The sequence below is a fragment of the Inquilinus sp. NPDC058860 genome, from assembly GCF_042743185.1.
Lineage (GTDB): Bacteria > Pseudomonadota > Alphaproteobacteria > DSM-16000 > Inquilinaceae > Inquilinus.
In genome coordinates this window covers 1-113234 of record NZ_JBHYMS010000011.1, presented here as the reverse complement: position 1 = coordinate 113234, position 113234 = coordinate 1, and the positions used below count along the sequence as shown (strand labels likewise).

Sequence of the window (113234 nt, the reverse complement as noted above, 5' to 3'; positions counted from 1 at the left end):
GCATCGCGACCTATACCGCGCTCAGCAGCAACTCGCTGTTCGGCAAGGACGCCGACCGGGTGTCGCTGCTGCTGGTGCTCGACCTCACCATCCTCCTGATGCTCGGCGCGATCGTGGCGCGGCGGCTGGTCGGGATCTGGGCGGCTCGGCGCCGCGGCTCGGCCGGGTCGCGCCTGCATGTCCGGCTGGTGGCGCTGTTCGCCGTGGTGGCGGTGGCGCCGGCCATCCTGGTCGCCATCTTCTCCGCCGTGATCTTCAACATCGGCGTGCAGACCTGGTTCTCCGAACGGGTCTCGACCGCGGTCAACGAATCGCTCTCGGTCGCCCAGGTCTATCTCGAGGAGAATCAGAAGAGCATCCGCTACGCCGCGCAGAGCATCGCCTACACGGTCGAGCGCGCCTATGCGCAGTATCCCGAGTTCATCTCCGGCAACCGGTCCGCCCTGGTCGGCATCCTCAGCAGCATGACCTCGACCTACGGCATCCCGGACATCCGGATCATCGACCGCAAGGGCCAGGTCGTCGCGGAATCGGCCTTCGCCAAGGGCCTGAAGCTGGAGATGGTCGGCCAGGAGCATTTCGAGCGGGCGACCTCCGGCGATGCCGGATACGGCCCGGTCGAGCTGATGGTCGACAACCAGGGCGACCGGGTGCGCGCCCTGGTGCGGCTGAACGGCTTCCCCTTCGAGGCCTTCCTCCTGATCGGCAAGCAGGTCGATCCGGAGGCGCTGGCCTATGTCGAGCAGACCAAGGGTGCCGTCGCCGACTATCGGGCGCTGGAGGGGCGGCGGTCGCAGCTGCAGCTGATCTTCACCGCGATCTACGTCACCGTCGCCGTGCTCCTGCTGATGGCGGCGGTCTGGATCGGCCTGGTCTTCGCCGACACGCTGGTGCGGCCGCTGCGCGAGCTGATCATGGCGTCGGAGCGGGTGCGGGCGGGCGACCTGTCGATCCGGGTCCAGGGCAGCGACAGCACCGACGAGCTCGGCAGCCTGGCCCGGTCCTTCAACCGCATGACCAACCAGCTGGAGAGCCAGCGGCGCGAGCTGATCGAGGCCAACCGTCAGCTCGACCAGCGCCGGCAGTTCACCGAGACGGTGCTGTCCGGCGTCTCGGCCGGCGTGCTCGGCCTCGACCATGATGGCCGGGTCCATCTGCCGAACCGGTCGGCCACCGACCTGCTGGGCCGCACGGTCGACGAACTGGTCGGCCAGCCGCTGGAAGCGGCGGTGCCGGAGATGAAGGAGCTGCTGGAGAACGCCCGCAGCCGTCAGGGCCGGGTGGTCGAGGGCCAGGTGAAGATCCGCCGGCACGGCGAGCTGCGCACGCTCCTGGCCCGCATCGCCGCGGAGCGCCTCGACGGCGAGATCCAGGGCTTCGTCGTCACCTTCGACGACGTCACCGAGCTGCTGTCGGCCCAGCGCAAGGCGGCCTGGGCCGACGTGGCCCGCCGGATCGCGCATGAGATCAAGAACCCGCTGACCCCGATCCAGCTCTCGGCGGAACGGCTGAAGCGCAAATACCTGAAGCAGATCTCGGACGATCCCCAGACCTTCATCACCTGCACCGAGACGATCGTGCGGCAGGTCGGCGACATCGGCCGGATGGTCGACGAGTTCTCGGCCTTCGCCCGGATGCCGTCGCCGGTGATGAAGGCGATCGACCTGTCGGAGACCTGCCAGCAGGCGATCTTCCTGCAGCGCAACGCCCATCCGAAGATCGGCTTCGCCTTCAGCCAGCCCGACGACCGCCCCCTGGTGCCGTGCGATTCCCGGCAGCTGTCCCAGGCCGTCACCAACCTGCTGCAGAATGCCGCGGACTCCATCGAAGGCCGCATCGCCGAAGGCCGCGAGCTGCCGAAGGGACAGGTGCGGATGGTCCTGGACTATGCCGATGGCGAGGCCTGGATCACGGTCGAGGACAACGGCAAGGGCCTGCCCGTCGTCGACCGCGACCGGCTGACCGAACCCTATGTCACGACGCGGACCAAAGGCACCGGATTGGGGCTCGCTATCGTCAAGAAAATCATGGAGGATCACGGCGGCCGGCTGGTCCTCGAGGACCGCCCGGGCGGTGGGGCCCGGGTGAGCCTCGTCTTTCCGTTGGAACAGGCGGGCGTGCCGGCCGTTCCAACCGGCGATGAGCCGGATGCATCGACCGATCGGGTGACGGCTGCGGGCTCCAAGGACGCGGTGGGTCATGGCGCATGACATTCTCGTCGTCGACGACGAGGCGGATATTCGGATGCTCATCTCGGGCATCCTGGACGACGAAGGCTATACGACGCGGGAAGCGGGCGACACGACGCAGGCGCAGCACGAGCTCGCCGCGCGCCAGCCCAGCCTGGTGATTCTCGACGTCTGGCTGCAGGGCAGCCCGATCGACGGGCTGGAGCTGCTCGACATCATCCGGCGTGACCATCCGGGCGTGCCGGTGCTGATGATCAGCGGCCACGGCAACATCGAGACCGCGGTCACCGCGATCAAGCACGGCGCCTACGACTTCATCGAGAAGCCGTTCAAGTCGGACCGGCTGCTGCTGATGGTCGAGCGCGCCATCGAGGCGGCCCGGCTGCGGCGCGAGAACGCCGAGCTGCGGCTGCGCGCCGGCACCGAGGTCGAGCTGGTCGGCCAGTCGCCGGTGATCGGGCAGCTGACCCAGCAGATCGAGCGCGTGGCGCCGACCGGCAGCCGGGTGCTGATCACCGGCCCGGCCGGCGTCGGCAAGGAGGTGGTGGCCCGCCAGCTGCACGCCCTGTCCAAGCGCGCCGAGGGCCCGTTCATCGCGCTGAACTGCGCCGCGATGCATCCGGACCGGCTGGAGGAGGAGCTGTTCGGCGTCGAGGCCATGGTCGACGGCGCCATCACCACCCGCAAGGTCGGCACCTTCGAGCAGGCGCATGGCGGCACGCTGCTGCTGGACGAGGTGGCGGACATGCCGCTCGCCACCCAGGGCAAGATCGTCCGGGTGCTGCAGGAGCAGACCTTCGTCCGCGTCGGCGGCGCCACTAAGGTCGAGGTCGATGTCCGGGTGATCGCCTCCTCGAACAAGGACCTGCCGAGCGAGATCGCCGAGGGCCGGTTCCGCGAGGACCTCTATTACCGCCTCAACGTCGTGCCGATCGCAGTGCCGCCGCTGGCCAGCCGGCGCGAGGACATCCCGCTGCTGGCCCGCCATTTCATGCAGCGCGCCGCCGACAGCCAGGGGCTGATGCCGCGGCAGGTCGGCGAGGACGCGATGGCGGCGCTGCAGGCCTATAGCTGGCCGGGCAATGTCCGGCAGCTGCGCAACGTCATCGAATGGCTGCTGATCATGGCGGCGGGCGACAACAGCATGCCGATCCATGCCGACATGCTGCCGCCGGAGATCGGCGCGATCGCCCCGGCGGTGCTGCGCGGCGACCGCGGCAGCGAGATCATGGGTCTGCCGCTGCGCGACGCCCGCGAGCTGTTCGAGCGCGAGTACCTGATCGCCCAGGTCACCCGCTTCGGCGGCAACATCAGCCGCACCGCCGAGTTCATCGGCATGGAGCGCTCGGCCCTGCATCGCAAGATGAAGAGCCTGGGCGTGCACGGCGCCGGCGACCGCAAGCTCGTCGACTGATGTCCTCTAATTTCGTTCGATGAGCGTCATGTCGCCAAGCTCGACGACGATCACGGCCCGACCACGAACAGCTTGCCGAGCACGAGCAGCGTGAGCGCGATGTTCGAGCCGACCATCCACTTCACGATCGACAGCTCGCCCGCGATCGCGGTGATCCTCTGCTCGAAGCTCGCGACCTCCTCGGCCGCCTTGCGGGCCTTCTCGTCGTCAACGTTGGCCGATTTCAGCGCGTCGTAGAGGGCTCCCATCATCAACGCCATCGTGTCACCCGTGTCTTCCTGCGGCCTGCATTATACATGGTTTCGGCCGGCTTGGCCCGCCAGCCTCGCAAGCCGTTCCGCTCCGGCTCGCGATGACGGTTCCGAAACAAGAGGGCGGAATTCCGTCGGAGTCCGGTGTATGCAACACGAGCGGTCGGCTGCGGCAAGCGGGTAGGGAGAGAGCAAGCGATGGCGCGCGACGCCTATGTCAACGGGCGCTATGTGCCGCATGCCCGGGCGGCGGTGCATGTCGAGGATCGCGGCTTCCAGTTCGCCGACGGCGTCTACGAGGTGGTGTGCGTCCGCCAGGGCCGCCTGGTCGACGAGGACGGCCATCTCGACCGTCTCGGCTATTCGCTGCGCGAGCTGCGCATCGCCTGGCCGTGCGGGCGGCGGGTGCTGCGGCTGATCATGCGGGGGCTTTTGCAGCGCAACGGCGTGCGCGACGGCCTGATCTACATCCAGGTCACCCGCGGCGCCGCTCCGCGCGACTTCCGCTTCCCGGCGGCCGCCCGGCCGACCCTGGTGATGACCACCCGTCGGCTGACCCTGGCGGCGAACGCGCGGACCGGCGTCCGCGTCGTCACCATCCCCGATATCCGGTGGAAGCGCCGGGACCTCAAGACGGTCGGCCTCCTGGCCCAGGTGCTGGGCAAGCAGGAGGCGGCGGAGCGTGGCGCCTTCGAGGCCTGGCAGGTGGACGGGGACGGCTTCGTCACCGAGGGCACCTCGTCCAACGCCTGGATCCTGACCGCCGACGGGGCGCTGGTCACCCGCCCGGCCGGCCACGACATCCTCAACGGCATCACCCGCCAGTCGATCCTGAAGATCGCGGCGGCGGAAGGGCTGCGCTTCGAGGAGCGCCCGTTCAGCCTGGAGGAGGCCTATGCCGCGCGCGAAGCCTTCGTCAGCAGCGCCACCAGCTTCGTCACGCCGGTGCTGCGGATCGACGACCGGATCATCGGCGACGGCACCCCCGGCCCGCTCGGTCGGCGGCTGCTCGATGCCTATCTTGCTCACGCCTCCGGCATCGGCGCATCGTGACCATGCACCATTGCTCCCTTTTCTCCGGCCCGGTGCTTCCCATATTGTCGGACGGTGCCACATCGTGTGGCTCGGGCCCCTCGGGGCTCCAATAAGATCAAGCAGCAGGATCCAACTAATGTCAGAAAAGGCACAAAACGTTCAGGACGTGTTCCTCAACAACGTCCGGAAGAACAAGATCCCGGTGACCATCTTCCTCGTCAACGGGGTGAAGCTGCAAGGAATCATCACCTGGTTTGACAACTTCTCGGTCCTGCTCCGTCGGGATGCCCATTCGCAGCTGGTGTACAAGCATGCGATCTCGACCGTGATGCCGGCGCATCCGATTCAGCTGTTCGAACCGCAGAAGGAAGAGGCCTGATCCCTTTGGGCCAGACTTCAGGGCCAAATCCCGGTGCGGATGGCGCGTCCTCGGGGCGCGCCATCGTCATTCATCCGGTTCTTCCGGGTGCCCGCAACGACGCCGGCCGGACCGCCGAGGCCTCGCTGGAGGAGGCGGTCGGGCTGTCGCGCGCGATCTCGCTCGATATCGCCGAGGCCCGCTGCGTCCGGGTGTCGCGGCCGCAGCCCTCGACCCTGATCGGCGAGGGCGCGCTGGAGGAGCTGTCCAGCGTGGTCGCCGCCACCGAGGCCGGGCTGGTCGTGGTCGACGCCACGCTCAGCCCGGTGCAGCAGCGCAACCTCGAGCGCCGCTGGAAGGCCAAGGTGATCGACCGCACCGGCCTGATCCTCGAGATCTTCGGCGAGCGCGCCCGCACCCGCGAGGGCCAGCTGCAGGTCGAGCTGGCGCATCTCAGCTACCAGCGCTCGCGCCTGGTCCGGTCCTGGACCCATCTGGAGCGGCAGCGCGGCGGCGCCGGCTTCCTCGGAGGCCCCGGCGAAACCCAGATCGAGCTGGACCGCCGCCAGATCGACGACCGCATCATCCAGATCAAGCGCCAGCTCGACGACGTCCGCCGCACCCGGTCGCTGCACCGCGACGCCCGGGCCCGCGTGCCGTACCCGGTGGTGGCGTTGGTCGGCTACACCAACGCCGGCAAGTCGACGCTGTTCAACCGCCTGACCCGGGCCACCGTGCTGGCCAAGGACATGCTGTTCGCCACCCTCGACCCGACCATGCGGGCGATCGAGGCGGGGCAGGGGCGGCGGATCATCCTGTCCGACACCGTCGGCTTCATCTCCGACCTGCCGACCCATCTGGTCGCCGCCTTCCGGGCGACGCTGGAGGAGGTGCAGGCCGCCGACCTGATCCTGCATGTCCGCGACATCGCCCATCCCGACACCGAGGCCCAGTGCGAGGATGTGGAGGCGGTGCTGCGCGACCTGGACATCGACATCGATTCCGACGGCCGCGTGATCGAGGTGCTGAACAAGGCCGACCTGCTGCCGGAGCATGAGCGCGAGACCCTGTCGACCGCGGTGCGCCGGCGCGGCCATGACGCGGCGGTGATCTCGGCCCTGACCGGCGAGGGCTGCGACGGGCTGATGGAGCTGATCGCCCGCCGGATCAACGCCGACCGCGAGACCATGACGGTCAAGCTCGACATCGCCGACGGCCGCACTTTGGCCTGGCTGCACAGCCATGGCGAGGTGCTGGAGGCGCGCGACGACGGCGCCCATCTCTTCGTCCGCGTCCGCCTCCACCCCAACGACGCCGCGCGGCTGCACCGCCAGCTCGGCATCGCCACCCGTCACTGAGAGTTTTTCGATGCTGCGCCTGCCCGAGATCGACACGGTCGCCGCCCTGATCGCGGGGACGGCGCAGGAGCTGATCCTGCCCCGCTTCGGCCGGCTGGAGGACGGGGCGGTGATGGAGAAGGCGCCCGGCGACCTCGTCACCATCGCCGACCAGGAGAGCGAGCTCCGCCTGGCCGCGCGGCTGCCGGCGCTCCTGCCCGGCTCCCTGGTGGTCGGGGAGGAGGCCTGCGCCAAGGACCCGGCCGTGCTCGACCTGCTGGACGGCGACGACCCGGTCTGGGTCATCGATCCGGTCGACGGCACCGCCAATTTCGTCGCCGGCCGGCCGCGCTTCGGCACCATCGTCGCCCTGGTGCATCGGGGCGAGACGCTGATGGGCTGGATCCACCTGCCGGTCCAGAATCGCACCGCCTGGGCGGTCCGCGGCGAAGGCGCCTTCATCGACGGGCAGCGCCTGACGCTGTCCCCGCCCGGACCGCTGGCGACGCTGCGCGGCGGCTTCAACCTGGCCAAGCGCCCGCCCGAATACGCCACGGCGGTGCTGCGGCTGCGCGACGCCGTCGCCTCGCACATCCATGTCAACTGCGCCGGCGCCGACTACATCGACGCGGCCGAGAGCCGGATCGACATCCTGGCCTATCGCAAGCTGTTCCCCTGGGACCACGCCGCCGGCACGCTGCTGCACGCCGAGGCCGGCGGCTGGGCCGCGGTGCTGGACGGCACCCGCTATCGCCCGACTCTGCGCCGGGGCCCGATCCTGGTGGCGCCGGACGAGGCCAGCTGGCGCGCCGCCCGCGGCGCCATGGGCGAGATCGCGGCCGCGGCCTGATCAGACCAACCCGAGAAGGAAACGTCATGTCGAGCACCGTCACCGCCTCCGGGCTGGAGATCGAGGACCTCGAGGTCGGCACCGGCGCCGAGGCGACGCACGGCGTCACCGTGACCGTGCACTACACCGGCTGGCTGCAGAACGCCGACGGCAGTGCCGGCCGCAAGTTCGATTCCAGCCGCGACCGCAACGAGCCGTTCCGCTTCCCGCTCGGCGGCGGCCGGGTGATCCGCGGCTGGGACGAGGGCGTGCAGGGCATGAAGATCGGCGGCAAGCGCCGCCTGGTCATCCCGGCTGCGCTGGGCTACGGCGCCCGCGGCGCCGGCGGCGTCATCCCGCCGAACGCGACCCTGATCTTCGACGTCGAGCTGCTCGGCGTCTGATCAACCGCAGCCGGGCGTAGGTTGGGTTCGCGACGCGAACCCAACATCGCGCAGCCCGAGCCAGTGTTGGGTTCGCAACAGCGAACCCAACCTACGGACTATGCCGTCTCCGCCCGCTTCGCCGCGACCCACAGGGCCTCCATCTCGTCCAGGCTGGCCCCGGCGGGGTCGCGGCCCTCGGCCCGCAGCGCCGCCTCCAGGTGGCGGAAGCGGCGCTCGAATTTGGCGTTGGTCCGGCGCAGCGCGGAATCGGGGTCGACCTCGTAGCGCCGGGCCAGGTTGACGGCGCAGAACAAGAGGTCGCCGATCTCGTCCTCGATCCGCTCTTTCGGCGCCCGTCCGTCGATCTCCGCCCGGATCTCGGCGACCTCCTCCTCGATCTTGTCCAGGATGTCGGCCGGGTCGGTCCAGTCGAAGCCGACCCGCGCCGCCCGCCGCTGCAGCTTCAGCGCCCGGGTCAGGCTGGGCAGGCCGCCGGCGATGCCGTCCAGCACCCCGGCGGGCCGGCCCTCCGCCTCGGCCTTGGCGGCGCGCTCCTCCGCCTTCTGCCGCTCCCACTGCGCCGGCATGCCGTCGGCGTCGACCGGCGCGTCGCCGAACACATGCGGGTGGCGGCGGATCATCTTGTCGACGATGCCGGCGGCCACGCCGGCGAAGTCGAACGCGCCGCGCTCCTCCGCCATGCGCGAATGGAAAGCGACCTGGAACAAGAGGTCGCCCAGCTCGTCCTTGAGCTCGTCCATGGCGTCGCGCTCGATCGCGTCGGCCACCTCGTAGGCCTCCTCGATCGTGTAGGGCGCGATGGTGCGGAAGCTCTGCTCCACGTCCCAGGGGCAGCCGGTCTCGGGATCGCGCAGCCGCGCCATCACCTCGATCAGGCGGCGCGTGGCTTCACCAGTGTCGGGGGCGGCGTCGGGGCGGTCGGTCATCATGGGTCTCCGGGCGGGCGGTTCCCTCTGGTATCGCATCGCGCTCCGCCTTGCCAAGCGAGCGCCCGCGCATTCCTATATCCGGCCGGGGCGCTTCGCTCCGGTCCGGAGGGGAAAATCATGACGTTCCTGCGATCTCTCAGAACCGTCGCGCTCGCGACCAGCCTGGCGACGACCGTCGCGCTCGCCGCCTGCGGCCAGAAGCCCGCGCCGGCGCCGGAAGCGCCGGTCGGCCCGACCCAGCTGTTCTCGTACGAGGCGCTGACCTTCAAGCCGCTCGGCCTCGACAATAAGAAGGCCACTTATGCCGACCGCGCCGCCTTCACCGAGCAGGTGAAGGACACCGAGCTGCCGAAGATCCTGGCCCTGCTCAACATCCCGGCCGACCAGGTGCAGACCGAGGTGACGCCGGGGGGCTATCAGCTCGAGACCAATGCCTCGCTGCAATCGGCCTTCGAGACCGACCCGAAGACCGCCGACCTGTTCGGCGCCGCGGTCGGCTATACCTTCCGCCAGTGGAGCGTGCTGGTCACCGACTTCACGCCGGAAGGGCAGGGCAACACCGGCTATGCCGTGGTGACCTTCAAGGACCATGCGCCGACCGGCGAGGAGGCCCAGGCCTTCTTCCAGCATGCGGCGTCGGTGAACAAGGGGCTGGGCGGCGGCTACACCGCCTTCGGCCGCGACCTGTTCTTCCTGAACATCGCCGATTCCACCGGCAAGGCCTATAGCGGCCTCGACGACGCCGCCTTCGTGGCCGAGCTGACCAAGGCGGCGCAGAGCTTCACCGGCACGCCGGTGTCGGTTTCCCGCTCCGGCCGGGTCGATGCCCGCTTTGTCGAGAACGACTGGGACAAGTCCAAGACCGGCCAGGATTACGGCAAGATCCTCGGCCGCGACCTGACCCGGAAGCTGACCCAGCTGCGCCGCGAGCACGAGCGTGCCCTGCGCAAGTTCGGCACCGAGCACGGCTGGAAGTAGCGAAGACGGCGCCGCCCCGCTGCGGGCGGCGCCGCCTCACCCGGCGGCGGCTTCCGGGTCGGCAGGCGCGAGTATCCGAACCGCGCATCGGGCCATATCAAAAGCGGAATTCCCATCGGGCTCCGTCAGGCAAATCCTCATGGGGTTGTAGAGGCTGTCCGACAGCGCCATCGGCCGTTTCATGCGCCGCCGACGGTGCCCGGGAGCCCTTCCAGGACGTCGGTGCAGTTGGCGAAGGTGACGATCCCGTCGGCTGCGCGAGCCGGGCGCGACGATCCTGGTTTGCGAGCAGCGTTGGGAGAGAGAGATGGCAGACAGTTCCAGGCAGCAGGAAATCGGCGGCGAAAGCTCAGGCCAAGGACGATCGTCGGAAAACACGGCAGCTCTCGATCGATGGATGGCCGAGTTGCTGGGGGTTGAGATCGGCCGACTGCGGACCGCCGGCGACGCCAGGGACCATGTGGAGGCGGCCAGGGCCCAGACGAACGATCAACTCGCCACCCGCCAGGACGAACTGGACGCCGTGGACCAAGCCCGGTGGCAAGGTGCAGAAGATCAGGAAGCGCTTTTCGAAATTCTGGACGAGCTCCGGCAGACACAGGACAACCAGCTCACCGAATATTTTCGCCTCGTGGATGAAGAGCAGCTGGCATATGCGAACATAGACGGTCAGCAACAGGGAGTGGTTGCGCTGATGGACCGTCTTTCTGCGCGACAGGACGCGCTGTTCGCCCAGGAAGACGAGCTTGAGAGGTTGTACGATTCAATCGATGAACGGTGGACGCAGGTCGGCGACGTGCTGGCCTCCCTCGGGATCGCGCTGGGCGAAGCCGGCGAGACGAGGGACCTGGAAGGCCTGGCGACCCTGATCGATGGACACCGTGGCGCTCTCGACCGGACGCTCGCCGATCTGGAGCGGCGGGCGGTCGAGGCGAGAGAGCAGGAGCAAGCAGCCAAGACACGGACTGAACAGGCGACCGCAAGGCTTGAAGCCCTGCAGGAGGAGATTGAGACCCTCCGAGCCACGCCGGCAGATCCACAGGACCAAGGGCAGGCGGCGGCGATTGCGGAACGGCTCGAAGCCCTCGAGGCTGAAGGTGTCGAAGTCGATGCGGAAATGAGGGCCGGCACGGAAGAACTCGACCGGATCGGGACCCGGCTGGAAGATCTGGAAAGACAGAAAAGCAAAGTGACCGGTGACATCGGTGTTCTGAGTGGCTTTCTGAATGATGAAAACTCGACGATAAACGAACTTCGATCTATTGATGATGAATATAAATCGGCCCTGCAAAGGTCGATAAAAATAAATGACGAGATCAACGAGATCGAAAATGACATCAGAGAAAATGACGAAAATGTCAAATCAAGTTCTGAAGATATGGAAGAACTGAAAAATCAAATCACTCAGACACAATTGTCAATATCGGATGTTGAAAATAAGATTGCGGAGGAAAGAAGCAAAATAGGCGCGGTGAATCAGGAAATTGATGGGCTCGATCAACAAAAGATCGCGCTCGAAGAAAGAATCGACGAGCTTTTGGCGATTGCGAGCCGGCTGGACAGCCCGGCGCTCCTCCGCGCCATCGACCAACTGCCAGAATCGCTGCGGGACGACACGATCGGGGACGATGCGGCAGGCCCCTCGACGGCAACGACGCAGCCGCAGACCGGGCAGCAGGACGACATCGGTCCGGCCCCCACGAGCGCTCGGACGTCCCGCCCAGGCGGGGACGATGGTGTCGAGGCGTTGTCGCAGGCGTTTCAACAGCTCGTCGTCGCGAATGGGGGCGACCAGGTGGCGAGCGCCAGCATGTTGAGCGCCATCCGGGACGTCGGGAAGGTTGTTCTGCGCGACTTCGCGGTGCTGCTCACATTGGCCACCACCCGCGAAGCGGCCGCCTATGGCATCAGCGCGAGCAGCGAGAAGATGAAGCAGGATCTCGCTCCGATCCTGATCGCGCTGAATTTTCTGCCGATCGCGGTGAAGGTCGGCGGCCTGGTCTACGACACCAGCAGCAGTCGACCGGCAGACGACCGCATGGCGCCGACGGGAAAGCAGTATGCCTCGGTCGCCACCAACACCCTCTTGATGATCGGTGCGACCGCCGCCGCAGCCCGGGCCGGGGGCGGAATCGCGGCCCAGGGGCCCGCGTCGGCCAGGGCGCTGATCATAGGCCTGCGCGACATGGTGAACATGTACTTCCCGGTCACGGACAATCGTGGCGGCGGCCCGCTGCTGAACATGCCGGCGGTTTTCGCCGACAATGCGGCGTACTCGACATACTCCCAGCTGACGACCGTTCTGATCGCTCTCGGGCTGGTGCACAGCGGTGCCGGTGCCCAGGCGGCCGGCCTGGCCGGACGGGAAGCCGCCGGGGAGGTGGCCAAATATGTCGCGGCCTACACGGCCGTCGAGCTGCTGGAGACGATTTCCTATCGTGCCTTCAACCAGTACTTCGACAGGATCGCGATGGGCCTCGAGCCGCCGATGCCGGGCGACCCGAACGCGCGGCAGGGTTTGCAGGGTATTGCCCGATACCGGGCCAAGGTCGGGTTCAAGCTCAGGCACACCCTCAGCGAGATCCGTCGCCAGGGGACCGATGTCGCGCACGCACGTCAGGCCTTCACGTATATCCTTCTCATCTTCGGAAACGTCGTTTCCGAGCTGACCAGGAACCAGAGCGTGGCGGCCTCGACCCTGATCCAGGCGGGGGCTTTCTTCGCGGCGACCTTTGTCGCCTATTTTCCCTTCGTCGGGATCGGGGAATACGGTGCTCGGCAGGAGTAGCCGCTTCACTCGGCGGCCTCCGCGACCGGCACCCGCGCCGCCCGCCGGCCGAAGCGCTGGGCCAGGACGACGCCCAGCAGCACCAGGGCGCCGCCGGCCAGGTGGTACGGGTGCAGGCTCTCGCCCAGCGCCGCCACCGCGATCGCCGCGGTCATCACCGGCGACAGGTTGATGAACAGGCTGGTGCGGCTGGGGCCGAGCAGCCGGATCGCCTGCATCCACAGGAACGGCGCCAGGATCGAGGTCGGGATCCCGGCATAGAGGATCAGCCCGACCGCCGTGGCGCTGTGCGGCGCCGTCGGCGCCAGCAGCCAGCCGGGCAGCAGGAACAGCGTGGCGAAGGCGATCTGCAGGTACAAGGACGGCCAGACCGGCAACGGCATCGGCCAGCGCCGCAGCAGCACGCCGTAGCCGGAATAGGTGATGCAGGCGATCAGCATCAGCCCGTCGCCCGGCGCCAGCCCGCCGCTGAACGGCGCCAGCGGGTCGCCCTGGCCCAGCAGCAGCGTCAGGCCGACGAGCGACAGGGCGCCGCCGCCCACCATGCCCGGCGTCGGCGCCTCGGCCAGCAGCAGGCTCGACAGCGCCATGGTCAGGAGCGGCACCAGCGACACCACGAAGCCCATCTTGGTGGCGGACGTGGTCTCCGCCGCGTAATAGGCCAGCCCCTGATAGGCGGCCATGCCGAGCAGCCCCAGCACCGCCAGCTTCGCCAGATGCGGCCGGATCTCCCGCCGCAGCCGCCACACCGGCCGGATCAGGAACGGCGTCAGCAGCAGCAGCGCCAGGGCCCAGCGCTCGAAGGCGATGACGCTCGGGTGCACCGCGGTCGCCGCCAGCTTGGTGACGACGACGTTGCCGGACCAGATCGCCACGGTGACGACCGGCAGGGCGAACCAGCGCAAGGGGGTGTCGGATGCGGACATGGTGCGACCGTAGCGTCTGGCCGGTTCAAGATATATAACGATGATCGGACAGACGATCGAGAGGACAGGACATGACCCGCATCCCCGCGCTGCGCGGCGAGCCGCCCGACCCGCTGTCCTTCCGCACCGAGGACTACCCGGCCGGCATGGTGTGGCCGGAGGCGGCGCTGCCCTGGGGCAAGCTGAACTACGCCGTGCGCGGCCTGATGGTGGCGACGGTCGGCGGCGTGCGCTACCTGTCGCCGCCGCATTATGCGATCTGGACCCCGCCCGACGTGGTGCATGCCTGCCACAACCGCGACGCGGTGCGCTACGTCTCGGTCTATGTCGTGCGCGAGTTCTGCGCCGATCTGCCGGCCGAGCCCTGCACCCTGGCGCTCAGCCCGCTGATCAAGGCGATCCTGGCCGATTTCGACGCCCGGGGCGTGAAGGTGCCGAAGACCGACGCCGACCTGAGGCTGGCCCAGGTGCTGGTCGACCAGATCCGGCTGGCGCCGCGCCATTCCTCCTATCTGCCGCTGTCCGACGACCCGGCCCTGCGCATCGTGCTGGAGGCGCTGCAGCGCGAGCCGGGCGACCGCCGGTCGCTGGCGGAATGGGCGCGGGTCACGGGCACCACCGAGCGCACCCTGTCGCGCCACTGCCAGCGCGACCTCGGCATGTCCTTCGCCGAATGGCGGCAGCGGATGAAGCTGGTCGCGGCCCTGTCGCGGCTGGAGGAGGGGGCCTCGGTCGGCGCGGTGGCGCGCTGGCTCGGCTACGGCAACGCCTCGGCCTTCATCGCCATGTTCCACCGCCTGACCGGCACCACGCCCGACCAGATGCGCAAGGACGGCCTGCGCCGCGACCGGGACGCGGCGTAGGGCGGACCTCGCGTTTCGTCAGCCGGCCTCGCCGTCCAGCGCCGCCAGGATGCGATAGGCGGCGGTCACCCGCGCCGCGATCGGATAGGCCCGGTTCGCCAGGATCGCCACGCCGATGCCGCGGGCGGGAACGAAGGCGACATAGGCGCCGAAGCCGTTGGTCGAGCCGGTCTTGTTGATCAGCACGTCATCCTGCGGCGGCAGCGGCGGGTCCAGCCGGGTGACGGCGTGGGGCTTCAGGGCCATGTCGACGGAGTTGCCGGCCCGCAGCCGGTCGAGGCCGATCGGCCAGGCATACATCTCCCAGCCCAGCCCCTGGGTCATGTCGCCGACCCGGTAATAGCCGGCATGGGTCGCGGCGATGGCGCGCCGGAGCGTGTCGTCCAGCGCCCCGCCGCCCATATTGGCTTCGACGAACCGGATCATGTCGGCCGCGGTCGTCTTCACGCCGTAGGCCTCCGAATCCAGCACGCCCGGCGTCACCCGGACCGGCCGGCCGGATCTCGAGATGCCCCAGGCGTAGCGGTCCATCCGGTCGCGCGGGACCCGGATATAGGTCCGGGTCAGGCCCAGCGCCGGGAAGATGTCCTGCTCCATCAGCTCGTCGAACGGCTTGTCCAGGCTCCGGGCGGCGAGGGCGCCGAACAGGCCGATGCTGGGGTTCGAGTACAGCCGATGGGTGCCGGCGGCATAGGCCGGGCGCCAGCCCCGGTAGAAGGCGATCATCCCGTCCTGGCCGGTGACGTCGTCCGGGAACTGCAGCGGCAGGCCGCCCGCCGTGTAGGTCGCGAGATCGAGCAGGCTGATCCGGTCGAAGGCGCTGCCGGCGAGGGCCGGCAGGTGCCGGCTGGCGCTGTCGGAAAGGGAGAGGCCCCCGCGCAGCTGCGCAACGGCGCCGAGCGTCGCGGTGAAGGTCTTGCTGACCGACCCGATCTCGAACAGCGTGTCCTCGGTGACCTTCTGCCCGCTCTCCCGCGACGCGACGCCGTAGCTGAAGACATACCGCTTCCCCCGCGCGGTGACCGCCACGGCCATGCCGGGGATGTCGTGCTCCTCCATGACCGGCCCGACCGCCTCCCGGACGGCGCTCGCGATCCGATCCTGTCCGGAATCGTCGGCGGCGTGGACGGGCGTGCCGAGGAGCAGGGAAGCGGCCGCGAGGGCTCCGAGCGTCTGACGGAAGATGCGTCTCATGGCGGATACGGCGTCTTTCTGGTTTTGGCTGATGATCGGGCGTCCGGCCGGGGTCAGGCCCCGGCGACGATGCGCCCGATCTCGGCGATCACCGGGTTCTGCTGCGCCATCGACTTCGACGGCAGCTCGCAATAGGCGGTGACGATGACCGCGCCGCGCTGCGGCGTCCAGGCGACGGCGACGTCGTTGACGCTGCCCTCCTTGTTCCCGCCGGTCCCGGTCTTGTCGCCGACCAGCCAGCCCGCCGGGAAGCCGGCCCGCAGCCGGGCGTCGCCGGTCTTGTTGGTGATCAGCCAGGCCGCCAGCTGGGCGCGCGAGGACGGGGAGAGCGCGTCGCCGAACAGCAGCGTCCGCAGCGTCTCCAGCATCGCCGCCGGTGTCGTGGTGTCGCGCGGATCGCCGGGCGCGGCATAGGCGTTCAGCTCCGGCTCGATGCGGTCCAGTCGCGAGGTCCCGTCGCCGATCGACCGCAGGAAGGCGGTCAGCCCCGCCGGGCCGCCGAAGCTGGCGAGCAGGAGGTTGCCCGCCGTGTTGTCGCTGTAGGTCACCGCGGCGTCGCAGAGCTCGGCCACCGTCATGCCGGCCCCGCCGACGCGGCGTTCGGTCACCGACGACACGCCGGCCACGAGATCCTTGCGCGAGATCACGATTCGGCGGTCCAACCGCTCCTTCTTCTGGTCGATCCGGGCGAGGACGAAGGCCGCGGCCAGGGCCTTGAAGGTGCTGCACAGCAGGAAGCGCTCGTCGGCCCGATGCCCGATGCGCGCGCCGGTCGCGAGATCGAGCGCGGCGACGCCGATGCGGCCGTCATGGGCGCGCTCGAGCTCGGCGAGCCGCGCCTCGGCATCCCCGCCGGCCCGCGCCGCGGCCGGGAGGGCGGCGAGCGCGGGGACGAGCAGAGAGCTGGCAAGCGCCCAGCGGCGCGATACCGGGATCGTCAATCCTGTCTCCATGAATCGGGGGGCCGGAGGGGTCCGTCCGGAACGGCGCCCGTGTCGCAGGCCGCCGTCGACCTCCTGGATAAGCGGAAGCGATGCCCTCAGCCAAACGAGGAATACTTCGCATAGGCATGAGCCAATGTTGGCCAAACCTGGAGGCACCAGGCATGCCGATGGCGCCCGGAGCGATGCGGGCGCCTGGCGTGATCCTCGATAGCCGGCCGGCGTCAGCCGGAGGTCACGGCCCGGCTGCGGGCGACGACCTCGTCGGGGATGAGCGCGTCACTCGGCGCCGGCCGGTGCGGGGATCGCCTCCCCGTGACCTAGGCCGGTTCCGACGTCCGGCGAGAGGGCATCCGCCGGCTTCACCCGGAACCAGGCGGCGTAGAGGGCCGGCAGGAAGAGCAGGATGAGCACGGTGCCGATGGCCGTGCCGCCGATCAGCGTGTAGGCCATCGACCCCCAGAACACCGAATGGGTGAGGGGAACGAAGGCCAGCACAGCGGCGAGCGCCGTCAGGATGACGGGACGGGCGCGCTGCACGGTCGCCTCGACCACGGCGTGGTAGTCGTCGAGCCCGGCATCCCTGTTCTCCTTGATCTGCCCGATCAGGATCAGCGTGTTGCGCATCAGGATGCCGGCGAGCCCGATCAGCCCGAGGATGGCGTTGAAGCCGAAGGGCTGGTTGAAGGCGAGCAGGATCGGCACGGCGCCGACGAGGCCGAGCGGGGCGGTGAGCATCACCATGGCGGTGGCCGAGAAGGAGCGGACCTGCAGCATGATGAAGACCAGCATCAGGGCCACCATGATCGGGAACACGACGGCGAGGGCGGCGTTCGCCTTGCCCGCTTCCTCGATCGAGCCGCCCATCTCGATGCGGTAGCCCTCGGGCAGCGAGGCGATCAGGGGCTGCAGGGCCTGCATGACGCGCATCGAGACCTCAGGCGGCTGGGTGGCCTCGCCGATGTCGGAGCGGACGGAGATCGTCGGGGTCCGGTCGCGCCGCTTCATGATCGGATCTTCCATGCGCACCTCGACATGGCCGATCTGGGCGAGCGGGATCAGCTTTCCGTCGCGGCTGGTGAGCGAGAAATCGGCGAGGCGGGCGGGGTCGAGCCGCTCTCCGCCGGCGCTGCGGGCCACCACGTCGACCGTGCGGATGTTCTCGCGAACCTGCGTGACGGTGACGCCGGTGAGCAGGAACTGCAGCTGCTGCGCCGCTTCCGCCGGCGACAGGCCGATCAGGCGCAGCCGGTCCTGGTCGAGGACATAGCGCAGGGTCGGCGTGCGATTGCCCCAGTCGCGATTGGCCTGCTGCACGTCGGGAACGCCCCGCATGACGGCGAGGGCCTGTTCGGAGATCCGGCGCAGCTCGTCGGCATCCGGCCCCATGATCCGGAACTCGACCGGGAACGGCGTATAGGGCCCGAACACCAGCTGGGTGATGCGCAGATAGGCTTCGGGCGCGAGCCCCTCGGCCACGGCCGTGCGCAGCCGGCGCTTCAGCGCTTCGCGGGCCTCCGCGTCGGGTGTCAGGATGACGATCTTGGCGAAGGCGGGGTCGGGCAGTTCCGGGGACAGGGCCAGGAAGAACCGCGGTGCGCCCCGGCCGATATAGCTGGTGACGATCTTCGCCTCCGGCTGGTCCGCCAGCCAGCGCTCGACCGTCTCGACCGTCCGCTCGGTCGTCTCGATGCTCGTGCCCTCCGGCATGCGCACCTCGACCAGCACCTCGGGACGGTCGGAGGTCGGGAAGAATTGCTGCTTCACCGCGCCCATGCCGACGACCGAGAGCGCGAAGACCACGCCCACCGCGCCGCAGGTGAGGAATTTGTGGCGCACGGCGGCAGCGATGACCCGGCGCAGGCGTCGGTAGTTCGGCGTGTCGTAGATGGCGTGGTGCCCGCCTGCGACCGGCTTGATCGCGGGCAGCAGCTTCACGCCCAGATAGGGCGTGAAGGCGACCGCCACGACCCAGGAGGCGATCAGGGCGAAGCCCACGATCCAGAAGATGTTGCCGGCATATTCGCCGGCGGTCGAGCGCGCGAAGCCGACCGGCATCAGCCCGACCACCGTCACCAGCGTCCCCGACAGCATCGGCGCCGCCGTATGGCTCCAGGCATAGGCCGCGGCCGCGAGCCGGTCCATGCCCTCCTCCATCTTCACCACCATCACCTCGATGGCGATGATGGCGTCGTCGACCAGCAGCCCGAGCGCGAGGATCAGGGCGCCGAGGGTGATGCGGTCGAAGAAGCGGCCGGTCTCCAGCATGACGAGGAAGACGACCGCGAGGGTGAGGGGCACCGCGGCCGCGACGACGATGCCGACCCGCCAGCCGAGGCTGAGCAGGCTGACCAGCAGCACGACCCCGAGCGCCATGAAGAACTTCAGCATGAACTCGTCGACGGACTCCGTGATGTTCACGGCCTGGTCGGTCACCTTGGTCAGGCTGAGCCCGAGCGGCAGGGCGCCGGCGATCTTCGTCGTCTCCGCCTCCAGCGCGCGGCCGAGGTCGAGGCCGTTCCAGCCGTCCTGCATCACCGCGGACAGCATCAGCGCCGGCTCGCCCTGATGGCGGATGATGAAGGTCGCCGGGTCCTCGTATCCGCGCCGGACATCGGCGACGTCGGAGAGCTTGAGGGTGCGGCCGCCGGCGGCGATCGGCGTATCGGCGATCTTCTGGAGATCGTCATAGGCGCCGTCGAGACGGATGAAGACCTGCGGTCCCTCGGTGTCGATCGAGCCCGCCGGCGTCACCGCGTTCTGCCGCTGCAGGGCGACGAAGATGTCCTGCGCCGACACGCCGAGCGTGACCAGCTTCGCATAGGAGAACTCGACGAAGATCCGTTCCGGCCGCTCGCCGAGAATGTCGATCTTCTTGACGCCGGGCACATGGAGAAGCTGCTGGCGGATCGCCTCCGCCTGCCGGACCAGCGCGCGCATCGGCATGCCTTTGGCCTTCAGCGCGTACAGCGCGAAGCTGACGTCCGAATACTCGTCGTTGACGAAGGGGCCCATGGCCCCGGCGGGCAGGTTCCGGGCTTCGTCGCCCAGCTTCTTGCGGGCCTGGTAGAACTGCTCCTGCACCGCGGCCGGCGGGGTGCTGTCCTTCAGGGTGAGCGTCAAGAAGGCGAGCCCGGGCCGTGTGATGGTCTCGACCCGGTCGTACCATTGCAATTCCTGGAGGCGCTTCTCGAGCGGCTCGGCCACGAGGTCCTGCATCTCCTGCGCCGTCGCGCCCGGCCAGGCGGTGGTGACGGTCAGCGTCTTCACGGTGAAGGCGGGATCCTCCGCACGGCCCAGCTTGAGGAAGGCGAAGGCCCCGGCGATCGCGATCGCGATGATGAAGAACAGCGTCACCGGGCGCTCGCGGACGGCGAGCGCCGAAAGATTGAAGCTCATGGCGCATCCGCCTTTGCAATCAGAACGCGCACGGTCTCTCCGTCATGGAGGAGGTGGGCGCCCAGGGCCGCGATCCGCTCGCCGGGCTCGAGGCCCGACACGATCGCGGTCTCGCCGCCGAGCCGACGTATCGTCACCGGCCTGAAGCCGACCGTGGATGTGGCCTGGTCGACGACCCAGACACCGGTCCTGCGGCCGTCGTCCAGGACGGCGCCGATCGGAATCTCGACCGCGTCGGCGGCATCGGCATCCGCGATCCACAGCGTCACCGTCGCGCCCAGCGGCGCCGACGCCGCATCGCCGTCCAGCACGTAACGCGCCTCGTAGGTCCGGGTCTGCGGGTCGGCCGAATCCGACAATTGCCGCAGGCGAGCGGGCCAGCGCCGCCGGTCGAGGCCGTAGACGCTGGCTTCGGCCTGCGAGCCGATGGCCGGCCTGACCGCCTCCGGAAGATCGACGATGGCCTCGCGCGGCCCGGCATGGGCGAGCCTCACCACCACCTGTCCGGCCGAGACCACCTGACCGGGCTCGCCGAGCGTTTCCACGACGATGCCGTCCGCGTCGGCTTCGAGAGTCGAATACCCGGCCTCGTTCGCCGCGACCCTGGCCTCGGCTTCGGCGGCGGCGAGCTGGGCCTCGGCGGAGTCCAGCGCCGCCTTGGCCTGCTCATGGCGCTGCTTCGTCGCCCATCCCTTGGCCACGAGATCGGCATATCTCTCGTCGTCCGCGCGGGCCTGCACCGCCACCGCACGGGCGGCGGCGGCCGCGTTCTGCCTGGCCGTCAGGGCGAGGCGCAGGTCGTTCTCGTCGATGCGCATGAGCGGCTGCCCGGCGGCGACGCGCTCGCCGACATCGACCATGCGTTCGACGATCTTGCCGGGCACGCGGAAGCCGAGATTGCTCTGCACCCGCGCCGAGATCGACCCGGTGAACGCGCGCTCGACATGCCCGACCCGCTTGGCTTCGGCGATCGCGACGGCCGGCGGAGCGCTGCGCGGGTCGCCCTCCGCCGCCCGCTCTTTGGCCGACCCGGAGACCACGACGAAGCTCGCGGTGCCGATCGCCAGCAGCGGGAGAGCCACGAAGAGCAGGAGGTGCTTCTTTTTCATGAGCGGGTTTCCGATAACCGGGGCAGGCGCTCCGGGATCTGTGGCCGGGTGCATGTCCGAAAATCAGTGGATATGCACGTATGTGACAAACCTTCGAGTCTTGCACTCATCGTTCAGCCCCTGCCTGCAAACTGGAAGCGCTCCAGCGAGGAGGTCAGCTGCGCGAGCTCTTCCGGAGGAATGTCGCGGGTGACCGCCCGCTGAGCCCGATGCCAGCCCTCTCCGGCATTGGCGAGGATGTCCTCGCCGGCTTCCGTCAGGGTGATGCGCCGCGCCCGCGCGTCGTGCTCGTCGGTGGACACGCGCAGAAGTTCGCGCCGGGACAGCGGTTTCAGATTCTTGGTCAGGGTCGTGCGGTCCATCCCGAGCGCCTCCGCCAATTCCCCCATCGTCGGGGACCGAAGATGCCTGAGCGCGACGAGGACGGAGAACTGCCAGTTGTTGATCCCGAGCGACCGGAACGCTTCGTCGAAACGACGGCCGATGATCCGCCCCGCCCGCTGGATGCGCTGGCACAGGCAGGTGCGGACGATGAGGGCGACGGTTTCGTCGTCGAGGGTCTGCGGAGGGAACATGCCGCTTTAAATAGGTGCATATGAACCTATTGTCAAGTGGCGTGGCCATGCCGATGAGCGTGCGCATCGTCGACGATTTCTCTTGCTTATTTGTTCTTCTTTTGTTCTAATGCAGGAATGGTCGATGCTGCGATCAAAGCCGAAAGTCCGCTAGGGGGGCTACAATTAATTTAGAGCGGCTGGAATTGTTTTGAGCGACGGAGGACGGCTGAAACCCTCGGGTTGCGAGGATACTCCTTAAAAAATCGTCTCAACGACGAGACGCGCAAAAATGAGAATTTCTGATCAGGGGATGGCATCAAACCTGTTGGAAAATCGCGGCTTTTAAGCCAATCCTCTCGCGGCATGGGAGAGGATGACTCGCCTTCAACTCCATTGGTGACGTTTGCCGGCCGTGGAGGTGCCTTCAAATCGGAGGCCAGTCGACCCGGCTAGCGCGAACCGATCACAGCCGCGAGAGGCTGGTCGATTCCCATTGCTGATATTCCGAGGGACTCTAGGTCGCCCCGAACCGGACGGTCCGGCCGACCCCGAAGCGACTTCTGGCGACGGCAAGGTCTGTCCCAGGAGGCAAGGCCTAATCTCACTTGCCAAGAGTAGTCAGATAGGACAAGTTTAAACTGATTATGATGATCAGTTGTGTTTCACGATCGCTGGTTGTTGTTGACGTAAAATATTCGATCACGAAGCCGCCGGGAAAGCCCTGCGGTTCGGGCGGGGGAATAATGAGACCATGGCGGGGCTCTAGGCCCATTCAGTTCAGTGCCGATTTTTGCACCCTCCTAGGCATTGGCTGTGAGCAATGAAACGCAAGCGAACTTCAGAGTCCGCGCGCCGGCCTCAGCGCAAGATCACCTTGGCGTACCAGACTCCACTCGGACAGATGTTTCGTGGCAGAATTGAAGATGCCATCGACAGTGACCGCTTCGCCGTGATCAAGGGTAGGGTCAATCTCATCGTAACGTCGCCTCCCTTTCCCTTGGTTCGGAAGAAGAGATACGGCAACGAGACGGGAGAAGCGTATCTCGCGTGGTTAGAATCGCTCGCATCGCCCCTGAGTGATCTTCTGACAGAAGATGGCTCAATCGTCATCGAGATTGGAAATGCTTGGGAAGAAGGCTTTCCAATCATGTCAACGCTTCCATTGGAAGCACTCCTAGCGTTTAAGCGAGCGGCAAAGCTGAACTTATGTCAACATGTTATTTGCCATAATCCAGCGCGCCTTCCGAGTCCTGCGGCATGGGTAAATCTGAAGCGAGCCCGGCTCAAGGATTCCTTTACACACGTTTGGTGGATGTCGCGGGCGACATTTCCAAAGGCCGACAATCGGAATGTACTCAACCCGTACAGCGCCGATATGAAGAAGTTATTAAAGTCGCAAAAATACAATTCAGGAATACGACCGTCTGGCCACAAGATATCAGAGAAGGGATTCTTGTCTGATCATGGCGGTGCCATTAGCCCAAATGTATTGGACCTCAGTGGTGAGCATTTTCCAGAATCACTTTTGAAATACACCGGTACACAGTGGGATGCAAAATACCGGGAGTATTGTAGGACGCTCAATTTATCTGCGCATCCGGCGCGCATGCAATCTTCACTGTCAGCCTTTTTTATAAAATTTCTGACCGCTGAGGGAGATCTCGTACTCGATCCCTTTGCAGGGTCCAATACGACCGGTTCCGTTGCGGAGGGACTTGGCAGGCGCTGGATCGGCGTCGAAGCACAGGCGGAGTATGTGGATGGCTCTCGCGGACGCTTTGAACAGTTCCGTAGGCTTCTGGAGGAGGGCAGCGCACCTGACGAGGCTAGCAATCGTGCAGTGGAAATAGTCAAAAGCCAATGAAGCCACTCGCGCCATGACCCCGACACCCAATCACACCAAGCCAGGCTTTGTGGGGGACCTGGCGGCATCGGAGTTCCTGACAGAATACAGGTCGCTGAAGGACAATCCGATTGGTAGCTTCTACCGCAGATGTTTGCGAGAATCGATCCTGTATAGGCGAGCGGTAGGCTATTTCAGATCGTCGGTATTTCTGGTTATTGGATCAAGTATTGTGGAATTCGCCCGTCGAGGCGGAACGATTAGGCTAATATGTTCTCCGGAGCTTGACCCCGACGACATTGACTCAATCGCTCTCGGATATGCTCGTCGTAGTGAGCGCATCGCCGAGACGATCGTCGACCAATTTGATTCACTTTTGGCTGACCCAAGAACTGCTCAACCCGCTCGGGTGCTGGCAACTCTCATAGCCACCGGGACCTTAGAAGTGAAGCTCGCCATGCGAGCCGACAGAAAGGGACTCTATCACGAAAAGATTGGAATATTCGGGGACGGGTATGGCAATTGCGTGAGCTTCAAGGGCTCGGCAAACGAAACTTGGTCCGGCTGGGACGGTGATGGCAACTTCGAGTCGATCGAAGTGTTCTGCAGCTGGCGAGGCGGACTCGAGGCCGAGCGGGTGAGGCGACATGAGGTGCATTTCGAGAGCCTCTGGTCGGAGGAAGACCCCGACGTCGAGGTATTTCCGTTCCCTACGAGCGCGGTCGCGCACCTCAAGAAAGCTGCATTCGCGAGGCTAGATCACGTGGAAATAGAACAGCTTCCGCTTCCTAAGCGACGATCAGCCCTACCGCACCAAAGCGCAGCGATTCAAGCTTGGGCAGGTCAAGGTTACCGAGGCATCTTCCAGCACGCTACTGGCAGCGGCAAGACGTACACGGCGATCCTTGCCATAAGGGAGCACGCCGCCCGAGGACTGCCGACTCTTATCCTCGTCCCAAGCCGCTTGCTTCTTGAGCAATGGGCTGAGGAGGTTCGCGACGAATTGCCAAACGCGGCGTTGCTGCTGGCGGGCGGCGGTCACGATCGCTGGCGAAGACCGCGCAGGTTAAGGGGGATGACCGATCGTGATCCTTCCTTGGGTTCTCGGGTCGTCTTAGCGACGATGCAGACGGCTTCCATGGCGGAGTTCATTTCCAATGTAGTTTCCGGCGACCACCTTCTCGTCGTAGCTGATGAGGTCCATCAGATTGGCAGTCCACAAAACTCCAGCGTCCTGACAATCGAGGCTGGGCGTCGACTCGGGCTCAGCGCCACTCCCAAGCGATATGGGGACCCTGACGGGACTGCGAGAATAATGGAGTACTTCGGCACCGTTGTCCCGCCACCCATCACACTGATAGACGCAATTCGATCTGGCCGCCTGGTACCCTACGAGTATTACCCACATCCCATCAGCTTGACCGCCGACGAGGCGGCCCAATGGACCGATATCTCGATCACAATAAAAAGAGAGATTGCAAAGCAGAATCCCGACAAATTCGGTAATCGTGCTCTGAGTGAGAAAGCGAAGCTGCTACTCATTAAGCGCGCGAGAATTGCAAAGAAGGCGCATGCAAAGCTTCGACTGGCGATCGATATTCTAAGGACTTGCTTTGAAGGAGGGCAGAGCTGGCTGGTCTATTGCGAGGACGCGGCCCAATTGGATGAAGTTCGGGACGGTCTGCGCAGCATAGGGTTGGATCCGGTCGAGTATCACTCCGGAATGGACGGAAGCCGAGACGCGACGATGTCGTGGTTCCGGTCATTCGGAGGCGTTCTGGTGTCAATCAGGTGCCTGGACGAGGGAGTGGACATTCCTGCGGTCTCTCATGCTCTCATCCTTGCCTCATCGCAGAATCCACGACAGTTCATCCAGCGCCGCGGCCGCGTGTTACGGCGCTCTGGCGGTAAGCAGATCGCAGTGATCCACGATGCAATTGTCGTCCCGACCTCGGAAGCGGACGACTCTGATCAGCTCGGCCTCTTAAGAGGTGAGCTGGTCCGCTCTGTCGAGTTCGCGAGCAATGCAATTAACCGCGATGCAGCTGCGGAGCTTCGCGGAATAGCAATTCGCATGGGCATGGATCCGGGATCCATACCAGACGAGGGGATGGAAGACGAATGAGCGGAAATGAAGTTGATATGGCGCTACAGACTTTAATCTCTGCAATGGCAGAAGTAGCGCCGAGCCTGGACTCAGAGTTGGTGCGCCAATGCTATCTAATACAAAAGAAATATCAATTTAGCGATGATCGCGCGGCGTCGATGGGTGCGATGGAGAGGCTCATAGATGCGCTAGTCACGCAAAAACCTGTAGACGCCTGAGGCAGCCGACATGAAACTCATCAGATTAACAGCAACAAATTTCATGCCCTATAAGGGTGATGTGATCATCGATTTTCCAATGGACGAAAATCGTAACGTCATGATTATTTTTGGTGACAATATGAGAGGCAAGACCAGCCTGCTCAATGCCCTTCGATGGGGCTTCTATGGTCAGGCCGTTGGTCGTCACTCGCGCCCGATCCCGATTCAGGACATCGTTAATAGAGACGCGGCCAATGAGGACGATTGGCGGGTCCAGGTGTTCATTCAGTTCGAGGCGAACGGGCGCTCATACGATCTTCGCCGCACAGCGACGCGTCGGCAAAGCGTTGCGAGGCCTTCGCGCCCGGAAGACTTCCAGACCACGGTCCTGCTGAACCGAGATGGAACGCCGATGAGCGGCGACCAAGTGGAGCCCGAGATTGATCAGATTGCTCCGGAGCAAGTTTCGCGCTTCTTCCTATTCGACGGCGAATTGCTTCAGGAATATGAGAGCCTTCTGATAGAGGGGAGCGAACAGGGCCGCCGGATCAAGGACGCAATTGAACAGGTGTTAGGAGTGCCGGCCCTAATCCATGGGCGGGACGAACTGGGTGCGATCCTAAAGGCCGCGACGAAGCGGCAGAGTAGCGACATAGCCCACGTCCAAGGCCTGGAGAAGCAGGCCGAAAGGACGCTGGACCTGACCGCGCGGCAGGATGCGCTGGAACGCGATTTGGATAGGCTTCAGGCTAGGTGCGCCAATGTCCGCTCCGAGCGCGACAGGCTCGACGACGAACTGGAGGCGGCCGCGAACGTGCTCGCTTCCAAGTCGAAGCTCGATGCCCTCATTTCGCAACGACGCACGTTGGAGGAACTCCAGCGCAAGAAAGCCACGGATCGTCAGACGCTCCTTGGGCTAGCCTGGCAGGATCTCCTCGACACCAGGCTGCAGGTCAAGAGGACACAGCTCCAGCGACGGCAGAACGAACTGGCGCAAAGCTTGCGGCAACAAGGCCGGCTTCAAACTAAAATCGACGATTTGGACCGCCTCCTCAAGACGAGCGTGTGCCCCACCTGCGGTCAAGAGCTTGGCGAGGACCGTCGCATTAGAATGGGTGCCTCGCTCGGGGAAATGCAAGCCGAGCTTCGTCGTATGGACGATGATACCGATGACATGCAGGCGGTTTCAGCGCAGATCGCTTCACTTGCTAAAATTCGAGGTGTGAACGCCCGTGATCGAATAGCCGATATCGATTCGGAGTTCAAAAGGATGGAAGTGGAGCTTCAGCGAGCGGAAAATGAAATCGAACGATTGAACGACGAAATCGCGGGACATGATACTGCTGAATTGGCACGTAAGCGCGCTTTGCAGCAGAGTGCTTTAATTGAAGAAGGGCGCATTCAGACATCAATAGCGTCCACTCGTAAGGACATTGAGAAGACCAAGGAGGATCTTGCAGTTTCGCAGAAGGCAATCGAGAGCCTCGCGCCTGCACGATCGAAGAAAAGCACCTTGAAGGTTTCTATTGCAACCGATCTTGAGAAAACCTTTGCCACAAGTATTGAGCGCTTGCGTGACCGGCTTCGCTCTAGGGTAGAACAACTAGCGACTCTCGCCTTTCGGGAGATGACCACCCAAAAGGGCTATCGGGGTCTCGAGATTAACTCCAACTATGGCCTGACGATTATAGATGATACTGGTCGCAAGGTGCCTCTCCGAAGCGCGGGCGCTGAACAAATCGTCGCGCTCTCATTGATTGACGGACTTAATCGCACCGGACGTGCAGTAGGTCCAGTCGTCATGGATACCCCATTTGGGCGTCTAGACCTGCAGCATCGAGATAACATTCTAAAATACCTCCCCACCGTGACAAGCCAATTCGTGCTGCTGGTTCACAGCGGAGAAGTCAGGCCAGAGACCGATCTGGCCACCATCAAGCCACGCGTGGGCGCGGTTTACACGATTCGAGAAGTAACGCCAACACAGTCGAGGATTGAAAGGACGGCGCTGTGACCTCAGACTTAATCACGGTCGGCCTATCCGACGCCGCGAATGACAAATTAGATGAATTGAAGGAGCGAGAGATATTCGCAGAGAAGATGGACGGGTACAGATTTGGCGTTGGCCTCGCGCTGGCTCATGGAGTCATTCCGCCGGAATTTGCGAAGCGGGTGACATTATTCAATGTTGGCTCGCTGGACCCCGACCAGACACTGCGACGGGCCGTCGAGGCGCTCATGCAGGATCAACTTACAGACACCACAGTCTATCGGCTGGTGGAGCGCCTTGCCGATTGGGGAGTCAACGAGCTCTACGCGCAGGCCACGCAGGGGCACATCGATTTTGTCGCGATCTTCGATAAATTGTCCGAGAAAGCAACCTGACAATGACGACGCTGAGAGCATTTCTGATGCTCCGGGCGCCGACAGGTGAGTGGGCGGTTAGCGTCCATCGTGATCTGAAGACGTTGCTGGAGGCCTGGGCATCGCGAGACAATGCCGAACTCGCCACTGGCGTTCTGCACGTGGGCTTCGACCGTCCACCATCCCGTGCGTTCGACGATCTCGTTTGCAATCGTTCTGGCCGCCTACTGCTCACAGGCGCTGCAAAATATGCACTCCCAAGCGGGTTCTTATCAACCGATCTCCCGATCGGATTCATCGAAGGGATGCCGGTTTATCTGGGCAGACAGGGTTGGGGATACGTGCTCGATGACGAGGAAGTGCAGCCTCCAAGTCCGCAGCAACCAACTCAGGAAGCGGAAGGCTGGGTCCGAGATTTCCTTGAGGTCACACCGGAAGCTGCTGCCGAACTTGAGTCGGTCGGAATTTTCGACGAATTGTCTTATTGGTCCCGAGAGACTGAGCTTGACCGACGTCTTCGTACATCCATCGGTGTATATCGATTTGAGGAATTCATCGGATCTGGGCGCGCCGATCCCTGTGAATTCGCGAGAGCAGCTCCGCCGTGGCTTGCAGATCGTCCATTCGAGTCGTTGGAACTAACCGTTCGTATCTCCAATGTCTTCTCAGGATTGAAGATCACCCGCATAAGGGATCTCGAGACGTTTACGCTCAAGCAGCTTCTCGACGTTCCGAACTTCGGACGACGATCGGTCAGTGATCTGGTCGAATCTCTTGAGCACGCCCTTGCCGAGGGGCCGTTCAGCATCGACGACCGAGTGAGCGATGCTTCTGAAAGCAGTCTTCTGGTCAGTGTCCGTCAGTCGCTAACCAAATACGAAGAAAGGGAACGTGAAGTCCTGCGGCGGAGGATGGGTCTCGATACCCCTGCGCAAACGCTACAGCAGATCGGAGAGGTTTATGGCGTTACACGTGAGCGGGTTCGACAAATAGAATCGAAGATTCTCAAGCGGCTCCTTCGCGAAGAATTCTGGGACGATCTATTGTCGAAGAAGCTTATGTCACTTCTACAGAATCGCGAAGTTCCTCTACCCTTGTTGGGAGTCGAGGCGGCTGACGCGTGGTTCACGGGGATTTCTCAATTTCCCGAGACGTTTAGATACATTCTCTCCAACATTTGCAAGGGCAGCGCCGAGATTGTTGCGGTCGACGGGGTCGAGTATCTGGCATTTCTCTCGCAGGCAAGGTGGGAGGGAAGCATTGGTGAGGCTAGTCGCCTATTGCAAAGTGGAGTTGGTGAGAGTTGGAGTCAGCCTCACTGTCGCGCTCTTGTCGATGCTTTACTCCCGCGAGGGGCCCGCGAATTCAAGGATCTACTCTGGGAAAAATCATCCCGTTACTGCCATTTTGTCGTCGATGAGCGGGGCGATTTGATCCTCCGCAGCTACGGTAGAGGTGCTGAGCATGTGGTCGAGGCAGTCTTGCAGGCAGCCAATCATCCGCTCCACTTCACAGAAATTGCCGAACTCGCCTCCGCTAGAGCTGGCAGGGATATTGATGTACGTCGCGCCCACAATGCCGCAGCAGCAGTCGGTTTTCTACTCGGACGGGGCACCTATGGGGTTGACCGTCATCTACGGCTGGGGAACGGTGACGTCGAGCGCCTAGGAGATGAGGCAGAGGATGTAGTGGCTGGGGGTTCGCCGGGCCGTCAGTGGCACGCGAGCGAGATCCTGAATGCATTGATCGAGCGGTCGTCTGGATTGGCCCTTCGCACGGACAAGTACGTGATCGATGTGGCCCTCCAGCGCTCTGGAGGCCTGCGTCGGCTGGGACGCATGGTATGGGCGCAACCAAATCCCGACGATGGCGCCGTCGCTCGGGCAAATTTGAGACAGGCGATCATTGCTGTCGTGCAGCAGTCCGGCCGACCTCTACGGACAAGCGAAATCAAGCAGCGGCTCGTTGCACTGAGAGGGGTGAACGAAATATTTCAAGTCGTTGCTGCGGATCCTTTGCTTCGAATTGGTCCAGGACTTTGGGGACTTAATGACCGGGACATTGCTGTAAAGCGAGATGATCAACCCCATCTGCTGAATCACCTTTCTGAGATCCTTTCGATGCGAGGCGTCGCGTTTCACGTCTCCGAGATTTTGGATGCGCTGGAGGGGAGAGTTCCTCCCGAAATGACAGCGGAGATGGTGTGTAGCCTCGCGGCCGTGGACCCACGAATGCGTGTAAATTCGGCACAATATCTGTTCCTTGAGGATTGGGGCGGACCACGACGGATGAGCGTGAGCGACGCGGTTACAGCAATTCTCATTGGAGCGAACGTGCCGCTTTCACTGGACGATATTGTTGCTGACGTTGAGAAGACGATTCTCAGACCCTGCGAGCGATCGACAGTATCGAACTGCCTGAGAGCGCTTGGAGCGACCTTTGATGCCGAATCGGCTCGATGGTCGCGAGGCGTGTCTCCTGACGAGGATGTCGAGGATGAAGATGCATTTGCTGCGTGAGAAGATCTCCACGGCCGAAGAGCATGTCACCAGAGACCGTTCTCGCGAGGGCGTCACGGCGAAGGGCATGCCCGCGACCCCAGATGTCTGTAATGCGGATTTCGTCTCCAAAGCGGCTTCTTGCGTGCCGAGATCGCTCCGTCTCACCGTAACCGACCGGGTACTTGGGGTTTGGGTTTCGTCCGATACTGAGGCACCGGCGTGATGGCCGATATTGGCGTTCGTCGGCCCGGCAAAACTGGCCTTGTCACGTCAGGCGGTAGGATACCTGACGCCAAAAGACGCTGGATTTATCTCACTTCATGCCACGATTTCCGCTATCCGGGAAAGTGGCGGTCGCGTTGACGCGGCCGCCTTGGCCATTGACCTACTCTCAGACGGGCCGTTCAGCAAATTACTCTCGCCGCCTATTCGGCATCGCGATGATCGCGCTGCTGGCACCGGCCTCGAACCGTGAGGCATAGTTCAGCAGCATGGCACGACCGCCACCCTATCGGCCCGGCCCGTCGTCGACGGATTTGGTCCGCTTCGCGCCACCCTTGGCGTCGATCTCTGTCGCAATCCGGGACAGGAATTCCTCCGCGGTTTCGCTGTCGTCTGCTCCATTGGCCGGCCAGATTGTGCGTGTGACGGAACGATCGGATGCTCCCTCGACCGGGCTCGGCCGCATCTCGCGCCAACTGATCTCCACATTGGACAGCCGCTCCATCAACAGCGATCGCCCAGGGAACCGACGCTTCAACAGACGCAGCGGGCGCAGGCGCCGCTCGACCAGGGCCAAGGCCTCCCGCTGGAACGCGATGAAGAGTGCGTCCGCGACCACCGCGTGCAACTCGCCGTTGACGGTTGCGATGCGCCGCTCGGCGTCGTCGCACTCGGCCTGCGCACGCTGCCTTTCCTCCTCCAACAGGGCGATATCCTGCCGGGCGTCGTCAATCAGAGCCTGCTGGACGGTATTGTGATCGCGCCGGCGCTGAACCTCGGCAGGGTCAGGGCCAGCCGCCGTGCCGCTGAGCAGCGACGCGAGCCGACCGATCGGCCGTGGGTCATGCAGCGGGAGCTTGCCGGCTTCCGCCGACACAACCATCGCCGCCAGTTCCTCCAGGCGCCGGTCGACCAGGCCGATATGGTCCTTCGCCTCGGCCCGCTGTGCCTCGACGGCGCGCCGGCGTTCCAGTATGGCGCGGATCTCGTCCAGCGCGCCGGAATCCGTGATCAGATCGCCGCTGGAGCGGATGTCTTCTGCCATGTCTTCTCTCCATGCAGGCCGGGCCATGCCCGGCGAGTGTGATTTCGTAGGAGGGGCGAGGAGCGGTCTCGGGGAGCCTGCGGCACCCATCCCCGCACCCGGCCGATGTTCGGCCGTCCTGTCCCCGTTAGCCCCCCGTTAGCGGCGACGCTGGACGGGAGGCCTCGCAATCGCTGGGCCGCCAACGCTTCGACCCGCCCTGATTGCGGACACGACGGACCCATTGTTCCGATGTCTGCAGGTCCCTCGCGCACTCGGCGGTTCCGCCCGGATGCGCCAGGATGTTGCGCATCTTCGAGCCGACACCACCGCGGAGCGGCACGTACTGGCGCGTGCCGCCCCAGCGTTCGGAGACGGCACCGGCCGCCGGCATCCCGATCAACCGTGCCAGCGCGCTGGCGTCGGTCAGCCGCTCACGGAGGGGGATATCGATCGTCCGGCCGCCCCTGGCTTCGGAGAGGGCCGCCGCCTCTTGCACGAAGCCGGCGCGCGCAAGCTCGTACAGGATGCCCGGGAACCATTCCGGCGTGATCGGCCGCTCATCCATGGACGGCTGTCAATCGGCGCACAAGATTGGCTCTGACTCAATTTTGATGGGATTGAGGAGTCTGCTGATGTTGGTTTCACGAGGGGAATCAACACCATGCGAGATGCTCTCCGGCCATCCGACCTTGTGCCGCGCGGCTTCGTGGTGGATGATGCCGTCTACGATGCCGCGGGCCTGCTGATCACCGTCCGCGCGGTGAACAAGGCGAGTGCCTGCCCGGAATGCGGGTCGATCTGCACGCGGGTCCACAGCCGATATCGCCGGCGTCTGGCCGACCTGCCCATGGCCGGCAAACCGGTCCGGCTGGTGGTGCAGGCGCGGCGGTTCCACTGTGACGCGGTGCTGTGCGGGCGCCGGATCTTCACCGAACGGTTCGACGCGGCCGTGCTGGCGCCGTGGGGACGACGGACCGCCCGGCTCGATCACATCATCCGCCATCTCGGGCTCGCGCTGGGTGGCCGGCCGGCGGCGAATCTGGCGCGAAGGCTGAGGCTGCCGGTCAGCAATGACACGCTGCTGCGCGTCGTGCGCCGACACGGCGGCTCACGCTTTATCCCGCCGACCGTGATCGGGATCGACGACTGGGCATGGCGGCGCAACCAGCGCTACGGGACCATCATCTGCGACCTGGAACGGCGCAAGACCATTGCCCTGCTGCCTGACCGCGAGCCGGCGACGGCGCAGGCCTGGCTCTCGGACCAGCCGCAGATCGCCGTCGTCGCCCGCGACCGCGGTGGCGGCTACGCCGTGGCCACGGCCAAGGCGCTGCCGCAGGCCACCCAGGTCGCCGACCGTTGGCACCTGATGGAGAACGCCAGCCGGGCCTTCCTCGACGCGGTGCGCAAATCCATGCGGCAGATCCGCACCGCAATCGGCGCCGCCACGATCGATCCGGACCTGCTCACCGCCGCCGAGCGGATCCAATATGAGGGGTACCTTCGCCGCGAGGACACCAACGCCGCCATTCTCGGACTGGCCAAGGATGGCGTCACGATCAAGGAGATCGTGCGCCGCACCGGGCACAGCCGCAATCTGGTCCGCAGGGTGCTGCGTGGCCAGCGCTCCGACGTCTTTCGCGTCCGGGAAAGCTCGCTCGAGCTCTATCTGCCATGGCTCGACACCCAGTGGGCGGCCGGTCAATGCAACGGCGCCGAGCTGTGGCGGCGCCTCAAAGCCCAAGGCTTCCGCGGCTGCCTTCGGGTCGTGGCCGAGTGGGCCGCCCGCCGCCGCCGGGCGGAGCAGGTCGACGGCAATGCCCTGAGCCGCGCTCCCTCGGCGCGCACCATCGCGCGCTTCATGACCATCGGCCGTGACAGCCTCTCCAAATCCGAGACCGTCACCGTCGCGGCGATCGAAAGCAGCGTGCCGAAGCTGGTCGAGGCGCGGAGCATCATCGCCGCCTTCCAAAGCATGATCCGCAAGAAGTCGCTGGTCGATCTCGAGCCTTGGCTGGAACAGGCCCGCTCCAGCCTGGTCGATGCCTTCGCCCGCGGCGTCACAAAGGACCAGGCGGCGGTCAGCGCCGCAATCACCTCTCCCTGGTCCAACGGCCAGACCGAGGGCCAGATCACCAAGCTCAAACTCGTGAAGCGCCAGATGTACGGCCGCGGCAAGATCGATCTGCTTCAGGCTCGCGTCATCGGCGCCACGTAATCGAGCTCCATCAAAACTGCGTCAGAGCCAAATTTGCATGCCGAAACACAGACGGCGGCACCCCAGCGAGTGAACGGCTCCATTCCGATCGTGGCGCGGACGCGACGCACCCACTCCTCAGATGCGCCGGTCTCCTGGGCGATCTCGCGTGGGCGTAAGCCTCTGTCCAGGGCGTGAACGATCCGCGCCTTGAGATGGCCTCGGTCAGCACCGCGTGCGAAGTAGAGGTGCGACGGGCCGAAGGCTTCGGCTAGGACGCGCGCGGCCTCATATCCGATCAGCCTGGCGAGCGGAGATGTCGGACGCAGATGGCCCACGCCGGGGACGTAGCGCTTCAGGCCACCCCATTTCTGGGCCAGTCGTTCGGCTTCGGCCCTAAATCCCGCTTCGATCAGCGGCATGTAGACCGCGCCGACGTATCCCCGGAGACCGATGCTGCTTTCTCTGTTCATGAAGGACCGCATCCTCGTTCAAGATCTGTCCCAATAGTTTGGGGGAGAGCGGCGATAGATAATTGACCCAACGGTTGGGCCAGATGCCGAACCGGTTTCGGGATTGGCGTGTCGTTGGATTTGTACTCAGATTGTCTTGCGTGACCGAAGCTGCGGTGACGTGATTAGGGAATCTTCGCCCCTTGGGCGCCCGATCCGGGGCGGGTCGGGCGCCCTTTTCTCAAAGTCAATTCAGCGCTATATGGCCGGTGGCTGCCACGACTGAGCCGCACCGTCCGGCATCGTTAAGGCGTGGGGTCGATCAGGGGACGGGTGCCTGGTCAGCCGTCGCGATCGGGTCGCCCGCCCGTGCACCAGAAAGTCGCGAGGCAGGCCGGGGGCGGGTTCCCGGCCGATTCCCGACAGAAGAACGGCCCCGTTCAGGGGCCGTCGTGAGAACGAGATGTGATAGGCGCCTTACGTTGGCTGGCGACGCTGGGCCATCGCCGTGAGGGCTGCGATCACCCTGGGTGCGGCTGCGGCGGTGACGAAGCGGATCGAACTCACCTTGAACTTGCGGTCGAGCCACACGCCAAGGCTCTTGTCGGCCGCCTCCGCCCCCGCGAAGTCCTGCCACAGCTTCCGGATCAGCTGGACCTGGCCGGCCGAGGCCATGCCGGTGCGGTTGCCGAACGCCTTCCGCGCGGCGTCGCTCTGGAAACCGCAGCGCTCGAACTCCTTCATGACGGCGGTGAAGCCGGCGGCATCGAGCTGGCGGCTGCTCTCGACGCCGCCGACTCGGCGCAACAGGGCACGGTAGTCATCCTCGGCCATGGCGACGCGATCCTTGGCGACATGGATCAAGGCGATCTGCTCACGCGACAGCGGCATGAGGGGCCTCCGTCCCGAGCTGGTCCTGTTCCCTGCACATGTGCCGAAGGTCGGCCGAGCCGGACTGTCGTCCCCTCGACGTCGCCCGAACTGCCTCTTGCCCCTCGCGGACGCCTCGCTCGTATTCGGCGCCGGCGAACCGCATCCCTTCCATCCGGCCCTTGCGGAAGGGTTCTTCGATGCGATCCCTGACGACCGGCTCCAGCCCCTCCAGCATGCAGGTGAGGCCGTTCAAAAGGTGTTCGAGACCCTGGGCCGCTCTCCCATCGACACCGTCGGACATGGCCTGCGGCAGGTATGACAGCGTCCGCGCCACACGGGCCGCGGTTTCCAACGCCTCCGTTGGGTCGGAGAACCGCGATCCGTTGATCATGAAGGGAGCGTCGGTCATGCCTCGCCTCCAAGCATCCGCAGACCGTCCTTGAGGTGCTTGACCCGAATCGCCCCGGCCGAGCCCGCCAACTTCGCCGCCATCTCGATCAGACTGTCGACCAGGCGAAGCGCGCCAACCGTCCGGGATTGCGTCACGAGAAAGGAGCGGGCCGCCGGGTCGTGCACCTCCCGTTGGGTGCAGATGCTGTCCACATCGGCGGCGTCCGGATGCTCCAGGACAATGCGGATGCCGAGGCGGGACGTGATTTGACCGAAGCCGCGCCGTTCGTTGTTGAACCGGGTCCGGAAGTACGCGTTGCCGCAAAGGAGAACGCCGGCTCGGGTCTCGTCATGGATGCAGCGCAGCGCCTCCAGCGCCTCGTCCGACAGGTGCTGCGCCTCGTCCAGGATGACGAGCCGGCCATGTCGCCTGCCCAGCCCTCGCTCCAGGATCTCGTAAGTCTCCCGCGCCCGGCCGCCGGGATAGCAGCCGATCTCCTGCGCGATATGGCTTAAGGCGGCGTGCAGCGTTCGCAGCGTGGGGTTGATGGTCACGAAGTGGACCCCCATCGTGCTTTGGGTGAAGTGGCGCAGAGCCGTCGTCTTGCCGATGCCGGGCTCGCCGACGACCAGCCCCATCCGCTGATTGACGAGGCAATAGCGGGCCGCGTTGATGATCGTCGTCGCGGTCGGGGTTTCGCAAAATCCGTCTGGGGATCCCTGGTTGAACAACGGGATAACGTCTGTCACCTTTCCTGCCTCCATCCCTTCCGTTGGAGAAGTGCCGGCCCTGCCGGCTGCGTGGGGGTCAGCGGCTGCCACCGCCGGCCCCCAACGAGTTTCTGAAGTGTCTCGGCGATCTCGTTCCGATAGGCGCGCTCGGCCTCGGCTTCGCGGTTCCGCCGCGCGGCTGGCGTCTCGGCGAGTGCCTTGCCGGCCTTGGTCTGGTTGTGATCGAACCGGATCACGCCGGAACGTTCCGGCACCAACGCCGAGGCCGCGCGCGCAGCCTCGTCCCGTAGAAGCGCCACGCCGTCGATCGGGACGATGTTGCGGCGCAGCTCGGCGACGCGAGCCTGCGCCACCTTCCTGCGTCGGCCGGCCTCGACCGCGCCGGAACGATCGTCATGGGCATAGGGCCTGTCCGGCGCGGCCGCGCAGAGGAAGGTTCCGCGCGCATCCCACACCGCGATCCTGCCGGCGCCAGGCCATTTGGGGATGCCGATCTCGACCCGGCTGCCGGCCGGCAGGCGAGCCAGGGCATCATCGTAGTAGGAGCGGCCGTTGAAGGAGATGGCGCCCTTGGCGACCACCCGGATCTCCTTGCGGCAGAAGGCTGCCAGGAGATCGGCCTCGGCAATGTCGGTGCGGCCCCATCCGTCCTCGACATGCGCAGCGAAGACCTGGTCCGGCGACCGGCCGGCCAGCCGCCCCCGCTGTTCGGTCGCGTTGTATGCGGCCACGGCATCCCGGATCGTCTCCGCCAGCGCAGCCGGGCTGCCGGGGAACGGTGCCGGCGGCTTGCCGACATGTGCCGTCTTCTTCCGCATCCGGTCGCCACCGACCCAGCCTGAGACCATCGACAGGAAGCGTTGTTCAAGGTTGGCGAAGGCTCCTTCCAGGACGCCCTTCGCCGCTGCGTTGTAAGGTTGAGCGCGCGTCACCTGCGAGCCACCTGCGTCGGCGGTCTGGCCGGAGAAGTCAATGCGCATGCCCGTCAGCTTGAGGGCGTCCTCGACGAAGCCGGTCCAATCGTACTCGCTGCCGTTGTCGAGATAGAGCCCGGAGGGCATGCCCCAGAGGTTATCGCCTGCCATCTCGATGAAGGATTGGATGACGTGCTCCTGGCGCACCCCTTCGCCCTTCTCCAGGAACACGGGGAGCACCCGGAGGCGGTGGTTGGCGACGTCCAGCCACGCGATCAGCTTGGTGGTGGCCGTGCTGCCGTCCGCGCGGGTGTAGTAGATGTCGGCAGGGTGGACGTCGCCGATCACCTGTTGCATCGGCCGCATATGATCGACGGCGCGGCTTATGCGGGGGCGCTGGTGGTCGTCGAAGGCCTTCCTGTCGCGGCCGTGAACCCCGACCACGCGGTAGTGCCGCTCCCGTTCGACGAACTCCCTCGGGACCTGGCAAGCCCCGGGAGTTGCTGCCGGATGGTCGGCGCCAAGCGCGGCGGCGGTCAGATCGTGCAGCCGGTCGGATGCGAGCTTGGCGATTCGTCGCCAGCCAGCGAAGGTCGCAGGGCCGGCCCACAGCGAGCGGACGTGACGACGTACGGCCGCGACAATCTGCGTCTGATCCTCCAAGCCGAGGCCGGCCGCGTCGATCGCCCGATCCCATTCGCGGGAGATTGCAGTGCGCGCCTTGCCACGATCTGTCCGGCCTTTGCGGCTCAACCCGCTGATGCCACGCGCCTCGTACCGGCGCAGCCACTCCCGGACGGTGTTCTCGCTGAACCGCCGCAGGCATCCGTCGCTGTCGACATGCTCAGCCTCGACGATCCCACGGATCGCCGCGCTTCGAGCTTTGGAGCCAACGGGATGCGCGAGTGCCCGACGGATGATGGGCAGGCGCCAAGACCAGGCTGAGTGAGCGAAATTGGCCGCGGTGCCTGCGGGGATCGGAGGATAATGTACCTCCGCGGCCTGGCCGGACATGGCGACCCAGCGTGCCTGTACATCCGACGGCAGATCACTGAGGGAGACCTCATACTTGTGGCCGGAGGTCCCGCCGCACCCTTCCACGACTCGGACGTTGATCGAGCATCCCCGCCACGGCTTACCTTCGTGGCCGCGTGCAAGAGCCTTGCGCGCCCTCCGATCCCCAATCCCGGCGAGCCTACCGAGTGTGGCGGCATCGATATAGATCGGTTCAGGATGCGTCATTGCTCGGGAGCTCGGTCGACAGATCCTGAGGGATCGAGATGCGCAGAGGGAGCGATAGACTCCGACAATCGGCAATCGGAGATAATCTTGACCTTTATCGAAAGCGATCTCGGGCCATTCCGCTGCCCCGTTAATATCTTCTCGACGTAGGAGCGCGACAAATTGTTGCTGCGACACCAGCTGGACAACGACAGGCCTCGTGCAACTAAGGCTGCCCGGATTGCTAGTTTCAGGCTATCGTCTCGTAGGGTGCTCATTCGCATCGGGCATGCTAGAGTGGGTCAAATTCGCCCCCATCTTATGCCCATGTGAGTACATGTCAACGATGAACAATGCCCAATCGAGCATCGGCGAAAGGCTCAGGCTCGCCATTAAGGCTGGACGCGAGACCTACGCGGAATTCTCCGAAAGGACAGGCATACCCTACCGGACCTTACAAAATTATCTGAGAAACGAAAGAGAGCCAAACGCTGCCTCTCTGGCAAAGATTCGAGAAGCCACCGAAGTTAATCTCAATTGGCTTTTAACAGGAGAGGGCGATGATTATTTTGGTGACGTGCTTGGAATGGAAGTTTTATTGCACAAACTTGTCACTATATTCGCAAATGATCTAGTAGAGTATCTTATGAATACGAAGGAGCTCATACTTACAGAAGAGGATCGTGATTTTTTTATCAGCTATATATGCCATTGCGGATGGTTCCAGATGGATTCCCGCATTTTCGCTTTTCGAGAGATCGAGAAGCGGGAGCCTTCTAAACGCGAGATAGAGCGTGAATTGTTTGACGCTTATCGAGAGTATCAAAAGCAAAGTGTTCTTCGTGCGAAGGCTATGGACGAGCGACGCAGGCGAGGAGCGGCGCTCCGCGAGGAACAGGAGAGACCTACTTCTGATTGACGGCTTCCGGAGGGGCCGCAATCGGGCCGCAATCGGAGGCTCTCCCAGGCAGGACGGATGGTAACTAATTGATTTTCAATGAGACGCCTTAAGCAACAGGGGCCGCAATCCACCCTCGATTGCGGCCCGTTGCATTCCTTTGAAATCAGGCACTTTCCGGCCGCTTTTGCTCAGAATAGATACGGCCGACATCCTCAGGATAATTTCCGCTCGTCCACCGCACGCCGCTTCGCCGGCCACGGACGAGGCCGACATCGCGATGCTGTCCGAGCTGGCCGGGCTTGCCATGGAGCTGGCCCGCGGCTTCCAGGCCCAGGGCGTCGCCGCCCTCGCGGCGTCCGATCTCGACCGTGCCGGGAAGGCCGAGACCCGCTTCAGCAGCCTGTTCCTCGGCATCCGCCGCGCCGTCGCGCTGAAGGCCAGGCTGCGCCAGCAGCGCGAGGAGAGGCGGCACAAGGCCGAAGCCCGACGGGACCGGCTGCAGGACCGGAAGGACGACCGGCGCCACGCCGTCGCCCAGGGCGTCTCCCACGCCATCGCCGTCGTCAGCCCCGACGCCATGGAGCGGCTCACCGCCGATCTGTGGATCCGGCTGACCGAGAACGAGCGCATCGACGCCGATCTCGGCCTGCCGGGCGACACGATCTACAACTTCAACACCACCACCGGCGAGGTCTTCGCTCCCGGCGGCAAGCTCTTCCGCAAGCTGCCCATGGACGAGGCGCCCTCGGCCCTCGCCGATACCGGGCCGCCCTCCGCCACCGCGCCGCCGGATCCAGCGCCCGATCGGCCCCTGCCGGCCGGCCGGCGCCAGTGGACCGACGACGACTGGGCCGAACACCGCCGCCGCGAGAAGGAGCGCGACGCCAAGTGGCGCGGCCTGCAGATGCTCGCCCATATCCACCGGCATGGCTGACGCCTGGGCTGCCCGGGCCGGAAGCCGGATCGTCCGGTCTCCGGATGGCGTCGCCATGCCTGCAACGACGATGCGGGGCTCCGGAATCCAGGAAAGCTTTCCGGGAACGAAGGAAGACATCGTGGTTTATCCGGTGACAGGCCGGTAAGGGAGATCCGCATGTGCACCCGACACCATCGCCACTCGATCTTCTGCATCCTGCCGCCCTATCTGCTGCGCGAGATTCTCGCCAATGGCAGCAGGGCGCAGAAGGCGGCCGCCAGCCGGGCGCTCGGCATCGACACGACGTTCCGCACCATGCGCGTCCGGCTGGAGGTGGCGCAGTCGGTGGCGGCGCGCCGCAGCCGCAAGCTGGCCCTGCCGCCGTCGCGCCAGCGCAGCATCTACACCGCCGGCAACGGCGAGACCCTGCCGGGAACGCTGGTGCGCGCCGAAGGGCAGGACCCGTCGGGCGACGTCGCGGTCGACGAGGCCTATGACGGCCTCGGCCACACCTTCGACTTCTTCTTCGAGGCGTATCGCCGCAACTCGATCGACGACGACGGCATGGCGCTCGACGCCACGGTCCATTACGGCGAGGACTACAACAACGCCTTCTGGAACGGCCAGCGCATGGTGTTCGGCGATGGCGACGGCGACCTGTTCAACCGCTTCACCGCCTCGCTCGACGTCATCGGCCACGAGCTCGGCCACGGCGTCACCGAGGACGAGGCCGGCCTCGTCTACATGCAGCAGCCGGGAGCGCTGAACGAATCCCTGTCCGATGTCTGGGGATCGCTGGTCAAGCAGTGGGTGCTGAAGCAGACCGCCGGGGAGGCCGACTGGATCATCGGCGAGGGGTTGTTCACCGCCAAGGTGCAGGGCGTCGGCCTGCGGTCGATGAAGGCGCCGGGCACCGCCTATGACGACCCGGTGCTGGGGAAGGACCGCCAGCCCGGCCACATGGACGACTATGTCGACACGATGCAGGACAATGGCGGCGTCCACATCAATTCCGGCATCCCGAACCGGGCCTTCTACCTCGCTGCGACCGCCATCGGCGGCAACGCCTGGGAGCGGGCGGGGCGCATCTGGTACGATACGGTCCGCGACGCCCGGGTGACCGAGACCACGAAATTCGCCGAATTCGCCGCCGTGACGGTGGATGTGGCGGGGCGGCTGCCCGGCGTGAAGAAGGCCGAGGTCAAGGCGGTGGCCGACGCCTGGAAGCAGGTCGGCATCCCGACCGGCTGACGCCCGGGGGCAGGAGCGGACGATGCGGATCACCTTCGCGATGTCGAGCACGGGCCTGTTCTATGCGCCGGGGCTGGCCGAGCCGGTGGTGCTGGACCTGGCGGCGCTGCCGCCGGCGGAGGCCGCCCGGATCGAGGCGCTGGTCCGCGACGCGCATGTCCTCGACCGGCCCGCGGCGCCGGAAGGCCTGTCGCGGCCGATGCCGGACGCCCGGCAATTCACGGTGACGGTCGATGATGGCGGCCGCAGCCGCACGCTCGAGCTGGCCGAGCCGATCGCCGACCCGGCGCTGAAGGACCTGGTCCGCTGCCTGCAGGATCAGGTCAGGGCGCTGCGGGCGAGACGGCGGTCATAGTCGGCGCTTCGGATCGGTCCCCTGTAGCCCTCGAGGTCCGGCGGCAACATATATTCTCAATTAAGCCACAATTATGCATTAAATGTCCTTTTTGGAGCATGGAGTCGACGCTTATTCCTTAGAGACCGTTTGGAAATGCACTGGTGAGAGTCGGCTGGCGGTGGTTTCGAGAACCGGCGCGCAGCCGATGTTTGGGTCCGTGAGCACCGGAAGCGCAGAAACCGCCGTCAGACGGCCGCACCCGTAGCATTTCCAAACGGTCTCTTAACTGTTCAAGGAGATGCAGCGATGTCCATCATCCCGGGAACCGCGGGCGACGATAATCTCTACGGCACGGCGTCCAGCGATCAGATCACCGGTGCCGGAGGGGACGATACGATCAATGACGGTGACTACGGCGTCAGCTCCGTAGACACCATCGATGGCGGAACCGGCGACGACTATGTCACCACCTATGCCGGCGCCGACACCATCAATGGCGGCGCCGGGCAGGATGTCCTGCAGTTCTACTATGCGAACAGCTCGACAGTGTTCACCGTCACGACCAACACGACGCCGGGGGCGACCACGACCGCGTCCAACGGCGTGCAATTCACCAATTTCGAGAGGCTGTACTTCTCCCTCGGCTCCGGCGACGACGTCGTGACCGCGGGGGACGGCGACGATTCCTTCTCCGGCAATGGCGGGAACGACACGTTCAACGGCGGCAGCGGTCGCGACAACGGAAATGGCGGCCTGGGCAACGATGTGTTCCATGGCGGCAGCGGCGGCGACTACCTCAACGGCGACGACGGGAACGATTCGCTCTACGGCGACAGCGGCAACGATTCCCTCTATGGCGGCGCCGGCACCGACACCATCTCCGGCGGCGACGGCTATGACTACATCGAGGGCGGTGCCGGCGCCGATGTGCTCAATGGCGGTGCCGGCAGCGATACCCTGAACTATTACGCCTCCGCCGCCGCGGTGACGGTGAATCTGGCGTCGGGGGCCGCGAGCGGCGGCACCGCGCAGGGCGACACCTTCTCGAATTTCGAGAACGTCGCCGGCAGCCAGCACGACGACTCGCTCACCGGAAATGCCGGCAGCAACAGCCTCAGCGGCAACGACGGCAACGACACGCTCACCGGCGGCGGAGACTACGATAGTCTCTACGGCGGCTCCGGCAGCGACAGCCTGTCCGGGGACGCCGCAAACGACTACCTCTCCGGCGACGACGGCGACGATCTGCTGCGCGGCGGGGCCGGCGCGGACAGCCTCTACGGCGGCAACGGCACCGACACCGCCAGCTACTACACGAGCTCGGCCGGGGTTGTGGTCAATCTGGTGACGGGCGCGGGCAGCGCCGGCGACGCCGCGGGCGATTTTCTGAACTCGATCGAGAACCTCTCCGGCGGCCAGGGCAATGACAGCCTGGTCGGGAACACCGGGGCCAACACGCTGCTGGGCTGGAACGGCAACGACGTGCTCACCGGCGCGGGCGGCAAGGACATGCTGACAGGAGGCGCCGGCGCCGACCGCTTCGTCTATGGCAGCACGGCGCAGAGCCCGGTCGGCGCCGGAGCCGACCGGATCACCGATTTCAGCCACGCGCAGGCGGACAAGATCGACCTGCTCGGGATCGATGCCAATACGACAATCGCCGGCGACCAGGCCTTCAGCTTCATCGGCACGGCGCCCTATGCCGGCATCGCCGGCCAGTTGCGCTACGTCGTGGTCGGCGGCGTCACCACCATCGGCGGCGACGTCAACGGCGACGGCGCTTCCGACTTCCACATCCAGCTCACCGGCTCGATCGCCCTCGTCGCCGCCGATTTCGTGCTCTGACCGCGGCGCCGGCGATTACCCCGCCTGCGGCACCGGCGCGGCGGCCGGGCGGCCCTTCGGACCGCGGATGCCGGTCAGGTCGGCCCAGCGGTAGCGGTCCATCGCCAGCCCCTCCAGGTCGATCTCGGCGCGGCGGCCGGAGACGATGTCCGACATCACCCGGCCGGAGCCGCAGGCCATGGTCCAGCCCAGCGTGCCGTGGCCGGTGTTGAGGAACAGGTTGCCGTAGGGCGTGCGGCCGACCACCGGCGTGCCGTCCGGCGTCATCGGCCGCATGCCGGTCCAGAAGCTGGCGCGGCCGACGTCGCCGCCCTGCGGGAACAGGTCGGTGACCGAATGCTCCAGCGTCCGCCGCCGGGCGTCCCACAGCCGGCTGCTGTACCCCGCCAGCTCGGCGGTGCCGCCGACGCGGATGCGGTCGCCCAACCGGGTGATCGCGACCTTGTAGGTCTCGTCCATCACGGTCGAGACCGGGGCGCCCGCGGCCTCGGTGACCGGCACGGTGATCGAGTAGCCCTTGACCGGATAGACCGGGATCTCGATGCCCAGCGGCTTGAGGAGGAGCGGCGACCAGCTGCCCAGCGCCAGGACATAGCCGTCGGCGCGCAGGGTCTCGCCTCCCTCCAGCGCCACGCCGCCGATCCGGTTGCCGTCGGTCGTGAGGCCGGCGATTCGGGCACCCCAGCGGAAGGTGACGCCCAGGCCTGAGGCCAGCTTCGCCAGGCTGTTGGTGAACTTGAAGCAGTCGCCGGTCTCGTCGCCCGGCAGGCGCAGGCCGCCGGCCAGCTTGTCCCTCACCGCGGCCAAGGCGGGCTCGGCCGCGGCGCAGCCGGCCGGGTCCAGCACCTCGTAGGGCACCCCGGCCTCCTGCAGCACGGCGATGTCCTTGGCCGCGGCATCGACCTGCTTCTGGGTGCGGAACAGCTGCAGCGTGCCCTGGGCCCGGTCGTCATAGGCGATGCCGGTGTCGGCGCGCAGCTGGCGCAGGCAGTCGCGGCTGTACTCGGCCAGGCGGACCATTCGCTCCTTGTTCACGGCGTAGCGGCCGGCGGTGCAGTTGCGCAGCATCTGCGCCAGCCACAGCCACTGCCGGGTGTCCAGCCGCGGGCGCAGCACGAAGGGGCTGTGCTCCATCAGCATCCACTTGATCGCCTTCAGCGGCACGCCGGGGGCGGCCCAGGGCGCCGAATAGCCCGGCGAGACCTGGCCGGCATTGGCGAAGCTGGTCTCGTTCGCCGGCCCGTCCTGCCGGTCGACCACCGTCACCTCATGGCCGGCGCGGGCGAGGTACCAGGCGGTGGTCACGCCGATGACGCCGGCGCCGAGGACGATGACCTTCACGACGGAACTCCTTCGAGAACCAGGGTGGGCGATGGGGCAGGGGATGGCTGGCCGTCGCGGTACTCGCGGCGGAAGCGGCGGCCGAGCCGGGTCAGGATCTCGTAGCCGATGGTGCCGGCATCGGCGGCGACGGCGTCGACGCTGCGATGCGGCCCGATCAGCTCGACCATGGCGCCGGGGCGCAGCGCGCCTTCCGGCAGGGACGAGACGTCGAGGCCGAGCGAGTCCATCGACACGGCGCCGACGACCGGCAGGGCGGTATGGCCGAGATGGGCTGTGCCGACGGTGCCGCGCGGAAAACCGTCGGCATAGCCGACCGCCACGGTGGCGATGCGGGCCGGCCCCTCGGCGCGCCAGGTCAGGCCGTACCCGACGCCGTCCCCGGCCTCGATGGTGCGGATCTGGACCACCCGGGCCTGCAGCCATACCACCGGGCGCAGCGGGTTCGCCGCGCCGGCGACCGGGGCCAGCCCGTACAGCGCGGCGCCGGGCCGGGCCATGTCGTAGTGGAAATCGGCGCCGAGGAAGATGCCGGAAGAGTTGGCCAGGGACGCCGGCGCCTGCGGCAGGCGGCGGCGGGCGACGTCGAAGCGCAGGCGCTGGGTGCCGTTGGCCGGATGATCCTGCCGCTCGGCGCAGGCCAGGTGGCTCATCACCAGGCGGAGGTCGATGCCGTCGAGGCGCCGCGGCTCGTTGGCGATCCGGTCCAGCTCGGCCGGCGACAGCCCCATGCGCGACATGCCGGTGTCGAGCTGCAGCGCGGCCGGCAGCGTCCGCCCGAGACGGCGCGCCAAGCCGGTCCAGCCTTCGACCTGCTCCAGGCTGTTCAGCACCGGGGTCAGGCGGTGGGCCAGGGCGATGTCCTCGCAGCCCGGCATCGGCCCGTGCAGCACGAACACCTCCGCCGCCTCCGGCACATGCGGCCGAAGGGCGATGCCTTCCTCGAGATGGGCGACGAAGAAGTGGCGGCAGCCCTCCGCGGCCAGGACCGGGGCGACGCGGTCGGCGCCCAGCCCGTAGGCGTCGGCCTTGAGCACGGCGGCGCAGGCGGTGCTGCCGAGACGGCGGCGCAGCGCACGATAATTCTCGCGGATCGCGGCCAGATCGACGATCAGCGTGGCGCCGGAGGCGTCGGGGAGGGAAGTGGTCATCGGGGCCGAACCGCAGGAGATCCAACGGCCTCAGGATACGGCCGCAGGCCCTCGGCGATCCTTGATTTCCGTTGATCCTTCTGCGGCCGGATGGTCTGGTGTTCGCAGCAAATTCACCGGTTTTCGCAGAATCCACACATGCTCGACCCGATCGACCGCAAGATCATCCAGCACCTGCGCGCCGACGGGCGCATCAGCAACGCCGACCTGGCCGAGGCGGTCGGGCTGTCGCCCTCGGCATGCCTGCGCCGGCGCCAGCTGCTGGAGCATGCCGGCATCATCCGCGGCTACACCGCACTGATCGACGAGCCCGACGTCGCCAACCCGACCATCGCCATCGTCCAGATCACGCTGGAGCGGCAGACCGAGGAGTATCTGGCCCGCTTCGAGGCGGCGGTGCGGAAATGCCCGGAGGTCGACCAGTGCTACCTGATGACCGGCATGTCGGATTATCTGCTGCGCGTCGTCGCCCGCGACACCGCCGATTACGAGCGCATCCACAAGGAGCAGCTGTCGCGCATGCCCGGCGTGTCGCGCATCCAGTCGGCCTTCACCCTGCGCAGCGTGATCCGGGGCAATTCCGGCACCTAGAGGAAAGCTTGCCATGACCCGTGACCGCCTGTTCCTGCTGCGTCCCGGCTTCACCGACCCGGCCTATCCCGGCCAGGTCTTCTACTGCTGGCATTGCGCCCTGATGGAGGGCGTGCTGGCGTCGTTCCCGGACCTGGCGGCGCGGCTGGATGTCGAGCGCATCGCCTGGCCGCGGCCGCGCCAGGCCGTGGTGGCGTTGGTCGGGGAGGGGAACCAGTCCCTGCCGCTGCTGGTGCTGGGCGAGGGCGGGCCGGACGATCCGGAGGCCGAGAGCCATGGCGGCATCCGCTTCATCGCCGGCAAGGACCGCATCCTCGCCGCCCTGTCACGGCGCCACGGCTTCCCCGATCCGCACCCCTGATCGGGCGGCTACGGCTCCTTCCACACGCCCCACAGGCGGGCGTTGCCGGGCCCCCAATCGGCATAGCCGCGGACCTTCGGCCCGACCGCCGTCACCTGCACCGGGTTGAACAGGCCGATCACCGGCACCTGCTCGGCCATGCGGGCATGCAGCTTGTCGAAGATCGCCTGCCGCCCGGCCTTGTCCTTCACCGTCTTGGCCTCGGCCAGCCAGGCGACCGCCTGCGGGTCCTCCCATTGGCTGGTCGGGTCCTCGTCCTTGCTGCCGATGATCGAGTCGAAGGCCAGCGCCGGGTCGGGCCGGCCGGAATAGGTGAAGACCGAGGCCTGGAACTTGCCCTCGCGGTAGTTCTGCAGCTGCGTCGCCCAGTCCAGCGTCTCGAGCTGGGCGTCGATGCCGGCGCCGGTCAGCAGCCCCTGGATCATCAGCGCCGCCTCGTACTGGCCGGTCGGGCGGTTGTTGGTCTGGATCCTGATCGTGGCGCCGGCATGCCCCGCCTCCTGCAGCAGCTTCGTCGCCTCGGCCGGGTCATAGGCCGGCCAGGCCGCGTCGCCGTCATCGTGATAGGCGCTGGCCACGGCGATGGCCGACGGGTTCGGGGCGGCCAGGCCGAAGCTCGCCGCCTCGGCCACCTGCCTGCCGTCGATCGCCCGGGCCAGCGCCTGGCGCACCTTGAGATCGGACAGCAGCGGGTCGCGGGTCTGCAGCAGCAGCACCGCCCAGGACAGGGTCGGCGTCACCGTCACCTGCGCCCCGGCCGCCTTCATCGCGTCGATCTCGGTCGCGCCGACGTCCGGCACGATGTCGACCTGGCCGGAGAGGAGGGCGGCGTTCATCACCGAGCGGTCGGGTATGACGACAAAACGCAGCCGCTCGGCCAGCGCCTGCTTGCCGCCGGCGGCGCCGTCGCGGGCGCCGGGCAAGGACTTATAGCCGGCGAAGCGGGTCAGCTCGAGATAGCGGTTCTTCTGCCAGTCGGCGAAGACATAGGGGCCGGTGCCGACCGGCTTGACCCAGGCGCCGTCGGGCCCGAGAGAGGAGGGGCTGAGCACCACGGCGCCGCACTGGATCGTCGCCATGTTGACCAGGAACAGCGCGCTGCGCCGGTCGAGCCGGAACACCACCGTTCGCGGGTCCGGCGTCTCCACGGCCAGCACCTTCGGGCCGTTGCGGCCGTCGAAGCGGTCCAGGCACTGCCACTGGGTCGCCGGGTCGAGATAGCGCTTCCAGCTCCACGCCACCTCGGCCGAGGTCATCGGCCTGCCATCGTGGAAGGTGACCCCGTCGCGCAGCCGGAAGGTGTAGGCGGTACCGTCGGCCGAGGCCTCGACGCTGTCGGCCAGCATCGGCGCCGGGGTCTGGTCCTCGCGCAGGGCGACGAGGCCCTCGGTCACATGCTGCAGCACGACGTCGGAGTTGAAGTCGCGCTGCACGCCCGGGTTGCTGCTGCGGATGTCGGCGTTGAGCGCGATCGACAGCAGCGGTGTCGGCTGAGGCTCCGCCGCGGCCGCGGCCGCGGGCGCGGCGGCGAGGAGCAGGGCCGTCAGGGCGAGGACTCTCATTGGGCCGCCGCCAGCGTGTCGGCGAAGAAGCCCTTCACCGGCTCCAGCACGCGCGTGCCCTCATGGCCGATCCCGGGGACGATGTCGTGGCGCACGGCGATGCCGTGGCGCTCGAAGCTGTCGCGCAGCGACCGCATCCGCTCCTGCCGGTTGCCGCCGGCCAGGTCGGCGCCGTCCATCCAGCCCGGATCGGTCGGCTTGGTGACGATCTCCCAGGTCTCGGTGTCGTCGCCGCCGATCACCATCTGCACCGCCACAAGGCGCATGGCCGCAAGGTCGACCGGACGGCCGAAGCGCGCCTCGAAGTCGCGCAGGCCGACCCACCAGTCATGGTTCCAGTCGAGCAGCGTGACCGAGCCCGGCGCGCCGATCGAGACGCCCAGCAGCCGTTCCGGATGGACATAGAGGAAGCGGTGGACGAAATGGCCGCCGCCGGAGAAGCCGAACATCAGGAAGCGGTCGGCGCGGACCCGGTACTTCGCCTTCACCTCGTCGACCATGGCCAGCAGCAGCAGGTCGAAGCGCATGTCGTGGAAGGCCAGGCGCTTGTAGTTCGAGAGATCGCCCGGCTTGATCAGCCCGGCCGGGAACAGCGGCGCCAGCAGGATGCAGTCGTTGGCCGCGGCGAAGTCCATGAAGCCGTCGCGATAGGCGGTGGCGGTGCGGCCGGTGCCGTGCATCAGCACCGCCAGACTGTAGGTCTTGTCGCCGTCCTCCTCATAGTCCCGCGGAACGTAGAGGCAGTAGGAGACGCGCTGGTCGGCCTGCAGCGCGAAGAACGGCGTCTGGCCGAAATCGTAGTAGGACAGCTTCACCCCATGGCCCGGACGATCGCGCATTCTTCGGCCTCCCCTGTGCCGGCTCCATCGGCCGGCCCGGGCATCTTAGGACGGCCGACGTTCGTCGCAAGGTCAAATGTATTTTGATGTCTTAAAATTCGAAGGCCGCGACGGCATGGCGATCATCGAGGCCTTTGCGCTGATGCGGCCGGCATGCCTAGAGTTGCGGAGACCTCGGCCAGCGGGGCGGAACCGGATGCAACAGGCCGTCGGCGCCAAGGATGATCTGCGGGTTGAGCGCGCCGCCGAGCCGGCGCCGTCGGGCCTGCTGTTGCCGTTCGTCGAGGCGCTGGCCCATCCGGTGTTCCGCCTGGTCTGGTTCACCGGCCTGTTCGCCAATCTCGGCGACTGGGCCCAGTCGGTCGCCGCCGCCTGGGTGCTGACCGTCACCGCCGCGAGCCCGTTCCTGATCGCCCTGATCCAGGTCGCGACCGCGGTGCCGCTGGTGCTGCTGTCGCTGCCGACCGGGGCGCTGGCCGACATCTACGACCGCCGCAAGATGATCCTGGCCGGCGAGGCATGCTGCGTCCTCGGCGGTCTCGGCCTCACCGTGCTCGGCTTCCTCGACCTGCTGGAGCCGGTCGGGCTGATCGGGCTGACCTTCCTGATCGCCATCGGCTATGCGCTGGAGGGGCCGGCCTGGCAGGCGGCGGTCGGCGACATGGTGCCGAAGCCGGCGGTGGCCAGCGCCGTGCTGCTGAACTCGATCAACTACAACGTCGCCCGCGCCCTGGGGCCGGCGATCGGCGGCCTGCTGTTGGCGCTGCTCGGCGCCCCTTGGGTGTTCCTGATCGCGACCGTCAGCTTCGCCGGGCTCGCTGCGGCGATCTGGTCCTGGAAATGGCGACCGGCACGCACCGCCCTGCCGCCGGAGATGCTGGGCGAGGCGGTGACCGGCGGCCTGCGCTTCGCCCGGCATTCGCTGGTGACGCGGCGGGTGGCGACCCGGTCCTTCATCTTCGGCTTCTGCGCCAGCTCGCTCTGGGCGCTGCTGCCGCTGCTGGCCCTGGCCCAGCTCGGCGAGGACGCGATCGGCTACGGCATCCTGCTCGGCGCGCTCGGCATCGGTGCCGTCTGCGGCGGCTTCGTCGTCCATCCGGCGCGGGAACGGCTGGGCACGAGCCGGCTGATCTCGAGCTCGGCCTTCGTCTTCGCGGCGGTGCTGCTGGTGCTCGGCACCGTGCACGTCACCGCCGTGGTGGTGCCGGTGCTGTTCCTCGGCGGCGTTGCCTGGATCGCGGTGGTGTCGACCTACAACACCGCGGTGCAACTGCTGGTGCCGGACTGGGTCAAGGCCCGCGCCATGGCGATCTACCAGATGGCGCTGTATGGCGGGCTGGCTCTCGGCTCGGTCGCTTGGGGTGCCATGGCGGAGAGCCTCGGCGTCGCCGCAACCCTGGCGGCCAGCGGCGTGGCGCTGCTGGCCGGCGCGCTGTGGGCGCTGCGGCTGAAGATCCCGGACATCGCCCTGATCGATCTGCGTGCCGCGCCGGCTCGCAAGCCGGAGCTGCCGGCGCTGCCGATCGACCCGCGCCGGGATACGGTGATGGTCGTGGTCGAGTACCGTATCGGGCCGGAGCAGGAGCGCGACTTCGTCCGCGCCGCCGCCCGGCTGCGCGAGGTGCGGCTGCGCAACGGCGCCAGCCGTTGGTCGCTGTTCCGCGACGCCGCCGATCGGCTGAAATGGAGCGAGGTCTATTTCGTCGACAGCTGGTACCAGCATCTGCGGCTGCTGGCCCGGCTGACCGCGGCCGACCGCGAGCTGATCGACCGGGTCGGGCGGCTGAACCAGGAGTCGCCGCCCTCGGTCCGCCACGCCATCAGCTGGCGTCGGCGCGGCCGGCGGATGCTGGCCGCCAAGCCTCCTGCCGAGGGCGCGGCAAGGCCGGATCCGGGGCGGTCGGCGGGGCAGGGGTCGACCGCATCACCGGGAGCGCAACCTGCGGCCACGCCGGCCGCCGATCCTCAGATTTCCACCACCGGACCATAATATCGGCCTCGCCTCGTTCCGTATTGTTGCCAATCGGATCTCATGTTTGCAGGGCAGTCTGTAAAAATGAACCGTGATTGCCCGGATTCTTGAACATTGAAGCCTCATTCGATGAAGTCTGGTCATCGACAGATGGTGGAGATATTCTGGATAAATCTCCTTCTGCATTTGGAACCATGAGGAATGGCCGTCGACGACGCGGTGCCGCCGATATGAAACCTCCGATCGATCGATTCGCCGAACTGGAGTTCGAAAGCGCCGCCCATCTGACGCTGACGCTGCTGGGCCAGGTGCGGGACGGCCGGATGACGCCGATCGAATTCGCGATCTGGCTGCGGCAGCTGATGATGCACAAGCAGGAGCCCCTGTCCGACAACGAGAAGAGCGCCATGGCCTGCACCCTGGCGGTCGCGTTGTTGGAAGAGGAGGGACTGGATCTCACCCCTCTGGAGCTGATGGAACTGCTGGACGGGTCCGAGCAGGCGAGCGCTATCGGACGGCTGGTGTAGGGAAGCCATAGTGCCGCCGCGGCGCTGGGGATGGCCGCCGGCGCCGCAGCGATGACCACACGATATCAGTAGGTCGCCCGGCCGAGACCGAGGCGAGTCGTCAGCCCTTGGACGCGTGCTCGGGCTTGCCCTTGCGCTTGGTCGAGGCCATCTCGTCGAGCTGCTTTTCGCTCATCGACTTGTACATCGACTTCGACGCGCCCTTCAACTCGCCGACCTTCTGCTCGCCGCGCTTGGCGGCCAAGGCGGCGCCGGCCGCCTTCTGCTGCGCCTTCGATTTCGCCGGCATGCATGCCTCCGCAATGGTGGATAGCTGAATCGGAAACGGCAGGGCATGTCGGCCGGTTCCGCTGCCGCCGTACATCGCGGTTCGATCCGGAACGGCCGGCGCTCTGATGCCGTTGCAATCGTACATTCCCGCCCAGACAGGGAGATTGGCGATGAGGGCCGTCCTTGTGCTGTCCACCGCGGCGCTCGCATGCACGCTCGCGCTCGGGGGCTGCAGCCGCGAGAGCGAGCCGGCGCAGATGCTGGCATCGCTGGCGCCGGCGCCCCAGATCGACCCGGCCAACTATGTGCAGACCGCCGGCATGAGCGACCTGTTCGAGGTCGAGGCCGGCAAGGTCGCCACCCGGCGGGCCCGCAGCAGCGAGGTGCGCAGCTTCGCCCGGATGATGGTGAAGGATCATACCGAATCCACCGGCAAGATCCGGAGCGCCGTCTCCAGTTCGAAGCTGGGCATCCCGTTGCCGGCCGCACTCGACCCGCAGCATCAGGAGACGCTGGCGGCACTGCGGTCGGCCCCGCGCGCCGAGTTCGACCGCCAGTACATGGAAGGCCAGGTGGAAGGGCATCAGGAAGCGCTGAAGCTGCAGCAGAGCTACGGCGAAAGCGGCGGCGACCCGAACCTGAAGGCGGTGGCCTCGCAGCTGGTCCCGATCGTCCAGCACCATCTCGACGAGGCCCAGACCATCCTGTCCGGCCTGCCCTGAGGCTCCGTGCGGTGACGCCTGTCCCTGGCTCCGGCGACGGTCAGCCCACGCGGAGCATGATCGTCGACAGCGGGGGCAGGGAGGCCGATAGCAGGTCGCGGCCGCCGACACCGGTCTCGACCACCGGTTCGGCTGCGGTGATGCCTCCGCCGCCGTATGCGCGGGCGTCGGTGTTCAGGATCTGCCGCCAGGGCCCGCGATGCGGAACAGGAATGCCATAGTCCGGACGCGGCACCGGGGTGAAGTTGCACACCACCAGGATCGGCGCGTCGCCCTCCGCCCCCAGCCGCAGATAGGCGAAGACGCTGGCCTCGGCATCGTCGACCACGGTCCAGGCGAAGCCGGCAGGCTCGGCGTCGCGCCGGTGCAGCGCCGGCTCGGCCCGGTAGATCCGGTTGAGGTCGCGGACCAGCCGCTGCACGCCGCGATGCAGCGGATCGTCGAGCAGGTGCCAGTCCAGCTGGGCATCGTGGTTCCACTCCCGCTCCTGGCCGAACTCGCCGCCCATGAACAGCAGCTTCTTGCCCGGCGAGCTCCACATGAAGCCGAAATAGGCGCGGAGGTTGGCGAAGCGCTGCCAGGTATCGCCCGGCATGCGGCCCAGCAGCGACCGCTTTCCGTAGACCACCTCGTCATGCGACAGCGGCAGCACGAAGCGCTCGCTGAAGGCGTAGAGCAGGCCGAAGGTCATCGCGTCGTGGTGGTGTTTGCGATGAACCGGGTCGTGCGCCATGTAGCCGAGCGTGTCGTGCATCCAGCCCATGTTCCACTTGTAGGAAAAGCCGAGACCGCCCTCCGATACGGGTGCGGTGACGCCGGGCCAGGCGGTCGATTCCTCGGCGATCACCACGGCGCCGGGGTGGCGCTCGGCGACCAGCGCGTTCAGCCGGCGCAGGAACGCGATCGCCTCCAGGTTCTCGCGCCCGCCATGGGCATTGGGGATCCACTCACCGGGTCCGCGGCTGTAGTCGCGGTAGAGCAGGGAGGCCACGGCGTCCACCCGCAGCCCGTCGAGGTGGTAGCGGTCCAGCCATTCCAGTGCGCTGGCCAGCAGGAAGGCGGCCACTTCGGTGCGGCCGAGATTGTAGATCCAGGTGTTCCAGTCTCGATGGAAGCCCTCGCGCGGGTCGTCGTATTCATACAGCGCGGTGCCGTCGAAGCGGTGCAGGCCATGGGCATCGTTCGGGAAATGGGCCGGCACCCAGTCGACCAGCACGCCGATCCCGGCCCGGTGGCAGGCGTCGACGAACCGGGCGAAGCTCTCCGGCGGGCCGAAGCGTGCGGTCGGCGCGAACAGGCCGAGCGGCTGGTAGCCCCAGCTGCCGGTGAACGGATGCTCGGCGATCGGCAGCAGCTCGAGATGGGTGAAGCCCATGCCGGCGACATAGGGGACCAGCCGCTCCGTCAGCCCGTCCCAGCCCAGCGGCCGGCCGTCCTCGCCGCGCAGCCAGGAGCCGGCATGCAGCTCGTAGATCGAGACCGGGGCGGAAGCAGACTGCCGCTCCGCCCGGCCTTGCACCCACTCGTCGTCGGTCCAGCGGAAGGGCAGGGGCAGCGGCACCACCGAGGCGGTGCGCGGCGGTGCCTCGGTCTCGCGGGCCAGCGGGTCGGCGCGCTGCGGCAGCACATGGCCATTCCGGTCCAACAGCTCGAATTTGTAGAGGGCGCCGTCGGCGACGCGCGGGATGAACATCTCCCATACCCCGCCGTGATGGCGCAGCCGCATCGGATGGCGTCTTCCGTCCCAGCTGTTGAACTCGCCGACCACCGAGGCGCGGCTGGCATTCGGCGCCCAGACGGCGAAGCGGGTGCCCTCGATCCCGTCGATCGTCACCACCTGGGCGCCCAGGCAGCGCCGCACCGCTTCCGGATCGCCCGCGGCCAGGGCACGCAGGTCCGGCTCGTCCAGCAGCACGCCGAAGCCATAGGGGTCCTCGGTCTCCTGCACCGCGCCGTTGGGCCAGGTGACGCGCAGCAGATAGGGCTCGTCCTCCTGCAGCATGCCGGCGAACACCCCGGCCGGGTGGACCTGTCTCAGTTTCGCCAGACGGTGGCCATCCACCCGCGCCACCGCCTCGACCCCGTCGGCGTTGGGCAGGCAGGCGCGGACTGCGATGCCGTCCTCGATCGGGTGGCGACCGAGCACGGCGAAGGGATCGCCATGCCGTCCCGCCGCGATCGCGTCGAGAGCGGCGGGGTCGAGGCCGGTCGGCAGCGCGACATCAGGCATGGGTCAGAACCTTCGCTTCGGCGGCGAGCTGGTCCAGAAGGGCGGCCAGGCCGCGGATCGGCAGGCCGATCCAGCCGGGGCGGTTCGCCGCCTCGTAGCGGATCTCGTAGGCCGCCTTCTGCAGCGAGAACAGGGCGATCAGCGCCGCCTCTGCCTCCGGCGTCGCCCAGGGATGCGGTGCGGCCCGGGCGACCTCACGATAGGCCTCCAGGAAGGCCTGCGACGCCTCGGCCCGGTACCGCTGCAGCAGGGCGGAGCGCTGCTCCCGCATCGCCTCGGGGATGGTGTCATGGGTGGCGTCGTCGGCGGTGGCCGCGGCGTAGTCGATCGACCGCAGCAGGCCGGCGACGTCGCGCAGCGGGCTCGACTTGCGCCGGCGTTCGGCGATCGGCCGGGTCGGCTCGCCCTCGAAATCGATCAGATAGGCGTCGCCCTGCGCCACCAGCACCTGGCCGAGATGGAAGTCGCCATGGACCCGGGTCTGCAGCGAGCCCCGGCCTGCATCGGCCAGATGCTCGACCAGCCGGGCCAGCCGGTCCTGGCCGGCCAGCAGCCGCCTGGCCGCCGCTTCCGTCGCCGCATCCGGCCAGTCGCGCATCGCCGCGACCGTGGCGATCGCGCCGTCGATCTCGACTCGCGCCTCCTCGATCCAGCCCCGAACCGCCTCGGCATCCACCGGCTCGGGCGCGAAGGCGGGATCGTCGGAGGGTTGGGCCAGCACCGTGTGGATCTCGGCCAGCCGCCGGCCGATCGCCGCGGCGAAGCCGGCCTCGTCGGCGAAGCCCTCGCCGTCGGTGGCGCCCTCGGTCAGGGTCATCTCGTCGACCGTCCGGCGCAGATTGTCCAGGCTCCAGCTCCAGCCGTCGCCCTGATTGCGGACGAAGCCCTGGACGATCGCGAGCGTCCGCGGCTCGCCATCGGCGCCGATGCGCACCACCTCGCCGAACAGCGGGGCGATGTTGGTCGCGCCATGCTCGGTCAGAGTGCGCCCCATCTCGGCTTCGGGGTGGATGCCGGGGCGGATGCGCCGGATCACCTTCAGCACCAGCTTGTCGCCGAGCACCAGAGAGCTGTTCGACTGCTCGGCCGCCAGCCACTGGATCTCGATATCCGCCGGCAGCTCGAACCCTTCCATCCGTGTCGTCGGGTGGAACCGGATCTCGCCATCGTCGGTGGGGAGGGTGCGGCGGGTCCGCAGTCCCTCGATCAGGGCCAGCGGCAGATCGCGCAGCGAGAAGGCGTCGGTCAGGAAACCGACGCGGCGGCCGCGCCGGACCCGGGCCACGGCCAGCTGCTGCTGCAGCGCCGGCAGGCTGCCGTCCTCCCAAACGATGCCGAGCGGCACCTGGTAGCAATCCGTGGTGCCGCCGGCGGTCGCCTCCACCTGGGTCAGCATCAGGTCGGTTCCCGGCAGCGGCGTCGCGTTGGCGATGCGGATGCCGTCGATGCGCCGGTCCTTTGCCGCGAACCAGCGGCGTTTCGGCAGATAGGCCGGCAGGCTCTCGCTCTCCAGGATCTTCCGCGACACCGGCGACAGCACGTCGGCCAGGCCGTCGCGCAGCACCAGCGTGACGAATTCCGGCATCTGCTCCGGCGGCTCCTGGTGCCAGCGCGGCGTCGCGGCGTCGGCCCGCAGCTGGAACCAGTAGAAGCCGTAGGGCGGCAGGGTCAGCAGATAGGTCAGCTGGCCGATCGGCGGGAACACGGTGTCGCCGGTCAACTCGACCGGCGAGCGGCCCTCGAAATCGGCGAGGTCGAGCTCCACCGCCTGCGGCGCCCGCGACAGGTTGGCGACGCACAGGATGGTCTCGTCCTCGAAGCTGCGCAGATAGGCCAGGATCTTGCGGTTGCCGGGATAGAGGAAGCGCAGCGTGCCGCGGCCGAAGGCGCGGTGCCGGCGGCGCAGCGCCAGCATCCGGCGGGTCCAGTTCAGCAGCGAATGGGGATCGCGGGCCTGGGATTCGACGTTCACGGCCGGAAAGCCGTAGAGGGCATCCATGATCGCCGGCAGCACCAGCTTCTCCGGATCGGCGCGGGAGAAGCCGCCGTTGCGGTCGGGCGACCATTGCATCGGCGTGCGCACCCCGTCGCGGTCGCCCAAATGAATGTTGTCGCCCATGCCGATCTCGTCGCCGTAGTACAGGACCGGCGTCCCCGGCATCGACAGCAGCAGGCTGCTCATCAGCTCCATGCGCCGGCGGTCGCGCTCCAACAGCGGCGACAGGCGGCGGCGGATGCCGAGGTTGATCCGGGCGCGCCGGTCGGCGGCGTAGGTCTCCCACAGGTAGTCGCGCTCGCTATCGGTCACCATCTCGAGCGTCAGCTCGTCATGGTTGCGCAGGAAGATCGCCCATTGGCAGGTCTCCGGGATCTCCGGCGTCTGGCGCAGGATGTCGGTGATCGGGAAACGGTCCTCGCGCGCGATCGCCATGTACATCCGCGGCATCAGCGGGAAGTGGAACGCCATGTGGCATTCGTCGCCGCGGCCGAAATACTCCTGCGTGTCCTCCGGCCACTGATTGGCCTCGGCCAGCAGCATGCGGCCGGGATAGCGCGTGTCGAGGTGGGCCCGGATCTGCTTCAGCACGGCATGGGTCTCGGGCAGGTTCTCGTTCGAGGTGCCCTCGCGCTCGATCAGATAGGGGATGGCGTCGAGGCGCAGCCCGTCGACGCCGAGGTCGAGCCAGAACCGCATCACCCGCAGCACCGAGGCCAGCACCCGCGGATTGTCGAAGTTCAGGTCCGGCTGATGCGAGTAGAAGCGGTGCCAGAAATAGGCGCCGGCCACGGGATCCCAGGTCCAGTTCGACGTCTCGGTGTCCAGGAAGATGATCCGGGTGCCGGCATAGGCCTGGTCGGTGTCGGACCAGACGTAGAAGTTCCGGGCCGAGGAGCCCGGCTTGGCCCGCCGCGCCCGCTGGAACCAGGGGTGCTGGTCCGAGGTGTGGTTGATCACCAGCTCGGTGATCACGCGCAGGCCGCGGCGGTGCGCCTCGGCGATGAAGCGGCGCACGTCGGCCAGCGTGCCGTAATCCGGATGCACCTCGGTGTAGGCGGCGATGTCGTAGCCGTCGTCACGCCGGGGCGAGGGGTAGAAGGGCAGCAGCCACAGCGTGTCGACGCCCAGGCTGGCGATGTAGTCGAGCCTGGAGATCAGCCCCTTGAAGTCGCCGATCCCATCGTCGTTGCTGTCGAAGAACGACTTCACGTGCAGCTGGTAGATGACCGCGTCCTTGTACCAGACCGGGTCGTCGAAGCCGGGGGCGGGGGAGCGCTTGAGCATGTTACACCTCCTGCGCCGGTCGGATGCGCCAGATCGCGAAGGGCGCGGCAGGGTCGAGGCGGATGTGCTGGATCTTGCCGTGCCAGGTGAAGTCCCGGCCGGTCATCAGCTCCTCGGCCGCCAGGGCGCCGTGGTCGGGCAGGCCCCATTCCCAGAGGGGGATCTCGATGTCGGCCTCCTGCGGCCGATGCGGGTCGAGATTGACCGCGACCAGCAGGACATTGCCGCGGTCGGGCGTCGCCTTGCCGTAATAGAGAATGCTGTCGTTGAAGGCGTTGTAGAAGGTCAGGCCGAGATGGCTGTGCAGCGCCGGGTTGGCGTGGCGGATCCGGTTCAGCCGGGTGATCTCGGCGACGATGTTGCCGGGCCGGTCCCAGTCCCAGGCGCGCAGCTGGTACTTCTCGCTGTCGAGATACTCCTCCTTGCCCGGGACGGCCTGCGCCTCGCACAGCTCGAAGCCGTTGTACATGCCCCACAGGCCGGACAGCGTGGTCGCCAGCGCGGCGCGGATCAGGAAGCCCGGGCGGCCGCTGGTCTGCAGGAACTGCGGGTTGATGTCCGGCGTGTTGACGAAGAAGTGCGGCCGGAAGAAGTCCTTCGGCGCCGTGGCGGTCAGCTCGGTCAGGTAGCTGGTCAGCTCCGCCTTGCCGTTGCGCCAGGTGAAGTAGGTGTAGGACTGCGAGAAGCCGATCTTCGCCAGCCGGTACATCACCTTCGGCCGGGTGAAGGCCTCGGCCAGGAAGACGACGCCGGGGTCGCGGCTGCGGATGTCGGCGATCAGCCACTCCCAGAACGGGAAGGGCTTGGTGTGCGGGTTGTCGACCCGGAACAGCCGCACGCCCTCGTCGACCCAGAAGGCGACGATGTCGCGTAGCGTCCGCCACAGCTCGGGCAGCGCCGCCTCGGCGTAGAACTCGACATTGACGATGTCCTCGTACTTCTTCGGCGGGTTCTCGGCGTAGCGGATCGACCCGTCGGGCCGCCAGCCGAACCAGCCCGGATGCTGGCGCAGCCAGGGATGGTCGGGGGCGCATTGGATGGCGAAATCCAACGCCAGCTCCAGCCCGTGCTCCGCCGCCGCGTCGCGCAGCCGGCGGAAATCCTCGATCGTGCCGAGCTGCGGGTGGATCGCGTCGTGGCCGCCCTCATCCGAACCGATGGCATAGGGGCTGCCGGGATCGTCCGGCCCGGGGGTGAGGGTGTTGTTGCGGCCCTTGCGGTTCTTCCGGCCGATCGGATGGATCGGCGGGAAGTACAGCACGTCGAACCCCATGGCCCGGACCGCCGGCAGCCGCCGGATCACGTCGTCGAAGGTGCCGTGCCGGTCTGGGTCGCCGCTCTGCGACCGCGGGAACAGCTCGTACCAGCTGGCGAAACCGGCGGCGCGGCGCTCGGCATCCACCGCCTGCGGCGGGTCCTGCCGGACGGCGAAGGGCCGCCGGTCGGCCTTGGCCATCAGCGCTGTCGTCTCCGGCGCCTGCAGCCGCGCCAGCCGCTCCACCGGCGCGGCCTCGGCGAAGCCCGCCAGCACCGCCTCCAAGTCGGCCCGGATCTTGCCGCGGACCGCATCCCGCGCCCGCTCGACCAGCAGCCGGCCTTCCTCGATCTCGACGGCCAGGTCCAGCCCGGCCAGCTGCTTCTTGCGCAGGTCGGACAGGAAGGTGGCGAAGACGTCGCGCCAGGCCTCGACGGCGAAGAGATAGCGCCCCATCCGCTCCAGCGGGAACTCGCCCGCCCAGCGGTCGTTGCCGGCCGGCGCCATGCGTTGCTCGCGCCAGCTGCGCTCGTCCTCCGGCCGCCACAGCAGGGCGACGGCGGTGATCTCGTGCCCGTCGGTGACCACGTCGGCCTCGACCCGCACGTTCTCTCCGGCAATGCGCTTGACCGGGAAGCGGGGGTGGCCGGGTGAGGGGGCGACCGCCTCGATCGCCACCCGTGGCGCCCGGATCGCACGGTCCAGGTCCAGCTCGGCGACACGCGACGGGGCGGGGGCGACCGACGCCGCGCGCGGCGCCTCCAGCACCCGGGTCTCGCCGGCGTCGAGCGTGACCGGGCCGTCCAGGCCGGCCGGCGGCCCGCCCGATTTGTCCGGGCCCAGCTTGTCCGAGAACGGGCCGAACGCGCCGCCGATGCCGCGCAACACCGGTGCCGGCTGCAGCGTCGCCGGCCGGTGCAGGTCGGTGTTGGCCAGGATCAGCTCGGCCCGCTTCGGGGCGACGCCGGCTTCGGTGCGCAGCAGGGCGACCACCGTGGCCTCCGGGCCGCTGAGGGCCCGCAGCGCCGCGGCCTTGCCGCCCGGCCTGTCCAGCGCCGCGATCGTGGCCGCGATCTCCGCGCTCAGATCGAACGGCGCGGCCTCGCGCGCCCAGCGCAGCTCGGCCTCGGCCGTGCCGATCGGCGTCTCGCGGGCGGCGAATTCGAAGCCCATCGGCAGCAGCAGCCCGTCGCCCGCGGCGGCGGCCAGCCTGAGCGACCGCAGATAGGCCCGGCGCAGCAGCGAGGTGTGGCGGATGCGGGCCGCCAGGCGCGGACCTTCGGGCGGCTCGGGGTAGGTGATCACCGGCAGCGCCGCGGCTGTCGGGCCGGATGGGGAGTGTCGCCAGGCCTCCAGCGTCCCGATGCCGGAGATGCAGGCATCGAAGCCGCAATCCCGCAGCAGGAGCTGGTCAAGCTCCCCCTGGGCCCGGGCGGCGACGCGGAAACGGTGTCCCGCGGCGCGCGCCCGCGCGATCACCTTCGACCATCGCCACGCTTCGTCCGGGCTCGCGACCCGGCAGATGAACCCTTCGACGCCGGCTTCGCAGGCGGCGGCGAGGAATGCCGCCAATTGGTCGAGGTCCGCATCGTCCGGCGACACGGCTCGGGACCGGGGGCGGCGTGGATCCGGCGGCTCGTCATCGGCGATCATGCGCGCCGCCGGCTGCTGTGCCGTCGAGGCGAGATCGAGGACCGGGCCAAGCCCGTTCCGGCGGGAGCTTTCGACGGCATCGCCGATCGCGGCATGGGATCGGGAGAGCGGGTCCGACGTCGCGGCGACATGGCTGAACCCCATCCGCGCGACCTGCGAAAGACGTTCGTCCAGGAAGGAATTCGACAGCGATCCGAGCTCGCCGGGAAGGCTGTAGATCGCGCGAAGCGAGCGAGGCTCTGGGAGCGGGGCCGACGGACGGCCGTCTTTTTCGCGCAACCCGGTCGCTTGTCCGATCATGGCCATCTCGCGTCAGTTGCGGCTTGGTTGCTTCTTCGGAGAACAGGAAGCCCGTCGTCGCAGTTCCTGGCGGATCGACGGAGGGCGGACATAGCCAGGCGAAGCGTCGAATCTCGGCGTCAGGGACGAGGCCAAACGCTGCGGGCGACCTCAATCCTTAAGTCGGATAATATATATTATGGAAAATAAGAGATGAACACCAGACAGGCCGCCACAGCTCCAGTTTGGAAGCTCTCAAACGCGGTAGACCCGCCTGGCGGTGCCGGCGAAGAGCTGCATCCGGTCCTCGGGGTCCATGCTTTCCGTCAATCGCTTGAACGCGTTCCAGCCCGCAGTGAAGGTGTAGGAGCCGCGATCGACGGGTGCATTGCTCTCGAACATGCAGCGCGCCGGGCCGAAGGTTTCGATGGCGGTCTCGATATAGGGCCGCCAGGCCTCGGCCAGCCGGGTCGAGCCGGGCGGCATCGGCTCCTTCTCGAAGTCGAAGCCGTTGATCCGCATGCCGAGCCCGCCGATCTTCGCCACGACGTTCGGGCACGCCGCGAGTTCGCGGATCGATCGGGACCAGGACCGGAAGAGCTCGTGCCGCCAGCCGGCATAGGCGCCGATGCCGAGAATGCCGCCGAGATGATCGAGCACGATCGTCGTCTCCGGGAAGTCGCGGGCCAGCGCCGTCAGCTCCCCCAGTTGGGGCTGGAACAGCCATGCGTCGAAGCCGAGCCCGAGCGGCGCGAGCCGGGCGAAGCCCTCCCGGAAGGTCGCATCTTCGAGAAGCCCCGGGGGTCCGGCGCTGAGCGGGTTCATCAGCGTTCCGTCCGCATTCCAGGCGGTGATGTGGCGGATCCCGCGGAAGCGCCCCCTTCCCTTCTCGATATGCGCCAGCAGGACCTCTTCCACCGCCGCGCCGAGCCGGAGATCCGCATGGCCGACGATGCCGGCGCAAAGCGCGGGAGCGGTTTCGGCGAGCCGCCCAGCCTGCTCGGCCACATAGGCGCTCTCGCTGATGGGGCGAAGATGGGGTGCGAGCCCCTCGTCGTAACCCGTCTGGCACTGCATGAAGACGGAGGCGATGATCCTGTGGCCGCTGCCGGCGATCTCCGACAAATAGTCGTCCATGAGGAAGCGCCAGCCCGGACGGTCCCAGAGATGATGATGGGCGTCGATGATGGCGAGATCCGGCTCCAGCGCCGCCTCCGGCTCCAGGGCGAGCCAGTCGGCCCGCACCGGCAGGTAGTTGGCCACGGGTGCGGTCATGAGCCCGGAACCGGCACGGAGCGGCGCGTCGGCCCCTCGTAGCGATAATCGAAGGAGCGGGGGATCGGGCCCTTGTTGCGCTCCCCCCGTCCCGCCTGCTCCCAGGCATGGGCGAGGATGCCCACGGCGCGGGACAGGCAGAACACGCCGCGCGCCAGGGACGCGGCGAAGCCGAGCTCGCCATAGATCACGGCCGTGGCTCCGTCGATGTTCATCGGGATGAGCCGCCCCTTGCGCGCCTGCAAGCAGCGCTCGACGGCTCTCGCCGCCGCGGCGTGGCGGCCGGTGATCCCGCCCGTCCCGACCGCGGCGTCCACCAGGGAGAGAAGGCGCCCGGAGCGCGGGTCGACAGGGTGGAAACGATGGCCGAAGCCCGGCAGGTATTTGCCGTGCGCGGCCACATAGGCATCGACGGCGCCTGCCGCGGCCTCGTCCTCGCTGGCGCCCGCCTTGCGCCGCGCCAGAAGGTCGTCATAGACCTCGAGGGCCTGTTCGCCGGCGCCGCCATGCACGTCGTCGAGCGTGTTGATCGCGGAAGCGAGAACACCGTTCAGCGGAAGCCCGCAGGAGATGGCCATGCGCGAAATGGCGATCGATGGTGCATGCGGACCGTGGTCGACGGAGGCGACGAGGGCGGCCTGCAGGAGCCTTTCCTGCTCCAGGCTCGGCAACTCGCCCCGCAGCATCAGCCAGATCATGGCGGGGAACGAGACCGCGCCGATCAGCTGCTCGATCGGATAGCCCCGGAATGCGATCCGGCCCGGCGCGATGTCGGAGATCGCCGTGCGCCAGTAATCGGCGATCTGCTCACGGTCCGACGGCAGTTCAGGAACGCTCATGCCGCGCTCCTGCACAGATCGACACCGACAATTCCCCGGTCGGCCAGCGCCTGGATCTCATCCTGGCCGTATCCGAGGCGGCGCAGCCATTCGACCGTGTCCTGTCCGAGCCCAGGCGGCCCTGAGGGTTCCGGATAGGGCTCGTCCAGCAGGAATCCCGGCCGGGTCACGCGCAGTGCCCGCCCGCCGGGGCGCTGCGCGTCGAGTGTTTCCACGAACCCCCGCAGCGTCACCTGCGTTTCGGCCATGACCTCCCGCACGGTCAGGACGCAGCCCGCCGGCACGCCCGCGTCATTCATCAGCCGCTCCCATTCGCGCGCCGGCCTGGCCGCCAGCGCTGAGGTGAGCTCCGCGTTCAGCGCCTGCCGATTGTCCTTGCGGGCCTGTCGGGCGGCGAAGCGCGGATCTTCGATGAGGTCCGGACGCCCGACCAGGCGGCACAGCGACTCGTATTGCTTCTGCTCGTTCGCCGCGATGTTCAGGAGGCCATCCGCCGTCCGGAACGTGCCGGACGGCGCGGCGGTGAAGTTCTCGTTTCCGATCGGCTGGGGATCGACATCGGCGTTGAGGTGGTTGGACACGACCCAGCCCATGGCGGCGAGCGTCGCTTCCAGGAGGGAGACGTCGATGCAGCGCCCCCGTCCGGTCTGACGTTGATCGATGAGGGCGGCGGAGATGGCGAAGGCCGCGGTCAGTCCGGAGATCGTGTCCGAGATCGGAAAGCCCGTCCTCAGGGGTGCGGTCGCGGCATCGCCGGTGACGCTCATCACGCCGGACAGGCCCTGGACGATCTGGTCATAGGCCGGCCGCCCGGCCCAGGGGCCGGTCTGGCCGAAGCCGGAGATCGCGCAATAGACGATCCGGGGATTCGCGGCCGCCAGGGTCTCGTAGGAAAGGCCGAGCCGCTCCATGACGCCGGGACGGAAGTTCTCGAGCACCACATCCGCCTCCTTCACGAGGCGCAGGAAGATCTCCCGCCCCTCCGGCGCCTTCAGATCCAGCGCGACCGACTGCTTGCCGGCATTGACGGCCACGAAGGACAGGCCGGACAGGCGCGCTGCCATCTCCGGGTCGGCGCCGAGCTTGCGGGCCAGATCGCCGCCCTCGGGCTTCTCGATCTTGATCACCTCCGCCCCCAGCCGGGCGAGGTTGTAGCCGCAGAACGGCCCGGCGAGGACGTTCGAGAGGTCGAGAACGCGCACGCCCTTCAAAGGCATCGTCATCAGTCGGACTCCAGGCAGGGGTCGCCGACGGAAGCGAACATCCGCCAGCTGGTCGCGATCAGTCGCCAATCCGCTTGGCGGCTTTCTCTGCGAACCTGTTGGTGTAGGTCTTTGAGAGGTCGATGCCGGCGGCCCCGATCGCAGGATCGTAGGAGCTGAGGACCGCGAGCGGCGTCTTGACCGCTTCCGGGTCGAACAGACCGTCCTTGGAAAAGAGCGAGGTCGACGCCTTCATGATCTCGATGTTCAGGTCGCGGTCGTCGAGCTTGTAGGCCGGGGGGATCGCGTCGACGATCGCCTCGGGAGAGCTCGCATGGATCCACCGCATCGTCCGCAGCAGCGCGTCGGCGAGGCGCTGCACGGTCTCGGGGTTCCGGTCGATGAAGCTCTGGTTGAGATAGAGACAGGCCGTCGGATAGATGCCGCCGAACGCCTTCTTCGATCCGTCCACGGTCCGGCCGTCGAACAGGATCTTCACCGCGTTCTTGCGCGTCAGGAGCGTCGCGATCGGATCGTAGAAGCCGAGGGCGTCCACCGACTTGTTCTCGAGGGCCGTCATGCCGGGCGCCCCGCTGCCCACGCCGATGAACTCGACGTCGCGGAGCCCGAGCCCGTTCTCCTTGGCGTAGTAGCGGGCGATCATGTCGGTCGACGAGCCCGGCGTGGTGATGCCGATCTTGAGGCCCTTCAGGTCGGCCCCGCTGTTCACCTTGTCGGCGAGGTCGGCGCGGACGCCGAAGACGATGCCGGGCACGTCGTTGAGCAGGAAGACGCAGGAGATGTCCTTGCGCTTGGCCTGCATCTGGATGGTGTGGTCGTAGAAGCCGACGACACCGTCGACAGATCCCCCGATCAGCGCCTGGAGCGCCTTCGAGCCGCCGGCCTGGAAGTTCTGGATGGTGACGTCGAGGCCCTCCTTCTCGAAGTTCCCGAGCGCCTTCGTCAGCGGCAGCGGCATGTAGTTGAGGATCGCCGAGCCCACCGCGATCGTCACCGCCTTCGTCTCGGGCTCCGCGGCCGCCGCGGACTGGGCGGCCAGGAGCGTCGCCACGCCGAAGGCGGCGGCCAGGTGCTTGAGCATCTTCATGCTGTTTCCTCCCGTTCGGATATGTGGGTTCAGGCGTCGTGCTCGTGGCTGGATGACGGGCGCCAGACGAGGAGCCGTTTCTCCAGTTGGTCGACGACGAGGTCGAGGAGGACGACGAACAGGGAGAGCACCACGATCCCGGCGAAGACGCCGGTCGCATCCATGACGCCCTCGGCCTGCGCGATGACGTGGCCCAGGCCCATGGACGAGCCGAGATACTCCGCGACCACCGCCCCCATCACCGCCATGCCGACCGAGACCCGCAGCGACGAGAGGATCCAGCTCATCGCCGAGGGGATGTAGACGTGGCGCAGCAGCGCCAGCTTGCTCGCCCGCAGCAGCCGGGCGTTCGCCAGGACGACCGGGTTGACCTCGCGCACGCCCTGGTAGGTGTTGAAGAAGGCGATGAAGATCACGATCGTCATGCCGAGGGCGACCTTCGAGGCCAGCCCGAGGCCGAACCAGATCACGAAGATCGGCGCCAGCAGGACGCGCGGAATGGCGTTGAACACCTTGATGATCGGCTGGACGACATCCGACGCGAAGCGCGAGAGGCCGAGCCAGAGGCCAAGCGTGGTTCCGCCGGTCACGCCGAGAACGAAGGATAGCGCCGTTTCCAAAAGGGTGATGCCGAGATCGAGCCAGATGTCGCCTTCCGAGAACCACTGGACGATCCGCGAGACCACCTCCGATGGCGGCGGAAAGAAGAAGGGGTCGATCACGCCGGTCCCGGCGCCGATTTCCCAGGCCCCAAGGACGCAGCCGATGAGCGCGAGACGCGTCAGCCGGACCTTCATGCGATAGGCGGAGGCACTCCGGCGCCGCCGCCTCTCCCGATCCTCCTGCGAGGCCGGGACCGCGGCCGTCACCGGGATCGGAAGCGTCTGCGACTTACTGGACGGCATAGCTCTTCTCCACTTCCGCGCCGAGGAGGTTCCAGATCTCGCGGTAGAGGCCGACGAACGCGTCGGTGGTGGCGAGGGCCGAGACGTCGCGCGGCCGCGGCAGGGTGATCTCGACATCGCCGACGATGCGGCTCGCGGGACCGCGGACATCACCACCACGCGGTCCGCCAGCGTGATCGCCTCGTCCAGATCGTGCGTGATGAAGATCAGCGACCGGCGGTCGGCCTGCCAGAGATCCAGCAGGATCCGGTGCATCAGGCGTCGGGTGTGGACGTCGAGCGCCGAGAAGGGCTCGTCCATCAGGACGATCCGAGGCTCCATGATCAGCGTCTGGGCCATCGCCACCCGCTTGCGCTGGCCGCCCGACAGCTGGTGCGGATAGCGTTTCTCGAAGCCCTTCAGCCCGACCTTGGCGAGCCACACCCGCGCCTTCAAACGCGCCTCCTCCTTCGTCACGCCTTGGAAGACGAGGCCGAGCGCGACGTTGTCCTCGGCGGTCTTCCAGGGAAGGATCGCCTCCTGCTGGAGCATGTAGCCGCTGTCGCCGTTGAGGCCCGCCAGCGGCTTGCCGAAGATCGTCACCTCGCCGGCGGCGGGCTGCAGAAGCCCGGTGACGACGTTGAGGATCGTCGATTTCCCGCAGCCCGTCGGCCCCACGACCGCGACGAACTCGCTGTCCCGGACGGTGAGATTCATATTGCCGACGGCCGTGAACGGACCGAAGCGCACGGCCACGTCGCGCAGGCTGACGGCCGGAAGATCCTGGGCCATTCGTTCCTCCCTACAGAACATCGTTCTGTTTTTTTGGTAACCGTCGGGAACCCCGTCGTCAACCATGTTCTTCTCAGTGAAATCAAATCCCTTCGAAATCGGTGCCATCTTGCGGATCACAAAAAATGTTGTTCTATTGGACAGAACGATGCATGGAGAGTCTGGCAGTGCCCGATATGCGGGAGAAGCGAGAAGGCGTCGACGCGGTGGAGCGCGCGCTCGGGATCCTGAGCGCATTCACCGAGGAGGCCCAGGATCTGAGCCTCGCCGAGATCGCCAGGCGGACGGGCCTCTACAAGAGCACGATCCTGCGAATCGCAGCGTCGCTCGAGCACAAGCGGTTTCTGACCCGCAGCGGCGACGGCACATTCCGGCTGGGCCCTGAGCTGTGGCGGCTGGGATCGCTGTACCGGCGCAGCTTCGATCTGGGGGAATATGTCAGGCCGACGCTGCGTGCCCTGGTGGAGGCGACCCAGGAGACCGCATCCTTCTACATCCGCGACGGAAACCAGAGGGTCTGCCTCTATCGCCTGAACTCGCCCAAATCAGCCCGGCACCATCTCGACGAAGGCGTCCGCCTGCCGTTGGGGCAGGGCGCCGCGGGACGGGTGCTGCTGGCCTTCACAGAGCCGGAGGACGCGTCCCACGCTCCGATCCGGGACGCCGGGGTGGCGGTCTCCCGCGGCGAGCGCGATCCGGAGGTGGCGGCCGTGTCCGCACCGGTCATCGACAGCGCCGGGCGTCTCCGCGGCGCGCTGTCGATTTCCACCCTCATCAGCCGGTTCGATGCGGCGGCGGAGCGAAAGCTGGTCGAGGCGATCGTGCCGGCGGCGGTCAGTTTGGCGACGCGACTCCCTGCCGAGTGAAGCGCTTGTCGAATGTTAGATTAGTTCAAGATTTCTTCGTAAGCCTTTGAATTAGCTGGATCGTCTCAGGCTGCGTCCTTGCGGCGGATGGCGGCGGCCTCGGTGCCGATCACCAGCTGCCCGTGCCAGCCGCGGGGATCGTCGCCGAAGCCGGCGAAGCGTTCCCAGCCCCGCTCCTGGTCCGACAGCGCGAAGGCCGTGCCGCCGGCGGCCGCGACCAGGCACAGCCCGCCGGCCACGTCCCAGACATTCGGCCGCTCGAACCGCGCCACCTCCAGCAGGCCCGCGGCCACGAAGGCGCATTCGATCGCGGCCGATCCGGTCTTCCGGGTCTCCCAGGGCAGCACCGTGCCGGGATCGAGACGCGGCTCTCCCGCCAGCCGCCGGCGCACCGCCGGGTTCGGGCCGACCTCCAGCCTCGCCCCGTCGAAGCTCAGCGGGCCGCGGCCGCAGGCGTGATAGACGCCGGAGCGCAAGGCGTGGCTGGTCGAGCACCAGATGGCGCCGATCACCGGCCGGCCGCGATGCAGCACGCCGATCGACGCAGCAAACAGCGGCAAGCCATTGACGAAATTGGTGGTTCCGTCGACCGGGTCGATCGCCCAGACCGGGCTGTCGGGCCCTGCCGGATGGTCCTCCATCTCCTCGCCGATGATGCCGTGGTCGGGGTAGAGCTCGGCGAGGCGTGCCCGGATCAGGGATTCCACCCGCTGGTCGACCTCCGACACCGGGTCCCGGAACAGCAGGTCGTCCCCCTGCCCCGCCCCGGTCTTGTACCGGACGCTGAAGGTCCGGCCGAGCGAGGCGACGATCTCCGCCCCGGCGAGCCGGGCGAACTCGATCGCCGTCTCCTCCCACTGCTCCAGTCGGGCTGCGGGCAGGTCGTCGCTGGTCATTCGTCGTCTCCAGGAATGAGGACGGTCACCGGCTTGGGCTCGATGCGGATGACCAGCGTGGCCTCGCCGCCCTCGACCGCCTTGTCGTCGACATGAAGGCTGCCACCCTGCGGATGCAGCTCGACCCGCTCGGCCTTCACCCGGCGCAGCGGCGATCCCCGGGCCTCCGGGTCCTTCAGCCAGGCCAGCATCGAGCGGCGCTTCGCCGCCGGCAGCCAGGCCACGTCGAGATGCGCGTCCCCGGGGTCGGCTTCCGGCGCCAGCAGCAGGTTCGGACCGATCATCGGGAGGTTCATCACCTCGAGCATCAGCATCTTTTCGTCCAGCCGCTTGCCGTCGACGATCAGGCTGACGTCGAGCGGCTCGCAATCGGCGACGATGCCGCGCAGCTCCTGCCGCCGTCCCCCGACCAGGTCGGAGCCATGCTCCTTGCCGCCGGCGGCACCTTGCCGGATCGCGGTCACCAAAGGACCCATCCCGACCGCCTCGACGAAGTTGCGGGTCCATTCCGGCCCTTCGACCACGCCGATCCGGAGCGGCGTGCGCTTCGCCTTGGCCAGGCCGGCGACGATGTGGCGCGGCTCCTCGACGATGCCCAGCGCCCGCGCGATGTTGTTGGAGCTCCCGGTCGGCAGGATGGCGATGGTGTGGCCCCGGCCGTGCAGCGCCCGCACGATCTCGGCCACGGCGCCGTCGCCGCCGGCGATCACCACCAGGTCGTGCGGATTCTCCAGCGCCCGTTCCAGCTCCTTGCTCCGGGTCGAGACATGCACCGGGGCGAAGCCCGACATCTCCAGCAAGCGGACCAGCTTGTCCGGCGACCAGTCGCCGTCGCCGGCCTTCGGGTTGTGGAACAGCGAGACTTCCATGGCCGAACAATCCCGCTATGGCCGTCGCGGTTCCGTCCGCTTCGTCCCGCCGCGCCGCCGGAACCATCCGGGCGGCGGCGACATTCTCGCTGGCAGGACCCGCGGCCGCCCGGCCGCAGGCCGCTCCATCCATCCGTCGGACCGGCCACGAGGGCTCGACATGGCACCAGACGACGCAACCCGTCAGGGCGCCGCCGGCACCTCGGCGCCCGATGACCGGAATTCGGCCGCGCCGGAGGACCGTCGCGGCGTCTTCGCCAGACATCGGCGCGCCATCCTGATCGGCTCGGTCGCGGCCGTGGTGCTGCTGGCCGGCGCCGTCGGCTGGTGGCTGCACGCCCGCAACTACGAGAGCACCGACGACGCCTTCATCGACGCCCGCACGGTCGCCGTCAGCCCGCAGATCAGCGGCGCCATCGTCGACGTGCCGGTGACCGACAACCAACTGGTCGAGGCCGGTGCCGTGCTGGCCCGGATCGACGACCGCGACTATGCCGCCGCCCTCGCCCAGGCCCGCGCCAAGGTCGACCAGGCCAAGGCCGACATCGGCGATGTCGCGGCCCAGATCGAGGCGCAGGTGGCGAAGGTGGACCAGTCCCGGCTGCAGGTCGCCGCCGCCCAGGCGGCGCTGCAATTCGCCGAGGACGAGAACAAGCGGGCCCAGGACCTGGTGCGGACTGCCGCCGGTACCCGGCAGCGGGCGGACCAGGCGTCGACCGACCTGCGGCAGCGCCAGGCCGAATTCGACGGCGCCCGGGCGTCGCTGACCGCCGCCGACAAGCAGCTCGGCGTTCTGCGGGCCCAGGCCCAGAGCGCCGTGGCGGCGCTGGAGCAGGCCGAGGCCTCGCTGCAGCAGGCCCAGGCCAACCAGGACCGCACCCTGCTGACGGCGCCGGTCGCCGGCCGCGTGGCCAAGCTGTCGGCCGCCAAGGGCGCCTACGCCTCGCCCGGCCAGAGCCTGATGATGCTGGTGCCGCGCGAGGTCTGGATCACCGCCAATTTCAAGGAGACGCAGCTCGACCTGATGCGGCCGGGCCAGATGGTGTCGATCTCGATCGACGCCTATCCCGACCGCGACTTCCCGGGCCATGTCGACAGCCAGCAATTCGGCAGCGGCACCGCCTTCGCCCTGCTGCCGGCGGAGAACGCCACCGGCAACTACGTCAAGGTGGTGCAGCGGGTGCCGGTCAAGATCGTGTTCGACGACCCGCCGGACCTGCCGCTGGGCCCCGGCATGTCGGTGGTGCCGACCGTGACGGTGCGATGAGCGCCGCGGCGGAGGCCGCCGGCAGCTGTTCCGCGGCCGGCGGCCGCAACCCGTGGCTGATCGCCGGCGTGGTCTCGATCGCCAATATCTCGCTGCGCCACATCGCCGGCGGGCTCGCCGCCGGCCAGGACGAGAGCACCTGGGTGCTGACCAGCTACCTCGTCGCCAACGCCGTGGTGCTGCCGATCAGCGGCTGGCTGCAGGGCGTGGTCGGCCGCAAGCGCTTCTACATGATCTGCGTCGCCCTGTTCAGCCTGGCGTCGCTGATGTGCGGCCTGTCGACCAGCCTGGAGATGCTGATCTTCTTCCGGGTGCTGCAGGGCCTCGGCGGCGGCGGGCTGGCGCCGAGCGAGCAGTCGATCCTGGCCGACAGCTTCCCGCCGGAGAAGCGGGCCCAGGCCTTCGGCATCTACGCCATCGCCGTGATCGTCGCCCCGACCTTCGGCCCGACCGTCGGCGGCTGGATCACCGACAGCTTCTCCTGGCACTGGATCTTCCTGATCAACGTGCCGATGGGCATCGCCTCGCTGTTCCTGGTGCAGTGGCTGCTGGTCGAGCCCGAGGTGCTGAAGCGGGAGCGCCGAGAGGCCCTGGCCGGGGGGGTGAAGGTCGACTGGATCGGGCTGCTGCTGGTCGCGCTGTGGCTCGGCTGCCTCGAGGTCATGCTCGACAAGGGCCAGCGCGAGGACTGGTTCGACTCCGCCTTCATCACCGCCTTCGCCGGTATTTCCTTCGTGTCGCTGGCCCTGCTGGTGCCGTGGGAGCTGTCGCGCAGGGACCCGATCGTCGATATCCGGCTGGTGCTGCGCCGGCAGTTCGGCACCACCTGCCTGGTGATGCTGGCGGTCGGCGCCATCCTCTACAGCTCGACCCAGATCCTGCCGCAGCTGCTGCAGGAGCAGTACGGCTACACCGCCACCTGGGCCGGCCTCGCCCTGATGCCGGGCGGCCTGGTGATGTTCGTGCTGATGCCGATCTCCTCCCGCCTCACCAACCTGGTGTCGCCGAAATACCTGATCATGGGCGGGCTGACGGTGGTGGCGCTGGCGATGTGGCACTTCACCACCCTCTCGCCGGAGGCGGATTTCACCTATTTCGCCTGGTCGCGGGTGTTCCAGATGATCGGGCTGCCGTTCCTGTTCCTGCCGATCACCACCGCCTCCTATGCCGACCTGCCGCCCGACAAGACCGGCCAGGCGGCGGCGCTGATCAATGTGGCGCGGAATCTCGGCGGCTCGATCGGCGTGTCGCTGTCGACCACCCTCCTGGCCCAGAACGCGCAGCTGCACCAGACCCATCTGGCCGGCCATGCCTCGCCGTCGGCTCTGACCTATCAGCTGGGGCTGGACCAGGCGACCGGGCATTTCCTGGCCCAGGGCGCGGCCGAGGCGACGGCGCGGCAGCAGGCTTTCGACTGGATCGGCCAGCTGGTCGAGGACCAGGCCTCGCTGCTGTCCTATATCGACGTGTTCCAGGCGCTCGCGATCGTCGCCCTGCTGATGATCCCGGCGGCGCTGCTGCTGCGCCGCGGGCGGTCCGGCGGGGCCGCCGCCCACGGATGACGATGATCGCCGCACCTCCGCAACCTTGACGCCGGCGGCCTCCGGGCAAGCTCAATCCCTGCGGCCGCTTCGGAGGTCCGCTCAGGACTGTAGTCCGCGGATGCCGGTTGGAGCATTCTGAGGACAACCAAGGATGGAGACATCGATGCCGGAACGAAGCGGCCTGCGGACGATGCTCTGGCTCTCCGGGCTCGTCATCCTGCTCGGTTTCGCCCTCGGGGCCGGCGGCATCTGGCTGCTCGGCCTCGGCGGGTCCTGGTACTATCTGGCCGCCGGCTTCGGCTTCGTGCTGACCGGCCTGCTGCTGCTGTTCCGCAGCCCCGCGGCGCTGTGGGTCTATGCCGTGGTCGTGCTCGGCACCATCGCCTGGGCCGTGGACGAGATCGGCCTCGACTGGTGGCCGTTGGCGGCGCGCGGCGACATCGTGTTCCTGATCGGCGTCTGGCTGCTGATGCCCTGGATCACGCGTGGCCTCCGCCGCGACCCGGGGGATCCGGCGCCCGCGGCCTGGCGCGGCGCCGGCCTGCCGCTCGGTGCCGCGCTGCTGATCGGGGCCGTGGCCGGCATCGCGGCCATGGTCACCGACGGGCACGACCGGCCGGGCGAGCTGCCGGCGGCCCAGGGGCCGGTGCCGCAGGACTATGGCGGCGTTCCGGACGGCGACTGGCATGCCTATGGCCGGTCCTCCTACGGCAATCGCTGGTCGCCCCTGGCCCAGATCACGCCGGAGAACGCCGCCCAGCTGCAGGTCGCCTGGCATGTCCGCACCGGCGACGTCCGCGGTCCGGACGATCCCGGAGAGACCACCTACGAGGTGACGCCGATCAAGGTCCGCGACACGCTCTACCTGTGCACGCCGCACAATTTCGTGATCGCGCTCGACGCCGAGACCGGAAGCGAGACGTGGCGCTACGATCCGAAGATCTCGCAGTCGAAGGCCCTGCAGCACCTGACCTGCCGCGGCGTCTCCTACCACGAGGCGGCGGGCACCGCCGCGACGCCCGGCGACTGCAGCCGCCGCATCTTCATGCCGACCGCCGACGCCCGGCTGATCGCGCTCGACGCCGACACCGGCCGGCCCTGCCCCGGCTTCGGCGAGAACGGGCAGGTCGACCTGTGGCAGGGCATGCCGGAGCGGCAGGAGGGCATGTACTACTCGACCTCGCCACCGGTGGTGACCCGCGACCTCGTCATCATCGCCGGCAATGTCAGCGACAACGTCTCGGTGACCATGCCGTCGGGCGTGATCCGCGCCTACGACGCGACCACCGGCCGGCTGGTCTGGGCCTGGGATCCCGGACGGCCGGACCGGACCGAACCGCTGGGGCCCGGCGAGACCTACGTCGCCAGCTCGCCGAACAGCTGGAGCATTTCCAGCGCCGACGAAGCACTGGGGCTGATCTACATCCCGATGGGCAACCAGCCGCCCGACCAGTGGGGCGGAAGGCGCACGCCGGAGGCCGAGCGGTATTCCAGCGCGATCGTGGCGCTGGAGATCGCCACCGGCCGGCCGCGCTGGGTGTTCCAGACCGTGCACCACGACCTGTGGGACATGGATATCGGCTCGCAGCCCAGCCTGATCGACCTCGATTTGCCACTGGGCAAGGTGCCGGCCCTGGTCGCCCCGACCAAGCGCGGCGACATCTACGTCCTCGACCGCCGCACCGGCGAGCCGGTCGTCCCCGTGGAAGAGCGGCCGGTGCCGCAGGGCGCGGCGGAAGGCGACCATGCCGCGCCGACCCAGCCCTTCTCCGCCCTCACCTTCCTGCCCGACCGCCCGCTCGAGGAGCGCGACATGTGGGGCGCCACCATGTTCGACCAGCTGCTGTGCCGGATCCAGTTCCGGTCGCTGCGCTACGAGGGCCCGTTCACGCCGCCGTCCGAGCAGGGCACGCTGGTCTATCCCGGCAATTTCGGCGTCTTCGACTGGGGCGGCATCGCCGTCGACCCGGTGCGCCAGGTGGCCTTCGCCAACCCGGACTACATGGCCTTCGTCGACCGGCTGATCCGGCGGGAGAACGCTTCGTCCGAAGGCAAGCAGGAAAGCGCACAGGAGCCGGCAGGCGGGTCGGACATCCAGGGCACGCAGGAGACCGGCGGCGTCAACCCGAACTACGGCGCGCCCTTCATGGTGGCCTTGAACGCCTTCCTGTCGCCGCTCGGCCTGCCCTGCCAGGCGCCGCCCTGGGGCTATGTCGCCGGGGTCGACCTGCGCAGCGGCCAGATCGTCTACCAGCACAAGAACGGCACGATCCGCGACAGCTCGCCGGTGCCCCTGCCCTTCCGCATGGGCGTGCCCAGCCTGGGCGGGCCGATCATGACCGCGGGCGGCGTCGCCTTCCTGACCTCGACCCTCGACCAGTATGTCCGCGCCTATGACGTGACCACCGGACGCCAGCTCTGGGAGGATCGGCTGCCGGCGGGCGGCCAGGCCACGCCGATGACCTACCGCTCGGAGCAGAGCGGGCGGCAGTTCGTGGTCGTGGTCGCCGGCGGCCACGGCTCCTTGGGCACGAAGGCAGGGGATTCGATCATCGCCTATGCCCTGCCGCGCTGATATGGAAAGGGCCGGCCCCGCCGGGCCGGCCCTGTCGGCGCGGGACGGATCAGCCGCCGCAGCGGGCCGCGTATTCCTGGTCCGCCGCCTGGATCCGCTGATCCTGCTGCTGCAGATCCTGCGCCGTGAGCTGCAGCTGCGCCTGGCAGGTGCGGCGGATCGAGTTCAGGCGCTTGGCTTCGGCGATCAGCCTGGAGCCGGTCTGGCATTGCTCCGCCAACGGCGCATTGGACTGGTCGTTCAGGAGCTGGTGCTCGGTGCGGACCTTCTCGGACTGGGCCTGGGCATCGGACCGGCAGTCGGCAAGGGCCGGCGAGGCCGCGAGAACCGCCGCAGCGGCGATCAGAACGAGTTTCACTGGACTCTCCCCATCAGGCTGGCAGGGTCGCCTTCCGCCGCGCTGCGGCGGAGACATCTAGGCAATGGTCGAGCCCCGGCGATTGTTCCGCCCGCGCTGCGACAAAGGCCGATCCGCCGACGCGGCGCTCATCCGGCAAAGAAATCGCCGAATTTTGATAAATGTTACTCCTGAACATCGACGATCAGGCGGCCGATTCTGCGGTACGGGAGCGGTCGAGAAACGCTTATCAATTGTTAGGCTGACCGAACCAACTGGCGTCGTCGTGCCGATGTACGACAAGCGAAGCGGAATTTCATTGCACGTCGTGGCGGAAAGAAGAGCGATTTTAATGGAACAGTCGGGGTGCCCATTGGTTTCGTCGGTGTAGTCAGTCGCAACACGGACGCTCCCCGATGCCGGCCATCTCAGCCGCAACCGAGCGACAGTTCCTCGCGACCGTCGCTCCCTGCATTCCGGACCTCCGGCGCTATGCCGTGAGCCTGACCCGCAATCGCGCGGATGCCGACGACCTGATCCAGGAGACCCTGCTGCGGGCTGCCCTCAAGCTCCACCTCTGGCGCCCCGGCAGCAACATCGTGGCCTGGCTCATCGTCATGATGCGCCGCCTCCATCTCTCGAAATTCGTCTCGGGCAAGCGCAACCAGACCGAGATGGTGCCGATCGAGGGCTGGGACCTCCCTGCCCCGGCCAACCAGACCGAGGCGATCGAGGTGCGCGAGCTGGAGGAACGCTGGCCGTCGCTGTCGCGCAGCCATCGCGAGGTGCTGCGCCTGGTGGCGATCAACGGCGCCTCCTATGAGGAGGCCGCCGAGCGCCTGCACGTGCCGATCGGCACCATCCGCTCCCGCCTGGCGCGGGCGCGGCATGCCCTTCGTGGGGACGAGGATCGCGCGGTCCATCACTGATCGGATGGCCTCCCCCGCGGGAAGGGGCCGCGGGAGAGGCGACGCCCCTCGGATGGACCAGTCTTTCAGGCCAGCGACTGGAGGTCGCCGCAGATGCTGATCGCCTGGCCGGAGATGGTGCGGCCGCGCGGCGACGCCAGCAGCAGGATCTGGTCGGCCAGCTGGCGCGGCTGGATCATCTCCCGGATCGAGGCCTGCGCCAGGGACTGTTCCTGCATCGCCTCGGCCGTCACGCCGCGCTGCGCCGCCTTGGCGGCGAAGACCCGGCGGATCCGGTCGCCCTCGACGATGCCGGGCTGGATCGCGTTGACCCGGATGCCGAGCGGCCCGAGCTCGATCGACAGCGACTTGGTGAAGCCGACCACCGCCCATTTCGATGCCGCGTAGGGCGTGCGCAGCGGGAAGCCCAGCCGCCCGGCCGAGGAGGACAGGTTGACGATGCTGGCGTTGCCGCTTTTCGCCAGATGCGGCACGGCCAGTCGGGTGCAGTTGAACTGGCCGGTGATGTTGACGGCCAGCGTCCGATCCCACTCCTCCGGATCGATCTGGTCGACCCGGCCGGTCGGGCCGGCGATGCCGACATTGTTGACCAGGCAGTCGAGCCCGCCCAGCGCCGCCAAGGCCTCGTCGAACAGCCGGGCCACGGCCGCCCGGTCGGACATGTCGGCCGGGGTCGCGCTGATCGCCGGGCTTTCCGCCGCCAGCGCCTCGAGCCCTGCCCGGTCGACGTCCGAGACATGCACCCGCGCCCCCTCCTCCACGAAGGCGCGGACGATCTCCCGCCCGATGCCGGACGCGCCGGCCGTGACCAGGACGCGCAGGCCCTTGATGCCGAGATCCATGACGTTCTCCTCCTCGGTTGTTCAGTCCGGCAGCCGGCCGGTCGCCACGATGAAGCGGGCGGCGTTCTCGATGTCCGCGGTCAGCGCCGCGCGCGCCGCCGGCCCGTCCCGCGCCGCGATCGCCGCGACGCAGTCGGCATGAAACCCCTCCGCCCCGCCGGAGACGAGGCGCTCGGTCGATGATTTGAGGTCCAGGTTGATCACCGGCCCGACCTTGAGCCAGAGCCCCTCGATGATCGCGACCAGCGACGGCAGGCCGGTGGCGGCGTAGATGGCGAAGTGCAGCTCCTTGTTCAGCCGCAGCGCCGCCAGAGCGTCGGCCCGGGGCGCCTCGACCTCGCGGCGGAACGCCTCGTCCAGCCGGCGGATCCCGGCGAGGTCGGCCTCCGACCGGCCGGCGGCCGCCTGCTCGGCGGCGAAGCCCTCGACGGCGAGGCGGACGGTGGTCAGCTCACGGAACTTGGCATGGGTCATCACCGGCACGGTGACCGCCCGGTTCGGCAGCACCGCCAGCGCGCCGTCGGCGACCAGCCGGCTCACCGCTTCGCGCACCGGCATGATCGAGACGCCGAGGGTCGCCGCCACGCTGCGCAGCGACAGCTTCTCGCCCGGGGCCACGGCGCCGGACAGCAGGAGCTCGCGCAGCGCCCCATAGGCGCGCTCGCCGAGCGTCACCCGCTCGATCCGCGCCATGCCGGCCAGCCCGGTGCCCATGCTTCAGCCTATCTCCTTCCGGGACTCGACAAGCCTCTCGATTTCGGCCAGCCTAACTGTGATCACAGATCACGGCAAGGACGGCACAGACCGTCCGGCCGCGGCTCGAACGGACGAAACCAAGCCGGCGTCTGACGAGGGAGGATCCCAATGCCCGGAGACCACCGATTCACTCGGCGTGCCCTGCTGCAGGGCGCCGCTTCCACCGCCGCCGTTGCCACGCTCGGCATGCCGGCCATCGTCCGCGCCCAGGCGGATGCGCTGCGCATCGGCCATCTGACGCCGCGCACCGGCTTCCTCGGCCCGCTCGGCGAATACGCCGTGATGGCGGTGCAGCTCGCGGCCGAGGAGATCAATGCCGCCGGCGGCGTGCTGGGCCGGCCGGTCGAGCTGATCGTCGAGGATTCGGTCAATCCACAGACCGCCTCGGCCAAGGCCGAGCGCCTGGTCGAGCGCGACAAGGTGGCGGCCATCATCGGCGAGATCTCCTCCGCCTCCGGCCTCGCCATCTCCCAGGTGGCGCAGCGCAGCAGGATCCTGTTCTTCAACACCGGCTGCAATTCCGACGCGCTGCGCGGCGCCGACTGCAAGCGCTTCATGTTCCATGTCGAGGGCGCGAACTCGATGTATGTGAAGTCGGTCGGCCGGGCGCTGCTGCAGACCGATCTGGTCAAGGGCAAGCGCTGGTATTCGCTGACCGCCGACTACGCCTTCGGCCACGACCTCTTGAAGGTGGCCAAGCGCTTCATGGAGCAGAATGGCGGCCAGTTCGCCGCCGACGAGCTGGTTCCGACCGACGCCACCGACTTCTCCGCCTATCTCCTGAAGATCCGGCAGGCGGCGCCGGACCTGGTGATCTCCAACCTAGCCGGAAACCAGATCACCAACTTCATCAAGCAATACGCCGAATACGGCCTGTCCTTCCCGGTCGCCGGCTTCGGCTTCGACACCGCGGTGGCCTGGGGCGCCGGCGAGGGCAACTTCCTCGGCACCTGGCCGTCGCTGTGGCACCACAAGGTCGACACGCCGGCCTCGAAGGCCTTCGTCGAGGCCTTCAGCCAGAAATACGGCAAGCCGCCGGAGAACCAGGCCTGGGGCGACTACAACGCGCTGAAGATCCTGGTCCGCGCCATCGCCGAGACCAAGACCACCGACAGCCCGGCGATCGTCGAATACCTGGAGAAGGGCGCCAAGTTCGACGTGATGAAGACGCGCGAGGGCCATTTCCGCGCCCGCGACCACCAGCTGATGACCGAGCTCTATGCGATCACCGCCTTGCCGCCGGACGAGGTGGAGAACCAGTGGGACATCTTCACCTCCTCGCCGCCGGTGCCGGGCCCGGAGGAGCCGCTGGAGGCGATCGCGCCGACCGAGGAGGAAGCCGCCTGCGTGATGCCGAGCTGACCCTGTGGTCGTCGCCCTCCTGACCGAGCAGATCGTCAACGGCCTGTTCACCGGTGCGATCACCTTGCTGATCGCGCTGGGGCTGTCGCTGATCTTCAGCCTCGGCGGCATCGTCAACCTGGCGCATGGCGCCTTCTACGCCATCGGCGCCTATCTGGCGGTGTCGTTGACGCCCAGCATCGGCTATGGCGGGTCGCTGGTCGCCGCCCCGGTGGCCGTCGGGCTGCTGGGGCTGCTGCTGGAACGATTCCTGTTCCGACGCTTCTACCGGGCCGACCCGATCCTGTCGCTGCTGCTGACCTTCGGCCTGGCCATGGTGATCGAGCAGCTGCTGCGCATGGGCTTCGGCGCGGCGCCCCTGCCCTATTCCATCCCGCGGATGCTGCGCGGCCAGGTCTTCCTCGGCGACTTCGTGCTGTCGCGCTATCGGCTGACCATCCTGGCCGGCGTCGTCGTCATCGTCGCGGCTCTGTGGTGGCTGCTGCAGCGCACCGCCTTCGGCCGGGTGGTGCGCGCCGGCGTGCAGAACCCCGACATGGTCGGGGCGCTGGGCATCTCGCTCGCCCCCTATATGGGCGCCGTGGTCTTCCTCGGCGTCGGCCTGGCGGCGCTGGCCGGAGTGATGCTGGCGCCGATCGCCGGCGTCCATCCCGCCATGGGGGCCGAGATCCTGACCGGGGCCTTCGTCGTCGTGGTCATCGGCGGGCTCGGCTCCTTCTGGGGCGTGGTCCTGGCCGCCCTCCTCGTCGGCGCGCTGCGCGGGGTGATGGTGACGGTCTACCCCTCCGCCGCCGAGGCCGCGGTCTACGCGCTGATGGCGCTCGTCCTGCTGCTGCGCCCGCGCGGCCTGTTCGGCGAGCGCATCCTGCGCTTCGAATGAGGATGTCCGGGATGCGGAAGGATGTCCTCGCCCTCATCGTTGCCGCGCTCGGGCTGGTGCTGCTGCCCTGGCTGCTGCTCGCGGTCGGGTTGACCCTGACCTCGGCGACCGACGTCGTGGTCTTCGCCATCGCCTGCCTGGGCCTCAACATCCTGGTCGGGCGGACCGGCCTAGTCTCCTTCGGCCATGGCGCCTGGTTCGGCCTCGCCGCCTATGCCGCGGCTCTGGCGCAGCTGCACTGGTTTCCCGGCGGGATCGTGCTGCCGGGCCTGTTCGCCGTCGCCTTCGTCCTGATTGCTGCGGCCGCCGCCGGCCTGCTGGTGCTGCGGCGGCGCGGCGTCTATTTCTCGCTTCTGACCCTGGCGCTGACCGCCCTGCTCTACGCCGTCGCCTTCCGGTGGACCGCCCTGACCGGCGGCGAGAACGGGCTCGGCGGGCTGCGGCGCGGCGCGCTGCTGGGCTTCGACCTCGAGGAGTCCTGGACCTACTACGCCATGGTCGCCGTGATCGGCTTCGCCGTCGTGCTGGCGCTGCGGCGCTTCCACGCCTCGCCGGCCGGAACCGTGCTGGTCGCGATCCGCGAGAACGAGCAGCGGGCGCGCTTCATCGGCTACCCGACCACGCGCATCAAGCTGCTGGGCTTCGCCTTGTCGGCGGGAATCACGGGCCTGGCCGGCGTGCTTTCGGTGTTCAACCACCGCTTCGCCTCGGCCGACCCGCTGTCGATCGCCTTCTCCGGCGAGCTCCTGGCCATGGTCGTGATCGGCGGCATGCGCAGCTTCCTGGGGCCGGCGCTCGGGGCCCTGTTCTACATCCTGTTCCGCGAGTTCCTGTCGATCTGGACGCCGGACTGGCTGCTGTGGTTCGGGCTGCTCTTCGTCGGCTTCATCCTGTTCTCGCCGAACGGCCTTGTCGGCATCGCGGGACGCATCCTGACCACCCTGCGCCCACCGCCGGCGGGGACCGCGGCGATGGCCGGCCGGCAGGCCGGAGCCGCCGGCGCCCTGCCGGATTTCCTGCGCCCGGCCGGCCATGGCGGCGGGCCGGTCCTCGTCGCCTCGGGTCTCGCGAAGCATTTCGGCGGCATCCGCGCGGTCGAAGGCGTCGACATCGCGGTCCGCGACCGGTCGCTGCACGCGCTGATCGGGCCGAACGGCGCCGGCAAGACCACGGCGTTCAACCTGCTGTCCGGGATGTTCACGCCCGACGCCGGCGGCATCGCCCTGCACGGGTGCGACATCGCCGGCCTGGCGCCGGAGCGGATCTGCGCCGCCGGCATCGGCCGGTCGTTCCAGATCACCAACCTGTTCCCGGCGCTGAGCGTCGAGGAGAACCTGCGGCTGGCGGTGCAGGCGCGGCACCCGCGGCGCTTCGCCCCCTGGCGCGCCGCCCGCGCCATCCCGGAGATCGAGGCCGAGACCGCGGCGCTGCTGCGATATCTCGGCCTGACGGGGATCGAGCGGGCCGAGGCCGGCACCCTGTCCTATGGCGGGCAGCGGCTGCTCGACATGGGGCTGGCGCTCGCCACCCGGCCGCGCCTGCTGCTGCTGGACGAGCCGCTGGCCGGGCTGGCGGCGGCGGAGCGGCAGCGCGTTGGCGACATCGTCAAGCACATCTCCGCCGATATCCCGGTGCTGCTGGTCGAGCACGACCTCGACCGCGTGTTCCAGATCGCCGATGCGGTGACGGTGATGAACGAGGGCCGGGTGCTGGTCGACGGCACGGTCGAGGACGCCCGCGGCGATCCCCGGGTGCAGGAGGTCTATATCGGCTCCGGCGCCGCCGCGGTGGCGGCGAAGCCGCGGCCCAGCGCCGCCGAACCCGAGACGCTGCTGGGCCTGGAGGGCGTCAACACCTTCTACGGCAAGAGCCACATCCTGGCCGATGTCGCCTTCGCCCTGCACCGGCACGAGATCGTCGCCCTGCTGGGCCGCAACGGCGCCGGCAAGTCGACCCTGCTGAAGACCCTGATCGGCATCGCCCCGCCCGCCACCGGCAGCATCCGGCTGGACGGCGCCGAGATCGCCGGGCTGCCGTCGGCGGCGATCGCGCGGCTGGGGATCGGCTACGTGCCGCAGGGGCGCGGCCTGTTCGCCGGCATGACCGTCGCCGAGAATCTCGGCCTCGGCCGGTCGCAGCGGCGCAGCGGCCACGGCACGCATTGGGACCTCGACCGCATTTTCGAGTACTTCCCGCGGATCCGGGAACGGCTGCACACCCCGGCCGACTACCTGTCGGGCGGCGAGCAGCAGATGGTGGCGGTGGCCCGCGCCCTATCCGGCGACGTCCGGGTGCTGCTGCTGGACGAGCCGTTCGAGGGGCTGGCCCCGGCGGTGGTCGAGCAGCTGTTCGAGAGCTTCGACCGGCTGCGCCAAGACCTCTCGATCGTCATCGTCGACCACAATCTGGACCTGGCGCTCGCCCTGTCCGATCGTACCGTGGCGCTGGAGCGGGGCCGCGTGATCCATGCCGGCCCGTCGCAGGCGCTGCGGGACGACCTCGACCTGCGCCGCAAGGTGCTCTGGCTGTGAAAGGAAGGAACGCATGTCGACCGTCGCGATCATCGGCACCGGGCTGATCGGCCGATCCTGGGCGATCGTCTTCGCCGCCGCCGGCTGGCAGGTGCGGCTGACCGACGCCAGCGCCGCCGCCCTCGACGCCGCGCCGGGGCTGATCGCCGAGGGGCTGGTGGATCTCGCCAGCCACGGCCTGGTCGACGACCCGGCCGGCGCTGCGGCGCGGGTCCGGGCCGCAGAGTCGATGGCTGAGGCTGTGGCCGAGGCCGAGCTGGTGCAGGAGAACCTTCCCGAGGACGTCGGGATCAAGCGCGCGGCCTTCGCCGAGCTGGACCGGCTGGCGCCGCGCGACGCGATCCTCGCCTCCTCCACCTCGGCCATCGTCGCCTCGCGCTTCACCGAGGGCCTCGCCGGTCGCGACCGCTGCCTGGTCGCTCATCCGGTGAACCCGCCGCATCTGGTGCCGGTGGTCGAGCTGTGCGGCGCGCCCTGGACCGCGCCGGAGACGATCGAGCGGGCGCGTCGGATCTACAGCGCCGTCGGGCAGGAGCCGGTCACGGTCCACAGCGAGGTCGAGGGCTTCGTGCTGAACCGCCTGCAGGGCGCCCTCCTGGCCGAGGCCTTCCGGCTGGTCGGCGACGGCGTGATCAGTCCGCAGGACTTGGACAAGACCATCAAGGACGGGCTCGGCCTGCGCTGGTCCTTCCTCGGCCCCTTCGGCACGATCGAGCTGAACGCGCCGGGTGGCATCCCCGACTACTGCGCCCGCTATACCGGCTTCTACCGCCGCCTCGCCGCCGACCCGGCCAAGCCGGAGGTGTGGGACGGCCCGACCGTCGCCCGCCTGCTGGCCGGCTGGGGCGAGGCCCCGGACGCCGCCCGGCTGGCCGCCCGCAGCGCTTGGCGCGACCGCCGCCTCGCCGCGCTGAAGGCCCACAAGGCGGCGCAGCCCGAAGACCCGACCGTTTCCTGAGCCAGAGGACAGACCAGATGGCCAAGAGCCGCAAGATCGTCATCACCTGCGCCGTCACCGGGGCGATCCACACCCCGTCGATGTCGCCCCACCTGCCGGTGACCGCCGCCGAGATCGCCGAGGCGGCGATCGGCGCGGCCGAGGCCGGGGCCGCCATCGTCCATCTGCACGCCCGCGACCCGGAGACCGGCAAGCCCGACCAGACGCCGCAGGCCTTCGAGCCTTTCCTCAAGGTGATCAAGCAGCGCTCGAACTGCGTCGTGAACCTGACCACCGGCGGCGCCCCCTGGATGCGGGTCGAGGAGCGCATCCTGCCGGCCCAGACCTTCAAGCCGGAGGTCGCGTCGCTGAACATGGGGTCGATGAATTTCGGCCTGTTCCCGATGCTCAACCGCTTCAAGGAGTTCAAGCATGCCTGGGAGCCGGAGGCGCTGGAAGCCTCGCGCGACCTGGTGTTCCGCAACAGCTTCAAGGACATCGAGTTCGTGTTGCGGACGCTGGGCGACGACGGCATCCGCTTCGAGTTCGAGTGCTACGACACCTCGCATCTCTACAACCTGCACCATTTCCTCGAGCGCGGCCTGGTGAAGCCGCCGCTGTTCGTCCAGACCGTGTTCGGCATCCTCGGCGGCATCGGCCCGCATCCGGAGGATGTGGCGCATATGAAGCGCACCGCCGACCGGCTGTTCGGCGACCAGTACGAATGGTCGGTGCTGGGCGCCGGGCGCAACCAGCTGCCGATCGCGGCGATGGCGGCGGCGATGGGCGGCAATGTCCGCGTCGGGCTGGAGGATTCGCTCTGGGCCGGCCCCGGCAAGCTGGCGGACTCGAACGCCCAGCAGGTCCGTCTCGCCCGCCAGATCATCGAGGGGCTCGGCCTCGAGATCGCCTCGCCGGACGAGGCCCGCGAGATCCTGGAGCTGAAGGGCGGCGACCGCGTGTCGTTCTGACGCGGCCAGGCAACCGGGAACGGCCCGGGCGCAGCTGTTACGACGGTCACAGCCCGGGTCGGCGGCCCGTGTTTCCATGCCGACATGGACACGGCCCATGTCTCGATTCCTCTGACTCGCCAGATTCGGTCGATTGCCGCGTCAGGACGGTCATCGCTGTGGCCGGAATCTCACGATACTCGACAATGTGGCGATGCTGCCCTCGTTTCGCCGGCTTCATCCGATATTGATGGAGGATCGGCCCAGACTCCATGCTACCCTTGCATTAGAGATCCTGTCTTGCGCTGGATTTTATCAGCTTTCTCTCAATGTAGCAGTCATTTTGTTTCTGAGATGCGGATCATTAGAAGTGACATGATTGTCGATATGACGAGGCAGGGAGCGGTTTCTTCTGCCGCTTCGGTGCGTCACGACACTGAACGATTGTCGATCGATTGCGGGGCGCTTTCCCACCGAGTCTACCGTCGCTGCGTCGTCGCCCGTGCGGAACGGGTGGCGTGATGGGAGCGCAAGCCCGCACAAAACCTGGTGTTTCAATTCGGTGCACGACCGACATCGCGTCTCTGGGTATGATCGAGGCAAGCATCCCGAAGGGGAGCGCAAGAAGCGGTAGGGATCGGACAGGTTCAATGGCACAGGCGCCCGAGGCGTCGCACACGGCTGCTGGTGACGGCCCATCGATCGTCAGCCAGACTCTCCCCTCTCAGCTCCTGACCCTGTTCCGGACGCTGCGGGCATCGCCCGACTGGAAGCGGATCCTGATCCTCATCGTCGGCGTCGTCATCGTCGTCGCCCTGACCGCGGCGGCGCAGATCCGGCTGAACGCCTGGAACCAGCCCTTCTACGACGCGCTGGCGCAGAAGAGCCTGATCGGTTTCCTCCATCAGCTGGTGGTCTTCGTCTTCATCGCCGGCGTGCTGCTGACGCTCAATGTCGCCCAGGCCTGGCTCAACCAGACGCTCAAGGTGCGGCTGCGGGCCGGGCTGACCCGCGACCTGTTCGGCGAGTGGCTGAAGCCGAAGCGCGCCTTCCGCCTGGCCGGCGCCGGCGAGATCGGCGAGAACCCGGACCAGCGCATCCACGAGGACACGCGCCATCTGACCGAGCTGTCGACCGATCTCGGCATCGGCCTGCTGCAGTCGACCCTGCTGCTGATCAGCTTCGTTGGCGTGCTGTGGATCCTGTCCCAGGGCATCGTCCTCAGGGTCGACGGCATGGCGCTGTCGATCCCCGGTTACATGGTGTGGTGCGCCCTGCTCTACGCCGCCGCCGCCTCCTGGGTGAGCTGGCGCGTCGGCCGGCCGCTGATCAACATCAATGCCGAACGCTACGCCCGCGAGGCCGATCTGCGCGCGGCGCTGGTCCGGGTCAACGAACATGTCGACGGCATCACTCTGGACAGCGGCGAGGCCGATGAGCGGCGCCGGCTGGACGGCGACCTCGACCGGATCATCACGGTGATGCTGCGCTATGTCCGCGCCGTCACCAACCTGACCTGGGTGACCGCCGGCTATGGCTGGTTCACCATCGTCGCCCCGATCCTGGTCGCCTCGCCCGGCTACTTCGGCGGTGACCTGACCTTCGGCGAGCTGATGGTGGCGGTCGGCGCCTTCGTCCAGGTGCAGCAGGCGTTGCGCTGGTACGTCGACAACTTCAGCAACCTGGCCGACTGGCGGGCGACGCTGCTGCGCGTGATGAGCTTCCGTGAGACCCTGGTGACGCTCGAGACCCTGAACGGGGAGCCGCGCAGGATCGAGATCGCCGAAGGCACCGGCGACACGCTGGGCTTCGAGAAACTGGGCGTGCTGTCGGCCGGCGGCCTGGCGGTGCTGGACGACGAGCAGGTCGAGATCAAGCCGGGCGAGCACGTTCTGATCGTCGGCCGCACCGGCGGCGGCAAGAGCACGCTGTTCCGCGCCTTCGCCGGGCTGTGGCCCTGGGGCACCGGCCGCATCCTGATGCCGCCCCAGGCCCGCACCATGTTCCTGCCGCAGCGGCCCTACCTGCCGCCCGGCGCGCTGCGCGATGCCCTGACCTACCCGATGGCTGCATCCGGCTTCACCGACGAGCAGATCTGCTCCGCGCTGCGGCGCACCGAGATGGGGCATCACGAGATCTCGCTCGACCAGGTCAAGAACTGGGACAAGGAGCTGACCAGCGACGAGCTGCAGACCCTGACCTTCGCCCGGCTGCTGCTGCACAAGCCGCAATGGGTGTTCATCGACGAGATGGTCGACGCGCTGGACGAGGAGCGGCGGAAGACCGCGATGTCGATCTTCGAGCAGGAGCTGCCGGAGACGGCGGTGATCACCATCGCCCGGCGCGAGGTCAAGAACGGCTTCTACACCCGCGTCCTGCGGCTGCACCTGACCGACGAGGTCACGGGCGAGCGCCGGATCCCGATCGGCCGGCCGCCGCGGCGGGCGATCCCCTCCTCCGCCGGCTTCGCCCCCCTGCTCCACCACCGAGACCCGATGGAATGACCAAACGGCCTGCCGCAACCCGCCGTGCTCCGAAGAAGGGCGCCGCGGCGCTGTCGGACGACGCCCTGCTCGACCTCGTGCAGCGCCAGACCTTCCAGTTCTTCTGGGAGGTGGCGCATCCGGTCAGCGGCATGATCCCCGACCGCACCGACCGCGCCGGCAAGGCGCCGAACGACTGGGTCACGACCGGCGGCTCCGGCTTCGGCATCATGGCGATCATCGTCGCGGCGGAACGCGGCTGGATCGCGCGAGCGGCCGCAGTGGAGCGGTTGATGACCATCGTCCGCCACCTGGAGCACACCACCTCGCATCACGGCGTGTTCCCGCATTTCCTCGACGGTCGCACGGGCGCCACGGTGTCGTTCAGCCGCAAGGATGATGGCGGCGACCTGGTCGAGACCGCCTTCCTGTTCCAGGGGCTGCTGACCGCCCGCCGCTACTTCGACCGCGACACCGCCGCCGAGACCGAGCTGCGCAACCATATCGGCTGGCTGTGGAACGAGACCGAGTGGAACTGGTACACGCGCGGCGGGCTGAATGTGCTGTTCTGGCACTGGGGCGCCAACAACGGCTGGGGCCTGGGCCACGAGATCCGCGGCTGGAACGAGTGCCTGATCACCTATGTCATGGCCGCGTCCTCGCCGCGCTACGCCATCGACGCCGAGGTCTATCACCGCGGCTGGGCTGTCGGCCGCTGGTTCCTGAGCCAGCGCAGCTACTACGACATCGAGCTGCCGCTGGGCATGCCCTATGGCGGGCCGCTGTTCTTCAGCCACTACTCCTTCCTCGGCCTCGACCCGCGCGGCCTGAAGGACCAGTACGCCGACTACTGGGAGCAGAACCGCCGGCACACGCTGATCAACCACGAACACTGCGTCCGCAATCCGAACGGTTTCAAGGGCTACGGGCCGGACTGCTGGGGCCTCACGGCCAGCGACACCCCGGGCGGCTATTCGGCCCATGCGCCGGACAATGACCTCGGCGTCATCACCCCGACCGCGGCCCTGTCGGCGATGCCCTACACGCCCGAGCAGTCGATGCGGGCGCTGCGGCATTTCTACGAAAAGCTGGGCGACCGGATCTGGGACAGATACGGCTTCGTCGACGCCTTCTCCGAGCAGGCCGATTGGGTGGCCGACACCTATCTGGCGATCGACCAGGGGCCGATCGTGGTGATGATCGAGAACCACCGCAGCGGCCTGCTGTGGCGGCTGTTCATGAGCGATCCGGACGTGCAGCGCGGCCTGCGCAACCTCGGCTTCGAGAGCCCGCATCTGGGAAAGCGGTGACGGCTGTCATCGCCCTACTCCCGGGAATTCTGCTAGACTGGCCCGCCCATGAACGAGAAGACCGAAAACCTCGTCCTCGAACATCTCCGGCATCTCCGTGCCGGCATGGACCGCGTCGTCGATCGCCTGGACGACTTGACCGCCCGTGTCGGGCGGCTCGAGGTCAACACCGCGCGAATCGAAGTCGTTCTGGCCGAGCACTCCGTGCGCTTCGACAAAATCGAAAAGCGGCTCGACCGGATCGAGACCCGTCTCGGCCTGATCGAGGCTTGAGCTCCTCGGGCGCGTTCAGACCGAACTCATTTGTCATGCCGGGCTTGACCCGGCAATGACATTAAAGAGTTAGCAAGCGATCTTCATTTCAGATCTCAATCTGGTCGATGACACCTCCTACGACAGACACCGCCTTCACGGGCTGGCTCGACCGGCAATACGCGATCGCCGCCCGCGACCTGACGCTCGGCGTCTCCGCCACCCATCTGGTGAAGGAGCGGCCGCCCTTCCGCCAGCGCATCGTGCCGCGGCCGGGATCGGTCGTGGCCTCGGCGGTGATGGGCGCCTACGACCCCGACCCGGACTATTTCTTCCACTGGTTCCGGGATTCGGCGCTGGTGATGGATGCGCTCAGGATCCTCGTGGCGCAGGGCACGCGGCCGGCCGAGGACGCCGGCCATATCCGCGACTTCATCCGCTTCAGCCTCGGCCTGCGCGGCCTGACCGGCGCCGATGTCCTGGCCAAGGGCGATCCACGGCAGGGCGTCGACCCCGATGTCGTGCAGCATGTCCGGTCCGAGACCGATCTGCGCGGCGTCGCCGGCGACCGGGTCTGGGGCGAGGTCCGGGTCAACCCGGACGGCACGCTGGACACGCTGAACTGGTCGCGGCCGCAGCATGACGGATCGGCGCTGCGGGCCCTGATCCTGCAGCGCTGCCTCGACGACGGCGTGCTGGAGCTGGATGTCCGGGACGAAGCGGCCGCACTGCTGCGCATCGACCTGGACTTCGTCCTGGCGCATCACGCCGAGCCCAGCTTCGAGATCTGGGAAGACAGCCTCGGCCACGATTACTACACCCGCGTGGTGCAGTGCGCCGCACTGCGCCGCGGGGCGGAGTGGCTCGAGGCGCAGGGCGACGCCGAGGCCGCCGGGCGGTGCCGGGACGCCTCCTCGGCCCTTGCGACGGCGCTTGATGGCCATTGGCGGCCCGAGACCCGGGCCTATGCCAGCCTGCTGCCGGCTGCGTCCGGCACGGCGGGCCGCGATCTCGACATCGCCGCGATCCTCGGCGTGCTCCATGCCGGGCTTCCGTCCGGGCCGCACAGCGTGCTGGACCCGAAAGCCCAGGCGACGCTGGTTGCGCTGGAGGACCTGTTCGCGGGCCTGTTCCCGATCAATGCCGGGCGCCCTGCCCCGGCGCTCGGCCGCTATCGCGAGGACCGCTACTGCGGCGGCGGCGCCTGGTATATCGCGACTCTCGCCGCAGCGGAGTTCCACTGTCGCCTGGCGGCGGCACTGGCGGGCGGCGCGGCCTTCGCGCTGACCGCCGACAACCGCGGCTTCGTCACTCGCGTTCTGGCCGCCGAGCCGCGGGAGGAAGACGTCGACAGCCGGCGCCTGGCCGCCGCCTTCCGCGATCGCGGCGACGCCTTCCTGGCCACGGTCCAGGCCTTTACCCCGCCCGACGGCGCGCTGTCCGAACAAATCGACCGCGCGACCGGCGCCCAGACCTCGGCCAAGCATCTGGGCTGGAGCTATGCCGGCTTCATCACCGCGGTCGATGCTCGGCGGCGGGCCGCGCCGGTCTGACGCAGCCTCGACGATCTGGCCGGGCCTGATGGCAGACCCTATGTTCCTGTCATAAGGCCTGGAGAATCTCCCATGAATCTCTCCCGCGCCCGCGCCGTCCTGCTCCTGCTGGGCCTCTCGCTCGTCGCGCTGCCTGGCTTGGCCCAACAGCCGCCGTCGCAGGTCTATGGCGAGCTGTTCCGGGACGTGCAACTGCAGCAGGTCTTTCCCGACGGCAAGACTTTCGTCGATGCCCAGCCGAAGGCGGAGCCGCGCGTGATCCTGCGCCGCTACGCCGAGGAGAAGAGGAAGGCCGGCTTCGATCTGGCGGCCTTCGTACGCCGATACTTCACGCCTCCGGCGGAGCATGACAGCGGCTACCGCTCGGTCCCCGGCCAGGACGTCTGCAGCCATATCGACGCGCTGTGGGACGTGCTGAAACGGCCGCCGACCCGGTCCGACCCGCATTCCTCCCTGCTGCCGCTGCCGAACCTCTATGTCGTCCCGGGCGGGCGTTTCGGCGAGGTCTACTACTGGGATTCCTACTTCACCATGCTCGGCCTGATCGAGAGCGGGCGGGCGGATCTGGCGCGCGACGTTCTGGCGAACTTCGCCAGCCTGATCGACCGCTACGGCCACATCCCGAACGGCAACCGCAGCTATTATCTCAGCCGGTCGCAGCCGCCCTTCTTCGCGGCGATGGTCGAGCTGGTGGCCGAAGGCAGCGACGACCCGGCCGCGACCTACAAGGCCTTCCTGCCCAGCCTGGCCCGGGAATACGCCTTCTGGATGGACGGCGCCGACTCGCTGGCCCCCGGGGAGGCCCATCGCCGTGTGGTCCGGCTGCCCGACGGCACCCTCATGAACCGCTACTGGGACGACAGCGACCAGCCGCGCGACGAATCCTACCGCGAGGATGTCGAGACCGCACGGGCGACCAACCGCGCCCCGGCCGAGGTCTATCGCGACCTGCGGGCCGCGGCGGAGAGCGGCTGGGACTTCTCCTCGCGCTGGCTCGCCGACGGCAAGACCCTCGCCGGCATCCGCACCACGGCGCTGGTGCCGCCGGACCTCAACAGCCTGATGGCCGAGCTGGAAACCGTCCTGGCGAAGGCCTATGCGGCGACGCAGCGGCCGGAGCAGGCGGCGGAGCTGGAGGCCCGTGCCAAGCTGCGCGCCGCGGCGATCGGCAAGGTCCTGTGGGACCCGGAGGCCGGCGTCTTCACCGATTATCTGTGGCGCGAGGGGCGGCGCACCGGCGCGGTCACCCTGGCGACAGCCTACCCGCTGTTCTTCGGCCTCGCCGATCCGGAACAGGCCGGGCAGGTCGCGCAGACGCTGGAGCGCCGGCTGCTCGCGCCCGGCGGCCTCCTGACCAGCGAGACCGCGTCAGGGCAGCAATGGGACGCGCCGAACGGCTGGGCGCCGCTGCAGTGGCTGGCGGTCCGCGGCCTGGCGCGTTATGGCCATGACGCTCTGGCCGAGACCATCGCCCGGCGCTGGACGGAACGGGTCGCCGACGTCTATGCCGAGACCGGCAAGCTGACCGAGAAGTACGACGTCTCCGGCACCCTGCTCGGCGCCGGTGGTGGGGAGTATCCCAACCAGGACGGCTTCGGCTGGACCAACGGCGTGACGCGGCGGCTGCTGGCGCTCTACCCGCAGCTCACCACCGCCGGCGGCGGCGACATCGCCTGCCTGACGGCGGCGAACGACAACCGGCTGCCGTCGCAGATCCAGCCCCTGCGCCCGACCCCCTAGCTTGCCTTGGCGGTCGAGGAGGCGCGCCACAGGTCGATGCCGCCGTCGAGCGCGTGCCGGTCGATCCCGGCCAGCTCCTCGGCGGTCAGCGGCGCCCCCTTCAGTGCGTCGAGGCTGTCGTCGAGCTGGGCCACCGACCGCGCGCCGATCAGGGCCGAGGTGACGCGCGGGTCGCGCAGCACCCAGGTCAGCGCCATCTGTGCCAGGGTCTGGCCGCGCCGCTGGGCGATGGCGTTCAGCTCCCGGATCCGCGCGATGTTGCCCTCCGACAGCAGGTTGGAGCGCAGCGACCGGCCGCGCTTGGCCCGCGAATCCTCCGGCACGCCGTCGAGGTATTTCGAGGTCAGCATGCCCTGGGCCAGCGGCGAGAAGGCGATGCAGCCGATGCCGAGCTCCTGCAGCGTGTCGAGCAGCCCGTCCTCGATCCAGCGGTTGAGCATCGAATAGGAGGGCTGGTGGATCAGGCAGGGCGTGCCGAGATCCTTCAGGATCGCCGCGGCCTGGCGCGTCGCCTCCGGCGAGTAGGAGGAGATGCCGACATAGAGCGCCTTGCCCTGGCGCACGACATGGTCGAGCGCGCCCATCGTCTCCTCCAGCGGCGTCTCGGGGTCGAGCCGGTGCGAGTAGAAGATGTCGACATAGTCGAGCCCCATGCGCTGGAGGCTCTGGTCCAGGCTGGCGACCAGGTATTTGCGCGAGCCGAAATTGCCGTAGGGGCCCGGCCACATGTCGTAGCCGGCCTTGGTCGAGACCAGCAGCTCGTCGCGATAGGGCCGGAAATCGGCGGCGAAGATGCGGCCGAAATTCTCCTCGGCCGAGCCGTAGGGCGGGCCGTAATTGTTGGCCAGGTCGAAATGGGTGACGCCACGGTCGAAGGCGCGGCGCAGCACGGCACGGCCGGTCTCGACGTGGTCGACCCCGCCGAAGTTCTGCCACAGGCCGAGCGAGATCTCGGGCAGCTGCAGCCCGCTGCGGCCGGAGCGGCGGAAGGGGGCGGTCTCGTAGCGCGCCGTATCGGCGATCCAGGGCGTCTGCATGGCTGTGTCCGTCCTATCGTGGTGTCGTCAGGCGACCGGCTGTGCGCATTGCCCGGTGCCGACGATCGCGGTCTTCGCCGCATCGGCGTCCTGCGGAGCGCTGTCCTGCAGGAAGAAGATCTCGCTGTTCTGGTTGAAGGCCTTCAGCTCGCGCCCATCGGCGTCCGCGATCGTGCCGGTGTGGTTGATCGGGTGCTGGCGGCGGCCGCCCTCGGGCGTCTCGACGATCAGGAAACCGCACAGCTCGTAGCGCACCGCCCGCCCCGCCGGCACCTTGACCTGCAGCTCGGCGATCGGGTCGTCCCTGGTGACGTGGAGGACGCCGACGGTGCGGCCGTCGATGCCGACGGCGATCAGCTCCTCGATCTGGTCGGGTCCGAGCTCGTCGACGATGCGGAAGCGGTGATCCTTCGGGCCGGCGCCGGCCGGGGCCACGGCGAACAGGCAGATCAGCAGCATCAGGGCCGCGGCGCTCCAGAGTCGCAAGCTGCGTGTCGATGGCTGCACGTCCCCGCCCCTCGATCGTAAGGCAGCGACCCTAGCGCGAGGATGGACGACATACCAGCTTGCACGATGGCCCCCGGATCGGTTAGGCCAGCGCTTCCGCGGATGCGGCGCGGCCCCCGGGGCCGTGCCCACGGCATCCCTCCGAAAACCCAGTGTAGGGTCAGTTATGCGTTCTTTTGACGGACAGCGGTCCGACGGCGCCCCGATTCGCCGGAACCGCGAGGAAAAGCAGAAGCAGTTGCAGGAGCTGGAGCAGAAGCGCGCCCATCTCGGCATCCACACCTCGAAGACGCTGCGGGATGCCATGGACCGCAAGATCGCCGAGCTGAAGACCGAGCTGGCGCTGGCCGAGCGCGCCGCCGCGAACCAGGCCGCCAATCCGGCCCCGCAGCCGCGCCGGCCGCCGCGCCGCTGAGGCACTGCCGTAGGTTGGGTTCGCGAATGCGAACCCAACATTTGTCCCTCGCATCAGGATGTTGGGTTCGCGTGCCGCGAACCCAACCTACGGATCCTGGCTCAGCCGATCTCGATCACCAGGCCGTCATGGGCCGGCCGGACATGGGCCGGCAGCTGGGCGCACAGCCCGTCATAGTCCATCTGGTGGTTCATGTGGGTCAGCCAGGCCTGCTTCGGCTTGAGCCGTTCGATCCACTCCAGCGTCAGCGCCAGATGGGCGTGCGAGACATGCGGCTCCGGCCGCGTCGCATCGACCATCCACAGCTCCACCCCCTCCAGCGCCGCCCAGGCGCGGTCGTCGAGGCGGACGACATCGGTCGAATACGCAAAGCGTCCGAAGCGATAGCCCATCGAGACGACGCGGCCGTGGTCCTGCTCGAAGGGCACGATGTCGATGTCGCCGACCCGGAACGGCCCGTCCAGCAGATGCGGCACCAGGAACGGGTGGTAGAAGCCCCGGTCCATCTCGACCGAGGTCATGATGTAGCCGAAGCGCTCCTCCAGCTCCTGCCGCACCGCGGCGTCCATATAGGCATGGATCGGCTGCTTGAAGGCCAGCGGCCGCAGGTCGTCGATGCCGTGGATGTGGTCGGCATGGGCGTGGGTGTAGAGCAGCGCGTCGACCCGCTTGACGTCGTGGTCCAGCAGCTGGTCGCGCAGGTCCGGCGAGGTGTCGATCAGGATTGTGGTGCTGTCGCTCTGCACCAGGATCGACGGGCGGCGCCGGCGGTTGCGCGGATTGGCGGGATCGCAGGTGCCCCAGACGCCGCCGACCATGGGCACGCCCATCGAACCGCCGCAGCCGAGCACCGTCACACGCATTGTTCAGGCCTCTTGTTGCGGGATCTTCGTGAACAGATTGAAGAAGTTGTCGCTCGTCCTTCGAGCGAAATCTGAATCCGACAAGCCGTGCAGCTCGGCCACGCGCCGGGCGGTGTGGGCGACGAAGGCCGGCTCGTTCCGCTTGCCCCGCTTCGGCACCGGTGCCAGATAGGGCGCGTCGGTCTCGACCAGGATGCGGTCGAGCGGCAGGTCCTTCGCGGTGGCGCGGATGTCCTCGGACCGGTTGAAGGTCACGATCCCGGACAGGGAGATGTGAAGTCCGAGTTTAACTGATTCTTCAGCGAGTTGGCGCGTTCCGCTGAAGCAATGGATGATGCCGCGCAGCGGCGGCCGGTCACCGCCCTGCCCTTCCTCTTCCAGGATCCGCAGCGTGTCGGCCTCAGCCTCACGGGTGTGGACGATCACGGGCAGGTCGGCGATCCGCGCCGCCCGGATGTGACGACGGAAGCTCTGCTGCTGCGCCTCGACCGGGCTGAGGCCGTAATGGTAGTCGAGGCCGGTCTCGCCGATGCCGACCATCTTCGGATGCGCGACGAGGGCGAGGATCCCCTCGACCGTCAGGTCGGTGAAGTCCTTCGCCTCGTGCGGATGCACCCCGGCCGCGCCGTAGAGCATCGGAAAGCGCTCGACCAGGCCGATGGTGGCCGGCAGGCGGTCGGGCCGGGTGCAGATGGTCAGCATGCAGCCGACCCCCGCCTCCCGGGCGCGGCCGACCACGTCGTCGATCTCCGCCGCGAAATCCGGGAAGTCGAGATGGCAGTGGCTGTCGACCAGCATCAGGCCTCCGGCTCGACATAGCGCGGGAACACGCCCTCCGGCGCCGGCAGCGGCGTGCCGGGCACCAGCGCGTCGGCATCGCCGATCCGGTCGAAGCTGCGGGCATCGCTGGCCACGGCCAACTGGTCCAGCATCCTGGCCATCGACTGTGGCATCACCGGCTGCATCAGGATCGACAGGCGCCGCACCGTCTCGGCCAGCACCCACAGCACCGTGGCCATCCGCGCCGGATCGGATTTGCGCAGGGTCCAGGGTGCCTGCTCGTCGACATAGCGGTTGGCCTCGCCGACCACGGCCCAGACCGCGTCGAGGCCGCGGTGGAAGGCCTGGACGTCGAAGTCGCGCCGCAGCGTCTCCAGCAGCGCCGGCGCCTGGGCCAGCAGTACACGGTCCTCCTCGGTCAGCGAGCCCGGCTGCGGCACCTTGCCGTCGCAGTTCTTGCCGATCATCGACAGCACGCGCTGGGCCAGGTTGCCGAAGCCATTGGCCAGCTCGCCATTGGTGCGCTGGATCATGCCGCGGCGGGAGAAGTCGCCGTCCTGGCCGAAGGAGACCTCGCGCAGCAGGAAATAGCGCACCGGGTCGAGCCCGTAGGTCTCGACCAGCTCCAGCGGGTCGATGACGTTGCCCAGCGACTTCGAGATCTTCTGGCCCTCGTTGGTCCACCAGCCATGGGCGAAGACGCGCTTGGTCACCGGCAGCCCGGCCGACATCAGGAAGGCCGGCCAGTACAGGGCGTGGAAGCGCAGGATGTCCTTGCCGACCATGTGCAGATCGGCCGGCCAGAAGCGCTTGAAGCTCTCGGACTCCGTGTCGGGGTAGCCGACGGCGGTGAGATAGTTGGTCAGCGCGTCGACCCACACATACATGATGTGCGCCTCGTCGCCCGGCACCTGCACGCCCCAGTTGAAGGTGGTGCGGCTGATCGACAGGTCGCGCAGGCCCGCCTTGACGAAGGCGATCACCTCGTTGCGGCGGGACTCGGGCGCGATGAAGTCGGGGTTGGCCTCGTAGAAGGCCAGCAGCCGGTCGCCCCAGGCCGACAGGCGGAAGAAGTAGCTCGGCTCCTCCACCCACTCGCATTCGGCGCCGGTCGGGGCGATGCGCTTGCCGTCGACGACGGTCAACTCGTCCTCGCCGTAGAATGCCTCGTCGCGCACCGAGTACCAGCCGGCATAGCCGCCGAGATAGATGTCGCCATTGGCCTTCATCGCCTCCCAGATCGCCTGCGATGCCTTGATGTGGCGCGGCTCGGTGGTGCGGATGAAGTCGTCGTTGCTGAAGTTCATCGCCGCGGCCAGGTCGCGGAAGTTCTGGCTGACCCGGTCGGTGAAGGTCTGCGGGTCCACCCCGGCGGTCTCGGCCGCCTTCTGCACCTTCTGGCCGTGCTCGTCGGTGCCGGTCAGGAAATGGACGTCATAGCCGTCCAGCCGCTTGAACCGGGCCAGCACGTCGCAGGCCAGCGTCGTGTAGGCGTGGCCGATGTGCGGCTTGTCGTTGACGTAGTAGATCGGGGTGGTGATGTAGAATGTCTTCGGCGCCGGCATCGCGGCCTCTTTTCCGTGCTACGGCGGCGGTCAGCCGTTGCAGGCGCGCTCGATGCCGATGAACGCCTGCAGGAGAACCTGCTTCCGATCGAGGTTGGACCCGTCCGCCTGAGCGAACAGACGGCGGGTGTTGTCCCACAGCTCCACCCAGCGATCAAGGCCGCCGGCCCGTCCCAGGGCGCCCACCACCTGCTGCATCACCGCCTCCTCCCCCGCCACGATCTCGGCCGGGGCGGTGCCGCGGGCGGCGGCGCGGGCCAGCCGCTCCATCCACCAGACCAGCAGGCCGGTGAACAGGCGCCAGCTCGACTCCGCCGCCACCGGACCGATCCGGTCGCCCATCCTGTGCACGGCGCGGAAGTCGACCCGTGGGAAGTCGTCGAGCAGACCCAGCATGTCGCGGTACAGGCCGAGCCCGCCATCCTCGATCAGCGACGCCGCCCGCCCGATGCTGCCCTCGGCCAGACGGACCAGCGACGCCCGCTCCTCGGGATCGAGCTCGGGCGCGTGCTCGGCCAGCAGCCGGTCGACGGTCGCGTCCGGCAGCGGCTCCAGCGCCAGCAGGCGGCAGCGCGACCGGATGGTCGGCAGCAACGCGCCGGGATTGCCGCAGCTCAGCAGCAGGATGGCGTGGGCCGGCGGCTCCTCCAGGATCTTCAAGAGGGCGTTGGCGCCGTTCCTGTTCATCGCCTCCGCTTCGTCAACGATGACGACGCGCCAGTTGCCCTCGGCGGCTGTCAGGCGCAGGAACGGCTCGATCCGCCGGATCTGCTCGACCGGGATCTCGCGGCTGCGGCGCTTCTTCTCCTCGTCGCCACCGGCGTTTCGCTCGATGGTCAGCAGGTCGGCATGGCCGCCCGCAACGGCGCGGCGGAAGGTCGGGTGATCGGCCGGGATCTCCAGGCTGTGGGCGCCGCGCGGAGCGCCGGCCAGCAGGAAGCGCGCGACCCGGTGGGCGAAGGTGGCCTTGCCGATGCCGGGCGGGCCGGTGATCAGCCAGGCATGCGGCAGCCTTCCGGCGCGCAGCGCGTCGAGGAACGCGGCCTCCGCCGCCTCGTGGCCCAGCAGCCGCGGATTGGCGCGGGGGACGGGGAACGCGCCGCTCACGGCGCGGGCCCGAACTTCGCGTCGACCGCCGCGCGGATGGCGGCTGAAACCTCGTCGACCGTGCCGCCGGCATCGATCACGACGCAGCGCTCCGGCTCGGCCGCGGCGACGGCCAGGAAACCCTCGCGCAGGCGCTGGTGCAGCGCTTGGCCCATCCGCTCGTAGCGGTCCTCGCCGCCGCGGCGGGCGCCGGCGCGGGCGAGGCCGATCTCGGCCGGCACGTCCAGCACCAGGGTCAGGTCGGGCTTCAGCCCGTCGGTCGCGATCCGGAACAGAGCGTCGAGGCTGGCCCGGTCCACCCCCATGCCCCAGCCCTGATAGACCAGGGTGCTGTCGGCGTAGCGGTCGGAGACCACCCAGGCGCCACGGTCGAGCGCCGGGCGCACCGTGGCGCGCAGATGGTCGCGCCGGGCGGCCGAATGCAGCAGCGCCTCGGTCACCGGGTCCCAGCGGTCGATATCGCCCTTGACCAGGAGGTTGCGGATCGCCTCCGCCCCCGGCGAGCCGCCGGGCTCGCGCGTCGCCACCACCTCGACGCCGCGTTTGGCGAGATCCGAGGCGAGCCGGCGGACATGCGTGCTCTTGCCCGAGCCCTCGCCACCTTCAAGCGTGATGAATCGTCCGCGATTGCCCAAGCGATCCGTCCCCGGTTGCGGCCTCGTCGCGCCGCGGACCGGCAGGGTCACTCGGCGACGACGCGTGCTCCGGAATAGCCCGCGGCGGCGACCTGCTTCAAGGCGGTCGATGCGGCCTTGGGGTCGATGAAGGGGCCGATGCGCAGCTCGATCGCGCCGGCAGCGGCGGCGGTCGAGACCGGGCCGAAGCGGCGCAGGGCGTCGGACAGCGTGGCCACCTGCTGCGGCCGGGTGGCTTTGGCGGCGGCGACGAACAGGCCGGACGGCTTCGCCTCGTCCCCGGCATTGCCGACGATCTCGGGCAACCGGTCGGGCACCCGTGGCGCCGGCGGCACGGCGATGTAGGGGGTATCGTGCAGGTCGTCCGGCTTGCCGGCCGAGGCGACCTGGCTCTTCCGCGCCTGGTCGCGCTGCTGCTGCAGCGCCTGGAAGCGCTCCGCCTCCTCCAGCACCTGGATCTTGACCCGGGCCGAGCCGTTGCCGCGGAAGCCCAGCAGTTCCGCGCCGCGGGCCGACATGTCGATGATCTTCGACCGCACGAAGGGGCCGCGGTCGTTGATCCTGACGATCAGGGTCCGGCCATTGTCGAGGTTGGTGACCTTGACCAGGCTGGGCATCGGCAGGCTGCGATGCGCGGCGGTGACGAGGCCGCTGTCGAAGCGTTCGCCGTTGGCGGTCTTGCGGCCGTGGAAACCGGGGCCGTACCAGGTGGCGGTGCCGACCTGCACCGAATCGCGGTCGGTGCGCGCCACGTAGCGCACACCGTTGATGGCCACGACCCCCGGATCGGCGGGGCGCGCGAGAATGGGCCGTTCGGCGATGCTCCCCTTTCCCGGTTGGGAGGGAGCGCATCCGGTGGCAAGCAGCGCCACGCCGATGGCTGCAGCGACGGCGAGCCCCGGGAGACGATCCGACTTCGTGCGGCTGAATTTCACGCAAAAAGAACGGCGTCCGGACCGGGTCAGGATCGGTTCGGCAGTCATGTCTGCCCGTATGTCACAACATCCGGTCAATGGTCCAGCATAATCGTCCCGTCCCGCTCCGGCATATCTGAGCATGTGCTGGTCAGCCGACCCGCGGCGTCGGTCGGCGTCCAGTATTTCTGTGAATTTCTGCCTGCGCTCATAGGTTGTATTGGCGTGCAGACCGGTTTGACAGCACGGCCCGTAACCGCTTCGGTTCGTGGCGAAATCCGACAACCCACGATTTCAATTGTCGGATGTTGCCGGCATGATCTCGGCCGTGCAGCCGATACGAAGCGGTTTGAAACCGGCGGGGCAAATCCGTATGGTGCGGCCGGTCCGGAAGGGTGGCCGAGCGGTTTAAGGCACCGGTCTTGAAAACCGGCGTGGCGGCGACGTCACCGTGGGTTCGAATCCCACCCCTTCCGCCATCAAGCTGCAGCGTGCCAGAGGTGGCTGAGGCGTGGAATTGGCGGCCTCTATACTACTTGCTGATGGGGCACCATCGGCGGCTTTGCCCGCATTCGGCCGTTCAGATCGCCGTCGCATTTTGCTAAGACCTGCCATTCTCCTGGATCGGCTTTATCGTCGCGAGAAAGCTCTGTCTGGGTACGCGGCCTAAAACGGATACGGTGGAGCACCTTACCCCGTCGTCAGAAGGCGACGATCTACCTCCTGGCGGCAGAAAAATTCTGCTGGGCGTGGCCATCGACACAGAGCGCCCACGCATCACAAAAGCCATCAGAAACAATATAGAAACCTCTCTATACGCTGAACCACGAGAATATTCGCCCCGCCACCTCGCGAAACGCGGATTCGCTTCGACGATCGGTGCGCAGGCATGCCCTCGGTTTGATTGCTTTCGCGCATCATGTTGAGAAGCGCATGCCTCCAAACTTTATGCGGAAGCTAGCCTGAGTCGATTAGGCTTGATAGTTCGCGCCTCTCATTCTTGCTTTAGACGCTCCCACTCGCCGATTAACCAACTGTAGTTTTCACGGAAAACCGCCTCTTCGTTGCCCTGCAACGGCGTCGTTTGCGGAGAGAAAAATGTCCGACGAAGAGCGTCGATAATACGCATGTCACCTGGGTCAAGCTCTGTCAGGGCCTGTTGCATCACCCATAAGCCCAATCTTCCACCCTCTTCGGGGAGCGCCGGTTCTTCGCTGAAGTACGGGTACACGACGCGGGTATATTCTCCCCTGACGCGCGCGTGGAGCGCATCCCTTATGCGAATTGTGCCACCCAGGCTTTCAATTCGCAGCTTGCCGTGCACGCTTTGAGGGATGATCTCGACTGGTTCGTTTGACCAACGCAATTTTGCACTGAGCAATTCGAGGACGCCGTCTTTAAGAAGCGGATATAATCTCTTAAAATTCCTATTCGACCTTATTCGATCATCAGTAAGCTGCGCAAGGTCGCCATCACCAGATACATGTCTTTTGACATCAGACCAGAAAGGCAGGTAGAAATCGCCACCTCTACTTCTGTTACCGCCGGCCTCCTTTCTGCGATCAAGCCGAATATCTTCCTTCAAAATTGACCGCCGCAACGACTGTGGCGCATAGAACAATTGTAGCGCCTTTCGGAGCGGAATATCTAGAACAGACATATGTACCCCGCTAGCTACCGATCAAAGCACAATCATCACCCCGAATTTTTTGTCGACACAAGTAGCAAAGCCACTTCTTCATTCAATAATTGGGGTGGCCGCGGGGTGAGGTCCGGCCGGTCGAGCGTCTGGATGAATGAGAGCCCAGCGCTGAGACGATGCTATCCATCGGCCCGTGCCGCAGTGAGCCAAAGGACATGACGCGATGACCGAAATTCTGCACTGGGGCGGCGAGCAGGTGCTGGTCTGCGACGAGGACGGCCTGGCGATCGATACCCTCGGGCGGCCACCGACCTGATCGGCGAGGCCATGTTCGCCGGCGCCTCGGTGCTGGCCGTGCCGGCATCCCGCCTCGGCCCCGCCTTCTTCTAGCTGCGCAGCGGCCTGGCCGGGGAGATCGCGCAGAAGGCGGTCAACTACCGGCTGAAGCTGGCGGTGATCGGCGACATCTCGCAGCATCTCGCCGCCAGCGGCGCGCTGCGCGACTGGGTGCGGGAGGCCAATCGCGGCCGCGAGATCTGGTTCGAACCCAGCTTGGACAGCCTGGCGGCGCGGCTGGACGGCCGCGCCGGGGGTTGACCTACCGCTCCGCCATCAGCGCATTGATCTCCGGATACGGCATGGCGCCCGAGACCAGCGGGTCGGAGATACCGTCCTGCAGGAACGACGTCGCCAGCTCGGCGATCCGGGCGAACACCGTCTGGCTGATGCCGGAACCGGCGCTGAGGCGGCGGACGCCGAGGGCGGCGAGCTCCGCCGCACCCGGCAATCCAGGCCGAGCCATCACGTTCAGCGGCAGCGGCGCAGCGGCCGCGATCGCCTGGATCTCCTCGGGCTTTGTGACCCCCGGCGCGAAGATGCCGTCGGCGCCGGCGGCGCGGTAGCGCTCGGCCCGGGCCAGCACCTCCGCCACCTTGCCGCCCTCCGGCGCCAGGCCGCGCAGATAGACGTCGGTGCGAGCGTTGACGAACACGTCCTGGCCGCTGCGGGCGGCGGTCCGCTTGATCGCCTCGATCTTGGCGCAGAGCAGGTCCGGCGTCCCCGCCCCGTCCTCGAGGTTGATGCCGGCGGCGCCGGCGCCGATCAGCCGGGCCACCGCCTCGCCCACCGCGGCCGGGTCGTCGCTGTACCCGCCCTCGGCGTCGACGGTCAGCGGCACCCGGATGATGCGGGCGATGTCGGCCGTGGTGGCGACCAAGAGGTCGAACGGCAGCACGTCGCCGTCCGGATAGCCATGCGCCCAGGCGACGCCGGCGCTGGTGGTGGCGATGGCTTTGGCGCCGAGGCTCTCGATCAGCCGGGCGCTGCCTGCGTCCCAGGCATTGGCGAGCAGCAGGATGCTGTCCTGGTGCAGGCGGCGGAACTGCTGCAGGGACTCGGCCTGACGGGTGGCGGTCATGGACGTTCTCTCCCGGTGTTTGGTTCAGATGGCCAGGGACAGCTGCCTGCTGCCGGCGCCTTCGTGGTCCAGCAGCCAGCGCTTGCGATCGAGGCCGCCGCCGAAGCCGACCAGCGACCCGTCGGCACCGATGACGCGGTGGCAGGGCACGACGATCGGGATCGGGTTGGAATTGTTGGCGAGGCCGACGGCGCGCATGGCGCCCGGCTGGCCGATCCGCCGCGCGATCTCGCCATAGGACACGGTGGTGCCGCAGGCGATGCCGCGCAGCGCCGCCCAGACCGTGCGCTGGAACGGCGTGCCGGCGGCCTCGGCCGGCAGCGCGTCGATCGCCGCGAGGTCGCCGGCGAAATACGCCTCCAGCGCCGCGGTCAGGCCGGCCGGGTTGCGCTGCGGCGCCAAGGTGAAATCGTCATGGCCGAGGCTGCGGGCCAGCCGGTCGCGCAGCCGCTCCTCCTCGACCCAGTCGATGGCGCGCAGCCGACCGGATTCGTCGGCGACGATCAGCAGCTCGCCGAGCGGGCTCGGCATGCGGTCGAAGACCAGCGCCTTAGCCATGCTTCGCTCCCGACACTCTCGCCATCGGCACCGGATCCGCAGCCCAGAGATGCTGGGCGGCATAGGCGCGCCAGGGCCGCCAGGGCTCGGCCCGCTGCAGCAGGTCGGCCGGGGTCGGCCGCACCCCGGCGCCGTCGGCGGCGCCGCGCAAGAGGCCGATGTCGCTGGCCGGGAAGGCATCGGGCTCGCGCAGGGCGCGCAGCGCGATGTACTGCGCCGTCCAGTCGCCGATGCCGCGGATGCGGCGCAACCGGGCGATCGCCTCCTCCACCGTGCCGAAGGGGCGGAACAGATGCGGGTCGGCGGCCGCGGCCTCGGCCAGCGCGGTCAGCGTCGCCCGGCGCGACCCCGGCATGCCGAGCGCGCCGAGATCGGCCGCGGCCACACGCTGCGGCGACGGAAAGGCGCGGGACAAGGCGAGGTTCAGCCGCGCCGCCTCCGGCACCGCGGCGCCGCAGATCGCCACCAGCCGGCCGGCCAGCTGCCGTGCCGCGACCACGGTGACCTGCTGGCCGAGCACGGCGCGCACCGCCAGCTCGAACCCGTCCCAGCCGCCGGGGGCGCGCAGCCCCGGCCGCTGCGCCACCAGCGGCGCCAGGAACGGGTCTTGCGACAGATGGGCGCCGATCGTCTCGATATCGGCGCCGACGTCGAACACCCGCCGCACCCGGGCCAGGATGCCCGGCAGGGCGCGCACCGATGGGAAGCGGACCAGCACCATGAGGTTGTCGCGCGCCGGCTCGTGCCGGACCTCGACGGTGCCGATCTCGTCGCCCTCGGCGACGCTGCGCCGGTAGACGCCGCCCGCCACCTGCTCCACCCCGTCGATGGCGCGGGCCTGCAGATAAGCCAGCATCGCCGGCCAGTCATAGGGCGGCTGGTAACGCAGCCGCAGCGTCACCCCGCCGGCGGCGACGGAATCGACCGGCAGCCCGGCCCAGGCCCGACGGCGCAGCGCGCTGGGCGGGCGGCGGAACAGGTCGTGGAAGGTCTCGTTGAAACGGCGGATGCTGCCGAAGCCGGCGGCCAGCGCCACTTCGGCCATCGGCATCCGCGTCTCCTGGATCAGCTGCTTGGCGAACAGCACGCGCCGGGTCTGGGCCACAGCCACCGGCGTGGCGCCGAGATGCTGCTTGAACAGCCGGCGCAGCTGGCGGCCGCCGACGCCGAGCCGCTCGGCCAGCGCCTCCACCCCGGCCTCGCCGCCGTCCAGCGCGCCGTCGGCGATCAGCGCCAGGCCGCGCGACACGGTGTTGGAGGTGCCGCGCCAGGAGGCGAGGTCCGGCGCCGTCTCGGGCCGGCAGCGCAGGCAGGGCCGGAACCCGGCCTCCTGCGCCGCGGCGGCGGAGGCGTAGAAGCGGCAGTGCTCGAACTTCGCCGCGCGGGCCGGGCACACCGGCCGGCAGTAGATGCCGGTCGAGGTCACGCCGACGAAGATGCGCCCGTCGAACCGCGGGTCGCGGGTCACGAGGGCGCGATAGCAGGCTTCGGGATCGAGCGTTTCCATGCCCCGACCATGTCACGTCCGAAGCGATCGCGCTCGCGGTTTTCGGACATGGTCGGCGGGGGTCGGACTTACCACCCCTTCATCGCCGCGGCCTGGGCGGCCAGCCAGTCGCAGAACAGCGACAGCGGCTTGCGCAGCGCGGCGCCGCGCATGGTGACGATGTAGAAGCGCCGGCCGGTGTCGAGGTGCCGGGGGAAGGCGTCGGCCAGGCGGCCGGTCCGGATCAGGTCGTCGATGATCGGGCGCCAGCCCAGCGTCACCCCCTGCCCGTCCATCGCCGCCTGCAGCGCCACCGCATGGTCGGTGACGCGCAGCGACCGGGCCTGCCCCGGCGCCGGCAGGCCCAAGGCGGCGAACCACTCGCCCCAGGTGGCGCGGCGGCGCAGCGCGTCCTCGTAATGGATCAGCTGGCAGCCATGCAGATCGGCGGCGTCGCGCAGCGGGCCGTGCGCCGCCAGATAGGCCGGGCTGGCCACGGCGTGCACATGCTCCTCCCACAGCGGGATGGTGTCGTGGTCCGGCCATTTGCCGTCGCCGAGCCGGATCACGACATCGATCCCGTCCTCGCCCGGGTCGGCGTCGCGGTCGATGGTCTGGATGCGCAGGGGCACCACCGGAAAGGCGGCGCGGAAGACGGCGAAGCGCGGCAGCAGCCAATGCGCCGCCATCGAGGTCGAGACCCCGATCACGATCTCGCGCTGCGCCGCCGCCATGGACCGGCCGGTGATGTCGTCGACCGCCTGGGCGATGGCGGACAGGCTGGTGGCGACCGCGGCGTAGAGCCGCTCGCCCTCCGGCGACAGCTCGAGCCTACGGTGATGGCGGATGAACAGGTCGAGCCCGAGCGAGGCCTCGAGCTGCCGGATGCCATGGCTGACCGCCGATTGCGTGATCGCCAGGTCCTCCGCCGCCCTGGAGAAGCTGAGCCGCCGCGCCGACGCCTCGAACACCGCGAGGGCGTTGAGCGAGGGCAGGCTGCCGCGGAGGGTTTGCATCGACTGGGCTCATGCCGGCGTGAGGGAAATTCGGTTTACCATCGGCCGGCAGCCCGGAAGAGTGAAACCGTCACAACGATCCGATACCGGACATGTCGAACGCCGATCCCCTGCTGCAGCCCTACACGCTGCGCCACCTCACCCTGCGCAACCGCTTCATGTCGACCGCGCATGAGCCGGCCTACACCGAGGACGGCCTGCCGAAGGAGCGGTACCGGCTGTACCATGCCGAGAAGGCCAAGGGCGGCATCGCCCTGACCATGATCGGCGGCTCCTCCGTGGTCGCGCCGGACAGCCCGCAGGCCTTCGGCAACATCCTCTTGTACAAGGACGAGGTGGTGCGCTGGCTGAGGGAGCTGGCGGACGACGTGCATTCGCACGGCGCCGCCGTGATGATCCAGGTCACCCATCTCGGCCGCCGCACCAGCTGGTCGAAGGAGGACTGGCTGCCGGTCGTCGCCCCCTCCCCCGTGCGCGAGCCGGCCCACCGCGCCTTCCCCAAGGCGATGGAGGACTGGGACATCGAGCGCATCGTCGCCGCCTATGCCGACGGCGCCGAGCGGGTCCAGGCCGGCGGGCTCGACGGGCTGGAGCTCGAATGCTACGGCCATCTGATCGACCAGTTCTGGTCGCCGGCCACCAACCAGCGCGACGACGAGTATGGCGGCGGCCTGGACAACCGGCTGCGCTTCGCCTTCCAGGTGCTGCGCGCGATCCGCGACCGGGTCGGGCCGGATTTCATCGTCGGCACCCGCATGGTCTGCGACGAGGATTGGGAGCGCGGCCTGTCGAAGGCCGAGGGGCTGGAGATCGCGCGCCGGCTCGTCGCCTCCGGCCTGATCGACTTCGTCAACGTCATCAAGGGCCACATCGACACCGACGAGGCGCTGTCGCATGTCATCCCCGGCATGGGCGCCCGCTCCGCCCCCCATCTCGATTTCGCCGGCGAGGTGCGGGCGGCGACGAAGGTGCCGACCTTCCACGCCGCGCGGGTCCAGGACGTCGCCACCGCCCGCCACGCGATCGAGAGCGGCAAGCTGGACATGGTCGGGATGACCCGGCCGCACATGGCCGACCCGCACATCGCCCGCAAGGTGATCGAGGGGCGCGAGGCCGAGATCCGGCCCTGCGTCGGCATGGGCTACTGCATCGACAGCATCTATGGCGGCCAGGCGGCCTGCATCCACAATGCTGCCACCGGGCGCGAGGCGACGATGCCGCATGTCGTCGCCCGCACCACCGGGCCGCGGCGCAAGGTGGTGGTGGTCGGCGCCGGCCCGGCGGGGCTGGAGGCGGCACGGGTGGCCGGTGAGCGCGGCCATGCCGTCACCCTGTTCGAGGCGGCGGACCAGCCCGGCGGCCAGATCCGCATCACCGCCGGCCTGCAGCGCCGGCGCGAGATCCTGGGCATCGTCGACTGGCGCATGGCCGAATGCGAGCGGCACGGCGTGGCCATGCGGTTCAACACCTATGCCGAGGCCGGCGACGTGCTGGCCGAGGAGCCGGATGTCGTGGTGGTGGCGACCGGCGGCCTGCCGAACACCGGCTTCCTCGATGCCGGCGAGGATCTGGTGACGACCGGCTGGGACATCCTGTCCGGCGCCGCCAAGCCGGCCGAGACCGTGCTGCTGTACGACGACAACGGCGCCCATCCCGGCCTGACCGCGGCGGAGTTCATCGCCGGCGCCGGCAGCCGGCTGGAGTTGGTGACGCCGGAGCGGACGCTGGCCCCGGATGTCGGCGGCACCAGCTACCCAGCCTATTTCCGCGCATTCTCCGAGCATGGCGTGCAGGTGACGATCAACCTGCGGCTGGAGAGCGTGCGGCGCGACGGCAACCGGCTGGTCGCCAGCTTCCTCGACGAGTACGGGCATCGCCGGGTCGAGAAGCGGGCGGACCAGGTGGTGGTCGAGCACGGCACCCTGCCGCTCGACGAGCTGTATTTCGCGCTGAAGCCGCTGTCGTCCAACCTCGGCGCGGTCGACTACGAGGCGATGATCGCCGGCCGGCCGCAGGCGGTGCGGCGCAATCCGGAGGGCCGCTTCGTGCTGTGGCGGATCGGCGACGCCGTCTCCTCCCGCAACATCCACGCCGCGGTCTATGACGCTCTGCGGCTGCTGAAGGACGTGTGAATGGCGCCGATCCTCGCCATCGATGCCGATGCGCTGGAGTTCGACCCGCTGTGGCTGGTCGAACGGCTGCGCGACGGGCATCGAAACGGGATCGGCACGGTCGAGCGGCTGCTGCTGGAAGAACCTGGCGCGCCCAACAGCCTGCTGACCTGGGCGGCCTGGCAGCCGGGCGCGGCGCTGGGGGCCAAGCTGGCCGCGGTGTTCCCGGGCAACGAGGCGCGCGGCGCCGGGCCGAACATCCGGTCGGTCGTGGTGCTGTTCGACTGGCAGGACGGCCGGCCCTTGGCGGTGATCACCGGCGAGAGCTTCACCCGGGCCAAGACCGCGGCCGATTCCGCCCTCGGCGCCGACCTGCTGGCGCGGCCGAATGCGGCGACGCTGGCGGTGCTGGGCGCCGGCGCGCAGGCCGAGACGCAGATCCGCTATCTGCTGGCGGTCCGTCCGTCGATCCGGCGCGTGATGATCTGGAACCGCACGACGCAGAAGGCCGACGCGCTTGCGGCCGCCCTCTCCCTCCCCGGCATCGAGATCGGCGCGGTCGAGGATGCCGAGGCGGCGGTGCGGTCGGCAGACATCGTCTCCTGCGTCACCGCGTCCCGCGATCCGGTGCTCCGCGGCTCTTGGCTGCAGCCGGGAACGCATGTCGACTTGGTCGGGTCCTTCACCCCGGAGATGCGCGAGGCCGACGGTGAGGCGATGCGCCGGGCCCGGCTGTTCGTCGACACGCGGCGCTTCGCCGTCGGCCAGTGCGGCGAGTTCACCCAGGCGATCGCCGCCGGCGCCATCGCCCCCACGGATGTCGTCGCCGAGCTGGCCGAGCTCTGCGCCGGCGCCGAGGGCCGCCGCTCGGCCGACGAGATCACCCTGTTCAAGAACGCCGGCGGCGGCCATCTCGACCTGATCGTGGCGCGCGCTTTCCACGAGCTGGCCTCTTGCATCGATTGAACTCATGCAGGGGTGAGGAGAATTCGGTTTACCGTGCCCAAGCGGTCAGGGACGGTTGTGACTTCCGTTCCCGGAGGGCCGCATGAAGATCACCCGGATCCGGACGACCCCGGTCAACATCCCGCTCGACGTCCCGTTCCACTGGTCGGTCGGGGCCTATCCCGGATCCTCGAAATGCATCGTCGAGGTCGAGACCGACGCCGGCATCACCGGGCTCGGCGAGGCGCCATGGTGGCATTTCGGCCCGATCATCGAGCATGAGCTGGCGCCCCGGATCATCGGCCGCGACCCGCTCGACATCGCCGCGATCGAGAGCCTGTGCCTGCCCTCGGTCCAGATCACCGCCAACACCGGCGAGAACGCCGTGGTGATCGCCTTCGGCGCGCTGGAGATGGCGCTGTGGGACATCCGCGGCAAGGAATGGGGCCAACCGATCCACAAGCTGCTCGGCGGCGCGGTCCGGCAGGATATCCCCTTCACCGAGTATTTCAGCTTCCGCGAGGCCGCGGGCACGGCCGGCGGCGAGATGTCGGCCGAGGCGATCGTCGATTACTGCCTGCGGATGCGCGAGGCGCACGGCTCGACCATGTTCGAGGGCAAGCTCAGCCTCGGCGACCCGGAGCTGGAGATCCGCACCGTCCGCAAGCTGCGCGAGGCGCTGGGGCCGGAGGCGATGATCCGGCTCGATTCCAACATGCAGTGGTCGCTGCCCACGGCGCGCCACGTGCTGCAGGCGATCGAGCCCTACAACATCCGCAACTACGAGGACCCGGTCGCGACCTTCGAGGAGATGCAGAGGCTGCGCCAGCACAGCGCCATCCCCTTCTCCTCGCATGTGCCGGACCTGCGCCGCGCCTTGGCGCTGGGCGTGCCCGACGCCTTCGTCACCAACTTCGCCGTGCATGGCGGCATCGGCCGGACGCTGCGCTTCATCGCCGGCTGCGAGGCCACGGGCGTCGACTTCTGGTGCTACAGCGGCGACACCGGCATCTGCACCGCGGCCTATCTCCAGGTCTCGGCGGCGACGGCCTGGATCCGCGAGCCGGCGCAGTCGCTGTTCCGCTGGCAGGTCGGCGACGTGATCGAGGGCGGGCCGTTCCGCCAGACCGGCAACACGGTGCGGGTGCCGGACGGGCCCGGCCTCGGCGTCACCCTCGACCGTGCGGCACTGGACCGCTGGCACCGGCATTTCGTCGAGCACGGGCCGATGCAGCATTTCCACGACCCGTTCCGGCCGGGGCATTTCCGCCGGCTGCCGCTGAACTGACCGTACCGAAACCGGTCCATCAGGGACCGGAGACCAACAACGGGGGCTTCATGGACGACGAGACTCTGCTTCATCCCGCGATTCCGCCGATGGCCGAGCAGCTCAAGGCCGGCCGGATCGGGCGGCGCGACTTCATCCGCACCGCCGCCCTGCTGGGCATGGCGGCGCCGGCCGCCTATGCCCTGGCCGGGCGGATCACCGGCGACGCCGCGATCCCGCAAGCCGCGGCGCAGGAGACGCCGCGCAAGGGCGGAACCTTACGCATCGGCATGCCGGTGATGGATTGCGCCGATCCCGCCATCTACGACTGGTCGGAGAAGGGCAATATCGGGCGGCTGATCGTCGAGCCGCTGGTGTCGATCGGCACCGACGACGTCTCCCGGCCCTGGCTGGCCGAGAAATGGGAGGCCAATGACGACGTCAGCCAGTGGACCTTCCACCTGCGCCGCGGCGTGAAGTGGAGCAACGGCGACGATTTCAACGCCGACGACGTGATCGCCACCTTCACCCGCTGGCTCGACAGCAAGACCGGTTCCTCCAACCAGGGCCGGTTCAGCGGCCTCACGGTGAAGGAGGGCGATGCGGTCAAGATGGCGCCCGACGCCATCGAGCGGGTCGACGACCACACCGTGCGCTTCCACCTGCAGAGCCCGATGCTGCAGTTCCCGGAGAGCCTGGGCGACTATCCGGCGCTGATCACCCATCGCGACTTCGCCAAATCCGGCGCCAACCTGATGAAGACCCCGGTCGGCACCGGCCCGTTCCGGCTGAAGGAGGTGGCGGTCGGGTCGCGCGCCGTGTTCGAGAAACGGGCGGACTATTGGGGCGAGGAAGTCCATCTCGACGGCGTCGAATACATCGACCTCGGCAGCGACCCGGCCGCCTGGCTGGCGGCGCTGGGCTCCGGCCAGGTCGACCTGGTGAGCCAGGTGCCGGTCAACCTGCTGCCCGCGGTCCAGGGCGTCCCGGGGCTGAAGCTCTATGAGAAGCTGACGGCGGAGACCGGAGTCGCCCGCTTCCGCATCAGCGAGCCGCCCTTCGACAAGAAGGCGGTGCGCCAGGCGATCCAGGCCTGCGTCGACCACAAACGCCTGACTCAGCTGGCCTATCAGGGCTTTGGCACGCCGGGCGAGGACTTCCATGTCTCGCCGATCCATCCGGAGTACACGCCCCTGTCGCCGCCCCCGCCGGACATCGACAAGGCGAAAAAGCTGCTGGCCGAAGCCGGCTATCCGAACGGGCTGTCGATCGAGATCAACTGCCAGGACGCGCTGAAGCACGAGATAGACACCGCCCAGGTGCTGTCGGAGATGGTCAAGCCGGCCGGCATCGACCTCAAGGTCAACGTCCTGCCCGGCGCCACCTTCTGGGATCGCTGGACAAAATGGCCGTTCTCGGTGACGCAGTGGCTGACCCGGCCGCTGGCGGTGCAGGTCCTGGCGCTGGGCTATCGCAGCGGCGTGGCCTGGAACGAGACCGGCTATGCCAACCCGGAGTTCGACAAGATCCTCGACCAGGCGCAGGCGACGCTCGACATCGAGAAGCGCAAGGAACTGGTGCACCGGCTGGAGGAGATCATGCAGGAGGACGTGATCGCCATCATCCCGTTCTGGTTGAAGATCTTCACCGCCAGCACCGACAAGGTGCAGGGCTTCGAATACCACTTCGCCCGTGAGATGCACCTGAACAAGGTCTGGCTGGCGGCCTGAGAGAGCTTTGTAGGTTGGGTTCGCTCTTGCGAACCCAACAATGGCTGTGGGGTGTTGGGTTCGCGACGCGAACCCAACCTACGCTTGGCGGCTGGCTGCATGATGTTGGGTTCGTTTCCACGAACCCAACCTACGTCGGCGACTGTTCCAACCCCTACTCCACCGTGACGCTCTTGGCCAGGTTGCGCGGCTGGTCGACATCGGTGCCCTTGGCGACGGCGGTGTGGTAGGCCAGGAGCTGCACCGGCACGGCGTAGAGGATCGGGGCGACGAAGGGGTCGACGCCGGGCAGCCCGATCGCCGCCACCGGCCCCGGCCCCAGCTTCTCGATCCCGTCCGGGTCGGAGAAGAAGATCACCTTGCCGCCGCGGGCCATCACCTCCTGCACGTTCGACACCGTCTTGTCGAACACCGCGTCGCGCGGCGC

The 113234-nt window shown here is 67.9% G+C and carries 95 protein-coding genes, 1 tRNA gene and 1 pseudogene (1 of these 97 running past the window's edge); 49 read left to right on the top strand and 48 right to left on the bottom strand.

Annotation, left to right across the window (positions count from 1 at the left end):
• Together ACFW16_RS10235 and ACFW16_RS10230 are read left to right on the top strand one after the other, a co-directional pair.
• A protein-coding gene (locus ACFW16_RS10235) for an ATP-binding protein (RefSeq protein WP_380304442.1) crosses the window boundary here: on the top strand, positions 1–2210 show its 3' portion. The gene continues 118 nt to the left of window position 1, outside the view; only the last 2210 of its 2328 coding nucleotides appear in the window; its start codon lies off the left edge, out of view; the stop codon is at positions 2208–2210.
• Entirely contained in the window at positions 2200–3603 is a 1404-nt protein-coding gene (locus tag ACFW16_RS10230) for a sigma-54-dependent transcriptional regulator (RefSeq protein ID WP_380304440.1), read from the top strand. The genes ACFW16_RS10235 and ACFW16_RS10230 overlap by 11 nt, the downstream gene beginning before the upstream one ends.
• Before the next feature lie 50 nt (positions 3604–3653).
• Here the strand turns inward: ACFW16_RS10230 and ACFW16_RS10225 are convergent, their stop codons facing one another.
• A complete protein-coding gene (locus ACFW16_RS10225) occupies positions 3654–3854 on the bottom strand; it encodes a hypothetical protein (RefSeq protein ID WP_380304438.1) in 201 nt (66 codons plus the stop codon).
• A gap of 198 nt (positions 3855–4052) precedes the next feature.
• Between ACFW16_RS10225 and ACFW16_RS10220 the strand changes: the two genes are divergently transcribed.
• From ACFW16_RS10220 to ACFW16_RS10200, 5 genes are all read left to right on the top strand, one after another.
• Positions 4053–4907 carry a D-amino-acid transaminase gene (locus ACFW16_RS10220; protein ID WP_380304436.1) on the top strand — a complete coding sequence of 285 codons (855 nt, stop codon included), beginning with the start codon at positions 4053–4055 and terminating at the stop codon, positions 4905–4907.
• 118 nt (positions 4908–5025) lie between these two features.
• On the top strand, positions 5026–5268 hold the full coding sequence (hfq, locus tag ACFW16_RS10215) for an RNA chaperone Hfq (protein ID WP_026870608.1): 243 nt from the start codon (positions 5026–5028) through the stop codon (positions 5266–5268).
• Between the two features lie 5 nt (positions 5269–5273).
• Positions 5274–6605 carry a GTPase HflX gene (gene hflX / locus ACFW16_RS10210; RefSeq protein ID WP_380304434.1) on the top strand — a complete coding sequence of 444 codons (1332 nt, stop codon included), beginning with the start codon at positions 5274–5276 and terminating at the stop codon, positions 6603–6605.
• 10 nt (positions 6606–6615) lie between these two features.
• Positions 6616–7434, top strand: a complete 819-nt coding sequence (locus tag ACFW16_RS10205; protein ID WP_380304432.1) for an inositol monophosphatase family protein — start codon at positions 6616–6618, stop codon at positions 7432–7434.
• A 26-nt stretch (positions 7435–7460) separates the two neighbouring features.
• A complete protein-coding gene (locus tag ACFW16_RS10200; RefSeq protein WP_380304430.1) occupies positions 7461–7817 on the top strand; it encodes an FKBP-type peptidyl-prolyl cis-trans isomerase in 357 nt (118 codons plus the stop codon).
• 98 nt (positions 7818–7915) lie between these two features.
• Here the strand turns inward: ACFW16_RS10200 and mazG are convergent, their stop codons facing one another.
• The gene (gene mazG / locus ACFW16_RS10195; protein WP_380304428.1) at positions 7916–8746 is read right to left on the bottom strand and encodes a nucleoside triphosphate pyrophosphohydrolase; all 831 of its coding nucleotides are present in this window, start codon (positions 8744–8746) and stop codon (positions 7916–7918) included.
• A 120-nt stretch (positions 8747–8866) separates the two neighbouring features.
• Here mazG and ACFW16_RS10190 point away from each other — a divergent pair, with 120 nt between their 5' ends.
• The gene (locus ACFW16_RS10190; RefSeq protein ID WP_380304426.1) at positions 8867–9727 is read left to right on the top strand and encodes a hypothetical protein; all 861 of its coding nucleotides are present in this window, start codon (positions 8867–8869) and stop codon (positions 9725–9727) included.
• Positions 9728–10034: 307 nt separating this feature from the next.
• Entirely contained in the window at positions 10035–12515 is a 2481-nt protein-coding gene (locus ACFW16_RS10185; RefSeq protein ID WP_380304424.1) for a hypothetical protein, read from the top strand.
• A 5-nt stretch (positions 12516–12520) separates the two neighbouring features.
• Here ACFW16_RS10185 and ACFW16_RS10180 read toward each other — a convergent pair whose 3' ends face one another.
• A complete protein-coding gene (locus ACFW16_RS10180) occupies positions 12521–13441 on the bottom strand; it encodes a DMT family transporter (protein WP_380304422.1) in 921 nt (306 codons plus the stop codon).
• Positions 13442–13512: 71 nt separating this feature from the next.
• Between ACFW16_RS10180 and ACFW16_RS10175 the strand changes: the two genes are divergently transcribed.
• A complete protein-coding gene (locus ACFW16_RS10175; protein WP_380304420.1) occupies positions 13513–14304 on the top strand; it encodes an AraC family transcriptional regulator in 792 nt (263 codons plus the stop codon).
• Between the two features lie 18 nt (positions 14305–14322).
• Here ACFW16_RS10175 and ampC read toward each other — a convergent pair whose 3' ends face one another.
• From ampC to ACFW16_RS10150, 5 genes are all read right to left on the bottom strand, one after another.
• Positions 14323–15498, bottom strand: a complete 1176-nt coding sequence (gene ampC, locus ACFW16_RS10170) for a class C beta-lactamase (RefSeq protein ID WP_380304418.1) — start codon at positions 15496–15498, stop codon at positions 14323–14325.
• Between the two features lie 53 nt (positions 15499–15551).
• A complete protein-coding gene (gene bla, locus ACFW16_RS10165) occupies positions 15552–16439 on the bottom strand; it encodes a class A beta-lactamase (protein WP_380304416.1) in 888 nt (295 codons plus the stop codon).
• 279 nt (positions 16440–16718) lie between these two features.
• Complete coding sequence (locus tag ACFW16_RS10160; protein WP_380304415.1) at positions 16719–19838, bottom strand: efflux RND transporter permease subunit; 3120 nt, start codon at positions 19836–19838, stop codon at positions 16719–16721.
• Positions 19835–21001 carry an efflux RND transporter periplasmic adaptor subunit gene (locus ACFW16_RS10155; RefSeq protein WP_380304413.1) on the bottom strand — a complete coding sequence of 389 codons (1167 nt, stop codon included), beginning with the start codon at positions 20999–21001 and terminating at the stop codon, positions 19835–19837. The genes ACFW16_RS10160 and ACFW16_RS10155 overlap by 4 nt, the downstream gene beginning before the upstream one ends.
• Before the next feature lie 59 nt (positions 21002–21060).
• Complete coding sequence (locus tag ACFW16_RS10150) at positions 21061–21522, bottom strand: MarR family winged helix-turn-helix transcriptional regulator (RefSeq protein ID WP_380304412.1); 462 nt, start codon at positions 21520–21522, stop codon at positions 21061–21063.
• 856 nt (positions 21523–22378) lie between these two features.
• Here ACFW16_RS10150 and ACFW16_RS10145 point away from each other — a divergent pair.
• Genes ACFW16_RS10145 through ACFW16_RS10120 form a run of 6 tightly spaced genes read left to right on the top strand, consistent with a single transcriptional unit; the run spans position 22379 to position 30537 of the window.
• The gene (locus ACFW16_RS10145) at positions 22379–23368 is read left to right on the top strand and encodes a DNA-methyltransferase (RefSeq protein ID WP_380304410.1); all 990 of its coding nucleotides are present in this window, start codon (positions 22379–22381) and stop codon (positions 23366–23368) included.
• Between the two features lie 13 nt (positions 23369–23381).
• Positions 23382–25472, top strand: a complete 2091-nt coding sequence (locus ACFW16_RS10140; RefSeq protein WP_380304408.1) for a DEAD/DEAH box helicase family protein — start codon at positions 23382–23384, stop codon at positions 25470–25472.
• Positions 25469–25672, top strand: coding sequence for a hypothetical protein (locus ACFW16_RS10135; RefSeq protein WP_380304406.1), 204 nt, complete (start codon positions 25469–25471; stop codon positions 25670–25672). The genes ACFW16_RS10140 and ACFW16_RS10135 overlap by 4 nt, the downstream gene beginning before the upstream one ends.
• Positions 25673–25682: 10 nt before the next feature.
• Entirely contained in the window at positions 25683–27668 is a 1986-nt protein-coding gene (locus tag ACFW16_RS10130) for an AAA family ATPase (RefSeq protein ID WP_380304404.1), read from the top strand.
• Entirely contained in the window at positions 27665–28039 is a 375-nt protein-coding gene (locus ACFW16_RS10125) for a hypothetical protein (RefSeq protein WP_380304402.1), read from the top strand. Before ACFW16_RS10130 ends, ACFW16_RS10125 begins: the two co-directional genes overlap by 4 nt.
• A gap of 2 nt (positions 28040–28041) precedes the next feature.
• Positions 28042–30537 (top strand): sigma factor-like helix-turn-helix DNA-binding protein, encoded by a 2496-nt coding sequence (locus ACFW16_RS10120; RefSeq protein WP_380304400.1) that lies wholly within the window; start codon positions 28042–28044, stop codon positions 30535–30537.
• Between the two features lie 490 nt (positions 30538–31027).
• On the opposite strand, the gene ACFW16_RS10115 is transcribed toward ACFW16_RS10120, so the two are convergent.
• Both ACFW16_RS10115 and ACFW16_RS10110 read right to left on the bottom strand, forming a co-directional pair.
• Positions 31028–31786: a hypothetical protein gene (locus ACFW16_RS10115; RefSeq protein ID WP_380304398.1), complete on the bottom strand. Its 759-nt coding sequence runs from the start codon at positions 31784–31786 to the stop codon at positions 31028–31030.
• 127 nt (positions 31787–31913) lie between these two features.
• Positions 31914–32333, bottom strand: a complete 420-nt coding sequence (locus ACFW16_RS10110; RefSeq protein ID WP_380304396.1) for a hypothetical protein — start codon at positions 32331–32333, stop codon at positions 31914–31916.
• Between the two features lie 96 nt (positions 32334–32429).
• Between ACFW16_RS10110 and ACFW16_RS10105 the strand changes: the two genes are divergently transcribed.
• Positions 32430–33986 (top strand): ISL3 family transposase, encoded by a 1557-nt coding sequence (locus ACFW16_RS10105; protein WP_380304394.1) that lies wholly within the window; start codon positions 32430–32432, stop codon positions 33984–33986.
• Here the strand turns inward: ACFW16_RS10105 and ACFW16_RS10100 are convergent.
• The 6 genes from ACFW16_RS10100 to ACFW16_RS10075 all read right to left on the bottom strand — a co-directional run bounded on the left by ACFW16_RS10100 (position 33959) and on the right by ACFW16_RS10075 (position 38825).
• Positions 33959–34438: a hypothetical protein gene (locus ACFW16_RS10100; RefSeq protein ID WP_380304393.1), complete on the bottom strand. Its 480-nt coding sequence runs from the start codon at positions 34436–34438 to the stop codon at positions 33959–33961. The genes ACFW16_RS10105 and ACFW16_RS10100 overlap by 28 nt on opposite strands.
• Before the next feature lie 456 nt (positions 34439–34894).
• Positions 34895–35308 carry a regulatory protein GemA gene (locus ACFW16_RS10095; protein ID WP_380304391.1) on the bottom strand — a complete coding sequence of 138 codons (414 nt, stop codon included), beginning with the start codon at positions 35306–35308 and terminating at the stop codon, positions 34895–34897.
• The gene (locus tag ACFW16_RS10090) at positions 35292–35699 is read right to left on the bottom strand and encodes a hypothetical protein (RefSeq protein ID WP_380304389.1); all 408 of its coding nucleotides are present in this window, start codon (positions 35697–35699) and stop codon (positions 35292–35294) included. The genes ACFW16_RS10095 and ACFW16_RS10090 overlap by 17 nt, the downstream gene beginning before the upstream one ends.
• Positions 35696–36430, bottom strand: coding sequence for an AAA family ATPase (locus ACFW16_RS10085; RefSeq protein ID WP_380304387.1), 735 nt, complete (start codon positions 36428–36430; stop codon positions 35696–35698). The genes ACFW16_RS10090 and ACFW16_RS10085 overlap by 4 nt, the downstream gene beginning before the upstream one ends.
• Positions 36427–38340 carry a Mu transposase C-terminal domain-containing protein gene (locus ACFW16_RS10080; protein WP_380304385.1) on the bottom strand — a complete coding sequence of 638 codons (1914 nt, stop codon included), beginning with the start codon at positions 38338–38340 and terminating at the stop codon, positions 36427–36429. Before ACFW16_RS10080 ends, ACFW16_RS10085 begins: the two co-directional genes overlap by 4 nt.
• Before the next feature lie 224 nt (positions 38341–38564).
• A complete protein-coding gene (locus tag ACFW16_RS10075; protein WP_380304384.1) occupies positions 38565–38825 on the bottom strand; it encodes a hypothetical protein in 261 nt (86 codons plus the stop codon).
• 59 nt (positions 38826–38884) lie between these two features.
• On the opposite strand from ACFW16_RS10075, the gene ACFW16_RS10070 reads away from it, so the two are divergent.
• The 5 genes from ACFW16_RS10070 to ACFW16_RS10050 all read left to right on the top strand — a co-directional run bounded on the left by ACFW16_RS10070 (position 38885) and on the right by ACFW16_RS10050 (position 43797).
• The gene (locus tag ACFW16_RS10070) at positions 38885–39466 is read left to right on the top strand and encodes a helix-turn-helix domain-containing protein (protein ID WP_380304382.1); all 582 of its coding nucleotides are present in this window, start codon (positions 38885–38887) and stop codon (positions 39464–39466) included.
• A 259-nt stretch (positions 39467–39725) separates the two neighbouring features.
• A complete protein-coding gene (locus ACFW16_RS10065; RefSeq protein WP_380304380.1) occupies positions 39726–40382 on the top strand; it encodes a hypothetical protein in 657 nt (218 codons plus the stop codon).
• A gap of 159 nt (positions 40383–40541) precedes the next feature.
• Positions 40542–41615: a M4 family metallopeptidase gene (locus ACFW16_RS10060; protein WP_380304378.1), complete on the top strand. Its 1074-nt coding sequence runs from the start codon at positions 40542–40544 to the stop codon at positions 41613–41615.
• 22 nt (positions 41616–41637) lie between these two features.
• The gene (locus ACFW16_RS10055) at positions 41638–41970 is read left to right on the top strand and encodes a protealysin inhibitor emfourin (protein ID WP_380304376.1); all 333 of its coding nucleotides are present in this window, start codon (positions 41638–41640) and stop codon (positions 41968–41970) included.
• A 288-nt stretch (positions 41971–42258) separates the two neighbouring features.
• Positions 42259–43797: a calcium-binding protein gene (locus ACFW16_RS10050; protein WP_380304374.1), complete on the top strand. Its 1539-nt coding sequence runs from the start codon at positions 42259–42261 to the stop codon at positions 43795–43797.
• Positions 43798–43812: 15 nt separating this feature from the next.
• Here ACFW16_RS10050 and ACFW16_RS10045 read toward each other — a convergent pair whose 3' ends face one another.
• Positions 43813–45138, bottom strand: coding sequence for a D-amino acid dehydrogenase (locus ACFW16_RS10045; RefSeq protein ID WP_380304373.1), 1326 nt, complete (start codon positions 45136–45138; stop codon positions 43813–43815).
• Positions 45135–46289, bottom strand: a complete 1155-nt coding sequence (alr, locus tag ACFW16_RS10040) for an alanine racemase (RefSeq protein ID WP_380304371.1) — start codon at positions 46287–46289, stop codon at positions 45135–45137. Before alr ends, ACFW16_RS10045 begins: the two co-directional genes overlap by 4 nt.
• A gap of 138 nt (positions 46290–46427) precedes the next feature.
• Here alr and ACFW16_RS10035 point away from each other — a divergent pair, with 138 nt between their 5' ends.
• Together ACFW16_RS10035 and ACFW16_RS10030 are read left to right on the top strand one after the other, a co-directional pair.
• Positions 46428–46880 (top strand): Lrp/AsnC family transcriptional regulator, encoded by a 453-nt coding sequence (locus ACFW16_RS10035; protein WP_380304369.1) that lies wholly within the window; start codon positions 46428–46430, stop codon positions 46878–46880.
• 13 nt (positions 46881–46893) lie between these two features.
• Positions 46894–47241 carry a DUF3088 domain-containing protein gene (locus tag ACFW16_RS10030; RefSeq protein ID WP_380304367.1) on the top strand — a complete coding sequence of 116 codons (348 nt, stop codon included), beginning with the start codon at positions 46894–46896 and terminating at the stop codon, positions 47239–47241.
• 8 nt (positions 47242–47249) lie between these two features.
• Here ACFW16_RS10030 and ACFW16_RS10025 read toward each other — a convergent pair whose 3' ends face one another.
• Positions 47250–48803, bottom strand: a complete 1554-nt coding sequence (locus ACFW16_RS10025; protein WP_380304365.1) for an ABC transporter substrate-binding protein — start codon at positions 48801–48803, stop codon at positions 47250–47252.
• A complete protein-coding gene (locus tag ACFW16_RS10020) occupies positions 48800–49642 on the bottom strand; it encodes an alpha/beta hydrolase (RefSeq protein ID WP_380304363.1) in 843 nt (280 codons plus the stop codon). The genes ACFW16_RS10025 and ACFW16_RS10020 overlap by 4 nt, the downstream gene beginning before the upstream one ends.
• A gap of 196 nt (positions 49643–49838) precedes the next feature.
• Here ACFW16_RS10020 and ACFW16_RS10015 point away from each other — a divergent pair, with 196 nt between their 5' ends.
• Together ACFW16_RS10015 and ACFW16_RS10010 are read left to right on the top strand one after the other, a co-directional pair.
• Positions 49839–51632: an MFS transporter gene (locus ACFW16_RS10015; RefSeq protein ID WP_380304361.1), complete on the top strand. Its 1794-nt coding sequence runs from the start codon at positions 49839–49841 to the stop codon at positions 51630–51632.
• Positions 51633–51721: 89 nt separating this feature from the next.
• Positions 51722–52141, top strand: a complete 420-nt coding sequence (locus ACFW16_RS10010) for a hypothetical protein (protein WP_380304359.1) — start codon at positions 51722–51724, stop codon at positions 52139–52141.
• A gap of 100 nt (positions 52142–52241) precedes the next feature.
• On the opposite strand, the gene ACFW16_RS10005 is transcribed toward ACFW16_RS10010, so the two are convergent.
• The gene (locus tag ACFW16_RS10005; protein WP_380304357.1) at positions 52242–52430 is read right to left on the bottom strand and encodes a DUF3008 family protein; all 189 of its coding nucleotides are present in this window, start codon (positions 52428–52430) and stop codon (positions 52242–52244) included.
• A 151-nt stretch (positions 52431–52581) separates the two neighbouring features.
• Here ACFW16_RS10005 and ACFW16_RS10000 point away from each other — a divergent pair, with 151 nt between their 5' ends.
• Positions 52582–53133: a DUF4142 domain-containing protein gene (locus ACFW16_RS10000; protein ID WP_380304355.1), complete on the top strand. Its 552-nt coding sequence runs from the start codon at positions 52582–52584 to the stop codon at positions 53131–53133.
• A 40-nt stretch (positions 53134–53173) separates the two neighbouring features.
• Here ACFW16_RS10000 and glgB read toward each other — a convergent pair whose 3' ends face one another.
• The 8 genes from glgB to ACFW16_RS09960 form a co-directional block, all read right to left on the bottom strand.
• Entirely contained in the window at positions 53174–55363 is a 2190-nt protein-coding gene (glgB, locus tag ACFW16_RS09995; RefSeq protein WP_380304353.1) for a 1,4-alpha-glucan branching protein GlgB, read from the bottom strand.
• Positions 55356–58646 (bottom strand): maltose alpha-D-glucosyltransferase, encoded by a 3291-nt coding sequence (gene treS, locus ACFW16_RS09990; protein ID WP_380304351.1) that lies wholly within the window; start codon positions 58644–58646, stop codon positions 55356–55358. Before treS ends, glgB begins: the two co-directional genes overlap by 8 nt.
• 1 nt (position 58647) lies before the next feature.
• Entirely contained in the window at positions 58648–61698 is a 3051-nt protein-coding gene (locus tag ACFW16_RS09985; protein WP_380304349.1) for an alpha-1,4-glucan--maltose-1-phosphate maltosyltransferase, read from the bottom strand.
• Between the two features lie 390 nt (positions 61699–62088).
• On the bottom strand, positions 62089–63108 hold the full coding sequence (locus ACFW16_RS09980; protein ID WP_380304347.1) for an amidohydrolase family protein: 1020 nt from the start codon (positions 63106–63108) through the stop codon (positions 62089–62091).
• Positions 63105–63947 (bottom strand): citryl-CoA lyase, encoded by an 843-nt coding sequence (locus ACFW16_RS09975; protein ID WP_380304345.1) that lies wholly within the window; start codon positions 63945–63947, stop codon positions 63105–63107. Before ACFW16_RS09975 ends, ACFW16_RS09980 begins: the two co-directional genes overlap by 4 nt.
• A complete protein-coding gene (locus tag ACFW16_RS09970) occupies positions 63944–65164 on the bottom strand; it encodes a CaiB/BaiF CoA transferase family protein (RefSeq protein ID WP_380304506.1) in 1221 nt (406 codons plus the stop codon). Before ACFW16_RS09970 ends, ACFW16_RS09975 begins: the two co-directional genes overlap by 4 nt.
• 64 nt (positions 65165–65228) lie before the next feature.
• The gene (locus ACFW16_RS09965; protein WP_380304343.1) at positions 65229–66257 is read right to left on the bottom strand and encodes an ABC transporter substrate-binding protein; all 1029 of its coding nucleotides are present in this window, start codon (positions 66255–66257) and stop codon (positions 65229–65231) included.
• A gap of 29 nt (positions 66258–66286) precedes the next feature.
• The gene (locus ACFW16_RS09960) at positions 66287–68041 is read right to left on the bottom strand and encodes an ATP-binding cassette domain-containing protein (RefSeq protein ID WP_380304341.1); all 1755 of its coding nucleotides are present in this window, start codon (positions 68039–68041) and stop codon (positions 66287–66289) included.
• 44 nt (positions 68042–68085) lie between these two features.
• On the opposite strand from ACFW16_RS09960, the gene ACFW16_RS09955 reads away from it, so the two are divergent.
• On the top strand, positions 68086–68799 hold the full coding sequence (locus ACFW16_RS09955) for an IclR family transcriptional regulator (protein ID WP_380304339.1): 714 nt from the start codon (positions 68086–68088) through the stop codon (positions 68797–68799).
• A 65-nt stretch (positions 68800–68864) separates the two neighbouring features.
• Here the strand turns inward: ACFW16_RS09955 and ACFW16_RS09950 are convergent, their stop codons facing one another.
• Together ACFW16_RS09950 and ACFW16_RS09945 are read right to left on the bottom strand one after the other, a co-directional pair.
• Positions 68865–69695 carry an inositol monophosphatase family protein gene (locus ACFW16_RS09950; protein ID WP_380304337.1) on the bottom strand — a complete coding sequence of 277 codons (831 nt, stop codon included), beginning with the start codon at positions 69693–69695 and terminating at the stop codon, positions 68865–68867.
• The gene (locus ACFW16_RS09945) at positions 69692–70564 is read right to left on the bottom strand and encodes a diacylglycerol/lipid kinase family protein (RefSeq protein ID WP_380304335.1); all 873 of its coding nucleotides are present in this window, start codon (positions 70562–70564) and stop codon (positions 69692–69694) included. The genes ACFW16_RS09950 and ACFW16_RS09945 overlap by 4 nt, the downstream gene beginning before the upstream one ends.
• A gap of 160 nt (positions 70565–70724) precedes the next feature.
• On the opposite strand from ACFW16_RS09945, the gene ACFW16_RS09940 reads away from it, so the two are divergent.
• The 3 genes from ACFW16_RS09940 to ACFW16_RS09930 all read left to right on the top strand — a co-directional run bounded on the left by ACFW16_RS09940 (position 70725) and on the right by ACFW16_RS09930 (position 75950).
• Positions 70725–71831 carry an HlyD family secretion protein gene (locus ACFW16_RS09940; RefSeq protein ID WP_380304333.1) on the top strand — a complete coding sequence of 369 codons (1107 nt, stop codon included), beginning with the start codon at positions 70725–70727 and terminating at the stop codon, positions 71829–71831.
• Positions 71828–73393 (top strand): DHA2 family efflux MFS transporter permease subunit, encoded by a 1566-nt coding sequence (locus tag ACFW16_RS09935; RefSeq protein WP_380304331.1) that lies wholly within the window; start codon positions 71828–71830, stop codon positions 73391–73393. Before ACFW16_RS09940 ends, ACFW16_RS09935 begins: the two co-directional genes overlap by 4 nt.
• Before the next feature lie 145 nt (positions 73394–73538).
• Positions 73539–75950, top strand: coding sequence for a glucose/quinate/shikimate family membrane-bound PQQ-dependent dehydrogenase (locus ACFW16_RS09930; RefSeq protein WP_380304329.1), 2412 nt, complete (start codon positions 73539–73541; stop codon positions 75948–75950).
• A gap of 49 nt (positions 75951–75999) precedes the next feature.
• On the opposite strand, the gene ACFW16_RS09925 is transcribed toward ACFW16_RS09930, so the two are convergent.
• Entirely contained in the window at positions 76000–76308 is a 309-nt protein-coding gene (locus tag ACFW16_RS09925; protein ID WP_380304327.1) for a hypothetical protein, read from the bottom strand.
• Between the two features lie 395 nt (positions 76309–76703).
• Between ACFW16_RS09925 and ACFW16_RS09920 the strand changes: the two genes are divergently transcribed.
• Entirely contained in the window at positions 76704–77216 is a 513-nt protein-coding gene (locus tag ACFW16_RS09920; RefSeq protein ID WP_380304325.1) for an RNA polymerase sigma factor, read from the top strand.
• 65 nt (positions 77217–77281) lie between these two features.
• Here the strand turns inward: ACFW16_RS09920 and ACFW16_RS09915 are convergent, their stop codons facing one another.
• Both ACFW16_RS09915 and ACFW16_RS09910 read right to left on the bottom strand, forming a co-directional pair.
• Positions 77282–78058, bottom strand: coding sequence for an SDR family oxidoreductase (locus tag ACFW16_RS09915; RefSeq protein WP_380304323.1), 777 nt, complete (start codon positions 78056–78058; stop codon positions 77282–77284).
• Positions 78059–78079: 21 nt separating this feature from the next.
• On the bottom strand, positions 78080–78772 hold the full coding sequence (locus ACFW16_RS09910; RefSeq protein ID WP_380304321.1) for a GntR family transcriptional regulator: 693 nt from the start codon (positions 78770–78772) through the stop codon (positions 78080–78082).
• Positions 78773–78922: 150 nt separating this feature from the next.
• Between ACFW16_RS09910 and ACFW16_RS09905 the strand changes: the two genes are divergently transcribed.
• The 10 genes from ACFW16_RS09905 (at position 78923) to treF (ending at position 92812) form a co-directional block, all read left to right on the top strand.
• On the top strand, positions 78923–80176 hold the full coding sequence (locus tag ACFW16_RS09905) for an ABC transporter substrate-binding protein (RefSeq protein WP_380304319.1): 1254 nt from the start codon (positions 78923–78925) through the stop codon (positions 80174–80176).
• A 4-nt stretch (positions 80177–80180) separates the two neighbouring features.
• A complete protein-coding gene (locus tag ACFW16_RS09900; RefSeq protein WP_380304317.1) occupies positions 80181–81056 on the top strand; it encodes a branched-chain amino acid ABC transporter permease in 876 nt (291 codons plus the stop codon).
• Positions 81057–81067: 11 nt separating this feature from the next.
• Complete coding sequence (locus tag ACFW16_RS09895) at positions 81068–83587, top strand: ATP-binding cassette domain-containing protein (RefSeq protein WP_380304315.1); 2520 nt, start codon at positions 81068–81070, stop codon at positions 83585–83587.
• A 13-nt stretch (positions 83588–83600) separates the two neighbouring features.
• Positions 83601–84545, top strand: coding sequence for a 3-hydroxyacyl-CoA dehydrogenase (locus ACFW16_RS09890; RefSeq protein WP_380304313.1), 945 nt, complete (start codon positions 83601–83603; stop codon positions 84543–84545).
• A 17-nt stretch (positions 84546–84562) separates the two neighbouring features.
• Complete coding sequence (locus tag ACFW16_RS09885; RefSeq protein WP_380304311.1) at positions 84563–85495, top strand: 3-keto-5-aminohexanoate cleavage protein; 933 nt, start codon at positions 84563–84565, stop codon at positions 85493–85495.
• 629 nt (positions 85496–86124) lie between these two features.
• Positions 86125–87978 (top strand): ABC transporter ATP-binding protein/permease, encoded by a 1854-nt coding sequence (locus ACFW16_RS09880; RefSeq protein WP_380304309.1) that lies wholly within the window; start codon positions 86125–86127, stop codon positions 87976–87978.
• The gene (locus tag ACFW16_RS09875) at positions 87975–89267 is read left to right on the top strand and encodes a glucoamylase family protein (RefSeq protein WP_380304307.1); all 1293 of its coding nucleotides are present in this window, start codon (positions 87975–87977) and stop codon (positions 89265–89267) included. Before ACFW16_RS09880 ends, ACFW16_RS09875 begins: the two co-directional genes overlap by 4 nt.
• 48 nt (positions 89268–89315) lie before the next feature.
• Positions 89316–89540, top strand: coding sequence for a hypothetical protein (locus ACFW16_RS09870; RefSeq protein ID WP_380304305.1), 225 nt, complete (start codon positions 89316–89318; stop codon positions 89538–89540).
• A 107-nt stretch (positions 89541–89647) separates the two neighbouring features.
• Complete coding sequence (locus ACFW16_RS09865) at positions 89648–91072, top strand: glycoside hydrolase family 15 protein (RefSeq protein WP_380304303.1); 1425 nt, start codon at positions 89648–89650, stop codon at positions 91070–91072.
• Between the two features lie 72 nt (positions 91073–91144).
• Positions 91145–92812 carry an alpha,alpha-trehalase TreF gene (gene treF, locus ACFW16_RS09860; RefSeq protein WP_380304301.1) on the top strand — a complete coding sequence of 556 codons (1668 nt, stop codon included), beginning with the start codon at positions 91145–91147 and terminating at the stop codon, positions 92810–92812.
• On the opposite strand, the gene mgrA is transcribed toward treF, so the two are convergent.
• Both mgrA and ACFW16_RS09850 read right to left on the bottom strand, forming a co-directional pair.
• Positions 92809–93849 carry an L-glyceraldehyde 3-phosphate reductase gene (gene mgrA, locus ACFW16_RS09855; RefSeq protein ID WP_380304299.1) on the bottom strand — a complete coding sequence of 347 codons (1041 nt, stop codon included), beginning with the start codon at positions 93847–93849 and terminating at the stop codon, positions 92809–92811. The two genes, treF and mgrA, sit on opposite strands and share 4 nt — an antisense overlap.
• 27 nt (positions 93850–93876) lie before the next feature.
• Positions 93877–94335, bottom strand: a complete 459-nt coding sequence (locus ACFW16_RS09850; RefSeq protein ID WP_380304297.1) for a hypothetical protein — start codon at positions 94333–94335, stop codon at positions 93877–93879.
• A 259-nt stretch (positions 94336–94594) separates the two neighbouring features.
• On the opposite strand from ACFW16_RS09850, the gene ACFW16_RS09845 reads away from it, so the two are divergent.
• Complete coding sequence (locus tag ACFW16_RS09845; RefSeq protein WP_380304295.1) at positions 94595–94771, top strand: hypothetical protein; 177 nt, start codon at positions 94595–94597, stop codon at positions 94769–94771.
• A 101-nt stretch (positions 94772–94872) separates the two neighbouring features.
• On the opposite strand, the gene ACFW16_RS09840 is transcribed toward ACFW16_RS09845, so the two are convergent.
• The 6 genes from ACFW16_RS09840 to ACFW16_RS09815 are packed head-to-tail and all read right to left on the bottom strand — an operon-like array spanning position 94873 to position 100497.
• Positions 94873–95634, bottom strand: coding sequence for an MBL fold metallo-hydrolase (locus tag ACFW16_RS09840; RefSeq protein WP_380304293.1), 762 nt, complete (start codon positions 95632–95634; stop codon positions 94873–94875).
• 3 nt (positions 95635–95637) lie between these two features.
• Entirely contained in the window at positions 95638–96432 is a 795-nt protein-coding gene (locus tag ACFW16_RS09835; protein WP_380304291.1) for a TatD family hydrolase, read from the bottom strand.
• Positions 96432–97979, bottom strand: a complete 1548-nt coding sequence (gene metG / locus ACFW16_RS09830) for a methionine--tRNA ligase (RefSeq protein ID WP_380304289.1) — start codon at positions 97977–97979, stop codon at positions 96432–96434. The genes ACFW16_RS09835 and metG overlap by 1 nt, the downstream gene beginning before the upstream one ends.
• Positions 97980–98009: 30 nt before the next feature.
• A complete protein-coding gene (locus ACFW16_RS09825) occupies positions 98010–99086 on the bottom strand; it encodes a DNA polymerase III subunit delta' (protein WP_380304287.1) in 1077 nt (358 codons plus the stop codon).
• On the bottom strand, positions 99083–99721 hold the full coding sequence (gene tmk / locus ACFW16_RS09820; RefSeq protein WP_380304286.1) for a dTMP kinase: 639 nt from the start codon (positions 99719–99721) through the stop codon (positions 99083–99085). Before tmk ends, ACFW16_RS09825 begins: the two co-directional genes overlap by 4 nt.
• Positions 99722–99768: 47 nt before the next feature.
• Complete coding sequence (locus ACFW16_RS09815) at positions 99769–100497, bottom strand: septal ring lytic transglycosylase RlpA family protein (RefSeq protein WP_380304284.1); 729 nt, start codon at positions 100495–100497, stop codon at positions 99769–99771.
• Positions 100498–101024: 527 nt separating this feature from the next.
• Here ACFW16_RS09815 and ACFW16_RS09810 point away from each other — a divergent pair.
• Positions 101025–101114: transfer RNA gene (locus ACFW16_RS09810), tRNA-Ser, on the top strand.
• 515 nt (positions 101115–101629) lie between these two features.
• On the opposite strand, the gene ACFW16_RS09805 is transcribed toward ACFW16_RS09810, so the two are convergent.
• Positions 101630–102295, bottom strand: coding sequence for a hypothetical protein (locus ACFW16_RS09805; RefSeq protein WP_380304282.1), 666 nt, complete (start codon positions 102293–102295; stop codon positions 101630–101632).
• A gap of 372 nt (positions 102296–102667) precedes the next feature.
• Between ACFW16_RS09805 and ACFW16_RS09800 the strand changes: the two genes are divergently transcribed.
• On the top strand, positions 102668–102874 hold the full coding sequence (locus ACFW16_RS09800) for a DUF4180 domain-containing protein (RefSeq protein WP_380304505.1): 207 nt from the start codon (positions 102668–102670) through the stop codon (positions 102872–102874).
• A 1-nt stretch (position 102875) separates the two neighbouring features.
• On the opposite strand, the gene ACFW16_RS09795 is transcribed toward ACFW16_RS09800, so the two are convergent.
• The 4 genes from ACFW16_RS09795 to ACFW16_RS09780 form a co-directional block, all read right to left on the bottom strand.
• Complete coding sequence (locus ACFW16_RS09795; RefSeq protein ID WP_380304280.1) at positions 102876–103694, bottom strand: isocitrate lyase/phosphoenolpyruvate mutase family protein; 819 nt, start codon at positions 103692–103694, stop codon at positions 102876–102878.
• A gap of 24 nt (positions 103695–103718) precedes the next feature.
• The gene (locus ACFW16_RS09790; protein ID WP_380304278.1) at positions 103719–104252 is read right to left on the bottom strand and encodes a methylated-DNA--[protein]-cysteine S-methyltransferase; all 534 of its coding nucleotides are present in this window, start codon (positions 104250–104252) and stop codon (positions 103719–103721) included.
• Positions 104245–105759 carry an AlkA N-terminal domain-containing protein gene (locus tag ACFW16_RS09785; protein WP_380304276.1) on the bottom strand — a complete coding sequence of 505 codons (1515 nt, stop codon included), beginning with the start codon at positions 105757–105759 and terminating at the stop codon, positions 104245–104247. Before ACFW16_RS09785 ends, ACFW16_RS09790 begins: the two co-directional genes overlap by 8 nt.
• A 68-nt stretch (positions 105760–105827) precedes the next feature.
• On the bottom strand, positions 105828–106754 hold the full coding sequence (locus ACFW16_RS09780) for a LysR substrate-binding domain-containing protein (RefSeq protein ID WP_380304274.1): 927 nt from the start codon (positions 106752–106754) through the stop codon (positions 105828–105830).
• A 92-nt stretch (positions 106755–106846) separates the two neighbouring features.
• Here ACFW16_RS09780 and ACFW16_RS09775 point away from each other — a divergent pair, with 92 nt between their 5' ends.
• From ACFW16_RS09775 to ACFW16_RS09760, 4 genes are all read left to right on the top strand, one after another.
• The gene (locus ACFW16_RS09775; RefSeq protein WP_380304272.1) at positions 106847–108886 is read left to right on the top strand and encodes an FAD-dependent oxidoreductase; all 2040 of its coding nucleotides are present in this window, start codon (positions 106847–106849) and stop codon (positions 108884–108886) included.
• Positions 108887–109831: an ornithine cyclodeaminase family protein gene (locus ACFW16_RS09770; RefSeq protein WP_380304270.1), complete on the top strand. Its 945-nt coding sequence runs from the start codon at positions 108887–108889 to the stop codon at positions 109829–109831.
• Between the two features lie 82 nt (positions 109832–109913).
• A complete protein-coding gene (locus ACFW16_RS09765; protein WP_380304268.1) occupies positions 109914–111098 on the top strand; it encodes a mandelate racemase/muconate lactonizing enzyme family protein in 1185 nt (394 codons plus the stop codon).
• A 50-nt stretch (positions 111099–111148) separates the two neighbouring features.
• Positions 111149–112807: an ABC transporter substrate-binding protein gene (locus ACFW16_RS09760; protein ID WP_380304266.1), complete on the top strand. Its 1659-nt coding sequence runs from the start codon at positions 111149–111151 to the stop codon at positions 112805–112807.
• A 154-nt stretch (positions 112808–112961) separates the two neighbouring features.
• On the opposite strand, the pseudogene ACFW16_RS09755 reads toward ACFW16_RS09760, so the two are convergent.
• A pseudogene (locus tag ACFW16_RS09755) lies at positions 112962–113234 on the bottom strand (glutamine--fructose-6-phosphate aminotransferase); the annotation flags it as partial.

What these genes read in the sequence shown, in the direction of transcription:
- ACFW16_RS10230 (WP_380304440.1), top strand. Translation starts at nt 2,200, where the DNA reads ATGGCGCATGACATTCTCGTCGTCGACGACGAGGCGGATATTCGGATG.
- ACFW16_RS10225 (WP_380304438.1), bottom strand. Translation starts at nt 3,854, where the DNA reads ATGATGGGAGCCCTCTACGACGCGCTGAAATCGGCCAACGTTGACGAC.
- ACFW16_RS10220 (WP_380304436.1), top strand. Translation starts at nt 4,053, where the DNA reads ATGGCGCGCGACGCCTATGTCAACGGGCGCTATGTGCCGCATGCCCGG.
- hfq (WP_026870608.1), top strand. Translation starts at nt 5,026, where the DNA reads ATGTCAGAAAAGGCACAAAACGTTCAGGACGTGTTCCTCAACAACGTC.
- ACFW16_RS10205 (WP_380304432.1), top strand. Translation starts at nt 6,616, where the DNA reads ATGCTGCGCCTGCCCGAGATCGACACGGTCGCCGCCCTGATCGCGGGG.
- ACFW16_RS10200 (WP_380304430.1), top strand. Translation starts at nt 7,461, where the DNA reads ATGTCGAGCACCGTCACCGCCTCCGGGCTGGAGATCGAGGACCTCGAG.
- mazG (WP_380304428.1), bottom strand. Translation starts at nt 8,746, where the DNA reads ATGACCGACCGCCCCGACGCCGCCCCCGACACTGGTGAAGCCACGCGC.
- ACFW16_RS10190 (WP_380304426.1), top strand. Translation starts at nt 8,867, where the DNA reads ATGACGTTCCTGCGATCTCTCAGAACCGTCGCGCTCGCGACCAGCCTG.
- ACFW16_RS10185 (WP_380304424.1), top strand. Translation starts at nt 10,035, where the DNA reads ATGGCAGACAGTTCCAGGCAGCAGGAAATCGGCGGCGAAAGCTCAGGC.
- ACFW16_RS10180 (WP_380304422.1), bottom strand. Translation starts at nt 13,441, where the DNA reads ATGTCCGCATCCGACACCCCCTTGCGCTGGTTCGCCCTGCCGGTCGTC.
- ACFW16_RS10175 (WP_380304420.1), top strand. Translation starts at nt 13,513, where the DNA reads ATGACCCGCATCCCCGCGCTGCGCGGCGAGCCGCCCGACCCGCTGTCC.
- ampC (WP_380304418.1), bottom strand. Translation starts at nt 15,498, where the DNA reads ATGAGACGCATCTTCCGTCAGACGCTCGGAGCCCTCGCGGCCGCTTCC.
- ACFW16_RS10160 (WP_380304415.1), bottom strand. Translation starts at nt 19,838, where the DNA reads ATGAGCTTCAATCTTTCGGCGCTCGCCGTCCGCGAGCGCCCGGTGACG.
- ACFW16_RS10155 (WP_380304413.1), bottom strand. Translation starts at nt 21,001, where the DNA reads ATGCACCCGGCCACAGATCCCGGAGCGCCTGCCCCGGTTATCGGAAAC.
- ACFW16_RS10150 (WP_380304412.1), bottom strand. Translation starts at nt 21,522, where the DNA reads ATGTTCCCTCCGCAGACCCTCGACGACGAAACCGTCGCCCTCATCGTC.
- ACFW16_RS10140 (WP_380304408.1), top strand. Translation starts at nt 23,382, where the DNA reads ATGACCCCGACACCCAATCACACCAAGCCAGGCTTTGTGGGGGACCTG.
- ACFW16_RS10135 (WP_380304406.1), top strand. Translation starts at nt 25,469, where the DNA reads ATGAGCGGAAATGAAGTTGATATGGCGCTACAGACTTTAATCTCTGCA.
- ACFW16_RS10130 (WP_380304404.1), top strand. Translation starts at nt 25,683, where the DNA reads ATGAAACTCATCAGATTAACAGCAACAAATTTCATGCCCTATAAGGGT.
- ACFW16_RS10120 (WP_380304400.1), top strand. Translation starts at nt 28,042, where the DNA reads ATGACGACGCTGAGAGCATTTCTGATGCTCCGGGCGCCGACAGGTGAG.
- ACFW16_RS10115 (WP_380304398.1), bottom strand. Translation starts at nt 31,786, where the DNA reads ATGGCAGAAGACATCCGCTCCAGCGGCGATCTGATCACGGATTCCGGC.
- ACFW16_RS10110 (WP_380304396.1), bottom strand. Translation starts at nt 32,333, where the DNA reads ATGGATGAGCGGCCGATCACGCCGGAATGGTTCCCGGGCATCCTGTAC.
- ACFW16_RS10105 (WP_380304394.1), top strand. Translation starts at nt 32,430, where the DNA reads ATGCGAGATGCTCTCCGGCCATCCGACCTTGTGCCGCGCGGCTTCGTG.
- ACFW16_RS10100 (WP_380304393.1), bottom strand. Translation starts at nt 34,438, where the DNA reads ATGAACAGAGAAAGCAGCATCGGTCTCCGGGGATACGTCGGCGCGGTC.
- ACFW16_RS10095 (WP_380304391.1), bottom strand. Translation starts at nt 35,308, where the DNA reads ATGCCGCTGTCGCGTGAGCAGATCGCCTTGATCCATGTCGCCAAGGAT.
- ACFW16_RS10090 (WP_380304389.1), bottom strand. Translation starts at nt 35,699, where the DNA reads ATGACCGACGCTCCCTTCATGATCAACGGATCGCGGTTCTCCGACCCA.
- ACFW16_RS10080 (WP_380304385.1), bottom strand. Translation starts at nt 38,340, where the DNA reads ATGTCCGGCCAGGCCGCGGAGGTACATTATCCTCCGATCCCCGCAGGC.
- ACFW16_RS10075 (WP_380304384.1), bottom strand. Translation starts at nt 38,825, where the DNA reads ATGAGCACCCTACGAGACGATAGCCTGAAACTAGCAATCCGGGCAGCC.
- ACFW16_RS10070 (WP_380304382.1), top strand. Translation starts at nt 38,885, where the DNA reads ATGTCAACGATGAACAATGCCCAATCGAGCATCGGCGAAAGGCTCAGG.
- ACFW16_RS10065 (WP_380304380.1), top strand. Translation starts at nt 39,726, where the DNA reads ATGCTGTCCGAGCTGGCCGGGCTTGCCATGGAGCTGGCCCGCGGCTTC.
- ACFW16_RS10060 (WP_380304378.1), top strand. Translation starts at nt 40,542, where the DNA reads ATGTGCACCCGACACCATCGCCACTCGATCTTCTGCATCCTGCCGCCC.
- ACFW16_RS10055 (WP_380304376.1), top strand. Translation starts at nt 41,638, where the DNA reads ATGCGGATCACCTTCGCGATGTCGAGCACGGGCCTGTTCTATGCGCCG.
- ACFW16_RS10050 (WP_380304374.1), top strand. Translation starts at nt 42,259, where the DNA reads ATGTCCATCATCCCGGGAACCGCGGGCGACGATAATCTCTACGGCACG.
- alr (WP_380304371.1), bottom strand. Translation starts at nt 46,289, where the DNA reads ATGACCACTTCCCTCCCCGACGCCTCCGGCGCCACGCTGATCGTCGAT.
- ACFW16_RS10035 (WP_380304369.1), top strand. Translation starts at nt 46,428, where the DNA reads ATGCTCGACCCGATCGACCGCAAGATCATCCAGCACCTGCGCGCCGAC.
- ACFW16_RS10030 (WP_380304367.1), top strand. Translation starts at nt 46,894, where the DNA reads ATGACCCGTGACCGCCTGTTCCTGCTGCGTCCCGGCTTCACCGACCCG.
- ACFW16_RS10025 (WP_380304365.1), bottom strand. Translation starts at nt 48,803, where the DNA reads ATGAGAGTCCTCGCCCTGACGGCCCTGCTCCTCGCCGCCGCGCCCGCG.
- ACFW16_RS10020 (WP_380304363.1), bottom strand. Translation starts at nt 49,642, where the DNA reads ATGCGCGATCGTCCGGGCCATGGGGTGAAGCTGTCCTACTACGATTTC.
- ACFW16_RS10015 (WP_380304361.1), top strand. Translation starts at nt 49,839, where the DNA reads ATGCAACAGGCCGTCGGCGCCAAGGATGATCTGCGGGTTGAGCGCGCC.
- ACFW16_RS10005 (WP_380304357.1), bottom strand. Translation starts at nt 52,430, where the DNA reads ATGCCGGCGAAATCGAAGGCGCAGCAGAAGGCGGCCGGCGCCGCCTTG.
- ACFW16_RS10000 (WP_380304355.1), top strand. Translation starts at nt 52,582, where the DNA reads ATGAGGGCCGTCCTTGTGCTGTCCACCGCGGCGCTCGCATGCACGCTC.
- glgB (WP_380304353.1), bottom strand. Translation starts at nt 55,363, where the DNA reads ATGCCTGATGTCGCGCTGCCGACCGGCCTCGACCCCGCCGCTCTCGAC.
- treS (WP_380304351.1), bottom strand. Translation starts at nt 58,646, where the DNA reads ATGCTCAAGCGCTCCCCCGCCCCCGGCTTCGACGACCCGGTCTGGTAC.
- ACFW16_RS09985 (WP_380304349.1), bottom strand. Translation starts at nt 61,698, where the DNA reads ATGGGGTTCAGCCATGTCGCCGCGACGTCGGACCCGCTCTCCCGATCC.
- ACFW16_RS09980 (WP_380304347.1), bottom strand. Translation starts at nt 63,108, where the DNA reads ATGACCGCACCCGTGGCCAACTACCTGCCGGTGCGGGCCGACTGGCTC.
- ACFW16_RS09975 (WP_380304345.1), bottom strand. Translation starts at nt 63,947, where the DNA reads ATGAGCGTTCCTGAACTGCCGTCGGACCGTGAGCAGATCGCCGATTAC.
- ACFW16_RS09970 (WP_380304506.1), bottom strand. Translation starts at nt 65,164, where the DNA reads ATGCCTTTGAAGGGCGTGCGCGTTCTCGACCTCTCGAACGTCCTCGCC.
- ACFW16_RS09965 (WP_380304343.1), bottom strand. Translation starts at nt 66,257, where the DNA reads ATGAAGATGCTCAAGCACCTGGCCGCCGCCTTCGGCGTGGCGACGCTC.
- ACFW16_RS09960 (WP_380304341.1), bottom strand. Translation starts at nt 68,041, where the DNA reads ATGGCACCGATTTCGAAGGGATTTGATTTCACTGAGAAGAACATGGTT.
- ACFW16_RS09955 (WP_380304339.1), top strand. Translation starts at nt 68,086, where the DNA reads ATGGAGAGTCTGGCAGTGCCCGATATGCGGGAGAAGCGAGAAGGCGTC.
- ACFW16_RS09950 (WP_380304337.1), bottom strand. Translation starts at nt 69,695, where the DNA reads ATGACCAGCGACGACCTGCCCGCAGCCCGACTGGAGCAGTGGGAGGAG.
- ACFW16_RS09945 (WP_380304335.1), bottom strand. Translation starts at nt 70,564, where the DNA reads ATGGAAGTCTCGCTGTTCCACAACCCGAAGGCCGGCGACGGCGACTGG.
- ACFW16_RS09940 (WP_380304333.1), top strand. Translation starts at nt 70,725, where the DNA reads ATGGCACCAGACGACGCAACCCGTCAGGGCGCCGCCGGCACCTCGGCG.
- ACFW16_RS09935 (WP_380304331.1), top strand. Translation starts at nt 71,828, where the DNA reads ATGAGCGCCGCGGCGGAGGCCGCCGGCAGCTGTTCCGCGGCCGGCGGC.
- ACFW16_RS09930 (WP_380304329.1), top strand. Translation starts at nt 73,539, where the DNA reads ATGCCGGAACGAAGCGGCCTGCGGACGATGCTCTGGCTCTCCGGGCTC.
- ACFW16_RS09920 (WP_380304325.1), top strand. Translation starts at nt 76,704, where the DNA reads ATGCCGGCCATCTCAGCCGCAACCGAGCGACAGTTCCTCGCGACCGTC.
- ACFW16_RS09915 (WP_380304323.1), bottom strand. Translation starts at nt 78,058, where the DNA reads ATGGATCTCGGCATCAAGGGCCTGCGCGTCCTGGTCACGGCCGGCGCG.
- ACFW16_RS09910 (WP_380304321.1), bottom strand. Translation starts at nt 78,772, where the DNA reads ATGGGCACCGGGCTGGCCGGCATGGCGCGGATCGAGCGGGTGACGCTC.
- ACFW16_RS09905 (WP_380304319.1), top strand. Translation starts at nt 78,923, where the DNA reads ATGCCCGGAGACCACCGATTCACTCGGCGTGCCCTGCTGCAGGGCGCC.
- ACFW16_RS09895 (WP_380304315.1), top strand. Translation starts at nt 81,068, where the DNA reads ATGCGGAAGGATGTCCTCGCCCTCATCGTTGCCGCGCTCGGGCTGGTG.
- ACFW16_RS09890 (WP_380304313.1), top strand. Translation starts at nt 83,601, where the DNA reads ATGTCGACCGTCGCGATCATCGGCACCGGGCTGATCGGCCGATCCTGG.
- ACFW16_RS09885 (WP_380304311.1), top strand. Translation starts at nt 84,563, where the DNA reads ATGGCCAAGAGCCGCAAGATCGTCATCACCTGCGCCGTCACCGGGGCG.
- ACFW16_RS09880 (WP_380304309.1), top strand. Translation starts at nt 86,125, where the DNA reads ATGGCACAGGCGCCCGAGGCGTCGCACACGGCTGCTGGTGACGGCCCA.
- ACFW16_RS09875 (WP_380304307.1), top strand. Translation starts at nt 87,975, where the DNA reads ATGACCAAACGGCCTGCCGCAACCCGCCGTGCTCCGAAGAAGGGCGCC.
- ACFW16_RS09870 (WP_380304305.1), top strand. Translation starts at nt 89,316, where the DNA reads ATGAACGAGAAGACCGAAAACCTCGTCCTCGAACATCTCCGGCATCTC.
- ACFW16_RS09865 (WP_380304303.1), top strand. Translation starts at nt 89,648, where the DNA reads ATGACACCTCCTACGACAGACACCGCCTTCACGGGCTGGCTCGACCGG.
- treF (WP_380304301.1), top strand. Translation starts at nt 91,145, where the DNA reads ATGAATCTCTCCCGCGCCCGCGCCGTCCTGCTCCTGCTGGGCCTCTCG.
- mgrA (WP_380304299.1), bottom strand. Translation starts at nt 93,849, where the DNA reads ATGCAGACGCCCTGGATCGCCGATACGGCGCGCTACGAGACCGCCCCC.
- ACFW16_RS09840 (WP_380304293.1), bottom strand. Translation starts at nt 95,634, where the DNA reads ATGCGTGTGACGGTGCTCGGCTGCGGCGGTTCGATGGGCGTGCCCATG.
- ACFW16_RS09835 (WP_380304291.1), bottom strand. Translation starts at nt 96,432, where the DNA reads ATGCTGGTCGACAGCCACTGCCATCTCGACTTCCCGGATTTCGCGGCG.
- metG (WP_380304289.1), bottom strand. Translation starts at nt 97,979, where the DNA reads ATGCCGGCGCCGAAGACATTCTACATCACCACCCCGATCTACTACGTC.
- ACFW16_RS09805 (WP_380304282.1), bottom strand. Translation starts at nt 102,295, where the DNA reads ATGTCTGTTCTAGATATTCCGCTCCGAAAGGCGCTACAATTGTTCTAT.
- ACFW16_RS09795 (WP_380304280.1), bottom strand. Translation starts at nt 103,694, where the DNA reads ATGACCGCCACCCGTCAGGCCGAGTCCCTGCAGCAGTTCCGCCGCCTG.
- ACFW16_RS09790 (WP_380304278.1), bottom strand. Translation starts at nt 104,252, where the DNA reads ATGGCTAAGGCGCTGGTCTTCGACCGCATGCCGAGCCCGCTCGGCGAG.
- ACFW16_RS09785 (WP_380304276.1), bottom strand. Translation starts at nt 105,759, where the DNA reads ATGGAAACGCTCGATCCCGAAGCCTGCTATCGCGCCCTCGTGACCCGC.
- ACFW16_RS09780 (WP_380304274.1), bottom strand. Translation starts at nt 106,754, where the DNA reads ATGCAAACCCTCCGCGGCAGCCTGCCCTCGCTCAACGCCCTCGCGGTG.
- ACFW16_RS09775 (WP_380304272.1), top strand. Translation starts at nt 106,847, where the DNA reads ATGTCGAACGCCGATCCCCTGCTGCAGCCCTACACGCTGCGCCACCTC.
- ACFW16_RS09770 (WP_380304270.1), top strand. Translation starts at nt 108,887, where the DNA reads ATGGCGCCGATCCTCGCCATCGATGCCGATGCGCTGGAGTTCGACCCG.
- ACFW16_RS09765 (WP_380304268.1), top strand. Translation starts at nt 109,914, where the DNA reads ATGAAGATCACCCGGATCCGGACGACCCCGGTCAACATCCCGCTCGAC.
- ACFW16_RS09760 (WP_380304266.1), top strand. Translation starts at nt 111,149, where the DNA reads ATGGACGACGAGACTCTGCTTCATCCCGCGATTCCGCCGATGGCCGAG.